101 protein-coding genes are annotated in these 115,343 nt (G+C 62.0%); 36 read left to right on the top strand and 65 right to left on the bottom strand.

Annotation, left to right across the window (positions count from 1 at the left end; all coding sequences use genetic code 11):
* Positions 1-270: 270 nt before the first annotated feature.
* A complete protein-coding gene (locus tag M0D68_RS32620) occupies positions 271-1,032 on the top strand; it encodes a 3-oxoacyl-ACP reductase (RefSeq protein ID WP_266226452.1) in 762 nt (253 codons plus the stop codon).
* 26 nt (positions 1,033-1,058) lie between these two features.
* Here the strand turns inward: M0D68_RS32620 and M0D68_RS32615 are convergent, their stop codons facing one another.
* Positions 1,059-2,045 (bottom strand): zinc-dependent alcohol dehydrogenase family protein, encoded by a 987-nt coding sequence (locus M0D68_RS32615; protein ID WP_266226451.1) that lies wholly within the window; start codon positions 2,043-2,045, stop codon positions 1,059-1,061.
* A gap of 421 nt (positions 2,046-2,466) precedes the next feature.
* Between M0D68_RS32615 and M0D68_RS32610 the strand changes: the two genes are divergently transcribed.
* Together M0D68_RS32610 and M0D68_RS32605 are read left to right on the top strand one after the other, a co-directional pair.
* On the top strand, positions 2,467-3,855 hold the full coding sequence (locus tag M0D68_RS32610; RefSeq protein WP_093634837.1) for an FAD-binding oxidoreductase: 1,389 nt from the start codon (positions 2,467-2,469) through the stop codon (positions 3,853-3,855).
* A 215-nt stretch (positions 3,856-4,070) separates the two neighbouring features.
* Positions 4,071-4,661, top strand: a complete 591-nt coding sequence (locus tag M0D68_RS32605) for a YSC84-related protein (protein ID WP_093634838.1) — start codon at positions 4,071-4,073, stop codon at positions 4,659-4,661.
* A 192-nt stretch (positions 4,662-4,853) separates the two neighbouring features.
* Here M0D68_RS32605 and M0D68_RS32600 read toward each other — a convergent pair whose 3' ends face one another.
* On the bottom strand, positions 4,854-6,413 hold the full coding sequence (locus M0D68_RS32600; RefSeq protein WP_266226450.1) for a methyl-accepting chemotaxis protein: 1,560 nt from the start codon (positions 6,411-6,413) through the stop codon (positions 4,854-4,856).
* A gap of 198 nt (positions 6,414-6,611) precedes the next feature.
* Positions 6,612-7,151 carry a YbaK/EbsC family protein gene (locus tag M0D68_RS32595; RefSeq protein WP_266226456.1) on the bottom strand — a complete coding sequence of 180 codons (540 nt, stop codon included), beginning with the start codon at positions 7,149-7,151 and terminating at the stop codon, positions 6,612-6,614.
* A 208-nt stretch (positions 7,152-7,359) separates the two neighbouring features.
* On the opposite strand from M0D68_RS32595, the gene M0D68_RS32590 reads away from it, so the two are divergent.
* The gene (locus M0D68_RS32590; protein ID WP_266226449.1) at positions 7,360-8,685 is read left to right on the top strand and encodes a YihY/virulence factor BrkB family protein; all 1,326 of its coding nucleotides are present in this window, start codon (positions 7,360-7,362) and stop codon (positions 8,683-8,685) included.
* A 439-nt stretch (positions 8,686-9,124) separates the two neighbouring features.
* Positions 9,125-10,312, top strand: coding sequence for a porin (locus tag M0D68_RS32585; protein ID WP_093634842.1), 1,188 nt, complete (start codon positions 9,125-9,127; stop codon positions 10,310-10,312).
* A 280-nt stretch (positions 10,313-10,592) separates the two neighbouring features.
* Here the strand turns inward: M0D68_RS32585 and M0D68_RS32580 are convergent, their stop codons facing one another.
* The 7 genes from M0D68_RS32580 to M0D68_RS32550 form a co-directional block, all read right to left on the bottom strand.
* Entirely contained in the window at positions 10,593-11,465 is an 873-nt protein-coding gene (locus M0D68_RS32580; protein ID WP_093634843.1) for a proteasome-type protease, read from the bottom strand.
* A gap of 252 nt (positions 11,466-11,717) precedes the next feature.
* Positions 11,718-12,545 carry a transglutaminase family protein gene (locus M0D68_RS32575; protein WP_266226448.1) on the bottom strand — a complete coding sequence of 276 codons (828 nt, stop codon included), beginning with the start codon at positions 12,543-12,545 and terminating at the stop codon, positions 11,718-11,720.
* A gap of 13 nt (positions 12,546-12,558) precedes the next feature.
* On the bottom strand, positions 12,559-13,509 hold the full coding sequence (locus tag M0D68_RS32570) for an alpha-E domain-containing protein (protein WP_093634845.1): 951 nt from the start codon (positions 13,507-13,509) through the stop codon (positions 12,559-12,561).
* Between the two features lie 173 nt (positions 13,510-13,682).
* On the bottom strand, positions 13,683-15,092 hold the full coding sequence (locus M0D68_RS32565) for a circularly permuted type 2 ATP-grasp protein (protein WP_054040394.1): 1,410 nt from the start codon (positions 15,090-15,092) through the stop codon (positions 13,683-13,685).
* A gap of 413 nt (positions 15,093-15,505) precedes the next feature.
* Positions 15,506-15,958, bottom strand: a complete 453-nt coding sequence (locus tag M0D68_RS32560) for an HU family DNA-binding protein (RefSeq protein WP_007177969.1) — start codon at positions 15,956-15,958, stop codon at positions 15,506-15,508.
* Positions 15,959-16,430: 472 nt separating this feature from the next.
* Positions 16,431-17,909 carry a PLP-dependent aminotransferase family protein gene (locus M0D68_RS32555; RefSeq protein ID WP_266226446.1) on the bottom strand — a complete coding sequence of 493 codons (1,479 nt, stop codon included), beginning with the start codon at positions 17,907-17,909 and terminating at the stop codon, positions 16,431-16,433.
* 191 nt (positions 17,910-18,100) lie between these two features.
* Positions 18,101-19,642 carry a peptide MFS transporter gene (locus M0D68_RS32550; protein ID WP_211700998.1) on the bottom strand — a complete coding sequence of 514 codons (1,542 nt, stop codon included), beginning with the start codon at positions 19,640-19,642 and terminating at the stop codon, positions 18,101-18,103.
* Positions 19,643-19,961: 319 nt separating this feature from the next.
* On the opposite strand from M0D68_RS32550, the gene M0D68_RS32545 reads away from it, so the two are divergent.
* The 8 genes from M0D68_RS32545 to M0D68_RS32510 all read left to right on the top strand — a co-directional run bounded on the left by M0D68_RS32545 (position 19,962) and on the right by M0D68_RS32510 (position 28,628).
* The gene (locus tag M0D68_RS32545; protein WP_266226444.1) at positions 19,962-20,237 is read left to right on the top strand and encodes a hypothetical protein; all 276 of its coding nucleotides are present in this window, start codon (positions 19,962-19,964) and stop codon (positions 20,235-20,237) included.
* Positions 20,238-20,586: 349 nt separating this feature from the next.
* Complete coding sequence (locus tag M0D68_RS32540; protein WP_054040392.1) at positions 20,587-21,159, top strand: cupin domain-containing protein; 573 nt, start codon at positions 20,587-20,589, stop codon at positions 21,157-21,159.
* Positions 21,160-21,340: 181 nt separating this feature from the next.
* Positions 21,341-22,957 (top strand): peptide ABC transporter substrate-binding protein, encoded by a 1,617-nt coding sequence (locus tag M0D68_RS32535; protein ID WP_266226443.1) that lies wholly within the window; start codon positions 21,341-21,343, stop codon positions 22,955-22,957.
* A gap of 16 nt (positions 22,958-22,973) precedes the next feature.
* Positions 22,974-23,912: an ABC transporter permease subunit gene (locus M0D68_RS32530; protein WP_093634849.1), complete on the top strand. Its 939-nt coding sequence runs from the start codon at positions 22,974-22,976 to the stop codon at positions 23,910-23,912.
* 3 nt (positions 23,913-23,915) lie between these two features.
* Entirely contained in the window at positions 23,916-24,830 is a 915-nt protein-coding gene (locus M0D68_RS32525; protein ID WP_266226442.1) for an ABC transporter permease, read from the top strand.
* A 1-nt stretch (position 24,831) separates the two neighbouring features.
* Positions 24,832-25,827 (top strand): ABC transporter ATP-binding protein, encoded by a 996-nt coding sequence (locus tag M0D68_RS32520; protein ID WP_266226441.1) that lies wholly within the window; start codon positions 24,832-24,834, stop codon positions 25,825-25,827.
* A complete protein-coding gene (locus tag M0D68_RS32515; RefSeq protein WP_211700376.1) occupies positions 25,824-26,852 on the top strand; it encodes an ABC transporter ATP-binding protein in 1,029 nt (342 codons plus the stop codon). Before M0D68_RS32520 ends, M0D68_RS32515 begins: the two co-directional genes overlap by 4 nt.
* A 177-nt stretch (positions 26,853-27,029) precedes the next feature.
* Complete coding sequence (locus tag M0D68_RS32510) at positions 27,030-28,628, top strand: OprD family outer membrane porin (protein WP_266226440.1); 1,599 nt, start codon at positions 27,030-27,032, stop codon at positions 28,626-28,628.
* Positions 28,629-28,743: 115 nt separating this feature from the next.
* Here M0D68_RS32510 and M0D68_RS32505 read toward each other — a convergent pair whose 3' ends face one another.
* The 4 genes from M0D68_RS32505 to M0D68_RS32490 form a co-directional block, all read right to left on the bottom strand.
* Complete coding sequence (locus M0D68_RS32505) at positions 28,744-30,171, bottom strand: cytochrome c (protein WP_211700374.1); 1,428 nt, start codon at positions 30,169-30,171, stop codon at positions 28,744-28,746.
* Between the two features lie 2 nt (positions 30,172-30,173).
* Positions 30,174-31,817, bottom strand: a complete 1,644-nt coding sequence (locus M0D68_RS32500; RefSeq protein WP_093634854.1) for a GMC family oxidoreductase — start codon at positions 31,815-31,817, stop codon at positions 30,174-30,176.
* Between the two features lie 35 nt (positions 31,818-31,852).
* Positions 31,853-32,350 (bottom strand): sorbitol dehydrogenase family protein, encoded by a 498-nt coding sequence (locus M0D68_RS32495; protein WP_208620657.1) that lies wholly within the window; start codon positions 32,348-32,350, stop codon positions 31,853-31,855.
* Between the two features lie 386 nt (positions 32,351-32,736).
* Positions 32,737-33,615, bottom strand: a complete 879-nt coding sequence (locus M0D68_RS32490; protein ID WP_200619290.1) for an IclR family transcriptional regulator — start codon at positions 33,613-33,615, stop codon at positions 32,737-32,739.
* A gap of 303 nt (positions 33,616-33,918) precedes the next feature.
* Here M0D68_RS32490 and M0D68_RS32485 point away from each other — a divergent pair, with 303 nt between their 5' ends.
* The 7 genes from M0D68_RS32485 to M0D68_RS32455 all read left to right on the top strand — a co-directional run bounded on the left by M0D68_RS32485 (position 33,919) and on the right by M0D68_RS32455 (position 40,840).
* Positions 33,919-35,010, top strand: a complete 1,092-nt coding sequence (locus M0D68_RS32485; RefSeq protein WP_266226439.1) for an ABC transporter ATP-binding protein — start codon at positions 33,919-33,921, stop codon at positions 35,008-35,010.
* Positions 35,003-35,917: an ABC transporter permease gene (locus M0D68_RS32480; RefSeq protein ID WP_256456776.1), complete on the top strand. Its 915-nt coding sequence runs from the start codon at positions 35,003-35,005 to the stop codon at positions 35,915-35,917. Before M0D68_RS32485 ends, M0D68_RS32480 begins: the two co-directional genes overlap by 8 nt.
* A gap of 16 nt (positions 35,918-35,933) precedes the next feature.
* Positions 35,934-36,728 carry an ABC transporter permease gene (locus M0D68_RS32475; protein WP_266226436.1) on the top strand — a complete coding sequence of 265 codons (795 nt, stop codon included), beginning with the start codon at positions 35,934-35,936 and terminating at the stop codon, positions 36,726-36,728.
* A gap of 23 nt (positions 36,729-36,751) precedes the next feature.
* Positions 36,752-37,147, top strand: coding sequence for a (2Fe-2S)-binding protein (locus tag M0D68_RS32470; RefSeq protein ID WP_266226454.1), 396 nt, complete (start codon positions 36,752-36,754; stop codon positions 37,145-37,147).
* Positions 37,144-38,577 (top strand): NAD(P)/FAD-dependent oxidoreductase, encoded by a 1,434-nt coding sequence (locus M0D68_RS32465; RefSeq protein WP_266226435.1) that lies wholly within the window; start codon positions 37,144-37,146, stop codon positions 38,575-38,577. The genes M0D68_RS32470 and M0D68_RS32465 overlap by 4 nt, the downstream gene beginning before the upstream one ends.
* On the top strand, positions 38,570-39,697 hold the full coding sequence (locus M0D68_RS32460) for an FAD-binding oxidoreductase (RefSeq protein ID WP_093634860.1): 1,128 nt from the start codon (positions 38,570-38,572) through the stop codon (positions 39,695-39,697). Before M0D68_RS32465 ends, M0D68_RS32460 begins: the two co-directional genes overlap by 8 nt.
* A gap of 96 nt (positions 39,698-39,793) precedes the next feature.
* Entirely contained in the window at positions 39,794-40,840 is a 1,047-nt protein-coding gene (locus tag M0D68_RS32455; protein ID WP_093634861.1) for an ABC transporter substrate-binding protein, read from the top strand.
* Here the strand turns inward: M0D68_RS32455 and M0D68_RS32450 are convergent, their stop codons facing one another.
* The 19 genes from M0D68_RS32450 to M0D68_RS32360 form a co-directional block, all read right to left on the bottom strand.
* Positions 40,841-41,140 carry a hypothetical protein gene (locus M0D68_RS32450; RefSeq protein ID WP_093634862.1) on the bottom strand — a complete coding sequence of 100 codons (300 nt, stop codon included), beginning with the start codon at positions 41,138-41,140 and terminating at the stop codon, positions 40,841-40,843.
* Positions 41,141-41,199: 59 nt separating this feature from the next.
* A complete protein-coding gene (panE, locus tag M0D68_RS32445; RefSeq protein ID WP_200652523.1) occupies positions 41,200-42,135 on the bottom strand; it encodes a 2-dehydropantoate 2-reductase in 936 nt (311 codons plus the stop codon).
* A 289-nt stretch (positions 42,136-42,424) separates the two neighbouring features.
* Positions 42,425-43,390: a nucleoside hydrolase gene (locus tag M0D68_RS32440; RefSeq protein WP_266226434.1), complete on the bottom strand. Its 966-nt coding sequence runs from the start codon at positions 43,388-43,390 to the stop codon at positions 42,425-42,427.
* Positions 43,387-43,776: a cytidine deaminase gene (locus M0D68_RS32435; RefSeq protein ID WP_054040364.1), complete on the bottom strand. Its 390-nt coding sequence runs from the start codon at positions 43,774-43,776 to the stop codon at positions 43,387-43,389. Before M0D68_RS32435 ends, M0D68_RS32440 begins: the two co-directional genes overlap by 4 nt.
* 20 nt (positions 43,777-43,796) lie before the next feature.
* Entirely contained in the window at positions 43,797-45,074 is a 1,278-nt protein-coding gene (locus M0D68_RS32430) for a NupC/NupG family nucleoside CNT transporter (RefSeq protein ID WP_266226433.1), read from the bottom strand.
* A 193-nt stretch (positions 45,075-45,267) separates the two neighbouring features.
* Positions 45,268-46,452, bottom strand: coding sequence for a thiolase family protein (locus tag M0D68_RS32425; RefSeq protein WP_200619311.1), 1,185 nt, complete (start codon positions 46,450-46,452; stop codon positions 45,268-45,270).
* A 48-nt stretch (positions 46,453-46,500) separates the two neighbouring features.
* Positions 46,501-47,931: an efflux transporter outer membrane subunit gene (locus M0D68_RS32420; protein WP_266226431.1), complete on the bottom strand. Its 1,431-nt coding sequence runs from the start codon at positions 47,929-47,931 to the stop codon at positions 46,501-46,503.
* Between the two features lie 10 nt (positions 47,932-47,941).
* Positions 47,942-49,513, bottom strand: coding sequence for a DHA2 family efflux MFS transporter permease subunit (locus M0D68_RS32415; RefSeq protein WP_266226429.1), 1,572 nt, complete (start codon positions 49,511-49,513; stop codon positions 47,942-47,944).
* 6 nt (positions 49,514-49,519) lie between these two features.
* Positions 49,520-50,608 (bottom strand): HlyD family secretion protein, encoded by a 1,089-nt coding sequence (locus M0D68_RS32410; RefSeq protein ID WP_211707485.1) that lies wholly within the window; start codon positions 50,606-50,608, stop codon positions 49,520-49,522.
* 87 nt (positions 50,609-50,695) lie between these two features.
* The gene (locus M0D68_RS32405; RefSeq protein WP_093634869.1) at positions 50,696-51,118 is read right to left on the bottom strand and encodes a MarR family winged helix-turn-helix transcriptional regulator; all 423 of its coding nucleotides are present in this window, start codon (positions 51,116-51,118) and stop codon (positions 50,696-50,698) included.
* A gap of 80 nt (positions 51,119-51,198) precedes the next feature.
* Positions 51,199-51,621: a MarR family winged helix-turn-helix transcriptional regulator gene (locus tag M0D68_RS32400; RefSeq protein ID WP_054040360.1), complete on the bottom strand. Its 423-nt coding sequence runs from the start codon at positions 51,619-51,621 to the stop codon at positions 51,199-51,201.
* Positions 51,622-51,815: 194 nt separating this feature from the next.
* Complete coding sequence (hutG, locus tag M0D68_RS32395) at positions 51,816-52,820, bottom strand: formimidoylglutamase (protein ID WP_266226427.1); 1,005 nt, start codon at positions 52,818-52,820, stop codon at positions 51,816-51,818.
* Complete coding sequence (locus M0D68_RS32390) at positions 52,817-53,590, bottom strand: amino acid ABC transporter ATP-binding protein (RefSeq protein WP_301716888.1); 774 nt, start codon at positions 53,588-53,590, stop codon at positions 52,817-52,819. The genes hutG and M0D68_RS32390 overlap by 4 nt, the downstream gene beginning before the upstream one ends.
* Positions 53,587-54,255, bottom strand: a complete 669-nt coding sequence (locus M0D68_RS32385) for an amino acid ABC transporter permease (RefSeq protein WP_175048863.1) — start codon at positions 54,253-54,255, stop codon at positions 53,587-53,589. Before M0D68_RS32385 ends, M0D68_RS32390 begins: the two co-directional genes overlap by 4 nt.
* A 17-nt stretch (positions 54,256-54,272) precedes the next feature.
* Entirely contained in the window at positions 54,273-55,028 is a 756-nt protein-coding gene (locus M0D68_RS32380) for a transporter substrate-binding domain-containing protein (RefSeq protein WP_266226425.1), read from the bottom strand.
* A 73-nt stretch (positions 55,029-55,101) separates the two neighbouring features.
* Positions 55,102-55,851 carry an IclR family transcriptional regulator gene (locus tag M0D68_RS32375; protein WP_256456782.1) on the bottom strand — a complete coding sequence of 250 codons (750 nt, stop codon included), beginning with the start codon at positions 55,849-55,851 and terminating at the stop codon, positions 55,102-55,104.
* Between the two features lie 214 nt (positions 55,852-56,065).
* The gene (locus tag M0D68_RS32370) at positions 56,066-56,956 is read right to left on the bottom strand and encodes a transglutaminase family protein (protein WP_093634876.1); all 891 of its coding nucleotides are present in this window, start codon (positions 56,954-56,956) and stop codon (positions 56,066-56,068) included.
* A complete protein-coding gene (locus M0D68_RS32365; protein WP_256456783.1) occupies positions 56,953-59,619 on the bottom strand; it encodes a circularly permuted type 2 ATP-grasp protein in 2,667 nt (888 codons plus the stop codon). The genes M0D68_RS32370 and M0D68_RS32365 overlap by 4 nt, the downstream gene beginning before the upstream one ends.
* A gap of 45 nt (positions 59,620-59,664) precedes the next feature.
* On the bottom strand, positions 59,665-63,138 hold the full coding sequence (locus M0D68_RS32360; protein ID WP_093634878.1) for a DUF2126 domain-containing protein: 3,474 nt from the start codon (positions 63,136-63,138) through the stop codon (positions 59,665-59,667).
* Between the two features lie 20 nt (positions 63,139-63,158).
* Here M0D68_RS32360 and M0D68_RS32355 point away from each other — a divergent pair, with 20 nt between their 5' ends.
* Both M0D68_RS32355 and M0D68_RS32350 read left to right on the top strand, forming a co-directional pair.
* Complete coding sequence (locus M0D68_RS32355) at positions 63,159-63,368, top strand: hypothetical protein (protein ID WP_200619277.1); 210 nt, start codon at positions 63,159-63,161, stop codon at positions 63,366-63,368.
* An 83-nt stretch (positions 63,369-63,451) separates the two neighbouring features.
* The gene (locus tag M0D68_RS32350) at positions 63,452-64,702 is read left to right on the top strand and encodes a putative zinc-binding metallopeptidase (RefSeq protein ID WP_093634880.1); all 1,251 of its coding nucleotides are present in this window, start codon (positions 63,452-63,454) and stop codon (positions 64,700-64,702) included.
* Positions 64,703-64,815: 113 nt separating this feature from the next.
* Here M0D68_RS32350 and M0D68_RS32345 read toward each other — a convergent pair whose 3' ends face one another.
* From M0D68_RS32345 to phaP, 3 genes are all read right to left on the bottom strand, one after another.
* Complete coding sequence (locus tag M0D68_RS32345; RefSeq protein WP_093634881.1) at positions 64,816-66,090, bottom strand: DUF3443 domain-containing protein; 1,275 nt, start codon at positions 66,088-66,090, stop codon at positions 64,816-64,818.
* A gap of 11 nt (positions 66,091-66,101) precedes the next feature.
* Positions 66,102-66,551 carry a DUF2844 domain-containing protein gene (locus M0D68_RS32340; RefSeq protein ID WP_093634882.1) on the bottom strand — a complete coding sequence of 150 codons (450 nt, stop codon included), beginning with the start codon at positions 66,549-66,551 and terminating at the stop codon, positions 66,102-66,104.
* Between the two features lie 583 nt (positions 66,552-67,134).
* Positions 67,135-67,563 (bottom strand): phasin family protein, encoded by a 429-nt coding sequence (gene phaP, locus M0D68_RS32335; RefSeq protein WP_093634883.1) that lies wholly within the window; start codon positions 67,561-67,563, stop codon positions 67,135-67,137.
* Between the two features lie 352 nt (positions 67,564-67,915).
* Here phaP and M0D68_RS32330 point away from each other — a divergent pair, with 352 nt between their 5' ends.
* Positions 67,916-68,362 carry a hypothetical protein gene (locus M0D68_RS32330; protein WP_200658444.1) on the top strand — a complete coding sequence of 149 codons (447 nt, stop codon included), beginning with the start codon at positions 67,916-67,918 and terminating at the stop codon, positions 68,360-68,362.
* 592 nt (positions 68,363-68,954) lie between these two features.
* On the top strand, positions 68,955-69,725 hold the full coding sequence (locus tag M0D68_RS32325) for a DUF4410 domain-containing protein (RefSeq protein WP_256456787.1): 771 nt from the start codon (positions 68,955-68,957) through the stop codon (positions 69,723-69,725).
* A 129-nt stretch (positions 69,726-69,854) separates the two neighbouring features.
* Here the strand turns inward: M0D68_RS32325 and M0D68_RS32320 are convergent, their stop codons facing one another.
* Entirely contained in the window at positions 69,855-70,952 is a 1,098-nt protein-coding gene (locus M0D68_RS32320) for an NADH:flavin oxidoreductase/NADH oxidase (RefSeq protein WP_200619274.1), read from the bottom strand.
* Positions 70,953-71,039: 87 nt separating this feature from the next.
* Here M0D68_RS32320 and M0D68_RS32315 point away from each other — a divergent pair, with 87 nt between their 5' ends.
* Positions 71,040-71,369, top strand: coding sequence for a helix-turn-helix transcriptional regulator (locus M0D68_RS32315; protein WP_054040413.1), 330 nt, complete (start codon positions 71,040-71,042; stop codon positions 71,367-71,369).
* Between the two features lie 51 nt (positions 71,370-71,420).
* Here M0D68_RS32315 and M0D68_RS32310 read toward each other — a convergent pair whose 3' ends face one another.
* The 3 genes from M0D68_RS32310 to M0D68_RS32300 are packed head-to-tail and all read right to left on the bottom strand — an operon-like array spanning position 71,421 to position 74,334.
* Positions 71,421-72,779 (bottom strand): ATP-binding protein, encoded by a 1,359-nt coding sequence (locus tag M0D68_RS32310; RefSeq protein WP_200619273.1) that lies wholly within the window; start codon positions 72,777-72,779, stop codon positions 71,421-71,423.
* 21 nt (positions 72,780-72,800) lie between these two features.
* Complete coding sequence (locus M0D68_RS32305; RefSeq protein ID WP_200619272.1) at positions 72,801-73,496, bottom strand: response regulator transcription factor; 696 nt, start codon at positions 73,494-73,496, stop codon at positions 72,801-72,803.
* Positions 73,497-73,506: 10 nt separating this feature from the next.
* On the bottom strand, positions 73,507-74,334 hold the full coding sequence (locus tag M0D68_RS32300; RefSeq protein ID WP_200619271.1) for a MipA/OmpV family protein: 828 nt from the start codon (positions 74,332-74,334) through the stop codon (positions 73,507-73,509).
* A 222-nt stretch (positions 74,335-74,556) separates the two neighbouring features.
* Here M0D68_RS32300 and M0D68_RS32295 point away from each other — a divergent pair, with 222 nt between their 5' ends.
* Positions 74,557-74,898, top strand: coding sequence for a hypothetical protein (locus tag M0D68_RS32295; RefSeq protein WP_200619270.1), 342 nt, complete (start codon positions 74,557-74,559; stop codon positions 74,896-74,898).
* Between the two features lie 53 nt (positions 74,899-74,951).
* Here M0D68_RS32295 and M0D68_RS32290 read toward each other — a convergent pair whose 3' ends face one another.
* The 3 genes from M0D68_RS32290 to M0D68_RS32280 all read right to left on the bottom strand — a co-directional run bounded on the left by M0D68_RS32290 (position 74,952) and on the right by M0D68_RS32280 (position 77,459).
* Positions 74,952-75,563: a glutathione S-transferase family protein gene (locus tag M0D68_RS32290; protein WP_093634931.1), complete on the bottom strand. Its 612-nt coding sequence runs from the start codon at positions 75,561-75,563 to the stop codon at positions 74,952-74,954.
* A gap of 163 nt (positions 75,564-75,726) precedes the next feature.
* The gene (locus M0D68_RS32285) at positions 75,727-76,704 is read right to left on the bottom strand and encodes a zinc-binding dehydrogenase (protein WP_093634890.1); all 978 of its coding nucleotides are present in this window, start codon (positions 76,702-76,704) and stop codon (positions 75,727-75,729) included.
* Positions 76,705-76,868: 164 nt separating this feature from the next.
* On the bottom strand, positions 76,869-77,459 hold the full coding sequence (locus tag M0D68_RS32280) for a TetR/AcrR family transcriptional regulator (RefSeq protein ID WP_200619267.1): 591 nt from the start codon (positions 77,457-77,459) through the stop codon (positions 76,869-76,871).
* A gap of 161 nt (positions 77,460-77,620) precedes the next feature.
* On the opposite strand from M0D68_RS32280, the gene M0D68_RS32275 reads away from it, so the two are divergent.
* A complete protein-coding gene (locus M0D68_RS32275) occupies positions 77,621-80,101 on the top strand; it encodes a phospholipase D-like domain-containing protein (protein ID WP_266226416.1) in 2,481 nt (826 codons plus the stop codon).
* A 255-nt stretch (positions 80,102-80,356) separates the two neighbouring features.
* Here M0D68_RS32275 and M0D68_RS32270 read toward each other — a convergent pair whose 3' ends face one another.
* From M0D68_RS32270 to M0D68_RS32255, 4 genes are all read right to left on the bottom strand, one after another.
* Complete coding sequence (locus tag M0D68_RS32270) at positions 80,357-81,067, bottom strand: hypothetical protein (RefSeq protein ID WP_200619265.1); 711 nt, start codon at positions 81,065-81,067, stop codon at positions 80,357-80,359.
* 173 nt (positions 81,068-81,240) lie between these two features.
* Positions 81,241-82,269: an alpha/beta hydrolase gene (locus tag M0D68_RS32265; protein ID WP_093634894.1), complete on the bottom strand. Its 1,029-nt coding sequence runs from the start codon at positions 82,267-82,269 to the stop codon at positions 81,241-81,243.
* A gap of 37 nt (positions 82,270-82,306) precedes the next feature.
* Positions 82,307-82,732 carry an organic hydroperoxide resistance protein gene (locus M0D68_RS32260; protein ID WP_200619263.1) on the bottom strand — a complete coding sequence of 142 codons (426 nt, stop codon included), beginning with the start codon at positions 82,730-82,732 and terminating at the stop codon, positions 82,307-82,309.
* A gap of 219 nt (positions 82,733-82,951) precedes the next feature.
* A complete protein-coding gene (locus M0D68_RS32255; protein ID WP_266226415.1) occupies positions 82,952-83,518 on the bottom strand; it encodes a TetR/AcrR family transcriptional regulator in 567 nt (188 codons plus the stop codon).
* 244 nt (positions 83,519-83,762) lie between these two features.
* On the opposite strand from M0D68_RS32255, the gene M0D68_RS32250 reads away from it, so the two are divergent.
* From M0D68_RS32250 to M0D68_RS32225, 6 genes are all read left to right on the top strand, one after another.
* Positions 83,763-84,671, top strand: a complete 909-nt coding sequence (locus tag M0D68_RS32250; RefSeq protein ID WP_200619310.1) for a LysR family transcriptional regulator — start codon at positions 83,763-83,765, stop codon at positions 84,669-84,671.
* Between the two features lie 139 nt (positions 84,672-84,810).
* Positions 84,811-85,245, top strand: coding sequence for a MarR family winged helix-turn-helix transcriptional regulator (locus M0D68_RS32245; RefSeq protein WP_093634897.1), 435 nt, complete (start codon positions 84,811-84,813; stop codon positions 85,243-85,245).
* 129 nt (positions 85,246-85,374) lie between these two features.
* A complete protein-coding gene (locus M0D68_RS32240; protein WP_266226414.1) occupies positions 85,375-86,883 on the top strand; it encodes an efflux transporter outer membrane subunit in 1,509 nt (502 codons plus the stop codon).
* A gap of 65 nt (positions 86,884-86,948) precedes the next feature.
* Entirely contained in the window at positions 86,949-88,109 is a 1,161-nt protein-coding gene (locus M0D68_RS32235) for an HlyD family efflux transporter periplasmic adaptor subunit (RefSeq protein ID WP_200619261.1), read from the top strand.
* 73 nt (positions 88,110-88,182) lie between these two features.
* Entirely contained in the window at positions 88,183-89,739 is a 1,557-nt protein-coding gene (locus tag M0D68_RS32230; protein ID WP_093634900.1) for a DHA2 family efflux MFS transporter permease subunit, read from the top strand.
* Between the two features lie 124 nt (positions 89,740-89,863).
* Positions 89,864-90,487 (top strand): LysE family translocator, encoded by a 624-nt coding sequence (locus tag M0D68_RS32225; RefSeq protein ID WP_054040326.1) that lies wholly within the window; start codon positions 89,864-89,866, stop codon positions 90,485-90,487.
* Between the two features lie 12 nt (positions 90,488-90,499).
* On the opposite strand, the gene M0D68_RS32220 is transcribed toward M0D68_RS32225, so the two are convergent.
* Positions 90,500-91,915 carry a PLP-dependent aminotransferase family protein gene (locus M0D68_RS32220; RefSeq protein ID WP_266226413.1) on the bottom strand — a complete coding sequence of 472 codons (1,416 nt, stop codon included), beginning with the start codon at positions 91,913-91,915 and terminating at the stop codon, positions 90,500-90,502.
* A gap of 224 nt (positions 91,916-92,139) precedes the next feature.
* Between M0D68_RS32220 and M0D68_RS32215 the strand changes: the two genes are divergently transcribed.
* Entirely contained in the window at positions 92,140-93,468 is a 1,329-nt protein-coding gene (locus M0D68_RS32215; RefSeq protein ID WP_200653813.1) for an aspartate aminotransferase family protein, read from the top strand.
* A 77-nt stretch (positions 93,469-93,545) separates the two neighbouring features.
* Here M0D68_RS32215 and M0D68_RS32210 read toward each other — a convergent pair whose 3' ends face one another.
* Positions 93,546-94,070, bottom strand: a complete 525-nt coding sequence (locus M0D68_RS32210) for a DUF6496 domain-containing protein (protein WP_211700356.1) — start codon at positions 94,068-94,070, stop codon at positions 93,546-93,548.
* A 177-nt stretch (positions 94,071-94,247) separates the two neighbouring features.
* On the opposite strand from M0D68_RS32210, the gene M0D68_RS32205 reads away from it, so the two are divergent.
* Positions 94,248-94,499, top strand: a complete 252-nt coding sequence (locus M0D68_RS32205; RefSeq protein ID WP_093634903.1) for a hypothetical protein — start codon at positions 94,248-94,250, stop codon at positions 94,497-94,499.
* An 841-nt stretch (positions 94,500-95,340) separates the two neighbouring features.
* Here M0D68_RS32205 and M0D68_RS32200 read toward each other — a convergent pair.
* The 11 genes from M0D68_RS32200 to M0D68_RS32150 form a co-directional block, all read right to left on the bottom strand.
* Entirely contained in the window at positions 95,341-96,549 is a 1,209-nt protein-coding gene (locus M0D68_RS32200) for an ABC transporter substrate-binding protein (protein WP_211708490.1), read from the bottom strand.
* A gap of 152 nt (positions 96,550-96,701) precedes the next feature.
* Positions 96,702-100,313: a molybdopterin cofactor-binding domain-containing protein gene (locus M0D68_RS32195; protein ID WP_256456794.1), complete on the bottom strand. Its 3,612-nt coding sequence runs from the start codon at positions 100,311-100,313 to the stop codon at positions 96,702-96,704.
* Positions 100,310-100,816 (bottom strand): (2Fe-2S)-binding protein, encoded by a 507-nt coding sequence (locus tag M0D68_RS32190; protein ID WP_256456795.1) that lies wholly within the window; start codon positions 100,814-100,816, stop codon positions 100,310-100,312. The genes M0D68_RS32195 and M0D68_RS32190 overlap by 4 nt, the downstream gene beginning before the upstream one ends.
* A gap of 31 nt (positions 100,817-100,847) precedes the next feature.
* Positions 100,848-102,047: an amidohydrolase family protein gene (locus M0D68_RS32185; RefSeq protein WP_200622096.1), complete on the bottom strand. Its 1,200-nt coding sequence runs from the start codon at positions 102,045-102,047 to the stop codon at positions 100,848-100,850.
* Between the two features lie 73 nt (positions 102,048-102,120).
* Entirely contained in the window at positions 102,121-102,834 is a 714-nt protein-coding gene (locus M0D68_RS32180; RefSeq protein ID WP_054043304.1) for an ABC transporter ATP-binding protein, read from the bottom strand.
* Positions 102,831-103,640, bottom strand: coding sequence for an ABC transporter ATP-binding protein (locus M0D68_RS32175; RefSeq protein ID WP_256456796.1), 810 nt, complete (start codon positions 103,638-103,640; stop codon positions 102,831-102,833). Before M0D68_RS32175 ends, M0D68_RS32180 begins: the two co-directional genes overlap by 4 nt.
* Positions 103,637-105,577 (bottom strand): ABC transporter permease, encoded by a 1,941-nt coding sequence (locus M0D68_RS32170; RefSeq protein ID WP_256456797.1) that lies wholly within the window; start codon positions 105,575-105,577, stop codon positions 103,637-103,639. Before M0D68_RS32170 ends, M0D68_RS32175 begins: the two co-directional genes overlap by 4 nt.
* An 18-nt stretch (positions 105,578-105,595) precedes the next feature.
* Positions 105,596-106,180 (bottom strand): amino acid synthesis family protein, encoded by a 585-nt coding sequence (locus M0D68_RS32165; RefSeq protein ID WP_054043300.1) that lies wholly within the window; start codon positions 106,178-106,180, stop codon positions 105,596-105,598.
* A gap of 80 nt (positions 106,181-106,260) precedes the next feature.
* The gene (locus M0D68_RS32160) at positions 106,261-106,851 is read right to left on the bottom strand and encodes an amino acid synthesis family protein (protein WP_200652950.1); all 591 of its coding nucleotides are present in this window, start codon (positions 106,849-106,851) and stop codon (positions 106,261-106,263) included.
* Positions 106,827-107,768, bottom strand: coding sequence for a UPF0280 family protein (locus M0D68_RS32155; RefSeq protein WP_093647601.1), 942 nt, complete (start codon positions 107,766-107,768; stop codon positions 106,827-106,829). The genes M0D68_RS32160 and M0D68_RS32155 overlap by 25 nt, the downstream gene beginning before the upstream one ends.
* Positions 107,769-107,817: 49 nt before the next feature.
* Positions 107,818-109,425 carry a 6-hydroxynicotinate reductase gene (locus M0D68_RS32150; RefSeq protein WP_256456798.1) on the bottom strand — a complete coding sequence of 536 codons (1,608 nt, stop codon included), beginning with the start codon at positions 109,423-109,425 and terminating at the stop codon, positions 107,818-107,820.
* A 402-nt stretch (positions 109,426-109,827) separates the two neighbouring features.
* Here M0D68_RS32150 and M0D68_RS32145 point away from each other — a divergent pair, with 402 nt between their 5' ends.
* Positions 109,828-110,529, top strand: a complete 702-nt coding sequence (locus M0D68_RS32145) for a TetR family transcriptional regulator (protein ID WP_256456799.1) — start codon at positions 109,828-109,830, stop codon at positions 110,527-110,529.
* 120 nt (positions 110,530-110,649) lie between these two features.
* Here M0D68_RS32145 and pcaC read toward each other — a convergent pair whose 3' ends face one another.
* The 5 genes from pcaC to M0D68_RS32120 form a co-directional block, all read right to left on the bottom strand.
* Positions 110,650-111,045: a 4-carboxymuconolactone decarboxylase gene (gene pcaC, locus M0D68_RS32140; protein ID WP_054043292.1), complete on the bottom strand. Its 396-nt coding sequence runs from the start codon at positions 111,043-111,045 to the stop codon at positions 110,650-110,652.
* The gene (gene pcaD / locus M0D68_RS32135) at positions 111,042-111,833 is read right to left on the bottom strand and encodes a 3-oxoadipate enol-lactonase (RefSeq protein ID WP_093647596.1); all 792 of its coding nucleotides are present in this window, start codon (positions 111,831-111,833) and stop codon (positions 111,042-111,044) included. The genes pcaC and pcaD overlap by 4 nt, the downstream gene beginning before the upstream one ends.
* Before the next feature lie 5 nt (positions 111,834-111,838).
* Positions 111,839-113,218 (bottom strand): 3-carboxy-cis,cis-muconate cycloisomerase, encoded by a 1,380-nt coding sequence (locus tag M0D68_RS32130; protein ID WP_093647618.1) that lies wholly within the window; start codon positions 113,216-113,218, stop codon positions 111,839-111,841.
* 404 nt (positions 113,219-113,622) lie between these two features.
* A complete protein-coding gene (locus tag M0D68_RS32125; RefSeq protein WP_093647594.1) occupies positions 113,623-114,282 on the bottom strand; it encodes a 3-oxoacid CoA-transferase subunit B in 660 nt (219 codons plus the stop codon).
* A gap of 10 nt (positions 114,283-114,292) precedes the next feature.
* On the bottom strand, positions 114,293-114,997 hold the full coding sequence (locus M0D68_RS32120) for a 3-oxoacid CoA-transferase subunit A (protein ID WP_054043283.1): 705 nt from the start codon (positions 114,995-114,997) through the stop codon (positions 114,293-114,295).
* Positions 114,998-115,343: the final 346 nt, after the last annotated feature.

The following is a 115,343-nucleotide window of genomic DNA, read 5'->3' as shown; positions in this document are numbered from 1 at the left end:
GAAATTGCTGGCCTGTTTCCGATTAATTGCGCTGCACGACTGTTAAATATCGTTAATTACCGTTTTTAACAGCATCGGAAATTATCTTCTCTAGATATGTAGTCCAAACTATTATTTTTACTTCAGACCCAGATCGCTTCATCAGATGATTCGAACAGCCGCAAACAACCTATTTACCCGGGAGCGGGGGGTTTCGGCGGAGAAGTGAGCCTGAAAACCGAATCAGGCGACAATACGCAGATCGCAACCTCATCGACAACAGGAAGAGAAATGCTTTTATCCGAACAATGGGTACTGGTAACGGGCGGCGCTCGCGGACTCGGCGCCGCGATCACGCGCGCACTGGTACGCGAAGGCGCGGGCGTCGTGGTGAATTACCGCAAGAGCGAAACGCTGGCTCACGCACTGAAAGACGAATTCGGCGATCGTGTCCTGCCGATCCAGGCGGACGTGACCGATGCGGCCGCCGTCGCGCGCCTGTTCGAAACGGCGCAGGCGCAAACCGGGCAGCCCATCGTGTCGGTGGTCAACAACGCGTTGGCCGACTTTCAGTTCGACGGCGACGCCCGCCCGAAAATCGACTCAATCGACTGGGCGCGTTTCCAGCAGCAATTGGACGGCTCACTCAAGGGCGCGCTCAATACGACGCAAGCGGCGGCCGCGGGCATGCGCTCGCGCGGATTCGGCCGCATCGTCAACGTCGGCACCAATCTGTTTCAGAACCCGGTGGTCCCCTATCACGACTACACGGCAGCCAAAGCAGCCCTGTTGTCGCTCACGCGCACCGCCGCTCACGATCTCGGCCCGGATGGCATTACGGTAAACATGGTGTCGGGTGGTCTGCTGCGCACCACGGACGCGAGCGCCGCCACGCCGGAATTCGTCTTCGACCTGATCGCCAGTTCGACACCGGTGCGGCGTGTCACGACGCCTGAGGAGTTCGCCGACGCCGTGCTGTTCTTCCTGTCGCCGTGGGCGCGTGCAGTCACGGGGCAAAATCTGATCGTGGACGGCGGCCTCGTGAAGGGATAATCCTAAGGCGCGCAGCAACGTTCCGCTCAGTTCACCTCGACCACAACTTTGCCTCGCGCGCTACCGTCGGCCAGTGCTTCATAAGCAAGCTGCGCGCTGCCCAGATCAAAGCGCCGCGCGTCGAGGCGGGGCGCGAGCCTGTTTTCTTCCGCGAGCCGCGCCGCCACTCGCAGCATCTCGCCGTGATGCGCGCGGCCTTTGCCAGAAAGCAACGCATGCAGCGTGAACACGCCTGAGTAGGTCGCTTCACGAAACGACAGCGGCGCTAGCGCATGCGTGCCCCAGCCGAGCGCGCTCACCACATGGCCGAAATGCCGCACGGCCGCAAACGATGCGTCAAGCGTCGTCCCGCCGACCGTATCGACGACCAGGTCGAAACCCACGCCATCCGTCGCAGACTGCACATATTGCTCGACCGACTGTGCACGGTAATCGATCGGCCTGGCGCCGAGCGCCTCCACCACGCTGCGATCACGCTCGCTCACGGTCGCAAAGACCTTCGCATCGAGCGCGAGCGCCAACTGCACGCAGACGTATCCGACACCACCCGCCCCACCATGCACGAGCACCGTTTGGCCTGCCTGCAGATGCGCACGATCGACAATGCCCGAGTACGCCGTGATAAAAGCAAGCGGTAGCGCAGCGGCTTCGCGCATGGAGAGATTGGACGGTTTCAAGGCCAGCAGATCCGCATCGACCGATGCGTATTGCGCCAGCGATCCTTGCAGGCCACCCACGCCACCCGTCATTCCGTACACCTGATCACACGCCTTGAACCGATCGACACCTGCGCCCACTGCCACGACGACGCCGGCCATGTCGATCCCCAACACCGCCGGCAACGGATGTTTCGCGTGCCCGGCGGCGCCGGCGCGGATTTTTGTGTCGAGTGGATTCAGACCGCTCGCGGCGATTCGCACCAGCACCTCGCCGCGCGCAGGCTCGGGGCGCGGTAGTTCGGTCGGTTCGAGCGGGCCATTGTGCTGCCTGAGAACAAGAGCTTGCATGGACATCACGCCTCCCGGGCGATTGATCGTGAACGAGTCGATACGGCATATTCCTCCGCGCGAAACCGCATGTAAATCGACACGTCACCACGGTACGCAAACGAAAACGCCACCCTTCGCCCACAAAAGTGTCGCCGCGCAGCCACCAGCACGGCGCACACCCAACACTTCCTCTCACGGTCTTTTCCGGAAGTATTTCCACCATACACGGCGGCGACGACAGTCATGACTCGTGCCTCAGCGCACGGACACCTGTCGCACGTGCTTTCGCGCGACATCGATCGTGGACGCGGGTTTACCTTCGTTTGACTTACCGAAGCAGGGCCGTTTACTGGACGCAGCCTGAACCTGTCCAGACGCTTTCAATTTGCTTTGTTCAGCTGAATGGTGTTCCGAGAGCGTCTCCCATTATGTCTGGAGGTGTGTCATGGTAAGCGTGTCCAGCAGCGCCGCTGAAGAACTCAAAGCCGCGATCCGAGGCGAACTGTTGCGGCCCGGCGACGCGGGTTTCGACGAGGCCCGCAGCATCTGGAATGCAATGATCGATCGACATCCGGCGTTGATTCTGCGCTGCGCCGGCGTGGCCGACGTGCGCCGCGGTGTAGCATTCGCGCGCGACAACAATCTGCCGCTGGCGGTGCATAGCGGCGGCCATAACATCGCCGGCACCGCGCTATGCGACGACGGCCTCGTGATCGATCTGTCGCCGATGAAATCCGTGGTCATCGATCCGGTCGCGAAGCGCGCGTATGTCGAGCCTGGTGCCACGCTCGCCGATTTCGACCACGAAGCGCAAGCGTTCGGACTCGCCACGCCACTTGGCATCAACTCGACCACCGGCGTGGCAGGTCTGACGCTAGGCGGCGGGTTCGGCTGGCTGAGCCGCAGATACGGCATGACCGTCGACAATCTGATTTCAGCAGACGTGGTCACCGCCGACGGGGAATTGCTGCACGCAAGCGCGGACTCGCACGACGATCTGTTCTGGGCGATTCGCGGTGGTGGCGGCAATTTCGGCGTCGTAACGCGCTTCGAGTTCGCGCTGCATCCGGTCGGACCACTCGTGTACGGCGGCCTCGTCGTGCTGCCGATCGATCAGGCGAAAAGTGCCCTGCTCCAGTACCGCACGGCTGCAGAGCAGATGCCGGAAGAACTGAGCGTATGGGCCGTTCTACGGCTTGCGCCACCGCTGCCGTTCCTTCCACCCGAAGTGCACGGCAAACCGGTCATCGTATTCGCGATGTGCTACACAGGCCCGATCGAAAACGGGCCGTCCGTGGTAGAGGCAGTACGCGGCTTCGGCACGCCGATCGGCGAACATCTCGGGCCAATGCCATATGCCATGTGGCAACAGGCGTTCGATCCACTACTCACGCCGGGCGCTCGTAACTACTGGAAGTCCCACAACCTCGACAAAATATCGGACGGTCTCATCGACGCGCTGCTCGATGCGATCGGCAAGCTGCCATCGCCGCAATGCGAAATCTTCTTCGGGCAGATCGGTGCGCAGACGAGCCGGGTGCCGGTCGAAGCCACGGCCTATTCGAGCCGCGACACGCAATATGCAATGAACGTGCACGGCCGTTGGGACGACGCGAGCGATGACGAGCGCTGCATCGCCTGGGCCCGCGCATTCTTCGACGCAGCCGCACCGTTCGCGCTAGGCAGCGTGTACGTCAATTTCATGACGCAGGAGGAGGGCGGACGGATAGCCGACGCGTATGGACCGAATTACGCGCGTCTCGTCGACGTGAAGAACCGCTATGACCCGCACAACCTGTTCCGCCACAATCAGAATATCCGTCCGGCGGCCTAGGAACCGTGGGGAAGCAAGGGGGACACGGCGTTGAACGCCGTGAATCCCCCGTGAACGTCAGCGCATGACAGCTGTCTATAGACAGGCCGCGGCGTCAGGCACGCTAAATGCTGCCTAGCAGACATACGGGCTGCCGACGTACGCATGTGCCAAAGTCACGGCACTCACTGTCACACAAGAAAACGCAATCTTCACTATGCACAAGGAGAACAATCATGCGCAGACGACAATTCATCATGACCTCGAGCGCCGCTTTGGCTACGGCGGGTCTTGGCCTCGCCGGCTGCACGACCACGTCGCCATCCTCGAGCGCGTCTGAGTCGGCGAACGCCGGCAAGCGCGACACGATCAACGCTGGCGTCGACTCCACCTTGTCGCGTCTCTACGCGAACGTCACCGGCTCGCGCGAACTGGTCGCCAAGGCGCGCGGCGTGCTCGTGTTCCCGTCGGTGATTTCCGCGGGCTTCTGGGTTGGCGGGCAATACGGCGAAGGGTCGTTGCGCGTGGGTGGCCGCACTACCGGCTACTACAGCACCGTCGCGGGCTCGTTCGGTTTGCAGATCGGCGCGCAGTCCAAAGCGCTGGTGTTCCTGTTCATGACGCAGGAAGCGCTGGACAAATTCCTCAGCAGCCAGGGTTGGGCAGCAGGGGCAGATGCAACGGTCGCCGTCCTGAAGGTCGGTGCAAACGGCGCTGTCGATACCTCGACCGCCACCAGCCCGGTCGAAGCGTTTGTGCTGACGAACGGCGGCTTGATGGCCGGTGTGTCGCTCGAAGGCACGAAGGTCTCACGTCTGATCATCTGAGCGTGCGCGCGTGACGCCTCCATCAGGCGGCGTCACGCGCACCACGAACACGGCGCGGCTCGCCTCACCATAGTCATATTGACCACACTGCGGTAAAACTCACCCGTTTTACAATTCCGCCTGGCCACTGTGTCACCTTGGCCAAGACATTCATTCAGTCTCCACCTGGCGCCGCGTGTGCCTCCACGCTGTTCACGCCCCTTCCGGCAGCGTAAACACGGCAATCGCCGCCGCCAGTTGCCCGGTCTGCACTTTCAACACATCGGCCGACGCACTCGCTTCTTCCACCAATGCCGCGTTCTGCTGGGTCGTTTGATCCATGCTCGCCACGGCAATGTTGACCTGCTCGATGCCCGAGCTTTGCTCGACCGACGCCGCGCTGATCTCACCCATGATGTCAGTCACGCGCCGCACCGCATGCACCACTTCCTGCATTGTTTCACCGGCCCGGCCCACGTACTGCGAGCCGCCTTCGATCTGCGCGGCCGATTCTTCGATCAGCGTCTTGATCTCTTTGGCCGCCGCCGCGCTGCGCTGCGCGAGACTGCGCACTTCGCCCGCCACCACCGCAAAGCCGCGCCCTTCCTCACCGGCGCGCGCCGCTTCGACGGCCGCGTTCAAGGCAAGAATGTTGGTCTGAAATGCAATCCCCTCGATCACACCGATGATGTCGCCGATCCGGTGCGACGACTGCGAGATGCCACGCATCGTCTCGACCACCTGGCCGACCACTTCACCGCCGCGCGCCGCCGTCTCCGAGGCGTTGTGCGCCAGTTGACTGGCCTGCTTGGCGTTGTCTGCGTTCTGTTTCACGGTCGCGGTGATCTGCTCCATGCTGGAAGCGGTTTCGCCGAGCGCGGTCGCCTGCTGTTCCGTACGGCGCGACAGGTCCGCGTTGCCGGCGGCGATCTCGTTGGACACCGTCGAAATCAGCGTTGCGCCGCTGCGAATCTGCGTGATCGCCTGCGCGAGCCGATGCTGCATGCGCTGCATCGCGGCGAGCAGGCTGACGTTGTCGCCGGCTTTTGTCTCGACGACCACATCGAGGTCGCCATCGGCGATACGGGAAGCGATCTGCGCCGCGTAAGCCGGTTCGCCGCCGAGCTGCCGCAAGATGCTGCGCAGGATCACGCCGATCACGACACCCACCACCAGACACAGAATCAGCGCGGCGCCGACGTACTGCACGAGCGTGGTGTAAAACGCGGCGTCGATATCGTCAGTGAACACACCGGTGACGATCGTCCAGTCCCATGGCTTGTAAAGCCGCACGTAGTTGATCTTCGGCGCCATCTTATTGGAGCCCGGCTTCAGGAACTGCAGGTGGATGAAGCCTTCGCCTTCGCGCTGGGCGAGATCCGAGCCGTCCTTGAACACGTGGCGGCCTTGCGGGTCCGTGAAGCCGCTCATGTCCTTGCCTTCGAGATCGGCCCGCACGCCGTGCATCAGCACTCTTGCGTGCGGGTCCTCGATGACGAGGTAGCCGCCGGCGCCGTCGTAGCGCATTGCGCGCAGGTCGGCCATGGCCGTGCGTTGCGCGTCGGCGAGCGGCATCGTGCCGGCCGCGACGAGGCCGTTATAGCGATCCAGCACGCTGTAGGCCACGCTCACCACGCTTTTCAGCTCGGCCTGCCGATTGGCGATCATCGTGTCGCGCGTTTTGAACGCGCCCCACAGGCCGATAGCCAGAATTCCCATGCACATCACTGCCAGTGCAAGCCAAAGCCGCACTTTCAGGCGAAAGCGTTCCATCTCCGTATTCCTTTGTACTTATAGTCGGGCGCCGCGCGGGCGGGCACCGTAACTGTTCATGTCAATCTTCGGAATAACGGCGGAGTGTGGGAAAACTTCAGCGTTTGTTTGATCCGTTCGTTTGATGCCTTCGTGCGTTGAACTATGGGGCTGAGCTTGACCGGTCCGGCTTGCCGAGGCGGCGGGCGCCCCACCGTTTCATTCGGCCGGCAACGCAAGCGAGGCAACTTCACAGCGCGGCCACTGCTTCAGCACCTCCGGCGCCAACAGCAACTTGGCCGCCCGCACCCCTGCCCCCATCACAATCTGAGCGCGCTCCATGACCGCGGCGTCGACGAGAATACGCCAGTCTTCCGGCAAGCCGAAGGCCGTAATTCCGCCGAATTCCATCCCGCTATGCTCGACGGCGGCCTCCCGTTTTGCGAACGAAAGGCGCTGCGCACCCAGCGCCGCCTTCACCGCGCCATTGATGTCCAGACGCAGCGAACCCAGCGAGACCAGTGCCGCGTAATGCTCGGCGCCCTCCTTCTTGTAGCGGACCACGATCGTGTTGGCGCAGTCCGCGAGGCCAAAGCCGTAGCGCGCGCTGAATTCGACGGTGTCCGAAGCGTCGTTGCTGACGGCAAATACGGTCACGCCCTGGGCCGGCAGATTCTCGACCACATGCGCGGGCAAATGCGCGCTCAGTTGTTCCGCGGGGATGATATCCAGCTGCTTGATGAGTTCGTGCGAGTGCATAGCGATAAAAGTGTGAAGGTCCAGCGGCATTCTAACGGCACACATGCTGGCGGCGTATCGCGCGCATCGGCATGAAGCGCTTGTTATAGTGACAGGCACAAGGTTTGCGAAAGGCGTCGATGCGAAGTCTGCACATGCTGCATTGAGGCCACCTCAGCGGCACGCACGCGGCGCTTCTCGCGCCAGTATCCCCTTGAGAAACACGACCATGGACATCGACACGCTCTCCGCCGAGAACCTCCAGCTTGTAGCGCGCAGGCAGGCCAACTGGGCAATCGGCGCATTCAAACAGTTTGCCGACGACCGCTGCGCGGCCATGGCCGCCAGCATCGCCTTCTATGCGGCCTTCTCGCTCGCGCCCACGCTGGTCATGGTGATCGCCGTGGCGGGCTGGTTCTTCGGCGCCGCAGCCGCGCGCGGCGAATTGTTCAACCATATTCACGGCCTGCTCGGCGACCAGGCCGCCGCCGGCGTGCAAACCATCGTCGAGAACGCTCATCACAGCGGCAGCGCTGGCGGCATCGCGGCGATCATTTCGTTCTCGATGCTGGCGATCGGCGCCTCGGCGACTTTCTCGTCGCTCAATAGCGCACTCAATATGGTGTGGCCGTACACCGGGCCGCGCTCGTCGAGCGTGATCGCGATGGTGCGGGTGCGCCTGATTTCGTTCGGCCTCGTGCTCGGTGTCGCCTTCCTGCTGATCGTCTCGCTGGTGCTCGATACGGTCATCACATTTATCGGCAAATGGCTGTGGGGCAACTCGCCCTATGTGGTGATCGGCAACCTGCTGCAACTCGGCGTCGGCCTGCTGGTGCTGGCTTTCGCCTTCGCCGGACTGCTGAAGTTTCTGCCGGACGCCAAGGTGCAGTGGCGAGATGCGTTCGTCGGTGGGATCGTCGCGGCTGTGCTGTTCTCGGCGGGCAAGAAACTGTTCGCGCTGTATATCGCGCATGCCGGGATGGCGAGCTCGTTCGGCGCCGCCGGCTCGCTGGCCGTGCTGCTGATGTGGCTGTACTTCTCGGCTGCCGTACTGCTGCTCGGCGCGGAGTTTTCGGCGGCGCGCGGGCGCATGCACGATCCGCGCGGCGGCTGGGGCATGCAGGAAAACTCGCCGCCCGGCAGCCGCGCCATGCTTGCTTCGGTGCTGGCGGCATCGACGGTATCGGCCGATGCTGTGCCTCGCGTGGATAACCGCGAAACCCCTGCCGGCGGGCATGCTCGAGCAACAGGAGCGGCTGCGGCCGTGGCGCGTGCCGTTGCAACGCCAGCGTCAGCTTCACCGCAAGTGGGGCCGCGAAAGAAGACTTCAGCGCGGGCAACCGCGGTCAAAATCGGCCGCACTGTCGTCCTTGCCGAAGCGCAAGCGACACGCGTCGCCGCGGTCACGCTGGTTGAAGCAGGCCGCACGGCCGTCGCCGCCGATCGGTATGTCAGACGGCATCCGTGGACTTCCGTGTTGTTTGCGGCAGCGGCCGGACTGGCCGCCGCGGCTGTGGCGCGCCGCAACGCCGGCGATAACGGCCCGGGCGCGTGAATAAGCGTGAAGACTGAAGCGGGCCACGGCGACACACCACCGCGTCAAAGCTGAACCAGGGGTTGCAACCGCAGCGGTTGCGCCTGCTCATAGCGCATAAATTCTGTCCAGCGCGTCCGTCAAGGGAAACCCGGCTCCATTTTTATATGCATGCTGCAAAGCAGCGAAAACAGTTAGACGACTAGATTACAAAGCCCATTCAAACAAGTGTCTAAATTACGGGTAGCGACACCTTCACTGTCAACGAAACAACAATAATGCGCGGTCGGCCAACCAGTATTGCGGAAATAGCAACAATCGTTAACGGGCTTTAAATACAAGGCTTTGCGTCGTTTGTCGGTTTTTGGAGACACTCTTTTTTTTCCGGTTCTTACCAGTTAAGGCAGTGAGCTATTCTCCTTTCCGCAACAACAAACTAATCATCTGCGTGGAGAAATGGATGAAACGAGTCGCACTGTCTACCCTCTCGCTGGCGCTTCTGGGCGTCACCGGCATGGCGCATGCTCAAAGCAGCGTTACCCTTTACGGCCTGATCGATGAGTCGGTCCAGTACGTCCACAACACGAAGGACGCGGCCGGTAACAACAAGAATCTGATTGCCATGGTCGCCGGCAACCTGCAAGGCGATCGTTTTGGCCTGAAGGGCACGGAAGACCTCGGCGGTGGCCTGAAGGCAATCTTCCAATTGGAAAACGGCTTTGACGTGAACAGCGGCAAGCTGGGTCAAGGCGGCCGTATGTTCGGTCGTCAAGCCTACGTCGGCCTGACGGGCGACCAGTGGGGCACGTTCACGCTGGGTCGTCAGTACGACCCGCTGGTCGACCTGGTTCAACCGCTGACGGGTGACAACTACTTCGGCTCCACCTTCGCAACGCCGGGCGACGTCGATAACAACGACAACTCCTCGCGCACGAACAGCGCCATCAAGTACACCTCGCCGGTGTGGGGCGGCTTCCAGTTCGAAGGCATGTACGCTCTGGGCGGCGTGGCTGGTCAAACGGGTTCGGGTCAAACGTGGTCGGGCGCTGCAACGTATGCAACGGGTCCGTTCAGCGTTGCTGCAGGCTACTTCCGCGCTGACAACGGCAACACGCTGGCTAGCCGTATTGCTGGCACGCCGCCGTCGGCAGGCTGGAACGGCAGCACGTCGGACGGTACGTTCGACGGCCAGGTCAACACGGCCTACGCAGCAGCGAAGTCGATCGGTATCGCTTCGGTCGCAGCGCAATATGTGACAGGCCCGTTCACGGTCAACCTGCGCTACAGCAACGCGCAATACAAGCCGGATGCAAATTCGGGCTTCGGTTCGACCGAGAAGTTCAACGTCGGCGGCGTGTACCTTGGCTACCAGGCAACGCCGGCTATGCTGGTGGGCGTGGGCTACATCTACACGAAGGGCACGGGCGACTCGAGCGCAACGTATAACCAGGTTTCCCTGGGCGGCGACTACAACCTGTCGAAGCGCACGGACATCTACCTGGTCGGCGCATGGCAACACGCAAGCGGCCAACAACGTGATTCGGCTGGCAACCTGGTTGCAGCTGGCGCATCGATCGGTTCGTACGGCTACAACTCGGCTTCCAACTCGCAAGAAATGGTTAGCCTGGGCATCCGCCACAAGTTCTAATCGAACTTGACGGACTGCTGAAACAATACGCAGTTCGAAGACCAGCCAAGGGCGCAAGCCTTTGGCTGGTTTTTTTTCGTCTGTCGGTTCTGGCGCATGCGGCGAACGCTGCCATATGCAGACCAGGCCGAGAATCGATGGAGAGTGCCCCGCGCGTCCATCGCGATCAACTCAACCGGTAGAACAAATGAAAAAGGCCGCCGGCAAGCCCTTAACAGGCTCGCGACGACCTTGGTGTGAGACTTCCGGCCCGTAGGCCTCTAAATCTACGCCGACCGCTCTAGCGCCGCTGCGTCTTGCCCTTCTCTGCCTGCGCCAACGTCTGTGCCGGTTTCGCATCGAGCTCATGCTCCACACCGTCCGCCCCCACCGGCGCGCGATGCAGCACCAGCGCACGCTCACGCTGCAGCAGCGGCACATCAGGCGATTCCTGCCAGTCCGGATCGGGAATCTCGCCGAATACCTGACGCAGCCGCTCACCCCACGTGCGGTGAATCATCTCGAAGTAGGCATTGTCGTGGTCGATTGAAACGAAGCGCGTAACGTGCAGCGAATCTTTCTCGTACACCAGCAGATCCAGTGGCAGCCCGACCGAAAGATTCGAACGCAGCGTCGAATCCATCGAAATCAGCGCGCACTTGGCCGCTTCGTCGAGCGGCGTGGACGGCGTCAGCACGCGATCGATAATCGGCTTGCCGTACTTGGCCTCGCCAATCTGGAAATACGGATTCACGGCCGATGCTTCGATGAAATTGCCCGCCGCGTAGATCATGAACAGGCGCGGCCGGTTGCCGGCGATCTGGCCACCCAGAATGAAGCTGCAATTGAATTCGACACCGAATTCCTGCAACGCATCGGCTTCGCGCTGATGCACGCGGCGAACCGCGTGGCCAATCACGCGGGCCGCGTCGGCCATGGTGGGCGCGCTCCAGAGCGTAGGCTGCGAAGGATCGACGGGCTCGGATAGCTCGTGCAGCACCGCTTGCGTGAGCGACAGATTGCCGGCGCCCAGCAGCACAAGCATGCGTTCGCCGGGCTGCTCGAACACCGACATCTTGCGCGCGGTGCTGATGTGATCGACGCCCGCATTGGTGCGCGTGTCCGACAGGAACACGAGCCCGTCGTCGACGGACATCGCTACACAGTAAGTCATATGGAAAAGTACCCGCAAAAAACGACAGAACGGCGCTATTGTAATGCGGCGCGCATGCGCCTCACCCCGTTTTACGGCCGCCGCGTGCCGAATCTGAATGGCTATGCGGGCTGACGCTCACTTAAACACCTTGCCAGCCCTTCTGGCGAGCCGTCCTGTGATGTTGAATGTGGCCGACCGAGGCGGCCACGGGCGGCCTGTCACGCAGCCTCGGAGGCCTGTTGAGTTGACCGCCAATCCCCACCCGCCATGCTATTGCGGCATCTGCCCGCTGACCGTGACGGACACCTTCAACTGCTCCTCCAGCCCGCCGATCCGCCGGCCGCGCACCGGCGCGGCGGCTTCGTAGTCACGCGCAACGGCGAGCCGGCAGTAAATCTCGCTGGCAAACGCGGCATGCGTGACGTCGACGGAAATCCAGCCCTTGCCGTCGAGCCACACGTCGACCCATGCGTGGCTCGCGCCGTGGTCCGCCCCAAGGGGACTTACTCCGCCGCTCACGTCGCCGGGTTCGATGTAGCCGCTCACGTAACGCGCCGGGACACCGCGCGCGCGGCAGCAGGCCAGCATCAGATGCGCGTGGTCCTGGCACACGCCGTTGCCGAGCGCGAGCGCCTGGGCGGCCGTGCTGGTGACTTCGGTGATGCCGGTGTTGTACTTCACGCGCTGCACGATCTGTTCGGCCAATTCGATCAGATTGCCGGAAGTCGCCAGGCTCGGCACCGATGCGGCCAGCTCGCGGACTGCCGCATCGGCCTCGGTGAGACGCGTCGAGCAGGTGAAATGCTCGAGCGGAATCGGGCCGACCGCGTCGGGCAAGTGACCATCTTTCAGCGCGATCGTGTCCACTTCGCCCGCTACGTGCAGACGAATCTCGTTGTGCGGCTTGTTGATGACGAGCGTATGCAGCACATTGCCGTAAGCGTCGAAGGTGGCGTCGAGCTTGCCGGGTGCATCGATGCTCCAGCGCCGCACCACCTGCGAGGCGCCGCTTGCCGGCGTCAGGCGCAGTTGCTGGATCGAATAATGGACAGTCGCTTCGTAGCGATAGGACGTGTCGTGGCGGATCGTCAGGTACATAAAAAGAACTCCGTCAGGCGACTGGCAACATCAGATAGGTACGCGCAACCAGATTGCCGAGCTCGAACACGCGAGCCAGGAACTGTGTCAGATAGGCGTGCAGGCCGGCTTCGAAAATCTGCCGGATGTCGGAATACACCAGTTCGGCGCGCAGCTTGCCGGCAAATCGCTCGCACTGGTTCGAGCCCGGCGTGCGCAGCATCGCCAGATTCGTGCAGACGCCTTCGAGCGAAGCGAGCAGCGAGCGCGGCATCTGCTGGTTCAGGATCATCAATTCGACCACCCGCGCCGGCGTGACGACATCGCGATACACCTTGCGATAAATCTCCAGCGCCGACACCGAACTGAGAATCGAGGTCCAGTAGTAAAAGTCTTCGAGCTGGCGCGCAGCATCGCGTGAATTCGGCTCGACGTCGGCAAAGCGCACGTCGAGAATCCGCGCGGTATTGTCGGCGCGTTCGAGGAAGGTGCCGAGCTGCGTGAAGAAGAACGCATCGTCCTGCAACGCAGTGCCGATCGTCACGCCGCGCGACAGGTGTGAGCGGAACTTCACCCACTCGAATAGCGCGCCCGGATTGCTCACGGCCTGACCGGACTGACTCCGTTCGTTGAATTCGAGCCAGGTGTCGTTGATGGTTTCCCACCATTCTGTCGTCAACGTGCCGCGCACGGCGCGGGCGTTTTCGCGCGCGGCCTGCAAACACGAGTGAATGCTCGACGGATTGTTCGCATCAGCCACCATGAAATCGAGCACATGTTCGCGGGTCGGTTCATCGTAGCGCTGCGCGAAGGCGCTTTCGAGCTCGGAAATGCGCAGCACCGAGCGTTGTGCGCGCGACTCCTGTTCGGGCGTTTGCGGCAGCAGCAACGCCTTCAGGTTGATGTCGAGCATGCGGGCGGTGTTCTCCGCGCGCTCCATGTAGCGGGCCATCCAGAAGAGGTGATCGGCGGTTCGGCTTAGCATGACGGCGTTCCGTATCTGATGACGCGAGCCCCAGGTAAAAGTAAAAAGGCTCGCGCTGGTTATCCGTGTGCACCGGCGGCGGTTCGACTACTTCGCCGGCACGTTGGGTTGCGGGTGCGGTTGCATGAATTGCGGCACCAACTCCAGCAAGAGCAACCGCATTGGCAACCGCGTCAGTCGACCATCCACGTATCTTTGGTCCCGCCTCCCTGCGACGAATTGACGACGAGGGAGCCCTCCTGCAACGCCACGCGCGTAAGACCGCCCGCGCACATCGTCACGCTCTTGCCGGACAACACGAACGGCCGCAAGTCGATATGGCGCGGCGCGATGCCGGACTCGACGAACGTCGGGCATGCCGACAACGCGAGCGTGGGCTGCGCGATATAACCCGCGGGTCGCGCGATCAGGCGCTCACGGAACGATTCGATTTCGGCTTTCGTCGACGCCGGTCCCACCAGCATCCCGTAGCCGCCCGCGCCGTGCACTTCCTTGACGACCAGCTCGGGCAGATGCGCGAGTGTGTACGCGAGGTCGTCGGCCTTGCGGCACTGGAACGTGGGGACGTTGTTGAGGATCGGCTTCTCGCCGAGGTAAAACTCGATCATTTCCGGCACGTACGGGTAGATCGATTTGTCGTCGGCGATACCGGTGCCCATGGCGTTCGCCAGCGCCACACGTCCGGCTCGATAGGCGGTCAGCAGACCCGGCACGCCCAGCGCCGAATCGTTGCGGAAAGCGAGCGGATCGAGAAAATCGTCGTCGACGCGGCGATAGATCACGTCGACGCGCTTCGGTCCCTGTGTGGTGCGCATGAACACATAGTTGTCGTCAACGAACAGATCCTTGCCTTCCACCAGTTCGACGCCCATCTGCTGCGCGAGGAAGGTGTGCTCGAAATACGCGGAGTTGTACATGCCCGGCGTGAGCACCACCACGACCGGATCGTCAACGCCTTCGGGCGCCACCGAGCGCAGTGTGTCGAGCAGCAGATCGGGATAATGCGCGACCGGCGCAATGCGGTTCTGCACGAACAGCTCGGGGAAAAGCCGCATCATCATCTTGCGGTTTTCCAACATATAGGACACGCCCGACGGCACCCGCAGGTTGTCTTCGAGCACGTAGAACTCGCCCTCGTCGCCTGCGCGCACCACGTCGACGCCGGCGATATGCGCGTAAACACCGAGCGGCACGTTGACGCCCTGCATTTCAGGCCGGTATTGCGCGTTGGTATAGACCTGTTCGGCCGGCACGATCCCGGCACGCACGATGTTGCGATCGTGATAGACGTCGTGGATAAACAGATTGAGCGCCTGCACCCGCTGGCGCAAACCGGCTTCCAGCGTCTGCCATTCGCTGCGCGGAATGATGCGGGGAATCAGATCGAAGGGGATCAGCCGCTCGGTGCCGGACAAATCGCCGTTCACCGCAAAGGTGATACCGACCCGGCGGAACAGCAGGTCGGCTTCCGCACGCTTGCGTGCGATCGCCTCATTGCCCTGCTTTACCAGCCACCGCTCAAAGCGCGCGTAGTGTGGCCGCACGGCATCGTCATGATGACGCATCTCGTCATAGCATCGCATGTCACGCCCCGCTCTTGTTGTCGGATAGAAGGCGAATGCGCTGCGCATTCGGTGTTCGACAATCGTTCAAGCAAGCGCTATGCCATTGAGCTCTTCGCGTACCAAATACAGTGCATGCACGCCAACAGCGCATCCCGACCGGCATGGCCTCGCTGCCATCGTACTGCGGCGGCTCATGATGCGCTAGTACGGTGCATAAGCGGCACCTTGGCGGGCAGCGGCGAGTTCGCCAAGCCACGGCAGGCGGACATAAAAAATCCCCGTGGATTCGCATCCACGGGGATTCGGACAACTCGCACTGCGGGTCGGCTCAAACGTTAACCACGGTTAAAAGCGCACGGTTAAAAGCACACGGTTAAAAACGCACCGTTAAACCACCACGCTCAAAAACCGCGGCAACGCATGAAGCTCGATCAGCCTGCTGCTGCGTCTTTCAGCTTCTTCAGCGGACGTGCCTTGATGCGCACGCTAGCCGGCTTGGCCGGGAACCAACGCTCTTCACCCGAGAACGGGTCTTTGCCGAAGCGCTTCTTCTTCGCCGGCACAGCTTGCACGACGATCTTCAGAAGACCCGACAGCGTGAATTCGCCAGCGCCCTTCTTGTGCACAGCGCCGAGGATCGTGTCTTCGAGCGCGGCCAGAACGGCCTTGGCAGTCTTCGGTTCCACAGCAGCGCGTTCAGCGACGTGTGCAGCCAGCGAGGCCTTCGTGAAGGTGTCCTTGATCGGCGACGGAGCGCTGGACGCCTTCACGGCGACCTTCTTAGCTGCGACAGCTTTCTTCGCAGGGACTTTCTTTGCAGCAACCTTCTTGGTCGGTACCGGGGCAGCAGCCTTCTTGGCCACCTTTTTTGCGGAAGTCGGCATGTTTCTCCTACCTGTAGTGGTCAGTGAATTGCACGAAGCGCACACGGTATGTGCACGCTTCAACGCCGGATTCTACAAGCGCTAATACGATTTGCGCGAATCTTTTGTGTATAACAGCGAAGGTTTGTTGCGCGGCGCAGACTGCGCAACACATTTTGATCCTTGTTTTAGCGGGTAAACGTGCGTCGGCGAGCCTCGGACCGGTCTGCAACACGAACACGTAACGTGCGTTACAAGTCATTTCGATGCCTGAATAGAGGCACTTTCGGCGCCGGGCGATCGTCGACGGATCTCAGCTCGATGCCAAAACCGAGGCTCGCCGACACGTTCGCCACGCCGATTCACGCGACGGAAAAAACACGCCCCCTGCAGCGAAAGTCTCTGCAGGGAGCGGCTAACGTTGCTCTGCGACAGAAAATCACAGGCGGTTTCAAGGATAGGCTTAAGTAATATTCGAGCGTGCTTTGGGTCGTCAGCGGGCAAGGCGCGGCAAAATGTCGGCGAGCCTGGTAAGCGCCGCGTCGATATGTTCGACAGCAATGCTGCCGTAACCCAACATCAAACCGGGCTGCGGCTTCGCACGCTGATAAAACGGCGCGAGTCCATACAAGCCGATCGACGCTTCACGCGCGGCGCTCACTAACGCCTCCTCGGAAAACGGCGCCTTCAGCCACGTCGCCATATGGATGCCGGCGGTCGGCACGATCGGTTCGAACCACTGCGCGAGCTCGCCCTGCAAATGCTTCAGCATCATCGCGCGGCGCGCCGCATAGGTCTTGTGCATGCGCCGCACATGCTTGGCGAAGTCGCCGTTGAGCATGAAGGTCGCGAGCGCGGTTTGCGTGAGGGTGCAGCCGTGACAGTCGGCAATCTGGCGGGCCTTGAGAAGCGGAGCATAGAGTGAGGCCGGCGGCACCACGTAGCCGACCCGCAGCTCCGGAAAAATCGTCTTCGAAAACGTGCCCACATAAGCGACCAGACCGGCACGGTCGAGACTTTTCAGCGGCTCCATCGGCCGGCCTTCGAAACGATACTCGCAGTCGTAGTCGTCTTCGATGATCACGGCGCCGCGTTTCTGCGCCCATTCGAGCAACTCGACGCGCCGTTCCAGACTCATCGGCATGCCGAGCGGGAACTGATGCGAAGGCGTCACGTAGACGACCCGCGCCTTGTCCGGGAGCTTGCTCACGATCAGGCCTTCGGCGTCCACCGGTACCGGCACCACGCGTGCGCCCGTCGCCGTGAAACATGCCTGAACCGGCGGATAGCCGGGGTCTTCGAGCGCCGCGATCTCGCCGGGCCGCAATGTGATGCGCGCGATCAGATCGAGCGCGTGCTGCGCGCCTTGGGTCACGATCACGTCGTCCCAGTTGCTCGCGACCGCCCGGTTGAACGCCAGGTAGCGCGAGATCGCGAGGCGCAATTCCTGCTCGCCGGCCACGTCGCGATACATGCCTGGGCCGCGCGCCTGCACACGCAATGCGTGGTTCACGCAGCGACGCCAGACGTCGAAGGGGAACAGCGATTTGTCGGTCGCGCCGCCGACGAAATCCAGCGGTGGTGCCACCGTGGGCCGCGGCAGCGGCAACGTCTCGGGCATCTCCTCCCACAACGGCTGGGCGCGCGCCGCAGTTTTCTGTTTCGCCTTCGCCCGCTCGCGCGCCGACTCGGCCGCCCGTGCATGCGACAAGCGCTCCGCCGGCAGACGCTCCAGACCATCGGCGACGAAGGTACCCGAACCGGCCCGGGCGCTCAGATAGCCTTCTGAGAGCAAGCGTTCGAACACCTCGAGCGTCGTCTTGCGTGAGACACCCAGTTGCGTGGCGAGATCGCGCGTGGAAGGCAAACGCGTGCCGCCGGCGAGGCGCCCTTCGAGTATGCCGGCACGCAACTGCCGATAGATCTGTCCGGACAGATCGTGACGCCCGTCGACCGCGATATGGATGTCCATCCGAGTGGCTACCTTCAATATCCAAAAAATGCTTATTCTGAAAGACCAATGCCTACTGCAAGCTTACCTCCGTCGGCGCCATCGGAGCAGAAACGTACCGGACATTTACGACAAGGAATCGTGCATAAAACGCAAAATGGCGCGCCTCGTATGACAGAGGCGCGCCATTTTTGTGGAACTACCGGAAGCGATTATTCCGCGACTGCCCCATTCAATGCAGCCGTTTGCCGCGCGTTCTCACGCGCTTCATCGCCGCAACGCTGATGCTCACGCGAGAGCTTGCGCATCAGCGGCAACAGCAGCACGGCGATCAGCGCGCCCAACGCCGCAAGCCAGCCGAGGCCGTTAAACAACTTGGTATACAGCGGCAGCGATTCGAGCGGATCGAGATTGCCCGCAGGCATCTGCGCGAAGTTCGCCACCACGCTGCCCAAATACTGCGACACACCGGTCGCCACGAAGTAAGCGCCCATCATGAAGCCGCTCATCCGCGCTGGCACGTAGCGCGCGATCATCGCGAGGCCGAGACCGCTCACCAGCAGTTCACCGAGCGAATACAAACCGTAGCCGCCCACCATGAACCACGACGACACGCGGCCATTCACCGCGTAGTTGCCGCTCGCCGCATAGACGAAGAAGCCGGCCGCCACCACCGCGAAGCCGAACGCATACTTCACCGCGACCGGCACGTCCTTGCCGCTCTTCGCGAGCTTCGTATAGAGCAGCGCGAGCACTGGGCTCAGCAACATGATCCAGATCGGATTGAGCGCCTGGAACTGCGCGGCGCTCCACGTGAACCACGTCTGGCCGAACAGAATGAAACGCGGATCGACATTGCGCAGCGCGAACAGCGTGAGCGAGGTCGACATCTGGACGTAGAACACGAAGAACAGGATCACCTGCGCGGTCAGGATCAGCGCCGCCACCAGACCCGAGCGCTCCGAGCGTTCGCACTTCAACAGCATATAGCCGAAGATCGCCAGAATCGCGACGCCCGCCGTGTACACGCAGGCTACCGCAATCGCCTTGTGCTGCAGCACGAACATCGTGACCGCGCCGAGCACGATCCCGCCCAGCGCAACCGCGCCGACTCGTTTCCAGCGGATCGGTTCGGCGTCCGGCGTGGAACCGATATGCGCGAGCGTACGGAACATGATGAAGTAGTTCAGCACCGACAGCAGCATGCCGGCGCAGCAGACCGCGAATGCCGTATGCCAGCCCCAATGGTCCTTGATCCACGGCGTCGCGAGCATCGACACCGTCGAGCCGATATTGACCGCCATGTAATAGATCGTGAACGCGCTGTCGATGCGCGCGTCGTCGCCTTCATAGATGCGGCGCACGAGGTTCGCGGCGTTCGCCTTGAACAGCCCGTTGCCCACCACGATCACGCCGAGCGATGCGTACATGTAGCTCAATTGCTCATTGGGCAACGCCAGCATGAGATAACCGGCTGCCAGCACGCCGGCGCCGAAGATCATCGTACGGCGCGCACCGAGAATCTTGTCGCCGATCCAGCCCCCGATCGACGGCGATGCGTACACCAGCGCCGTAAACGCGCCCCACGTGAGGGTGGCATGGCTGTCGGTGAAGTTCAGCTTGTCGATCATGAACAGGACCAGCAGCGCGGCCATCCCGTAGTAGCCAAAGCGCTCCCACATCTCGATCAGAAAGACCGTCGAGAACGAACGGGTCTGCGAGACCGGCGCGCTGCGCGGATTGGACGAATTCATCATGTACCTCTTGTTCTTACGGTTGCAGCGGCGCGCGGACTGGCCACGCGGCGCGAAAAACTGGATCTGGGAAAACGGTCGGCGGAGCCCGCGCGACGCGGCACATGTATTTCCATCGGCATGTGCGTAGCCAGCGGCGCGCTCATCTGCAAACCAAGCCGCAAAGTGAAACGCCTGCACCGGCAGAACCAGCAGAAAAACCAGGGAATGGGATGGAGGCCCGCCACGCGGGACGTCCCGAAGGGACTGCCCTTGGGGGACGCTGCGCCACAGCGGGCTCGGGTTCCGGCAAGCGGAACGGGCTCAATGATAAAGCATTGTGGGGAACGGCTATCCGGCGGGCGGCAGATGGCGGCCGCGCCGGGCGGCGGGCACGCAGCCCGCGGCAGGAAAAATCGGCAGTGATAGTCATGTCCTCATGCCGGCGAGCGTTCTGATGGAACGTGCCGGACAATGCTCCGCCGTGCAGGATCGCTGCGTGCGGAATAAAAAACGGCGGCTGGCGCTGCGTCTGATACAAACACATGCGCCCATCCGCCAAGCGGGCCTGATTCTGCAAACAGAAGCACCGTTCGTCACTCAGGGAATTCACTGATGCCACGCCAATTACCTGTTTTTACACGCCATATTCCATCGCTCCCCATTGGGGCCTGGCTGAAAATAGTCTTTGATGTCATGCCTTTAACGTCTCCTCATACTCAATCTGCATCAATGCCGAAATCCATTGCATACAGCAGTCTTTACCGCATCCGCTTCCAGTTTCTCGCCGATTACCGGTCAAAACGGCTGACGCGGATTTCGGTTCTGGCAACATAGAGCGTTGTCTCGAAATTGCGGCCCCTTGCACGACCGGGCGCTGAACGGCCCGCCACCCCGGCCTGGACCGCAATCAAACCATATTTACTTATATCAAACAAATTTTGACGGGCTAATTTCCTCCTGCTATGGTCACGACAATTCAAAAGAAGAATCCGGCACTCGAACTCGGCAGTAAGATCCGCGCGCTGCGGCAACGGCTCAAGCGCACGCTGGATGACACGGCAACAGCAGCGGGTATTTCCAAACCGTTTTTGTCGCAAGTCGAACGGGGTCTGGCGTCACCGTCCATCACTTCGCTGGCCGGGATTGCCCACGCACTCGGGGTGACGGTGCAGTATTTCGTCGACACACCAAGCGAAGAACGCTCGGTGTGCCGCGGCGATCAGTTGAAGTTTTTCGGTTTTGCGGACTCGGCCAATCTGTTTGCACGGCTGACCAATCTGACGGGCGGCCGTCAGCTCGAAGCGATCCTCGTGAGGATGCCGCCCGGGCAGAAACGCTCGGAAGTCACCACGCATGCCGGGGAAGAGTTTGTTTATGTGATCGACGGCGAAGTGTCGTTGACGCTGGAAGGCAAGACGTTTGTGTTGCACGCGGGAGACAGCGCGCATTACGAATCGACGGTGCCGCACAGCTGGGTGAATACCGCACGCAAAGAGTCGGTAGTCGTCTGGGTGGGCACACCAAGACTGTTCTAAGAGGCAGGCACCTTTTCCGGTTGATCCGGCCAGGGTTCGCCTGCATTACGAAATGTAAGGAATCCTGCATGTCGCGCAATCAACACGGGCAACAAGGGCCGCCCCGGCCCGAGCACCGCAGATAACCGGGCGCCCCTGCGCCAGCGCGTTCTTCTCTCGACCTTTCCTGCGACCTCAACCGATGAAAACCCCGTTTGCTTACGCGACGGCGCTGACCGCGCTCGTCCTTACGTTTCAGCCCTCCGCCTTCGCCGTCAACGTACCCGCAGGTGTCACCCTCGCCGCCAGCCAGGAAATGACCCGCCAGGTGCCGGCCGAAACCGAATCTCTCGACCCCGCGCATATCGAATCCTGGACCGGCGACACGATCGCGCTCGACATGTTTGAAGGTCTGACGCGCATCGACGCGGCCGGCGCGATCGTGCCGGGCGTTGCGCAATCGTGGACGCGCACCGGGCCGACTACGTGGGTTTTCAAGCTGCGCCACGACGCGCGCTGGAGCAATGGCCAGCCGGTCACGGCGGCTGACTTCATCTATGCATGGCAACGCGTGCTCGATCCGAAAACCGGTTCGAAATACACGGTGCTGGTCGAGTTTGTGAAGAACGCCAAGGCGATTCTCGCCGGCAAAGCGCCGCTGACGAGCCTCGCCGCACGTGCCGTCGATCCGTACACGCTCGAAGTCACCACCGAGGTGCCCGCCGCCTTCTTCCCGCAACTGACCGCCATGCCGGCCATGGTCCCGGTCAATCGTGACACCGTGACCAAATTCGGCGGCGACTGGACCCGTCCGGGCAATTTCGTCGGTAACGGCCCGTATGTGCTGACCGACTGGCAGCCGAGCAACCGGCTGGTGGCGTCCAAAAGCAGCACCTACTGGAACGCCAGCAAGGTCGTGATCACGAAAGTGACCTATCTGCCGATCGAAAACGACGAAACGGCGATGCGCATGTATCAGGCCGGCCAGTTCGATTACACGTATTCGATTCCGTCGGGCATCTATGCGCAGGTGAGCAAGCAGTTCGGCTCCGAACTGAAAACCGGCCTGCAGATCGCCACTTACTACTACAGCCTGAACAACGAAGACCCGGCATTCAAGGACAAGCGCGTGCGCCAGGCGCTGGCGATGGTGCTCGACCGCGACCTGCTGACCAAGCGTCTAACGGCCGACGGCGAGGTGCCGATGTACGGCCTGATCGCCAAGGGAACGGAAGGCGCGAACGTCTTCACGCCTGACTGGGCAAGCTGGCCGATGCCCAAGCGCGTCGATTACGCGCGCAACCTGCTGAAGGCCGCAGGCTATTCGGACGCGAAGCCGCTGACGTTCACCCTCACCTACAACACTAACGACCTGCACAAGAAAGTCGCGCTGTTTGCTACATCAGAATGGCGCACCAAGCTCGGCGTGACCGCCAAGCTCGAAAACGTCGAATATAAGGTGCTGCTCAAGCAACGCCACGACGGCAAGGTGCAGGCGTCGCGCGACGGCTGGTTTGTCGACTACAACGACGCCAACTCGTTTTTCGATCTGATACGCTGCAACAGCGTGCAGAACGACCAGCGCTACTGCAACCCGCAAGTCGACAAACTGGTCGATGAAGGCAACCAGCAGCTCGACGACGCGAAGCGCACCGCCCTGCTCACGCAGGCGCACGATCTGGCCATGAACGACTACCCGCTGGTGTCGCTCTTCCAGTACTCGGCGGACCGGCTCGTCAAGTCGTATGTCGGCGGCTACACGTCGACCAATTACGTCGACCAGCGCGCCACGCAAGACATGTATCTGATCAAGCACTAAGCGCGGGAGCACCGTCATGCTGGCTTACACGCTGCGCCGCACGCTCTGGGCGATCCCGACGATTCTCGCCGTGATCACCGCGTGCTATCTGCTGCTACACCTCACCCCCGGCGGGCCGTTCGACACCGAGAAACACCTGTCGGCGGCCGTGCTTGCGAACCTCAACGCCAAGTACCACCTCGACGAACCGCTGTGGCTGCAGTACCTCCACTACCTCGGCTCGTTGCTGCATGGTGATCTCGGCCCGTCGTTCCGCTACGCCGACTGGAGCGTCAACGATCTCGTGTGGAAGGCGTTGCCGGTGAGTCTTGGCGTCGGCGGCGTATCGGTGCCGATCGCACTGGTGATCGGCGTCACGCTCGGCACGCTGGCCGCGGTGCGGCGTGACCGCTTCGTCGATCACTTCGTGATGGTGCTCGGCAATATCGGCAATGTGGTGCCGCCGTTCGTGCTCGGACCGGTGCTGGTGTGGATCTTCGCGATCCTGCTGAAGACTTCTGAAGGCCACGGCTGGTTGCCGGCCGGCGGCTGGGGCGAAGGCGAGTGGCGCTATCGCGTGCTGCCGATCGTGCTGCTCGTCATCATCAACGTCGCCGGGATCGCGCGCGTGATGCGCGGCAGCATGATCGAAGTGCTGTCGGGCAACTTCATCCGCACAGCGCGCGCCAAAGGCCTGCCGGGCCGCACGATCGTGTTGCGCCACGCGATGAAGCCCGCGCTGATGCCGGTCGTCTCGCTGCTCGGCTCGATCTGCATCTCGTCGATCACCGCGGCCGTGGTCACCGAATCGGTGTTCGCGCTGCCGGGTCTCGGCCAGCTGGTCGTCAACGGCGCGATCAATCGCGACTACACCCTCGTGCTCGGCCTCGTCGTGCTGACGACCGCCGTCGCCGTGCTGTTCAATCTGCTGGTCGACCTCGCGTATGCATGGCTCGATCCGCGTATCCGGTACTGATCCATGGCCCGCTCATTTCAAACGACTGCCGCGGCGCTCGATCCGCTCGCGGCCATTGCCAACGCGCCGCGTTCGCGCGGCCCGCTCGCCACCGCTGCCGCGCGCTTCGCGCGCAACCGCGCGGCGTTCACCGGCTTTGTCGTCCTGCTGCTGATCGTGATTGCCTGCGTGGCCGGTCCGTGGTTCCTGCCGAACAACCCGATCGATAGCGACTGGGGCGCAATCAGCCTCGCGCCCACGCTGCAAAACATGCACTGGTTCGGCACCGACGAACTCGGCCGCGACCTGCTCGCGCGCACGCTGCAAGGCGGGCGGGTGTCGCTCGAAGTCGGCCTGCTCGGCACACTGGTGTCGGGGCTGATCGGCGTGGCGTATGGCGCCACCGCCGGCTATCTGGGTGGCCGCGTCGACGCGGTGATGATGCGTATCGTCGACATGATGTACGCGATCCCCTACATGCTGATCGCCATCCTGATGATGACGCTGTTCGGCCGCGCGTTCTATCTGGTCGTGCTCACCATCAGCGCATTCTCCTGGCTCGACATGGCGCGCGTCGTGCGCGGTCAGACGCTGTCGCTGCGCTCGCGCGAATTCATCGACGCCGCCCGTGCGATCGGCGTGAGTTCGCGTTCGATCATCGCCCGCCACATCGTGCCGAATCTGTTCGGCGTGGTGGTGGTCTACGCGAGCGTGACGGTGCCGAATATCGTGCTGACCGAATCGGTGCTGTCGTTCCTCGGCCTCGGGGTGCAGGAACCCATGACGAGCTGGGGCGTGCTGATCCAGGACGGCGCGCAGAAACTCGATTCGATGCCCTGGCTGCTGCTGTGCCCGGCCGTGATGCTGTGCATCACACTGTATTCCGTGAATTTCGTCGGCGATGGTCTGCGCGACGCGTTCGACCCGAAGGACCGCTGACATGCCGCTACTCGAAGTCAAAGACCTGAGCGTGCGCTTCACGCGCCGCGAGGGCGCACCCGTCGACGCGGTGCAGCGCGTATCGTTTTCGCTCGAAGCGGGCCGCACGCTTGGCATCGTCGGTGAATCGGGCTCGGGCAAAAGCCAGACGGTGATGGCGCTGCTCGGTCTGCTGGCCGGCAACGGCAAGGTGTCGGGCGCCGCGACCTATCGCGGCGAGAACCTGCTGACGATGAACGAGGCCGAGTTGAACAGGATTCGCGGCGACCGCATCGGCATGATCTTCCAGGACCCGATGACCTCGCTCAATCCGTTCCTGACAATCGAACGGCAGATGACCGAGACGCTGCAACTGCATCGCAAGATGTCGCGCCGCGAAGCGCGCCGCCGTGCGATCGAAACGCTCGAAACGGTGCGCATTCCCGATGCCGCACGGCGCATCAATATGTATCCACACGAGTTCTCCGGCGGCATGCGGCAACGCGTGATGATCGCGATGGCTCTCCTCTCCGAGCCGGAAATCCTGATCGCCGACGAGCCGACCACCGCGCTCGACGTGACCGTGCAGGCGCAAATCATCGAGCTGCTGCGCGAACTGAACCGCGAACGCGGCACCGCAATCATTCTGATCACGCACGACATGGGCGTCGTGGCCGGTTTGTGCGACGACGTGATGGTGATGTACGCCGGCCAAACCGTCGAGCAGGCGAATGCCGCCACGCTGTTCGCCGCCCCGACCCATCCGTACACGATCGGTCTTCTGAACGCGCTGCCGCGCCTCACCGACGACGATGATCGTCCACTGCAAACCATTCCCGGCAACCCGCCCTTGCCCGGCGAAGTCGGCGAGGGCTGCGCATTCGCGCCGCGCTGCACATATTGCTCCGACCGCTGCCGCGAGTCGCGGCCTGCGCTTATCGCGTCGCCTACATCTGCCGATGCGTTGCGCGCGTGCCACCGCCCGGTGCATGAAATCATGGAGGTACAACACGTATGAACGCCACTTCCATTGCTAGCCAGGGCCAAAGTCCGGCAACGCTGTTGACGGTCGACAATCTCAAGGTGCAATTCGGCGTGCCGCGCGGCGGTTTTCCGTGGTCCGGCAAAGCGACGCTGCGCGCGGTGGACGGCGTGTCGTTCAGCGTGCGACGCGGCGAAACCGTGGGACTCGTCGGCGAATCGGGTTGCGGAAAATCTACACTCGCGCGCGCGATCATCGGCCTCGCGCCGGTGGCGAGCGGCAGCGTGCGCTGGCTCGACAAGGAAACCGTCCTGACGGGCGCGCAGCGCGATACCTCGCGCTTGCGCCGCGACGTGCAGATGATTTTCCAGGACCCGCTCGCCTCGCTCGACCCGCGTATGACGATCGAACAGATCGTCTCCGAACCCTTGCGCACGCATGGCCAGGACATCGCCCGCGCAGACGTGCAACGGCGCGTTCTGACGATGCTCGAACGCGTCGGCCTCAACGCGCAGCATCTGCGCCGCTATCCGCATGAGTTTTCCGGCGGCCAGTGCCAGCGCGTCGGCATTGCACGCGCGTTGATCGGTGAACCGCAACTGGTGATCTGCGATGAGCCGGTGTCGGCGCTCGACGTTTCGATCCAGGCGCAAATCGTCAACCTGTTGCGCGATCTGCAGCGCGAATTGTCGTTGTCGCTACTGTTCGTCGCGCACGACCTCGCGGTCGTCAAGGCGATCAGCCACCGCGTGCTGGTGATGTATCTGGGTCGTGTAATGGAGTTCGGCGACAAGCGCGACGTATATGGCACGCCGCGTCATCCGTACACGCGTGCGTTGCTGTCTGCTGTGCCGGTGCCCGATCCGGTGGTTGAACGCGCACGCCGTCATCTGCTGTTGCGCGGCGAGATTGCGTCGCCGCTCAGCCCACCCTCCGGTTGCGCGTTTCGCACGCGCTGCCCGGATGCGATCGAAGCCTGCGCTAGCGAGATTCCGCAGGCTGTCACGCATGGCGCGAGCGCGACACGCGTCGCGTGCATTCGCGTGGGGGACGCCGCCTAGGACGTCTCCCCGACGGATCGCTAAACAACCAGGTCTGAAAACTTAAAACCGTATTCCCCGGCGCGGCGGGCCGTCGCGCCGATGGATTCGTTCGTCCTGCCATCAGCGGGACGAGCGATAAGCGTGGACTGGCTAACCGCCAGCCAAGGATTCACCAAAATAACAGAGACGTACACCATGAAAGATAGCCGAACAAAAAAGTGGTCAAAAAAAACCAATGCAGCCACCTTCTTTTACTGCGCATTCACGCTGCCCGCGCTGACCATCGGCGCGAGCGCCTACGCCGACGACGCCGTATTGGAGCCCACCTCCGATACGACGAAAACTCAAACACTCGCGCAAACGTTTCCGTCTCCTGCGCAACGCTCGCAAGCAACGCCCTCGTCAGAAACTCCGCAAATTGCGCAAGCCACCACGTCCGGTAAGCGCAGAGCCGAACAGGGCGGCCAGGTGCGCAACGATCAACCCGACACGACTAACGCCGTCGTCAACGCGGAAGCCAATCAGACAGTCACGCCGCCCACGCCCCTGTCGAGCCAGGCGGCGAGCAAAGGCTTTATCGCCGATAGTCATCTGAACCTGCAGTTCCGCAACTACTCCGACTACTTCCAGGCGCCCAACGCGATCTATCGTCACGCGTGGGTTCAGGGCGCGCAAGCCAACTATGAGTCCGGTTTCACCCAAGGCCTGGTTGGCTTCGGTTTCGACGCGTCACTGTTCGCCGCGCTCAAGCTCGACGGCGGCAACGGCGCCGGCAACATGGTGCACGTCGGCAAGGACGGCGGCGGCTCGCAGCAGCTCGCGTGGGCTTACCCCGGCATGTATGACATCAAGGGACGCATTTCAGAAACGATCGTGAAGTACGGTCTGCAGACCGTCGCCAACCCGTTCCTCGAACCGCATGACAACCGCGCGCTGCCGCCGACTTTCCTCGGTGTCTCGTTGGTCAGCAACGATCTGGTTCACACCACGCTCGAAGCCGGCAGTTTCACCAAGGTCGACGCACGCGGCCACACGAACCTGACTAACCTGACCACCTCGTACGGCGGCACGCGCATCGACCGCCTGACCTACGTGGGCGGTACGTGGCACTACGCGAAGAACGGCGAAATGGCGCTGTACGTCGACCAGGCGGACGACGTCTGGCGTCAGTACTACGGCTCGGTCGCGCAATCGTTCGGCGACCCCACCACGATCAAGTGGAGCGGTCTCGCGAATATCTACTCGACGCACGACACCGGCGCATCACGCCAGGGGCATATCAACAGCAACGCGTACAGCCTGTCGGTTTCCGCACAGCACGGCCCGCATGCGCTGTTGCTCGGCTATCAGCAAGTGCTTGGCGACCAGTTCTTCGACTACGTCAACGAGACCAACGGTATCTACCTGACCAACTCGATGGACGTCGACTACAACGCGCCGCATGAGCAATCGCTGCAATTGCGCTATACGTTCGACGGCAAATACGCCGGTGTGCCGGGACTCAAGGCGATGTTCTGGGGCGAATATGGCTGGGGTGCGGATGCGTCGGCAGGTGCCGCGGACAATGCTTCGGCGTCGGCGCCGCTGCATAACCTGTACTGGAAGAACGGCGAACCGGTGCACGGCCACCATCACGAGTTCGGCTTCATTCCGAGCTATACGCTGCAAAGCGGTCGCTTCAAGGACACCAAGGTCACGTTCATCGCGATGTGGCACAACGCCTCGCGCTATTACTCCGATGGCAACAACATGGAGTACCGGTTGGTCGTGAATGTGCCGGTGAAGGTGTTCTGACCCAACGGTCGTGAAAGAACGCCGGGACCGTGAAGGTCTGAGCAAAGCGACTCGTCCGCAGTTGTTGCCGGCGTTGGCCGCGCTGAAGAGCGCGGCCTATCGAACTTTTTTCAGGTCACGCAGCGCGCCTCTTTCTACGGCGGACGACGAAAAAAATCACGATAAGCACGACGACTACCGCGCCTGCCGCCATGCCTCCTCGTGCAAGCGCGATAAGGTTGGACGAGGGGCCACCGCTGCGAATCTCGGCAACGTCTTCCTCGGTGATGGTCGCATCGGCGCGTCCATACTGCTTCAGCACGTAGTTGCCCAGTAGCGCGATGTCCCGGTTGGTGAGCTGCATGGCGTCGGTTGGCTTGCCGCCGAAGCCCGGCATGAACGCCTGCCCAGCCGATGTCTTGCGATCCACACCATACAGAATGGCGGCAATCAGGTTGTTCGGATCGCGCGCGCCTGTCGCCGAGTTGTGGAAGAGGCTCGGGAAATAGCCGTCCTTGCTGCCTTCACCATGAGCCGAGTGACAGGACGCACAACTGCCCTGGAATAACTCCGCACCGCTCGGGTTGGCCTCGCCGACCGTTTGAATGCCGTCGGCTCCGCGCAACGTACTCAATTCCGACGATATCTTCCCCGCAGTAAAACGCGTGCCTGCATCGGCCGAATCACGAATAGCCGGAACGCTCTTGACGTAAGTGGCGATCGCGTCGATGTCCGCCATATCGAGGTACTGGAAACTGTGCTCGACGGCTTCACCCATGCTGCCCGCTGCCTGAGCCTTTCCCTGTACGCGCCCTGTATGCAGATACTGCGCGAGCTCCTCTTTCGTCCAGTTGCCAATGCCGCTAACCGTATCGGACGTTATGTTGGGGGCATACCACGGCCCGACCTGCGCGCCGCCCAACTCACGGCTCATGTCCTCCTGCATCAGGAAGCCACGCGCGGTATGGCAGGTGCTGCAATGCGCAGGGCCTTGCACCAGATATGCTCCGCGGTTCCATTCCACCGATTGCTGCGGGTCCGGCGCATAGGGTTTCGTGTCGAGGAACAGCAGATTCCAGCCCTTCATCGATGCGCGGATGTTCATCGGAAACGGCAGACTCGTCGTTGGGCCCGGCTCGTCAACCGGCTTCACTTCGTGCATGAAGTACGCGTACAACGCCTGCGTGTCCACGTCCGTCAAGCGCGCGTACGACGTGTACGGCATCGCGGGATAGAGGTTGGCACCATCGCGCCTGATACCCTGACGCAGCGCGCGCGAAAAGTCCTCTTCTGTGTACCGCCCTATCCCGCTGTCCATCGACGGCGTGATGTTCGTCGAATAGATCGTGCCCACCGGGGTGCTAATGGGCAAGCCGCCGGCAAATGGCTTCTTGCCTGGCGCGGTGTGGCAGGCAACGCAATCCGATGCCGTCGCCAGATACGCTCCGCGCTTGATCAATTCCGCCGTCTGATCCGGAGCGTCGGCGGCATGCGCACAGACAGCAACGAACATTCCGGCAAGGGCCGCCGATAGTCGGCCATGGCGAATACGGATGTTGCGCATGATTAGCCGTGTTTGAGTTGAGCGACGATCGCGTCGCCGGCCTTCAACGCCAGCGCCGCCATTGTGATCGTGCTGTTAACGCCGCCGCCGGTGGTCATTGCGGCGCCGCCCGGCAGGAAAAGGTTGTGGTGATCGTGTGCGCGACAATCCACGTCGACGACCGAAGTCGCAGGATCTGCGCCCATGATGCAGCCGCCCATGATGTGATCGCTGTTGAGAAACTCAGGCGATATGTCCACCTTGGTCGCGCCGAGCTCAGCCGCGAGCCGCTTCAGCAAAGGTACGGTGTATTCCTTCGCGCTGAGGCGAACGTAGTCGCTGACGTCGTAGTAGATGTTCGGCTTGTTGATGCCCAGCCAATCCTTCTTGCTCGACAAAGTCAGGCGGTTGTATGGCAAAGGAAGCGGTTCATGCTCGACGGTCAGCTTCGCCGTACAGGCGGAAAGCCGGCGAATCTCGGCGTCCAGTGCTTTTCCGACGAGCCCCTTCTTCAAGGCGGCGACACCACCGATCGCACTACGCGCCGCGTTTTCCATGCGAAACATGGCGCCCGTATAACGGCTGCGGAACTCACCCTGCGTCGTGTTCAAAATACTGCTGCTCTGCACCGGCCCGACCCCGGTCCACAACGGTTCGCTCAATTCGACTTCGGCAACCAGCTTGGGCTGATCCATCATGTTGCGGCCAACCTGATCCGAGCTATTCGCCACACCGTTCGGATTGCGCTCGTCTTTGGATAGCAGCAACACCTTCGGCGTCTCGATCCCGTTGCACGCGATCACGAACACCTTGCCCGTGACTTTGTGCGACTGCTTGTCGGAATCAAAATAGTGCACGGCCTGCACCGCGTTCTTCTCGCCGGTTTCGACTTTATAGACGACGGCGTTGGCGAGGATACGGCCGCCCTTCGACTCGATCCGGGGCAATGCAGTCGCCGCGTCGTATTTCGCTGCGATGGGGCAGACGGGAAAGCAGTTGTTGTTGCCGCAGCATGGTGGGCGTCCTTGATACGACACGCCACTGTTGCGTGCCTGAGGCGCCGGCAGATTCACGAGACCCAGTTTTGCAGCCACTTCGGTAAAGCGCTGCTCGCCAGGGCCGAACGGAATCGGGCCCATCGGATAGGGCCTCGAGCGCTTTGCGTTCGGCGGCCATTGCAGCGCAGGATCTGAAGGCCCGCACACGCCGATCGCGTACTCCGCACGCGTGTAGTACGGCTCAAGCACATCGTAGCTGAATGCCCAGTCACGACCGACGCCGTACAGGCTCTTCATGCGCATGTCTTCCGGTGTGATGCGCCAGCAAATGCCTGCCCAGTGCCAGGTCGCGCCGCCGGCGTAGCGCACATAACCTTGCATGTAAGCACGTGCATTCGGACCTTCCAGTTGAAGGTATTCTTCCTGCTCATGCGGCGTGCGCGTCTCGAGATGCGGCGCCCACGGTCTGGGTGGATAAGGCGCGTCCCAATGAGTTCGAAGGTTCGGTGGAAGGTTGCGGTAATTTTCGACGATTCGCCAGCGGTCGACTCGAGGTCCAGCTTCCAGCATCAACACGGACAATCCCGCGTCCAGGGCCTGCTCGGCGATCAGGCAGCCCACCACCCCTGTGCCCACGACGACGAGATCGGCGCTGTCATCAGTTGCCATCTTGAAGTTTCCTTATATTCGACGCGTGAGCGAAATCAGAATTTGGGCATATCGGTGAGCGGCGGGGCGTCGGCATTCCACCCGTTCGGCCCGGACTTCGCATACGAAGGAATCGTCATGACGTCCCGTGTGGGTTGGTACATCAGCGCGTTCTCGTAGGCGAATACCTGGGCATCCGGCGCATCGACCGCCACGCCCATGTACCAGGCGGAGATAATCGAAAGTGCTGTTTCCTTAAGCGGGCCTTCTGGCACGTCGGGGAAAAAGTCCTCCACGATTCGCGCGTCTTTCTTGCTCGCGATGGCGAGAAGGGCCGGCACGTCCTGGGCAAGTGTCGGTCGTAGGGTGGTTAGCGCAGCGACAATGCGCTTGCCGATCTCCGCATCAAGTTGGTGCGGGATCAAGAGCTTCGAGAGCTGCATGAACGGCGTATCGGCTTCGGGCAAGAGCGCCGGCAGCGCCGGACCTGCGGCGAGACTGCCGGCCAGAAGCGTGCCGCCAATGATTACCTTGCGGCGCGACAGGTTGAACATCGACGGAGAGTCGTCACGATCTCGAGCAGGCATATGCTGTCACCTCGCAGCCAGAGAAACTGCAATGGGTTGTTTGGAAGCACGGTTCTACGTCGCGAACAGGAGTAGCCGGCATCAGAAGGCGCCTCGATAGTGCGCCCTGCTGAAAGCGATGCCCGCTTCGGTTGTCGTTGCCGGCATTGATGCAGCCCTCAATTGTTGAGAATAGCTCTTGGGAGCAATCTAGCAAGCGAGATTCGATAGCGGTATTAGATGTTTATGTTGTATCCGCGTGACGCCGTCATGAAAGCCGCCTTGGCAGAACATGACCGGAAGCCAAAAAAATCGAAGGGCATCACGTTATGGCCAGACGTGACGCCCTTTGCGCTTTCAGCTTCAGTTTCGGATTACCCCGCGATCCGCTCCGTAGTCATAGCCCGCGACAAACCATGCATCGGCCGACGCAGCGCGACATCGAAGGGATTGGTTTGCGGGCCGATCGCATCTGCCTGGCGGCGCAGCAACTCGACCACCATCGGCAGACGATCGTCGCCGAGACGCGCCGCCAGCGTGCCCACGCTCAGCGCCGCCACTGCCACTCCGGTGCGATCCAGAATCGGCACCGCCACACCCGCCATGCCGTCGAGCACTCCGCTATTGCGACCCGCGTAACCGAGTTGGCGCACACGCTCGATCTCGGTGCGTAAATACACTTCGTCCAGCACGCCATAGCCGCGAATGCGCGGCACGTTAAAGCGGATGATCTCTTCACGCTCCGCTTCCGGCAGGAACGCGAGAATCGCCAGACTCCCCTGCCCGACACCCAGGGCCACGCGCCCGCCAATATCGCCGGTGAACGAGCGAATCGGAAACGGCCCTTCGCAGATGTCGAGACACACCGCGTCGAAGCTGCTTTTGACCAGCAGAAAAATCGTGTCGCCAAGACTCGCGCACAACCGCAGCAACGCGGGTCGGCACAGCGTGCGCATGCCGCTCGGATTGCCGGCCTGCGCGGCGAGCGCGAAGAAATCGACACTCAGCCGATACAGCTTCGAATTTTCGTCCTGTTCGACGATGCCTTCCGCGATCAGCGCATGAAGAATGCGGTGCACCGTGCCTTGCGTGAGACCCACCGCCTTCGCGAGACGCGTGACGCGGCCGCCGTCGGGTTGCGCTTCGGATAACGCACGGATCACAGCAAAAGCGCGCTCCAGCATCCCCGGGCCGGGTGGACGGCCCGCATCGGCCAGTGCGGGATCGGCATCTCGTTGGGTGGCAGCATTCATCTCAGGTGCTCCGAATTATTTCATTGACCGGAACACTATAGAGGGAATTATCCGTGAATGGAATATTCCCGGCACGCCCGTTCCATTTGCACTTCATTCTGATTCATAGGGATTTTCCGGAGATCATGGAACGGAAGAGTTGATACCAGTCTTGCCGAATATATTCCGTTCATCGGAATTTTTTCTAAACTTATACCGGCAAACGGAATTTGAAATTGACGCCATGCAATTTGGCTGGATAGAGTCGGCTCCATCGAGGCAGTAGCCGATTGAACCGGTGTCGATCCATCCAAAGGCCAGATCATGTCGTTCCTCACACTCACGGACGTAGCGAAATCGTTCGGCGATCTGCAGGCAGTCGCCGACGTGAACCTGTCGGTTGAGAAAGGCGAGTTCGTTTCGCTGCTCGGACCGTCGGGTTGCGGCAAGACCACCACGTTGCAGATGATCGCGGGCTTCGTCGAAACGACGCGCGGCCGCATCACGCTCGACGGCCGCGACATCACGCACATGAAGCCGAACAAACGCGGCCTCGGCATCGTGTTCCAGAGCTACGCGCTGTTTCCGCATATGAGCGTCGCGGACAACGTCGGCTTCGGTCTGGAGATGCGCAACATCGACAAGGCCGAACGCAAGGAACGTGTGCGCGAAGCGCTGGCACTGGTACGGCTCGATACGCTCGCGCACCGTTTTCCGCGCGAGTTGTCCGGCGGTCAGCGGCAGCGTGTGGCGATTGCTCGCGCGATCGTGATCGCGCCGCCCGTGCTGCTGCTCGACGAACCGATGTCGAACCTCGACGCCAAGCTGCGCGAAGACATGCAGTTCGAACTGCGCGCCATTCAACGCAAGATCGGCACGACCACCATCATGGTCACGCACGACCAGTCGGAAGCGCTGTCGATCAGCGACCGCGTAGTGGTAATGGAAGCCGGCCGCATTACGCAGATCGACACGCCGTACGAAGCGTACGAACGGCCAGAGAACAGATTCGTCTCGCAGTTCATCGGCAAGGCGAACATGCTGCCTGGCACCGTGGTGTCGCGCGACGGCGACGCGATCCGCATCGACCTTGGACATGACCTCGCGGAGACAGGCCATACCGCGCAACTGCCGGCGCGCGAACGCGTGATCGGCGTCGGCGACGCGGTCACGTTGTGCATTCGTCCGGAAAAACTGCGCCTGTGCGCGCCGAATGCGGGACGTCTGGCGGCCACCGTGACGAGCCGCTTCTTCCTCGGCAGTCAATGGTTGTACCGCGTGGACAGCCGGCTCGGCGAAGTGCTGGTGTGCTGCCAGAACGAAGGCACCGAGCCGCTGCCGGAAGGCACGGCGGTCGGCATCGACTGGAATAGCGAGGCGATCCGCTTCATTCAACGGGATGCGCATCATGGCTAGTACGCTGCCCGCTTCGAACGACGACAGCGTGAAGACCGGCAACGCGCGCCGCGCCCCGTGGCACGCATTCCTGCCCTTATGGCTGATGTGCGCGCCGGCTTTCCTGTTGTTTGCGACGCTGGTGCTGGTGCCGCTCGTCATGACGCTGGTGCTGACGTTCTACCGCTTCGATCCGGCGAGCGGCCCGCTCGCCGCGTTCCAGTTCGGCAATTACGCGGAAGTGCTGCAATCGTCGTATTTCCACACGATCTTCCTGCGCACCTTCGGCATCGCCTTTCTGACCACCCTGCTGTGCGTCGTGATCGGTACGCCCGAAGCCTACGTCCTGTCGCGCATGCGCGATCCGTATCGCTCGATGTTCCTGTTGATCATTCTCGCGCCGCTGCTGGTCTCGGTCGTGGTGCGCGCGTTCGGCTGGAGCATGCTGCTCAACAGCAACGGTCTCGTGAATCAGGCCTTCGGTCTTATTGGGCTCGGACCGTACAAGCTCGAATACACCACTTTCGCAATCGTCATCGCACTGGTGCACGTGATGCTGCCGTTCATGGTGATTCCGGTTTGGACCGCGTTGCAGAAGCTCGACCCACAAACAGAAAACGCCGCGCTGTCGCTGATGGCGTCGCCCGCCACCACGCTGCGCCGCATCGTGTTGCCGCAACTCACGCCGGGCATTTTGTCGGGCAGCCTGATGGTATTCGGTCTGTCGGCGAGCGCGTTCGCGATTCCCGGCCTGCTCGGCGGACGGCGCCTGAAAGTGGCCGCCACCGCCGTCTACGACGAATTCCTCGGTTCGCTCAACTGGCCGCTCGGCGCGACCATCGCGCTCCTGTTGCTGGTCGCGAATCTGATCGTGATGCTCACTTACTACCGGGTTCTGGAACGCAAGTACACCAGAAGCCTCGGCTGAACCTCGCGAGATCATCATGAGAAAAAACGGCCCCGTCGCGCTGATTTTCCACACGCTCGTGATTGCGTTCGTGCTCGCGCCGCTCGTGATCGTGGTGCTGGTCGCTTTCACGCCCGACGAAACGCTTACGTTACCCACGCACGGCGTATCGCTGCGCTGGTTCCGCGCGATCCTCAACTACCCGGACTTTATCTCGGCGTTTTTCAATAGCCTGAAGCTGGCGTTTGCGTCGGCAACGTTGTCTTTGATCGTCGCTTTGCCTGCCGCGTTGGCCATTGGTCGTGCGCGCTTTCCGGGACGCGGGTTTCTTAACGGCTTATTGCTGTCGCCGCTGGTGATTCCCGGTCTCGTGCTCGGTATCGCACTGCTGCGCTTCTTCGCACTGATCGGCGCGACCGGTTCGTTCGCGTGGCTCGTGCTCGCGCACATGATCATCATCACACCGTTCGTGATGCGGCTCGTACTGGCCTCGGTCAGCGGTCTCGACCGCAGCGTCGAACATGCCGCGCATTCGCTCGGCGCCGACGCATGGACCACGTTTCGCCGCATCACCTTCCCAATGATTCTGCCGGGCATTACCGGCGGCTGGTTGCTCGCGTTCATCAACAGTTTCGACGAATTGACCATGTCGATCTTCGTCACCTCGCCGCAAACCGTCACGCTGCCGGTACGTATGTATATGTACGCGACCGAATCGATCGACCCGATGATGGCCTCCGTTTCCGCGCTGGTGATCTTCATTACGGCCGGCGCGATGCTGCTGCTCGATCGCGTGTACGGGCTCAACCGGATTCTGATCGGCCAGCACTGATGTCTTCTACTGCTCTCTCTAACATGCCGTCGAATTTGCCGTCCTCCGAATCCGCCGTGCCGAAACGCGATGCGCAATTCGTTCGCGTTGCGGAGACGCAGCGTGAACCGCTTAGCTTTTTTATCGATGGCCATGAAGTCACTGCGTTGCAGGGCGATACGCTGCTTACCGCCGTGCTGATGCAACAACGTCGCGTGCGCGAAAGCGAATTCAGCGGCGCGCCGCGCGCCGGATTCTGCCTGATCGGCGCTTGCCAGGATTGCTGGATGCGGACCGAAGAGGGTCTGCGTTTGCGCGCGTGCTCGACGCTGGTGACGCAGGGTATGCGGGTGGTTACTCGGCTCGCTGAGGTTGCTTTCGTTGCCGGTCATGCTTCCGCTGCCAGCTCCGTCGTGACGGCAAACGGAGAAACGCAATGAGCAACGAACACCGTGTGGTGATCGTCGGCGCGGGACCGGCGGGCGTGCGCGCCGCCGAGACACTCGTTGCAGCGGGCGTCAAGCCCATCGTGCTGGATGAAAACGCCCGCTGGGGCGGGCAGATTTATCGTCAACCGCCCGAGAGCGGCGCGTTTCAGCGCTCGAAGAAAGCGCTCTATGGCTTTGAAGCGCACAAAGCCGACGCGCTACATACGACGATGGCCTCGCTGCTTCCGCATCTCGACTATCGCCCCGACACACTGGCCTGGGCTTGTGCACCAGGTCGCCTCGATACGTTGCACGCAGGACGCGAAATCAGCGTGCCGTTTTCGCATCTGATCATCGCAAGCGGCGCCACCGATCGCGTGCTGCCAGTGCCGGGCTGGACACTGCCAGGCGTCTATACGTTGGGCGCGGCACAGGTCGCTTTGAAGGCGCAAGGCTGTGCGATCGGCCAGCGCGTAGTGCTCGCAGGTACAGGACCGCTGCTCTATCTCGTGGCCTATCAGTACGTGAAAGCCGGTGCACAGGTGGTGGCCGTACTCGACACGAGTCCCCTATCGCAGCAGATTGCCGCGGCGCCAAAACTCGCGTGGCAACCTGCTACGTTCGCCAAAGGGCTGTACTACGTCGGCTGGCTAAAGATGCACGGCGTGCGGATCGAACGCGATGTGAACCTGATCGGCATTCGTGGCGACCAAGGCGTGAGTGCGATTGAATGGCGCTCTTCAACCGTTGGCTCGAAGACCGAAACCCTCGCATGCGACGCCGTCGGCATCAGCTTCGGCCTCAAGCCTGAAACCCAACTCGCCGATCTTGCCGGGTGCCGCTTCCGCTTCGATACGCACAACCGTTGCTGGCTACCCGAACTCGACCCGGCCGGCCGCAGCACCGTGCGAGGCATCTATCTGGCTGGCGACGGTGCGGGCATCGCGGGCGCCGACGCTGCCGAACTCGCCGGGCGTCGCACGGCATTGGCGCTACTCGACGACCTCGGCATCGCGCATCCACGTGGTCCCGGCATGCGCGACGCAGCGGCCCTCGACCGCAGCCTGCAACGTATCGCTGTGTTTCGCCAAGGTATCGAAGCGGCATTTGCACCACCGGCAAAATGCGCAGCCCAATGGCCCGACGACATGACCGTGTGCCGCTGCGAAGAAATCGATGCAGGCACCTTGCGGCGCTGCATCCGTGGTGGCGAAGCGAACGAGATCAATCGACTGAAAGCGCTCACGCGTGTCGGCATGGGCCGTTGCCAGGGACGCATGTGCGGCGAAGCGGCATTGACGCTGCTGGCGGAAGAAACCTGCAAACCACTCGAAGACGTAGGCCGCTTGCGTAGCCAGCCACCTGTCAAACCGATTCCGCTATCGCCCGCTATGTATGCCGACGATGTGACCGAGATTCCCGAAGAGGCGCGCGATGAGTGACACCCTGCACTACGACGTGGCGATTGCGGGCGGCGGACTGGTCGGCTCATCGGCAGCGTTGGCGCTCGCGCGGCGCGGCTTGCGCGTGGGCCTGTTCGAGCGGCGCTATTGCGGCGCGCAGGCAAGCGGCGTGAACTACGGCGGCGTGCGCGTCCAGGGGCGACCGGCCGAACAGATGCCGCTCGCCATGCGTGCACGGCGCATCTGGGACGGCTTGCCGGAGCTGATCGGCATCGACGGAGAATTCACCGTGTCAGGACATTTGCGGCTCGCGCGCAGCGAAGCCGATCTTGCCGCGCTCGAAGCATGGGCGGACATGGCGCGCGGCCACGGACTGCAAGCGCAGGTCATCAGCGGCGCCACGTTCCGGCAACGTTATCCGTGGCTGGGCGCGGCAGCCGTCGGCGGCTCGCTTTGTGCGACCGATGGCCATGCGAATCCGCGTCTGGTCTCACCCGCGTTCGCACGCGCTGCACGCGCCGCAGGCGCGGACGTGCGAGAGCAAACCGAACTGACCGATATCCATCACGACGGCACACGCTTCCAGTTGCGTGCCGGTGACACGCGCATCAGCGCCGACTGGCTGATCAATTCCGCCGGCGCATGGGCGAATACGGTTGCCGGGTACTTCGGCGAAACCGCACCGATGAAACCGATCTACCCGAACATGTGGGTCACCGAGCCGCTGCCGCATTTCATCACGCACAACCTCGGCGTGTACGGCGGCGGCATTTACGCACGGCAAGTGGCGCGTGGCAATTGCGTGATCGGCGGCGGGCGCGGACATGGCGACGGCGAATACGGTCAACCCTCGACGGAAACCACCCGCGCCGTGATGCGCGATGCGTGCGCCCTGCTGCCGCCGCTACGCGAGGCGCTGCTGATTCGCACATGGAGTGGCGTGGAAGGCGAGACGCCCGACAGCAATCCGATCATCGGTGCGAGCCGCACGGTACCGCGTTTGCTGCATGCATTCGGCTTTTCGGGCGGCGGGTTTTTGCTGGCGCCAGGGGTCGGCGAAATACTCGCGGATCTCGTGATCGACGGCGCCACGGCCACACCGCTCGACGCTTTTTCGATCAATCGCTTCGCTGCTGTTGCTGCGCCATCCGTCGCCTAGTTATCGCTTATTGCTTACCGCTTACCGCTTTGCTATCGCCCAGTCATCGCCTCGTTATCGCCTCGTTATCGATTAATGAAACTCAGGAGCCCCTCAATGAAACTGTTCAAGACGATCGCGGCGCTGGCCGCATTGTGCGCATTCGGTGCGGCCGCACCGGCATGGTCGGAGACCAAGACCATTTACATCGGCATGAACGGCGGTCCGATGGAAAAGGCCTATACGAGCCAGGTCCTGCCCGACTTCGAGAAAGCCAACAACGTCAAAGTGGTCGTGGTGCCCGGCACCTCGTCGGACATTCTCGCCAAGCTGCTCGCCAACAAGGCCAATCCGCAAATCCACGTGGTGTTTCTCGACGACGGCGTGATGGCGCGCGCGGTCAGCATGGGCGTGTGCAAGAAGCTCGACGATTCGCCGGTGCTCAAGGAGCTCTACCCGTTCGCGCGCATGAAGGACGATATGGGTGCGGGCGTGCAACTCGGCATGACCGGCATTGCGTACAACAAGAAGCTGTTTGCTGAAAAAGGCTGGGCGCCGCCGACTTCGTGGATGGACTTTGCCGATCCGAAGTACAAAGGCAAGGTGGTGTTCCAGTCCGCTTCGAGCAGCACCTTCGGCCTGCACGGCTTTCTGGCGATCAATCGCTTGATGGGCGGCAGCGAGCAGAACGTCGAACCGGGCTTCACGAAATGGGCCACGACAGTTGGCCCGAACGTGGTGGAGTACGTGCCGAACTCAGCGAAGATTTCCGAAATGGTCCAGACGGGCGAAGCGGGCCTGTTCCCGTTGACGCCGACTGCCGTCAGCGATCTGCAGGACAAGGGCATTCCGGTTGGTTATGTGAGTCCGAAGGAAGGTCCGGTGTTGCTGCTCGTCGATCTGTGCGTGGTCAACAACAACCCGGACCCGCAATTGGCGCAGAAGCTCGCGCAGTTCCTGCTGTCCGCGCCGGCTCAGACCAAGGCCGCCGAGGCCGGCAAGCAGATTCCGACCAATCGTCTCGCGAAGATGACGCCGCCGATGCAGCAAAGCCTGGGTAACGTCGACGATATGGTGAAGAAGCTGACCGTGGTGGATTGGGACACGATCAATGCGCACCGCGCGCAGTGGGATACGCGCTGGAACAGGCAGATCGAGCGTTAATCAGAAGATCACCGAAATCGCCACGCCCAGCCAGATTGACAGCACGCCGATAAGGAACATGTGCCGCGCAACCCGGATGCGGACGTCGCTGTTTTCCGGTTCAACGGGGCTCGTCGCCATCCAAGGCACGAGCCCGAGGCAGCCGAAGCCGATCATCGCAAACACGAAGACGAAGACGTCGGACACGTGCCATTTCGTCTGGTCGTACAAGCCCCAGTAGCCGAGAAAGACGATGCCGATCGAGAAGATCGTCGCCGAAGCGGCACTGAGCGCGGGTACGGATCCGGTTGGACTCGGCATGCTTCACCTCCGAAACGTTAGGCTGCTGTTGCCGTCCCCGTCGCCCGCGTTCCCGTCACTCAGGATGTACGGGCCTGCCTTGCTTCATACGTCTTTAGATGACTATAGGCGATACGCAGCAACGATAGGCCGTGCTCGCCCTTCTGCGCATCGCCGCCGCGCGAGATCAGATCGCCAAGAATGTGGTCCGCCTCAGTATGCGAGTGATTTTCGACGTCGCGCAACATCGAAGCTGTTAGCGGCGAAGGTGTAAAGAGTGTTTGGGTAGCTCGAGCGTCGAAGTCCGGGCCCATCGTAAAGCCCGTGTGCTCCGCGACGCCACGGCACTCGCCGAGCAGGTTTTCGATGATGCGCTTGCCATCCGGCGCAGCCAGAATATCGCCGACCGAACCGCGCATCAAGCACGTACTCGCCGCGAGTGTGGCCAGGAACACCCACTTTTCCCACATGCGCAGCAAGATGTTGTCGCTGACCACGGCATCGAAATTCGCGTCGGCCATCGCGTCCGCAATTGCCTCTACGCGCTCGGACGTGCCACCTTCCAGTTCACCGAAGGTGATCGCGTGCGTTTCGTTCAGATGCATGATGTGCTGCTCGGGGCTGAGCGTTGCGGCGATCACGCATTGGCCGCCCAGTACGCGTGACGCACCGAACTTTTCCTTGAGCACGTCGATATGGCGCATGCCGTTGAGCATCGGCAGAATCAGCGTGGATTCGCCGACCAGCGGTGCGAATGAATCAATCGCGTCGTCGAGACTGTAGGCTTTGCAACTGAGCAGCACCAGGTCGAACGGCTCCGCGGCGACACCGGCGAGTATCGTCTTGACGTCGCGCAAGGCGAGATTGCCGCGCGCGCTGTTGATGATGAGGCCGTCACGCGCAAGCTTTTCCGCGCGGCCGGGACGCACGAGGAAGGTCACGTCCTGTCCGGCCGCTGCGAGACGTCCGCCGAAGTAGCCGCCCACGGCGCCCGCCCCTACTACTAGAATTCGCATCTTTTGCCTCTTGATAGATTTGGGTCACGCGCGCCGGGTCGGTATGCCAAGGCCTCGAAAACCGCCTGCGCAGCACGTCTGCAGAAATGTAGCAAAGATTGACGATATGCATCGGCCACAATGGCGGGCCGGTTTGCTGCATTGCACAGCGCCTTCGATGTTTCCGCTTTATTCCTTACGTCAGATCAATCGCCGCGCCGCCAGGCGTTTGCTCGTGCCGGGTTACGTGAAGAGCGGCACTTGAAGAGGCGACGCCCCTACCAAACGGCGGCAGCTTCACAAGATCGCCCTACAACGTACCGCAGATAGTGCGCTCGTAAAGCGCGAGCATCCCGGGCACATCCACGCCCAGGCAGACCGTGCTGTCGGGCCGACTGTCCCAGTCCGGCGCGGGCACCGGCATCGTGGAAGGCTTCTGGATGGTTTGGCCCACGGCAATACCGTCCGTCAGCACCCGTACGGGACCACTGCGAGTCGTATAAAGATGCGGCGCCAGCACGTAAGTGACTGCCGACGAGTCGTGCACGTAAATGCCTTCAAGTTGCGCGCTTTGCTCATGAAAGGCTTCGTAGTGCCGCGACACGTCCCACACGAACTGCCCTGCTGCACCGCCGCGCTCGCGCAGCGACGCCAGATAATCCCGGCTCATGATGGTGCGCTGCGTAACGTCGAGCCCGACGATCACAACCGGCCACGGTGCGCCGAACACGATGTCGGCAGCATCGGGGTCGCCGAGGATGTTAGCTTCCGCCGCCGGCGTCACGTTGCCGAGCACGCCGTCCGTGCCGAACGCGCCGCCCATGATGACCACCTGTTTGACGAGCGGCGCGATCTGCGGATCGTCGGCCAGCGCCAATGCCAGGTTCGTGAGCGGGCCCACCGCGATCAACGTGACTTCGCCGGGATGAGCGCGCACCGTGTCGATAATGAAGCGGTATGCGGGGCGCGCGTCGAGCGCTGCTTCAGCATCGGTTTCGATCGCGATGTTGCCAAGCCCGTTGTCGCCGTGAATCCAGGCGAGCGGTTCGGGTGCCGCACGCTTGAGCGGTGCCGCGGCACCCTGCGCAACCGGCACGCCCGGCGCGAACCGCCCAGCCAGGAACCGCGCATTGCGCGTAGTGGTTTCGATCGTGGCGTTGCCGAATACGCTTGTCAGACCCAGCAATTCGATGTCCGGATGAAGCGCCTGAAAAACGAGCGCCATCGCATCGTCCACACCGGGATCGGTGTCGTAGATAACCTTGTGCTTACTCATAGATAAAACGCGTCCGGCAATTGTTCACGCGCAGTAGTGTCGCGGGTGGCGCCATGCAGATTGCCGAGCCGGATCGGCAATTCGGGGCCGCCCAGTTCGATGATCACCTGGCGGCACGCGCCACATGGAGCAATCGGTCCATCCGTATCGCCGATCACGGCGAGCGCGGCGAACTGGTCGCGCTGATAGCCCGCTGCGATCGCGCTGAAAAACGCCGTACGTTCAGCGCAATTGCACAATCCGTACGAGGCGTTCTCGACATTGCAGCCGTCGAATACGGTGCCGTCTTTGGTCAGGAGCGCAGCGCCGACCTTGAACTTCGAATAAGGCGCATAGGCCTTCTCTCGCGCGACACCCGCGCGTTCCAGCAGTTGTTCCATGTTCATGCAACGATCCTCAATTCGATTCAATTCAGCGTCAGGAACATGCCCGCAATCGTAGCGCTCATCAGGTTCGAGAGCGTCGCGGCGAGCACGACACGCAGGCCGTAGCGCGCGACTTCGGCGCGGCGTTCCGGTGCGACGGCGCTAAAGCCGCCCGTCAGCACCGCAATCGACGCAAAGTTCGCGAAGCCGCACAACGCAAACGACAGAATAGCAAGGGTTCGCGGATCGAGCGCCTGCAAGCCGGCCGCGCTTACGCTTGCGGCATCTTTCAGATACGGCGACAGCGACGCATATGCGACGAATTCATTGAGAATGATCTTCTGCCCGAGGAAATTGCCGGCGATTGCGGCTTCGCTCCACGGCACGCCGATCAGATACGCGAGCGGCGCGAACACCGTGCCGAGCACCGACTGCATCGACAGTTGCGGATCGCCGAACCAGCCGCCTATGCCGCCCACAATGCCGTTGAGCAATGCGATCAGGCTGACGAATGCGATCAGCATCGCGCCGACCATCACAGCGATTTTCAGGCCCACGGTCGCGCCGGAACTCGCGGCTTCAATCACATTTGCGGGGCGTTTTTCATCGAAGCTGAGGTCCTCGAGATGTACACGGCTCGGCTCGGTGGTCGGGTGAATGATCTTGGCGAACAGCAAGCCGCCAGGCACCGCCATGAACGACGCGGCGAGCAAATATTCAACCCGCACGCCAAGGCCCGCATAACCCGCCAGCACCGAGCCGGCAACCGCCGCCATGCCGCTCGACATCACCGCGAACAGTTCGGCGCCGGTCATGTCGCGCGTGAACGGTTTGACCACGGCAGGCATTTCGCTTTGGCCAAGAAAGATCGTGGTAACGGCTGAGAAGGATTCGAGCTTCGATACGCCGAGCAGTTTCTGGAATATCGTGCCGAGCACGATCACGATCCAGCGCATCACGCCGAGGTAGTACAGCACGGAAATGAGCGCGGTCACGAAGATGATGGCCGGCAACACCCGCACGGCGAAAACGAAGCCGCCGTCGCCGAAGACCTGGAACATCTTCGCCTGCACGAGGCCGCCGAACAGGAACTCGATGCCCGCGTTGCCATAGCCGAGTACGTGATTGACGCCGGACGCAGCGGCAGCCAGGACCGTCTTACCAAATGGGACGAAGAGAATGAAAGCGCCGATACCAATCTGCGCAAGCAGCGCCGCAATTACAGTCCGTAAGCGGATGGCGCGCCGGTTGGTTGAAAAGATGAAAGCGATGAGCAGCAGTACGGCAATACCGAGGATGTTTCGAGCGATCAGTGCCATGTCTCTTGGTGTTCTTGTGAAAGTGGCAATGATGCTAAACGAAACTGATGCTGGAGAAAAAACTTTCAACGTCGCGTAACGACTGTCTGCTGCACGGCGCAGCGCGATTGATGCACGTTGCATCTAAACGGCATCAAAACGGTCGCGGCGCGATCGCGGTTCGTGGCACCGCGACGCGCCGCAGCCACCGATCTCAAATCACTTCCAATGCCAGCGCAATCCCCTGCCCGCCGCCGATACACAACGTGACGATGCCGCGTTTCAGGCCGTCGCGGCGCATCGAATGAAGCAGGCGTGTCGTCAACACCGCACCGGTCGCACCGATCGGATGACCGTGCGCGATCGCGCCGCCCTGTACATTGATCAGTTCATCCGCGATGCCGAGTCTGCGCGCCACTGCGATCGGCACGGCAGCGAACGCTTCATTGATCTCGAAGCGTTCAACGTCATTGAGTTGCCAGCCCGCACGGGCCAGGGCCATTTGCACGGCCGGCACCGGACCGAGGCCGAACATACCCGGTTCGACGGCCGCGACGCCAAACGCCACCAGCCGCGCAAACGGCTCGATGCCACGCGACTCGGCGAACCCACGATCAGCGACCAGCATGGCTGCTGCGCCGCTGTTCAGGCCCGGCGCGTTGCCTGCGGTAATCGTGCCGTCCGGACGGAATGCCGGACGCAGTTTGGCGAGCGTTTCAACCGTGGTATCCGGGCGCGGCTGTTCATCGCTCGTGAATTGCTGCGGACCTTTGCGCCCCGGAATTTCGACGGCGACCAGTTCAGCGTCGAAATCGCCGCGCGCCTGCGCTTCGGCAAAACGCTGTTGCGAACGCGCGGCCCAACGGTCCTGCGTTTCGCGCGTGAGGTCGAACTGCGCGACGAGGTCCTCGGTATGCCAGCCCGAATGCTCGCCGGAAAACGCGTCGTTCAGGCCGTCGCGCAGCAGGCTGTCATGGATTTGCGCGTTGCCCATCCGGTAGCCCCAGCGGCCGCCGTCGAGCAGATACGGTGCGCGGTCCATGTTTTCCATGCCGCCGGCCACGGCTGCATCGCCGAGACCAAGCCAGATTTCCTGGGCCGCGGATGCAATCGCCTGCGCGCCCGAGCCGCACACACGATTGACCGTCAACGCAGGCACGGCCACCGGCACGCCGCCGCCAATCGACGCCTGACGCGCCGGATTCATCCGGTTGCCCGCCTGAATCACGTTGCCCAGCACCACCGAGGCCAACGCGGCCGGATCGAGACCGCTGCGCCGCAGCGTTTCACGCACCGCGACCGCGCCGAGTTCGGTTGCGGGTACTTCTTTCAACGATCCGCCGAATGCGCCGATCGGCGTTCTCACCGGATTGCAGATCACTACTTCACGCGTACTCATCATTCATCTCCAGTTGGACTACAACTTTCACCGTCACATCCACGCGCATCAATTCGCCGATGCGGCCGTGACCGTTTCGGGGACATCCCAGCCGCCGCCGAGCGAGCGGTACAGCGCGACCGCTGCGAGCGCATGCTCGCGTTTGGCCTGATTCAACGATTCGGCATCGCGCAGATACGCCTCCTGCGCGGTGAGCACATCGAGGAAGTCTGTCGCGCCGCCCTTGTAAAGCTCACTCGACAGACGCAGCGCGTGGTTCGAGGCATCCAGCGCGCCGCCCAGGCGTTGCACCTGCACCGCGCCGCTCACCAGGTCACTGCGGTTGTCTTCGATTTCCTTGAGCGCCTGCAGCATGGTTTGCTGCAGGCCGAGTTGCGACTCACGCATCCGGCTTTCGCTCGCATCGATATTCGCGGTGATGCGGCCAGCGTTGAAGATCGGACTCGTTGCGTTCAATGCCGCGCTGAAGAGGTTATCGGTCAGCGTCGGCAAGCCGAGGTACGACGAGGCCAGCAGACCATCGGCGAGATTGAGCCTGAACTGCGGATAGCGCTGCGCTTTGGACACGCCCACTTCCGCCGCGCGCTGCTCGACCGTGGCGTAAGCATTGCGTACGTCCGGGCGCTGCAACAGCGCTTCAGACGGCAGCACCTGCGGCACGCTTTGCGCGGGCACTGGAATGTCGCGTGCGTTAACGAGCAGCAAGCCGTCGACGCTCTCCGACGTACGCCCCGAATACACCGCGATCAGACTCAATTGATGCTGCACCGTCGACTGGATGCGCGGGATCTGCGCCTGCAAATCTTCCAACTGATTCTGTGCACGGGCGACGTCGAGTTGTGTCGACAATCCGTAATGCAAACGCTGCTGGGTGAGTTTCAGCGCGCGGGCGCGGATCTGTTCGTTGTCGCTGAGAATCTGCAATTGCGATTGCGCCCAGCGCAGATCGATATACGCCGCCGCTGTGTTCGCCGCGAGTGCCAGGCGCAGTTGATTCAGGGCGGCCTGCCGACCCGACACTTGCGCTTCGGCTGCGAGAACAGCGAGACGTTCGCCACCGAAAACGTCCGGCTGCCAGCTGGCCGTCACGCCGACGCCGGCCTGACGCACATAGCCCAGCGGTGGTGGCGTGTTCTGGCGAGAGTCCGATGCCGTCGCGCTAGCGTTCAACTCAGGCAGCAAGGCCGCGCGATTCTGCTTCGCGAGATCCTGCGCCTGCTTGACGCGTTCCACCGCGGCCTGCACGTCGAGATTGCCCGTCAGCACCGATTCCACCAGTTGATGCATGACAGGATCGCCAAATTGCGCCCACCATGTATTGGCGTTGATGCTGTCTTGAGGAGCATCGACATTCCACGCGGTCGGGGCGACGGTCTGAACCGTATGCTGCAGGTCCGCGTGCATTTCAGGCTGCACCGCGCATGCCGCCAGTGTCAGCAGTGCCGCACTCGCGAGTACTTTCATAACGATTGGTTTCATGCTGAGTTCCTCAATGAGCATCGGGCGGTGGCGCGGTATTGCCAAACGGGCGCGAGAACAGCACGCTCAGCAAACCGACGACGAAACAGAGCGACAGCGCAAAGAACGTATCGGAGAACGTGAGCACGAGCGCTTCGCGCATCAGCAGCCCATGCAACGCCCCGAGGCCCGCATTGGCCGCGTTCAACGCATCGCCGCCGACGGCCGCGAAGTGCGCGCTTTGCTGCTGCAAGATCGACTCGATCACCGGACGGCCCGCGCTCGCATGCTCGTCGAGCCGCTCGTAGTGGAGATTCAAACGGTCGTTGAGCATTGTGCTGCTCACGGCAATGCCAATCGCGCCGCCGAGATTGCGCATCAGATTGAAGAGACCGCTGGCGGATCGAAGCCTCGACATCGGCAATGAACCAAGCGCCATCGTGACGATGGGCGGAATGCAGAATTGCTGGCCAATGCCGCGCAACGCCTGCGGGATCAGCAATTCCTGCCAGCCCCACTGATTGGTCAGCGGCACATACAGATAACAGCCGACGCCGAACAGCACCAGGCCGAACACCAGCAACAGGCGCATATCGACGAAGCGCGCGACTATCGAATACGCGACCATCGCGACCAGTTGAAAACATCCCACTGACAGCAACGCCACGCCGATCTGCAACGAATCGAAGCCGCGCACACGCGACAGGAACACCGGCGTCAGGAACACCGCGCAGAAAATCCCGATCCCTGTGATGAAGGACAGCAGACTGCCAATGCCGAAGTTGCGGATTGCCAGTGCGCGCAAATCGACGATCGGCTCTTTTGCGGTGAACGCGTGCACGATGAACAGGAATCCGCAGATCGCCGCTACCCAGGTACACGTGAGGATCACGTCGTCGCCGAACCAGTTCTTGCGTGGCCCTTCTTCCAGCACGTATTCAAGGCAACCCAGAAAACCGGACATCAGCAGGATGCCGAGATAGTCGCCCTTTTTCAGCAGTGAGAGATCGACGTTGTCGAAGTGCACGTACTTCGGCACCAACAGCGTGACGGCGAGACCAGGCACGAGATTCAGATAGAACAGCCAGTGCCACGACCATTGCGAGGTGATCCAGCCGCCAATCACAGGGCCGACCGTCGGTGCGAGCGTGGCGAGCGCGCTGATGGTGGTGGACGCAATCAGGCGCTGCTTGCCGGGGAACAGCACGAATGCCGTCGTAAAGACGGTCGGAATCATCGCGGCGCCGAGCGCGCCCTGCAAGCCGCGAAACAGGATCATCGAGTTGATGTCCCATGCCAGGCCGCACAACATACTGGTGACCGTAAAGCCCAGCGCGGAGAACGCGAACACCCAGCGCGTCGAGAACACACGCGTGAGCCAGCCGGACATCGGGATCACGAGAATCTCCGCGATCAGGTACGCGGTCTGCACCCACGAGAGCTCGTCCTGGCTCGCGGACAAGCCGCCGCCGATATCCTTGAGCGAAGACGCCACGATCTGGATATCGAGTGTCGCCATGAAAAAACCGAGGCACATCAGCACGAACGCGAACACTTTGGTGCGCGTCGGCAGGTCGGCGGGATTGGCAAGGACCTGAGTCATGATCGTTTAACCGTGAGCAGCGTCGAGATGCACTTTCACCGTCGCCGACAGGCCTGGGCGCAATACGCCCTCCATGTCCTTCGGCACCTCGAGGCGCACGCGCACCGGCACCCGTTGCACGATTTTCGTAAAGTTGCCGGTCGCGTTTTCCGCCGGCAGCACGCTGAAGGTCGCGCCGGTCGCGGGTGCGAGACTCTCAACCACGCCGTGAATCCGTTTGCTCGATGCATCGAGATCGACGTCGACACCATCGCCAACGTGCATCTTCTTCAACTGATCTTCCTTGAAGTTGGCGTCGATCCACAGTCCGCTCGACGGCACCACGGTCAGCAGGGACACGCCAACGTTCGCCAGCAAGCCGACGCGCGCGGTGCGATTACCGACGTAGCCGTCGATCGGCGAACGGATCGTGGTGTACTCCACATTCAATGCCGCGACCCGTTGCGCCGCCTGCGCGGTGGCGATGCGCGCCTCTGCGTCGCCGATCTGCGCGTCGAGCACGGCGATCTGCCGTTGCGCCGCGATCAGGGCTGCGCTGCTGCGGTCGACCGCGGCATGCGCCTTGGTCAGATCGGCATCCGCGCGCTCCACGACCTGGTTCGATACCGCATCGTCCTTCACGAGTTCACGATAGCGCGCCTGATCGGCGGTGCTGCGCGTCAGCTCGGCGCCCGAGGCGCGAACTTCGGCGGCCTGCTCGTTGATGGTGGCAAGCTGCAGGGACTTCTTCGCCTGCAACTCGGTAACAGCCGCCTGTGCACTCTCCACTTCCGCACTGGCTTGCGCGAGACGAGCGTCGTAATCGCGTGCATCGAGCCGGATCAGCACCTGATTCGCATGGACGAACTGGTTGTCCCGCACCAGCACGTCCGTCACGAAACCGTTCACTTTCGGCGACATCACGGTCACATCACCGCCGACGTACGCGTCGTCGGTCGTTTCGACAAAACGGCCGACGAAGAACCAGTACGACGCCGCAAGCGCCAGCACCGCGAGCACGGTGATGACCGCGAGCAGCATCCACGGAATGCGCCGTGCCGGTTTGGCGGCGTTCGCCGCGCTGGGCGGAGCAATAGTCGAGGGTGTAGTGGACATGATGTCTGTATGTGTGTATGCACTCGTTAAGCTTGAAAAAAAGCGCGTTGTGCTGCGCCGGCTTGACCCGCTTCACGCGGGGCAGATTCAAACGGGGTCTTTTGTAATGGCGAACAACTCAGTACGCAGTGCCGCCGCGCGCTGCTCGCCGAAGCGATCTTCGAATTCGGCTTGCGCCGCATACCAATGCTTGCGCCCGGCTTGCAAACGTTCCTCGCCGGCCGCCGTCAGTGCGATCGACAACGCCCGCGCATCCGCCCCAAGCGTCTCGCTCGACACCAGCCCGTTGCGCCGCAGCGGCTGGATCGTGCGAACCAGCGTGGTGCGCTGCATGCGCATGGCTTCGGTCAGTTGCTTCATGGTCATCGGACCCACGCGCTTTAAGCGTCCCATCAGCGAAAACTGCGTGATGGTGAGGCCGACGTTCTCCAGGTGACGATCGTAAATCTGCGACACATAGCGTGCGGCCTGGCGGATCGCAAAGCAGTCGTCGTCGAAAAGCCCGTCCATCGCTACGCTTCCTTTTCGTGAGTGCGTATGCACATAATCAGGCGTAAAAAAGCTCGTCGAAACGAGCTCATACGCTTTGTTTATCCGGTGATGCCGAAGAGCTCGGAGCGCAGCGCCTTGGCACGTGCGTGGCCGAATTTTTCCTCGAATTCGTCCTGTGCGGCACGCCATGCGATTGCCGCCTGATCGAAGGTTGTTTCGCCCTTCTCCGTGAGACTGAACAGAAACGTGCGGCCGTCATGCTCCGCCGATTCGGCAACCACCAGTCCGTCACGCTGCAACGGTTTCATGGCGCGGACCAACGTGGTGCGCTCCATGACCATGGCGTCTGCGAGGTCCACCATCGGCAGGTTCGGTGTGCGCGCGAGCTTGGCGAGAATCGTGAACTGCGCAGCCGTCAGCCCTACTTCGCCGAGATGGCGCTCGTAGATTTGCGTGACGTGCCGGGCCGCCTGGCGCAGCGCGAAACAGTTGCATTCGTCGTAAGAGAGAGGACGGGTCATGTTGCGGAGTGTATATGTGCATACGCACTATGTCAAGGCCACTTTCGCTCAGACAGTACCTCGGAGGGTTCGACAGGCCGGTTTGCGGTCTGCTGCTGAAAGGGACGAATCAAGCATGAGCTACGATCCGGCGAACCATGCCGGCAAAGTGCATCCGTTCCTGTCGATCGGGGCGTTGGTGAAGTTAGGGCGGGCTAAAGCAACCGATACGCCAACCGCGCCGCCGCCCTCGCCGTGCGCTTGTCCTGATCGAGCGACGGGTTGTACTCCGCGATATCCGCCGCACGCAGCTTGCCCGAAGCACGCACGCGCTGCACCATCGCTTCGACTACCGACAAGGGCACGCCCAACGCGGCAGGTGCCGATACACCCGGCGCGGTAGCGGCCGGGAGCACGTCGAGATCGATAGTCAGGTAAACGTCGTCCGCCGAATCCAGCAATTGCTGAAGGTCGTCCAGACGCTGCGGCAATTGCGGTTCCTGCATATCGACGTCGAGCACGTAGCGCACGCCGAGCTCCTCTGCATGCGCGAACAGCGAAGCGGTGTTGCCCAGATCGCTGATGCCGAAGCAGGCGTAGTTGAACGGCACGCCGCGCTCGGTGCAGTCGTTCGCAATCTGATCGAATGGCGTGCCTGAATTAGCCGGCCGCTTCTGACGCAGATCGAAGTGGGCGTCGAAATTGATGATGAGTAGCTTGCGGGTTGTGGCGGCCACGGCCTCAGCTCGAGCCCCATCCACGCGATCCTGATGCAAGCGCAAACCGCTATACGTCCCCCACGCAACCTCGTGACCGCCTCCGAACACCAACGGCCGGCCGCCGCTCGCGAGCACGTCGCTCACCAGGTTCGCGAGTTCCGCCTGCGCGCCTTCGAGATCGCCGTCATCGCACACCACATCGCCCGCATCGGCGAGCGTCGTCATCGACGTCTTCGCCGGCAGACCGGCCAGCACACGGCGCAATTCCTTAGGCGCATGCGCCGCGCCAACACGTCCCTGATTGCGCCGCACGCCTTCGTCAGAACCAAAGCCGACGATCACCGTCGCATCGCTTTCAGCGAACGGCGCGGCGCGTAAAAAATCCTCACGCCACCGCGCGCCGCCGAACGGCACCACCTGATTGAAAATGCGCCGGGTGTCGCCCGGCTCACCCTCATCGGAACGGCCACTCCACACCTTGTCGTCGAACAGAACTCTCATGCGCGCGACAACACCGCCTGCAGGAAAGCCCGCGTGCGCGGCTGCGACGGCGCCGAGAAAATCTCAGCCGGCGGCCCCGCCTCGACAATCACGCCACCGTCCATCACCACCACCACGTCGGCGACTTCCTTCGCGAAACCCATTTCGTGCGTGACGACGACCATCGTCATGCCTTCGCTCGCGAGCAGCTTCATCACTTGCAGCACTTCGCCGACCAGCTCGGGATCGAGTGCGGAAGTCGGCTCGTCGAACAACATCACGCGCGGTTGCATCGCCAACGCGCGAGCAATGGCAACGCGCTGCTTCTGACCACCCGACAGGCTCGCCGGCATCACATGCGCCTTGTGAGCCAGACCGACTTTTTCCAGCAACGCGGTTGCAGCCGCTTCGGCTTCGGCCTTGCTGGCGCCACGCAACATCCGCGGACCGACCGTGATGTTATGCAGCACGGACAGATGCGGAAACAGATTGAACGACTGAAACACCATGCCCACTTCGGTACGCAGCGCATTCAGCGAGCGTTCCTTGAGCATCTCACCATGATCGACCAGCCGATGCCCGCAGATATCGATCGTGCCGCCTTCGGCCTGTTCAAGCCCGTTGCAGCACCGCAGGAACGTACTCTTGCCCGAGCCGCTCGGCCCGATCACGACCACCACCTGCTGCGGCTGAATGTCGAAGTCGATACCGTTGAGCACGGTATGCGAACCGAACGATTTGGTCAGCCCACGAATGCTGACGATAGGTTCATCTACTTTTACGGTGTTCATTGCACCATCCCTCCTGCACGCAAGCGGCGCTCCACGCGATGCAGCGCGTAATTCGTCACCTGCGTCAACACCAGATACACCAGCGCGATGGCCAGATACACTTCGAGCGAACGGTACGACACGCTGATGATCTTCTGGCCTTCATGCATCAGATCGTCGATCGTCAGCAGCGACACCAGCGCCGAGTTCTTGATCAAAGCGATGAACTCATTGCCGAGCGGCGGGATCATCCGCACGATCGCCTGCGGCAGAATGATTGCGCGCATGGCCTGCCCCGACGACATGCCGATCGAGCGTGCAGCTTCCATTTGCCCGCGATCCACCGACTGAATCGCACCGCGCACGATCTCCGAGACGTAAGCCGCCGAATACAGGCCAAGCCCCAGCATCCCGCACACGAAAGCCGGCAACAGAATGCCGAATTGCGGCAAGCCGAAGAACAGCAGGAAAAGTTGCACGAGCAACGGCGTGCCGCGGAAAAACGTGAGGTAGGCCGTACAGAAGGCGTAGACGATGCGCCGCTTCGGTGTGAGCCGGCCAATACCGATCAGCAGGCCCAGCACACAGCTCAGCGCGAGCGCGGCGGCGGTCACTTCGACCGTCACCAGCGCGCCGTGCATGATGTCCGGCCAGCCGGCAATCACCGGCGAAAAATCGAGTTCCATTGTGTCTGCTCAGCCGGTTATTGCGCGGTGGCGCCGAACCACTTCTTGACGATCGCCGCGTACGTGCCGTCGGCCTTGATCTTCGCCAGCGCCGTGTTGAATGCCGCCTTCAGTTGGGGTTCGTCCTTGCGCACGGCGATACCGTAGGCTTCGGTCGTCAGCGGCTTCTCGAGCACGCGGAAACCGCCGCGCGTCTTCACCAGCTGATAGGCGGCCGGCTTGCCGGTCACGGCTGCGTCAGCACGGCCAATACCCACCAGGTCGAACATTTCCTGATTCTTTTCGACTTCGACACGGTTGATTTGCGGGAAGTTGTCACGCAGGAAGTTGACTGACTTCGTGCCCACCTGGACCGAGACTTTCTTGCCGTTCAGGTCGGTCACCGACTTGATCGGCGAATCGCTTTTCACCAGCGCGACGAGGCCGCCCGCGTAGTACGAATCGGTGAAGTCGACCACTTTCGCGCGTTCATCGGTGATGTAGATAGCGGAGATCGCCGCGTCGAAACGATGTGCGATCAAGCCCGGAATCAGGCCTTTGAAGTCGATATCCGTCCATTGCACACGCTTGCCCATGGCTTTCGCGAGCGCATTCATCATGTCGACGTCGAAGCCGGTGCGCGCGCCGTTGTCGGTGTACTCCATCGGCGGGAAGGTCGCATCCGTGGCGACGTTCAGCACGTCCGGCGTCTGTGCGGACGCCGCGCCGGAAAAGCCGGAAAACGTCACCGCAAACGTGACGCATGCGAGGGACAACAGTCGATTCAGTTTCATGGGAGGGCTCCTTGTGGTTAGTTCAGTTCGTTCGGTATCCAGATCGAATACGGCCGCGAGCGGCCCTGCCCGATCAATCGGTTTGCATATGCTCGGAAATAGCGCGGGCCGTACGTAGCGTCCCGTCGATGAATTGGCTTTCGCGGCCGATGGCGCGCGTGGACGGCGCCATCAGCGTGATCGAGGCGCTGCTTCCGGCGCCGCGTCCGCTGCGATGAAATATCGGGGCGCTCACGCCCCACACGCCCGGATCGACTTCGCTGTCGCTGACGGCGTAGCCCTGAGCGCGAATCTGTTCGAGTTCGGCTTCGATTGCGGCGCGGCCGGCAGGGTCGTTGTCGAACAGGTTGTCGAGCACGTCGGTGCGCGCCTTGTCGGCCATGAACGCCAGCAGCGATTTCGCCGAAGCGCCGGCTTTCAGCGGCACGGCGCGGCCTTTCTCGAACGAGCAGCGCAACGAGTGCTGGCTGTCGACCATTTCCAGGCACATCACCTGATGCTTGACGGCGACCACCAGCCCGATGCTTTCCTGCGACGCGCGCGCCAGTTGCTGCATCTCCGTGCGGCTCGCTTCGACGAGCAGCGAATTCACATCGAAACCAAGGGCGAGTTGCAGGCTGATCGGACCCGGCGCGTAATGCCCCGCGTTTTCAGCGACGAAACCCCAGCGCTTGAGCAACGCGATTTGCCGGTACAGCGTGCTTTGCGCGAGACCGGTGACAGCGAGCAGATCCTTGACCGACATGGCCTTGCCATGACTGGCGAGTGCGGCCAGCACCAGCAGCACCCGTTCAGCTCCTGTCACACCCTGTTCCGCGTTCACGATGAAAACTATCCACAATGAATAACGGAATCAGAATGCCAGAACATTCTCGGATTTCAAAAATTGGATTCCCGCTGAATGGGAATGAAGAGAGAGGGTTTTCCCCGAAAGCGGGATAAATGAGCGTGCCGCAGCGGATGTGCGGCACGTATGGCGGATTTCGTCCAACCAGAAAGTGGCTTGCTGAAAGGGTAAAACGTGTAGAAGCAGCCGCTTAGAGCGCGAGCACCGTCACGCCGACCTCAACCCGATGCGCCCCGCCCCCAAGGATCATCCCGCGTAGCAAAGACACGTCGCTGTAATCGCGGCCGATCGCGAGCGTCACGTGATCCATATCGGCGAGCACGTCGTTGGTAGGATCAAGATCGATCCAGCCACTCTCCGGGCAATACACGGACACCCACGCATGCGAAGCATCCGCACCGATCAAGCGCGGCTGCCCAGGCGGCGGATCGTTGCGCAGATAACCGCTCACGTAGCGCGCCGGCAAACCCAGCGAGCGCAAACAGCCGATCATCACCTGCGCAAAGTCTTGGCATACCCCGCTCTTCAATTCGAAGGCGCGCTCGGCAGGCGTGTCGAACATCGTCGCCGAAGGTTTGTACGCGAAGTCCTTGTGAATCCGGTGCATCAGATCGATCGCCCCCGCCACGATCGGCATGCCGGGCGGAAAACTCGGCAGGGCATAAGCGCGCAACGACGGCCGCGGCACGATGTTCGGCGATGCAAAGCAGAACTCCACCTCAGGCCGGAACTCGCCGCCCACCCAAAACCGCAACTCGTCCGCGACGCACTCCCATTCCGGCGTTTCCTCGGGGTCGAGGTCGGTCCAGCGCGGCATGAGCGCCACCGTGGTTTCGCTGACGAGTTGCAAGCGCTCGTGCGGGGCGTCCAGCGCGAAGTACAGGACGTCGTTGCCGAATGCGTCCATCCGGCTGGTTTGATACGACGGTTCCGGTTCGATCTTTTCGCTGTGCGAGACCACGCGCTGCCACGCACAGGCGATCGGCCGGATCGTCGCGAGATGCTGGGCGGTCTCCACATACGTGGAGTAGTGGTAGGTCGTGCGATGGGAGACGGACAAGACCGTCGGCGCGTTCTTCATGACCACACCTGCGAAGCCACCGTACTGGCATGACTGAAATAGCGCGCGCTGATCTCATGCGCCGCCGCGCCGACATAGCCGCCAATCTGATCGCACACCGCAATCAGGTCGGCGTATGAATCGTTTTCGTCGATGGCGCACACCGATTCGAGCGCGGGCAAGGAAGCGGCGGGCGGCATCAATTCCGCAAACGGACGATGCCGCATGCTGCCCGCCGCCACGGCGATCTCGTCGAGCTTCTTGCGCAGGCGCTCATACACGCCATAGACGCCGCGCGGATTCGTGGGCTCGATCACCAGCAGATCGAGCAAGGCGGGCACTTCGAAACGGCCCGGATACAGCGAGCGATAGGTCAGCGTGCTGTCGAACAATTGCAGCAACAGATCAAATCCGGCTGGTGTAGAGAGTTGGCCCTTATCGGCGACCACCCGCAAAAACGACGTCATCGCCGACACGCGTTCGATGTGCCGCCCCACGAATAGCAGACGCCACGCTTCGTCGCGTGTCATGCGGTCGCCTTGCGCACCGCTGATCGCCGATAGTTGCACCGACAAACGTTCAAGCGCGTTCATCAGCGTCACGCGGTCATAACGATCGTAGCGTTCGCTGCGCTCGGCGCGACCGTTACCATTCGCGCCGCCCTGCGCTGAACCACTACCACCACCATTACCGTTGCCATTGCCCACCGCAGCCGGCATCAACGTCTGCAATGCATCGCGGAAGTCGTTGCGCGCCGCGAGAATCGTGCGCCAGTGATCGTTCGACAAACGCCCACGCACCTCGCCGTTCGAACGCGCTTGCCATGCGAGGTTCTGGCCAATGCTAGTGGGGCCAGTGCTCTCGCTCAGATTCGCGACCAACGCGCGTTCGAACACTTGCGGCGAATTCGGCGCAAACATATCGCCGGATTGCACGAGACCGCAATGCGTGGCGAGCTCGACCAGCGTGGGGAACATCGCGTCGGCGTCGTTGCCTTCCAGCGAACCAAGAATCAGGCGCAACAGCCGCACATTGTTTTCGGCACGTTCGCCATAGCGTCCGGCCCAGAACAGGTTTTCCGCCGCCCGGCTCGACACGGTGCGATGCTTGCGCGCGAGGTCGGCGGGTTGCATCGGCGAAGGCAGCAGCGTGAAGGTCGACGTCGGCTGGCTCGACAGCACCCACGTGTCGACGCTACTGCCGCCGTACTGCATCGACACCGTCGCCTGGCGCTCGGCGGCCATCCGCGTGAAGCCGCCTGGCATCACGTGCCAACCACCGTTGACGTCGGCAATCGCATAGACACGCAGGACCGACGGGCGGCGGCCGATGGTGCCGTCTTCGTAACGCGGCGTGCAGGAAAAGCGCTGTGCCTGCTGGATCGTATAGGTGTCCGGCATCGCTTCGATGCGCTCGCGCCATGTCGACAGCCGTTGCCTGCCCTGCTCGATTCCCGGTGGCGCATCGCGTGCTGCGACGGGCCACGTCGGTACGATGAACGCTTCCTCCAGACGCCCGAATGCGTGGACGCGGGCCGCCTTTTCGCCGCACCACCAGGTGGCCACGCTCGGCAGCACAAGGTCTTCGTCGAGTAAAACTTCGGCGATGCCCGGCAGAAAACCATGCAAGGCAGGCGATTCGACAAAACCCGAACCCGGCACGTTCGAGACGATCACATTGCCCGCGCGCATCACCTGCAACAGGCCCGGCACGCCGATACTCGAATCCGCGCGCAGTTCGACCGGATCGCAGAACGCATCGTCCAGACGGCGCAGCACGACGTGCACGCGCTCGAGACCGGCGAGCGTCTTCAGATACAGCATGTCGTCACGCACGGTCAGGTCTTTGCCTTCGACCAGCGTCACGCCGAGATAGCGCGCGAGAAACACGTGCTCGAAGTAGGTTTCGCTAAACGGTCCAGGCGTGAGCAGCGCGATATGGGGCAAACCATCGGCGCCCGAACTGTCGGGCGACATGGTGGCCTGGGCGGCCTGCGCGAGCGTCGCGATCAGCTGTGAATAGGTCGGCGCGAGGCGGCTCACGCGCATCGCACGGAACGGTTCGGCGAACAGCGTCGACACGATCAGCCGGTTTTCCAGCGCATACCCCAAACCGGATGGCGCCTCGGTGCGATGCGCCATGACGGTCCAGTTGCCGGCGGGCGTACGCGCCAGATCGACGGCGACCACCTGCAGATACTGCCCGCCAGGCGGCGTGAAGCCCTTCACGGAGCGCAGATAACCCGGATGCCCGAACACCAGCGCAGGCGGCAACTGCCCACGCTCGAGCAAGGTCTGCGGCCCGTAAATATCAGCGACGATGGCATTGAGCAGATGCGCGCGCTGCGTCACGCCACGCTCGATATGCGCCCACTCGGCCTCGCTAATCAGGAACGGCAGCAGGTCGAGCGCCCACGGCCGCGGCTCGCCGTTATCCGCGTAGACGTTGTAGCTGATGTCGTTGTCGCGGATCTGCTGCGCGACCGAGGCGCGGTGATCTTCCAATCGCGCGATGCCGTCTTCGCCGAGCCGCTCGAAGAATTGCCGCCACGGCTCGCGCAACACGCCCGAGGCATCGCGTAACTCGTCCCAATGTCCTTCGTAGGCCGGCAACAGCCGTAATAAGGACGAAGCGTCCGCGCGTGCCGCGGACGTTTCGAAAGGAAAAGTCGATTGAAAGGCCAAGGTCGTGTCGTTCTTAAAAGTATGCTGCCGCTTCAGTCTACCAGGTTACCAGTAGCGCAGGTCCAACGTAAACGGAAACTCGAGGCTGCGCTGCGGTACACCGACCGTAAGCGGCCCCGGCGTATGACCGGATGCGAAGAAGCGTGCGCGCCGCCGGCTTTCGGCCTCGTAGGCGTTGACCGGGAAGGTCTGATAGTTGCGCCCGCCCGGATGTGCGACATGATACTGGCATCCGCCGACCGAGCGGCCAGTCCATGTATCGACCAGGTCGAAAGTGAGCGGCGCATCCACACCGATGGTCGGATGCAGCGCCGACGGTTGCGCCCAGGCGCGAAAGCGCACGCCGGCCACATATTCGCTGACGCGGCCCGTCGGCTGAAGCGGCACCGGCACGCCGTTGACCGTCACCACATGGCGGTTGTCGTTCAAACCGAGCGCGCGCACTTCGAGCCTTTCCACGGACGAATCCACGTAACGCACCGTGCCGCCCGGCGAGCCCTCCTCACCCATCACGTGCCACGGTTCGAGCGCGTTGCGGATCGTCAGCGAGACGCCGTTCACCGTGGTCTCGCCGACCAGCGGGAAGCGGAATTCGAAGTGCGGCGCGAACCAGCTGCTCTCGAAGGCGAAGCCCGCCTGGTTGAGTTCGCCGAGTACGTCGTCGAAATCCATCTTGGCGAAGGTGCCGAGCAGGAAGCGGTCATGCAGCTCCGTGCCCCAACGTGTGAGCCGCTGCGTGTACGGCGTGTGCCAGAAGCGCGCCACCAACGCGCGCAGCAGCAACTGCTGGACGAGACTCATGCGTGCATGCGGCGGCATTTCGAAGCCGCGCAACTCGAGCAGGCCAAGGCGGCCAGTGGGACCATCGGGCGAATAGAGTTTGTCGATGCAGAACTCGGCGCGGTGCGTATTGCCCGTCACGTCGATCAGGATGTTGCGCAACGAGCGGTCGATCATCCACGCCGGCAGGTTCGCGCTGTCGCGTCCGCCGAGCAGATCAATCTGCCGCTGCAGCTCGCGGAACGCCACCTCCAACTCGTACACCTGGTCGTTGCGTGCCTCGTCGACGCGCGGCGCCTGGCTCGTCGGCCCGATAAAGAGCCCGGAAAACAGATACGACAGCGACGGATGGTTATGCCAATACGCGATCAGGCTGGCCAGCAGATCCGGACGGCGCAGGAACGGACTGTCAGCAGGCGTCGCGCCGCCGAGCACGAAGTGATTGCCGCCGCCGGTCCCCGTATGGCGGCCGTCGGTCATGAACTTCTCGCTGCTCAGATAGCTCTCGGCCGCGGACTGATACAGGTACTCCGTGTTGTCGACCAGTTGCTCCCAGCTCGAAGCCGGATGAATGTTCACCTCGATTACACCCGGGTCCGGCGTCACCTGCAGGACCTTCAGGCGCGCATCGCGCGGCGGCGGATAGCCTTCGAGCACCACCTGCATCTGCAATTCGGCGGCCGTCGCTTCGATCGCCGCGAGCAGGTCGAGATAGTCGTCGAGTTCGGTGAGCGGCGGCATGAACACATGCAACAGCGAGCGGCCGCTGCCGAACGCTTCGGTTTCCGCCTTCGGACCGGCAGCCCGTTTCGGGTCGCGTGCTTCGACGCAGATCGCCGTACGCAGCGTTTCCTTCGACGACTGCCCACGCTCCGGCGGCTGCTGGTCGCCTGACTGAGGCGCAAAGGCCACCACGCCACTGCCCGCCATGCCGCTCAACAGATCCGCCGCTGACGACGACAACGCCGCCGCACGCCGCGCATCGGCGGCGCTCAAGGTGCGCTGTTCGCCGTCGTATTGCATGCGCAATTGCGCGGCCGGACGCAACGGCACCGGTGGCGCAAACGGATCGTGCGCGTGCTGATACGGATAGTCGGTCTTCGACACCCACGGCAGCGAATCGAGCGGCAAGCGATAACCCATCGGCGAATCGCCGGGAATCAGGAACATGCGTTCGTCGCGGAAGAACCAGCGGCCGCTGACCCACTTCGGCGGCTCGTTCGGCACGTCGCGTTCGCGTGCGAGCGGCAGGACAAAACCGGTCGCGCCGCCCAGGCCCGCGTCGAACACACGCCGCAGGCGCACACGCTCCAGCTCGTCATCCAGACGCGCATCGAGCGGATCGACGTTGACCGGCAGACGGCGCTCGCGCCACAGGTAGTACCAGACGTCTTCGAAGCCGGGCTGGATGCAGTCCGTGTCGAGCGCTAGCTTGGTCGCCAGATGAGCGAGGAAACGCTGGGCGTCGGCGGCCGTGTAGGTGCCCGGCTCGCGTTCGTCGGCGAAGAGCGTGGGGTCTTGCCAGCACGGCTCACCGTCGGCGCGCCAGTAGAGCGACATCGCCCAGCGCGGCAACTGTTCGCCCGGATACCACTTGCCCTGGCCAATATGCAGAAAACCGTTTGCGCCGTAGCGCGAGCGCAGCTTGTCCATCAGCGCGACCGCGTAGCCGCGTTTGGTGGGGCCGAGGGCGTCGGTGTTCCATTCGGCGGCGTCGCGATCGCGCACCGACACGAAGGTCGGCTCGCCGCCCATCGTCAGGCGCACGTCCATCTCGGTCAGGCGCTGGTCGACCTGCTCGCCCATTTTAACGACGTCGCTCCACACTTCTTCGGTGAAGGGCTTGGTGACGCGCGGCGTCTCCAGGACCCGTTCGATCGACATGGTGTGCTCGAACTCGACTTCGGATTCGTCGACCGCGCCGGAGATCGGCGCCGCGCTGCCGGGTTCCGGCGTGCAGGCGACCGGAATATGGCCCTCCCCGGCCAGCAGGCCGGAGGTCGGGTCGAGGCCGATCCAGCCCGCGCCCGGCAGGTAGACCTCGCACCATGCGTGCAGGTCGGTGAAGTCGACTTCGGTGCCGCTCGGGCCGTCGATGGATTTGACGTCGGGCGCGAGTTGCAGCAGATAGCCGGAGACAAAGCGCGCCGCCAACCCCAGTTGCCGGAGCGTCTCGACCAGCAGCCAGCCCGAATCACGGCAGGAACCCGCGGCGCTGACCAGCGTTTCCTCGGGCGTCTGCACGCCCGGCTCCATGCGGATCAGGTAGCGGATCTCGCGTTGCAGCCGCTGATTCAGTCCGACGAGGAAGTCGGCGGTGACCATCGGCTTACGGTCAATACTCGCGACGAACTCGGCGAAGCGCGGCGTCATCGGCCGCTTGACGAGGTACGGGGCGAGCTCCAGCGCGAGGCCGGGCGCATACTCGAACGGAAACCGTTCCGCCGACGGTTCGAGAAAGAAATCGAACGGGTTGTAGACCGCCATCTCGGCGACCAGATCCACGGTCACCTTGAATTCGCGCGTCTTCTCGGGGAACACGAGGCGCGCCTGATAGTTGGCAAACGCGTCCTGCTGCCAGTTGATGAAGTGTTCAGCCGGTTCGACCCGCATCGAATAAGACAGGATGGGGGTCCGGCAATGCGGCGCAGGCCTGAGACGCACGACCTGGGGCGACAGCGCAACCAGCCTGTCGTAGCGGTAATGTGTGACATGATTCAACGCGACGCGAATGGACACACCGGACTCCTGGACAAGGGATGGCAGCCCGCCAAAAAGCAAGCTTCATGCCGTGGATCGAAAAACCGCGAGAACTGGCTGTACTGCCCGGATTACCGCCTGCTGCGAAGTTTGCCGCATCTGTCGACCGTCCGGTCGATCGATCAGCGCGCCTTTCCCTTACCTTTTCAGCAGCCGCGCACCAAAGCGGCGCAGCGCCGATGCACGATCATGCACGTAATGTGCGTTAAACCAGTGACGTCTGGCAAATGCGGCATGAAGATTGCGCGTTAGCTTCGCCCCAAGACTGCCACCCACCACCCAGGTTCGATCAATGAAAACCTTCCACTGCAATCGCTGCTCGCACCTTGTGTTCTATGAAAACGTTCGTTGCGAACGCTGCGAGGCATTGCTCGGATATGTGCCTGAACTGGCCGAAATCAGCGCTTTCGAAGACGCCGGTGAAGGCCGCTGGCGCAGCCTGCACCCGCGTGGCGAGGGTGCGCTGTTCCGGCAATGCCACAACTACGCAGTCGAAAATGTCTGCAACTGGATGATCCCCGCCGACTCGCCCGACACGCTGTGCCGCGCCTGCCAGCTCACGCGCACGATTCCGAATCTGAGCGCGCCGGACAACCGGCTCTACTGGTACCGGCTGGAAATGGCGAAGCGGCGTCTGCTGTACACGCTGGCCGCGCTCGGCCTCGACGTGCCCTCGCGCAAGGACGATCCCGAATCCGGCCTGGCATTCGAATTCCTCGAGGACGGCGGCGACGGTGAGCGCGTCATGACCGGCCACGACAACGGCCTGATCACGCTGAACATCGCCGAAGCCGAAGACGCCTACCGCGAAAAGGTGCGCAGCGCGATGGGCGAGCCCTACCGCACGCTGCTCGGGCACTTTCGCCACGAGACGGGCCACTACTACTTCAGCCAGCTGGTCGAGAACGACCCGCGCTGGCTCGAGCCCTACCGCAAGCTGTTCGGCGATGAGCGCGCCGACTACGGCGAAGCGCTGACGGCCTACTACCGCGACGGCGCGCCAAAAGACTGGCAGGGTTCGTATATCAGCGCCTATGCGACGATGCATCCCTGGGAAGATTGGGCCGAAACGTGGGCGCACTACATGCTGATCGTCGACGTGCTGGATACGTCGACCTCATATGGCCTCGCCTTGCTACCCGACGACCCGAGCGAGCCGACGCTGACCGACCGCACGCCCATCGAAGACGCGAGCTTCGAGAATCTGATGAAACGCTGGTTTCCGCTCACGTATGCGTTGAACAGCCTGAATCGCAGTCTCGGCATGCCCGACGGGTATCCGTTCACGCTGGCCTCGCCGGTCGTGGATAAGCTGCGATTCGTGCATCGGGTGATTGCGGCAGCCGGTGATAAAACGCAACCACGTGAAGCGGCGAAGCCGGCGCCGCTGTCTGCGCCACAACCCGTCGCTCAACCTATGATGTCGCAAGAGCCGGTGCAGGCGCCCGTCATGCAGACAATCGCGCCGTCAGCGCCGCCCTTGCAATCCGAACCCGCCGCCGTCAAAGCAGCACCCGCCAAGCGGGCCACACGCCGGCGTTAGTCCAGTCAGTCACACCCCCCGCACGTGGAACGCTTCGAGAATCTATAAAAAAACCCGCTGCAGGATCAACCGGCAGCGGGTTTTTTTCATCGGAGCCAAACCTGGCCGATCACTCAATACGCGACATAAGGCCCCGTACCGCCAGGCGTCGTCTGCTGCTCGACGGCGGCGTACACGTTACGCCCGTAGAAGAACGGCAGGCCCCAGTCGAAAATCGACGACGTTACAAAGGCCGGTCCCGCCAGCAGCGGCAACGCTGAATCGCCGCTATACGTCTGCGAGATCGTCGTGGCATTGCCGACGCTGAAGCTCACCGCGCTCGTCGTGCCGTTCACCCCCTGGATCATCGCGCTCAACGACTCGGTCGACGCCGGGCAGTAGTAGGCGCTATTGGGGCTCGCGCATGCCGGCATCACACTGGTCTGGAAGAACAGACCCGTCGAGCCGCTGTCCAGAATACTGCTCGAATACGTCGTGCCGTTCTGTACCGTCGTAAAGGTGCCGTTCGACGGACTCACGCCGATCACCTGCGCGCTGCCCAGCGCATTGTTGGTCTGCGTACCGATGCCGAACACCAGTTGCCCGCTGACCGACTGCGCGCCGCCCGACACCGTCGGCAAGCTCAACATCGAACCGTTGTTGTCGGTGGCGAAGTACGGAATCGGATTGGCGACTTGCAGCGCTTCAGCAAGCGGAATCGACGTGCAGGTCGTGCCGCTGCAGCCGTAATACGTGCCGGCCACTGCCTGTTGCACACAATTCGCGCCGCAGTCGTGCTTGAACACGCCGATGCCCAGAATGCCGTTGGCCTGCAACGTACCCGGCGTGTTGCGCGACGCGCCGACGCTCGCGCAATCCGACGGCACCGAAGCGTAGTTCGGGTCGATCACCTGGATCGGCAGCGAGGCCGCTTTTTCACCGGCGATCTGCAGGTCGGCGAGCTTCACCGAACCCCATGTGTAGCCGTCGAAGAACTGCATGCATTCGGCAACCAGATGGCCCGCGGCGTCCTTCTGTTGCGGCAGCGCCATCGAGGCGGGCAGTTGCGAGGCGAACACGCGCACGCCCCACGAACCGGTATCCACCAGGATGTGATCGATGGTTTGACACTGGCTGGTGCCGGGCGCACAAATCGTGATGCTGACGAACGGCATGTTCGGCACATTGCTCACGCCGGAGTCGACCGTTACGCGCACCGCGTTGGCGGCCACCACCTGCGGCGAAGGCGAGGTATTGGTGACGGTGGGACCAGCCGAAAGGCTCGTCGTGCCGGAACTCGATGAGGAGCTGGAACCGCCGGAGCCGCCGCCTCCACCGCCGCAGGCACTGACGAGCAACGCGAGCAGCGCCGCGCACAGGAGGGTAACGAACGAAGACGTATGACGCATGATTCGCTCCGTTATTGAATGACGCCGACATCGACGCCCGCAGGCACCGCTTGCGGCAGATAGGCGTAGCCGGCAAACGCGCGCAGGTGCCCGCCGGAGAACACCACCAGATCGCTGCCGGACACCGCGAGCGGCGTGCCACGCCGGGTTGCGGTAGCGGCGACGTACTGGTCGAACGACGCGCCCAGCATGGTTTTCAGATCCGGCAGCGTCGGGCCCTGCCACGCGACACCGAAGACGATGCCGTTGGGCGCGACGTACTCGCGCACCAGCGTGCCGGACGGCATCGTCACCAGGTGCACCGAGTACGCGCTTTGCGTAGTGACCGTATGAGCCACGGCGTGAAGGCTCGTCTGATCGCTGTCGACAGAACTGACGTTCTGGCCGAGCGTGGCGTGCGCGGCAAACGACAGCGCGCAGCCTGCCCCGAGCATTGCGCGAGCAATGCTTGTAGAAAGCATCGGTTTCAAGAGATTTCCTTCGAGGTGAAACGCTCGTGGCCAGCGGATGAGCCGATCACGAACGGGGAATCCAGGGGCGCACTCCTGACCGGCGGTGCCGGTTCTGCATTCACACCGGTTGGGTTGCGTGAATGCGTCTACGGAGTGGCTGCACGAAACTTTAGTGACCGCGCAAGGGCATGGCAATCGTTTGCGGGATGATTTAAACCTTCTGCTTGCTCGACGCCGTTTGAACCTGTTTGATATTTGAGGACAGGATCACCAAGGGACGTCGCTTGAGCGCAGATTTTGCCGACACGCCCTGTTTAAAGCGAACACACGCATTAAATAACGGGGCCACAGTAGAAAAATATTAATGCGTGTCGCATGTCACCAATAATGTAAGCGTCCGCTGAATAATTCGCGTCTGCAGACCTGTTTCATCTGATCATTGCGGCACATGCGGACTGCTTTTGTGTGAAGAGAAAATCGCGTACTTATGCGGTTCGAAGCGGCAAAAAAAATGCCGCGGATAACTTGATGGTCATCCGCGGCATCGGGTACTTCGCTGCTAGTTCATTGCGGCTTCAGCAAGCCGCGTCCGTTACTTTTTCTGCTGCTGTTGCAAGAGCGATTTAAGCTCCTGCACATTTTCTTCTACGCGTTTTGCGATCACCGCATACGACTCAGCCTGCGTCTGATACGCGGCTTGCGCCAACTGCTGCATGTCGGCGAGCGACTTATGCAGGCTTTGCTGGATCAGTTCAGCAGCTTTCGCCGGAGGCGCGGCGCCGCCGGCCGACAACTGCCCGGTGAGCGACTGCAATTCGCCCAACGTGGTGCGCAGCATCTCGGTCTGTTTCTGCGCAAGTGACTGCATACCCTGGAATGCGGTCTGATTCGCCTGAACCAGTGCTTCCACGTCCTTGCGTCGCGCTTCCATGATGGCGGGTACGTCGAAGCCGGGAAGCTTGAACTGCTCCAGCATTTTGGTGAAGTCGCCAAACGGATTGGTGGCGTCAGGTTGGCTCATGCGAAATCCTCCTTAACGGTTGAATACTCGCCCGCAGTGCCTCGCCGCGATGGGTTTCTCCGCATAGGCACCAGTGGCGTCGTGTGCGCCGCGTCTCCGGCAGAGGCGTGCTGCTTCTGGGGTCGGACGGCACATTGCGTCAATCATGCGCCATCCGGCCACATTGCGCCAGCGGGCACACCCTGGCGTTGGGCGTCTCTTTGCCGGAACGTTTGACGGTTTAGGCCACGAAGGATGCAAGGCCCTGTAAGTTACAAGATAGCTTCAGTAACCCGGCAAAACGGCATGTCGACTATCGTTTCCCATGTACCGGCGCACGTTGCGCCGGTACTGTCTCATTGGGAGCGACATCATGAAAAAAGGACTGCTGAGCGCGGCACTGGCCGCTGTTTTGACCGCGGCCGCCACTGGCGCGCTGGCACAGGAAGCGGCCGCACCGCCGCCCGCTTCAGCCCCCGCGCACGGCGAGCCGCATCACGGCGACGGGCCATCTTTCCCGCATGGGCCAATGGGTCCGGGTTTCGCGGTAGTCAACGATCTGGAACAGTTGCGCCGCCTGTATGCGATGAGCGGGCGTGAAGGCGAGATCGTCGCCGTGTATCACGAGGTGTTGAGCAAGACGCAAGATCCGATGCTGCGCCACTACGTGTACGACTCGCTGGCCCGCGAGCAGTTGAAGCCGGCCAATCCTGACCAGGCGATTGCGACGCTGCGCACCAGTCTGTCGGAGGATCTCGTTGCGACGAACAGGCAGCCGCATGGCATGCCGGTAGAGGTGCAACCGGCTGCTCAGCAATAAAGCGCGGACTCGATTATCACGCAGTCGAACGGCCGGTAATTCCAACCCAAAGCAAGGGACACGGCAATTCGTCCCGATAGAAAATCGGTTGGAAGCGCTTCCGTCGAAAAGCAGCGCAGCCGATCGGCGCGCTGCGTTAGCTGTCGCACATTGCCGCCTCACTGCCCACTTTTCATCTTCCCTCAGGTGATTAGGATGAGAGCACCGTAACGCTAGTGCCTGGTGAACAATGCGCTATCCGCTCAATATGGCCGTCGCCGCCGTTCTTCTTGTCTTCGTTCTTTGCTGCATCGTCAAACTTGCCTTGAGTTGACACTCTCCCGTCGCATTCACCCCATGCCAAACCTGCCCCACAGCCGCATGTTTCGCCGTGACATTGCGCGAAATAATTGTTGAATGGAGTTCGGGAAGTGACTCGCCCATACTTCGTTTCGCTGCCGGTGCGTACGAAAAAAGACGCATGAGATCAAGGGTGCTTTGCGTGAAAACGCGTGTGCGAATGCAACCCCGATGATCAACGATCCCACGGTTGCCCGATCATCGGAAGATGCATTCGAAGCTAACGGCACCGCGTGCCGACGACAGGATGAACATGTTCACTTCAGTGAGTTTCCTCAAAAAGAATGCCGCCCGTTTTGCATGCGTTGCGATGGTCTGCGGCAGCGCGCTCCTGACCGGTTGCGCCGGCGGCAGCATCAACAACGCGACCCAGACCAGCGCACAGCCGCAAGTGCGCCCGGACAATATCTATGTCTACACCTTCGACACCAATCCGGATCAGGTGAAACTGGACAACGGCGGCATGCTGAAGAAATTGAAGGCGCAACTCGACGGTTCGTCCGCCGCGGAAAAACAATCAGCCGATGCGGTCGCCGTGCGTGAGCAGGTGGCTAACGAAATCGTGCATCAATTGCAATCGATGGGGTTGCGCGCGATTCGTTCGGACATCCCCGCCCCGGCCGACCAGAACGTCCTGCTCGTGCAAGGCAGCTTCGACACGATCGACGCGGGCAATCGCCGCCGCCGCGTGCTGATTGGACTCGGCGCCGGCAAGAGCGAGGTAAGCAGCTCCGTGCAGATTCTCTACAAGCCGGCTGGCGGCACCGCGCGGCTGGTGCAAAGTTTCAATGCCACCGGCGACAGCGGCAAAGCACCTGGCATGGTCGAAACAGCCGGCGTGGGTGCAGCCGCCGGAAGCATCGCGACTTCGGCTGCTGTGGGCGGCAGCTTGCACGCTGTCTCCGAAACCAAGAAGGCTGGCGTTTCAGCGGACGCAAAACGCCTCGCCGACGCGGTGGCAAAACAGGTGGCGCAGATCGGTGTAAGCGGCGGCTGGCTCTCGACGGAGCACGTCAAAGGATAAGCAATCCGCAGCAGGCCTGAACGACAAAAAGCGCGTAGCAGAGTGAATGAAATTCACACCCTGCCACGCGCTTTTTACGCGCTTTTTACGTTTTCAGAGCCTTCGCTTAGCGCACGCGTCCTGCAACGTTCAGGCGACGGCGTAACGTTCGAGCCAATGCGCGTACGGCGCCGGCAGCGTCCACGAAGGACGTTCGATACCAAGCTTGCGCGCCGCATGGTACGGCCAGTGCGGATCGGCCAGATGCGCGCGGCCGACCATCACCAGGTCCAGTTGCTCGTTCTTGATGGAGCGGTCCGCCAGTTCCGGCGTATCGATGCCCCACGCGGACGAAACGGCGATACCGGCTTCGCGGCGCACACGCTCTGCGATCGGCGCGAGAAACGCCGGCGCCCATGGAATACGTGCGGCAGGCGTGGAGAAGCCCACGCTGACGCTCAGCATATCCAGCCCTTCGCGCTTGAAGTTCTTCGCCAGTTCGATCGACTCGGCGAGCGTTTCCTCGTCGCGTCCGTCGTACTCGATCACGCCGAAACGCGCCGTCAACGGCAGATGCTCAGGCCACACCTTGCGCACAGCGGCCAGGGTTTCCAGCAGGAAGCGGCTGCGGTTTTCGAGGTTGCCGCCGTACGCGTCATCGCGTTGATTGGAGTGCGTCGAGAAAAAGCTCTGGCCGAGGTAGCCGTGTGCGAAGTGCAGTTCGAGCCATTCAAAACCCGCATCAAGGGCCCGCTTAGCAGCGGCGACGAAGTCTTCGCGCACGCGGGCGATGTCGTCGAGCGTCATCGCTTTCGGTACTTTCGGCAGCCCGCCGCCGAAGGCGATCGCCGACGGCGCGATGGTCTGCCAGCCGCGGGAGTCACTTTCTGCGATGTGGTCGTCGCCTTCCCACGGACGGTTGGCGCTGGCTTTACGGCCCGCGTGGCCGATCTGGATGCCCGGCACGGCGCCCGCTGCCTTGATCGACGCAACGACCGGCGCGAAAGCCTGCGCCTGCTCGTCGGTCCAGATGCCCGCGCAGCCCGGCGTGATACGGCCCTCGGGCGACACCGCCGTCGCCTCGACGATCACCAGCCCCGCACCGCCGCGCGCCAGACCGGCGAGGTGGACGCGGTGCCAGTCGTTGATCAGGCCGTCTTCGGCGGTGTACTGGCACATCGGCGGAATGGCGATCCGGTTGCGCAAGGAAACGTCCTTGAGCTTGTAGGGCTGAAATAATGCTGACATCGGGCTAAACTCCTGTGAACATGCTTGTACGGTAGTTCGACAAACATCGAACTATGGAGTATGGCAGAAACCTTTATCATCTGCACAATGCGCACCTATACCCATCCTGCCGCCGAGGATTTCACGCTCGGACGGCTCTTTCATGCTCTTAGCGACCCCGTGCGCCTCGAGATCGTCCGTCAGCTTTCAACGGTCGACGAGGCCACCTGCGGCGACCTTGACGGCGGCCGCCCCAAGTCGAGCGTCTCCCATCACTTCCGGATCCTGCGTGAGGCGGGGCTGGTGCGCACGCGCGTTGCCGGCACCGTGCATCAGAATTCGCTGAGGCGTGACGAGTTGGATGCCCGCTTTCCGGGCTTGATGGAGGCGATCATCAAACAGATCGCTAATGAACCGGCGTTGAGCGAACCGGCTTGATGGCCGGTTGAAAATCGGCTGAAGATCGATACAAGCGCAACAAGCGCGGCGCTACGAGAACCACACCGCGAAGCGTGTGCCTGACATCAGACTGCTCACGGTCAAGCGCCATTCGTGAGCCGTCGCGATCTCCTTGCAGATCGCGAGACCGAGTCCGGCGCCGTCATGCCGTGCATCCGGCGCGCGCCAGAACCGCTTGAAGAGAAACGGCAGATACTCCTGCCTGATGCCCGGTCCTTCGTCCTGAACCTGCACCGAGACGGCATCGACGATCAGCACGACCGAGCTATGTGCCGGCGACGCATTGATCGCGTTCTCAACGATGTTCTTGAGCAGAATGAACAACGCGCTTCGATCCGCCCAGATCGACGGCGACGCGACCGTGGTTTCGAGCCGGAGCGTCACCTCCTTGCGGTCGGCCTTGCGCGCAAGATAAGCGACCACGTCCTGCACCACGTCGACGATATTCACCTCGCCGAAACTGAAATTCTGCGACTCGCTAACTTCGGCGAGATGCAACAGTTGCCGAACCTGACGCGCCATCAGATCGATTTCGCGAAACAGCAATTCCTTGTCGTTGATCCCTGGCTGCAGTTCGATCTGGCCGCGGATCAAGGTGAGCGGCGTCTGCAATTCATGCGCGGCTGACGCGAGAAACTGCTGCTGCACGGCGAAGCCGTTTTCGAGTCGGTCGAGCGCTTCATTGAAGGCATGGATCAACGGCTTGATTTCACTCGGAACGCCCTCGACGGAGAGCCGCGTCGTGAGGTTGCGCGGCGTAATCCGCGCAGCCGCGCGCGACGCCTCTCTGAGCGGCTTGAGCACCCGATGCACTGTAAATGGGAAAGTCAGGCCAAAAATGATCGTGGCCACGACAATGATCGTCTTGATGATCGCCGGCATCGGCCTGACCTTGGCGTCGATAAGCGCGTCGACGAAGCGCTCCGACGTTGCGGTCTGGGTATAGAAAACTGCCGGGCCGCGCACAACCCGCAGCGTCAGGACTTCGAATGGCTTCGCCCCTATCTCCGCCCGCCGAACATTGCCAACGGCCCTGGATAGATCACCCGCAATCCATGCTTCACTCCCCTGGGCACCTTCCGACGCCAGCAACACGTTGCCGCGTTCGTCGAGTACCCGGTACTTCAGTTCCGTCGGCGCAACCTCGAAAAGCCAGGCCTTCTGCGAAGGAAGCGCCACGGAAACCAGACGGCCGGCACCGTCGAACCGGAGTCCACTGGTAATCGCCGTGGCGCTTTCCATTTCCTCGTGCAACCCGAGCATCTGCTGAGGGAAGTGACTGAACGCATAGGTAGCGGCCGTCGCCAGCACGGTCAGGCTGATCGCGAGAGCAACAATGCTGGTCACCCAAAGCCGCGCGGACAAACTGCGAATCCAGTGTTTGAGCATGGTGAGCAATGGGCCGTTGATTTAGTGCTGCCCGGTGGAGCCGGCCGCAACCTGAAGCGCGAAGCCCGCGCCGCGAATATTGGCGAGCCGTGTCGTCGCGCCGAGCGTGGTCAGCTTTTTACGCAGGCGATGCAGCGTGACTTCGAGCGCATTGGGCGTGACGGCTTCGCCGAGTCCCCACGCGGCATGTTCGAGCGCCGCGTGCCGGACGGTGGCGCCCGCCGCCTTCACGAGGCACAGCACGATCTGCAACTCGGCAGGCGCCAGCAGAACAGACTGCGCGCCGCAGCGCATGGCGCGTTGCTGCGGATCGACCGTGACGTCTCCGAACGAAATCACCAGATCCGTCAGCGCCACCGGCCGGCGCATCAGCGTACGCACCCGCGCGACCAGTTCACTCATGGCGAAGGGCTTGGTCACGTAGTCGTCCGCACCGTTTTCCAATCCGTCGACGCGGTCATGCAGCGCGTCGCGCGCGGTCAGCATGAGCGAGGGCGTCATCTGCCCTGCCGTGCGCAACGTCCGCAGAAAAGTCAGGCCGTCGCCATCCGGCAACCCGCGATCGATGATGAGCACCGCATAGTCGGCACGGCTCACACCATAATGCGCCTCCGAAATGGTGCCGAACACATCGGTCTCGATGCCTGCAGCGGAAAGCGCCTGACGGATCATGCCGGCCAGGCGCTCGTGGTCTTCGATCAGTGCGACACGCGACATGCGGTGGTGCTCAGTTGAATTCGTAAAGGTAGCCGACCCTGGCTTGCGGAATATAGCGTTTGCCCACCAGCGGACTGTCGGTGATGCCGCTGCCCAGGTGCGCGACGCCGACGTCGAGAATCAGGATCTGATGACGCGTGAACTTGTAGTCGATACGCGTTCCGACCGAGATGTCGTAGGTCGCCTTGCCGGCATATTCCGGGCGCCCGGCGCGCGCTTCGGACGAGCGTACGCCGTAATAGTAATCGACATATTTGCTGCTCAACCAATCCACGCCGGCGTGCGGTTCGAACTCGAATTTGCCGTACTCGAAGGTCTTGCTGAAATCGATCGTGGCTTTCTGGCCCTTGTTGCCGCCCTCCAGAAAATCGCCCGAGAGTGTGCCGTATGCGGTGTGCCATGCAAGCGCCGGGCCGTACCAGAACGCGCCGTTGCGGTTCTGCATGCCGCTCAGGATCGGCGCATCCGACGCCTTGTAGCCGTCGCCGATGGCGTATTGTCCGCGCAAGGCGAGGCTCACGTTGCTCCACTTGCCGATCTTCAGATCGACAGCCGTCCCAAATGCATGCACCCATTTGTTGTCGAACGAAATCAGCGGAATCGGTGTGTATTTCGTGCCGTAGCCTTTGTAAGGCGCCTGCTCGATGCCCGCGCCCACGCCCAGACCCCAATGCGTCACGTTGGTGGAATTGTTCAGCACGGTGAAACCTGTGTCGTCCGCCGTGGGCGGCTCCGGACTCTGGCCGTCGGCCCAGGCCGTGCCCGAATACGCCCAGAATGATGCGAACGATGCGATAGCCAGTAACAGCCTGCGCTCACGGCGAAGAGTTTTTTTCACGTCGAGTCCTGAGTTGATGGATGAGGCGGCATCGACTCTAGAACCACTGGACTTACTCGTTACTTACTCGAAGCGGTGGGAACGGACGTATTGGCTTGCAGCACACGGGATAGGGAACGATCGCGGCAGCACATGCCTCAGAAATGCCCGCCGGCCGTAAGTATCAGGTAAGTCATGCGAGTTCAGCATCGAGACCGCTATCCGATTGCGGGATCTCACTCGATGAAACTCACCACTACGACCGCACTGCGCGCAAACGCCGTGCTCCTCTGCCTCTCGACGTGCGTCGCCATCATACCGAGCCTGACCCTTTCGGTGCTGTTCGGCCTGTTCGACGACAACCCGCCGTCGCTGCCCTACCACGGGGCCACGATCGCACTCGCACTGCTCGTCATGTTTTCGTTGCGATGGGGCGCACGCCGCGCGTTCGATGCGGCTTTAGCGGCACACCAGGTCAGATTGCTCGACGAGCCCGCCGACCAGGCATCGATCGACGCGTACTGCGCGCGTGCGTGGCTCGTCCAGTTACATGTGGAACTGCAGGGGCGTCACTGCATCGATTGATTGATCTGGGACTGCGCTGGGAGAGCGATGGCGCCGCGGCAGCCCTCAATCACTTACGCGCCGCCCTTCTCCATCGCACGCTGGTACGCGGGGCGCGCCTCGATGCGATCGACAAACGCAGTGATATTCGGGAACGCGTCGCGTCCGCAAAACTTGAGGCACGTTTGCGCGACGAACGAGAGCTGGATATCGACACCCGTCAATTCATCGCCCATCAGGTAATCGCGGCCGGCCAATTCCTGATTCAGAAAGCCGAGGTGATTCTGCAACTCACTTTCGATTCTCGGTTGCAACGGAGCCGCACCTTCGCCAAGACGCGCCGTGTACACCTTCAGCATCAGCGGCAGCATGGCCGAGCCTTCGGCATAGTGCAGAAACTGCGCGTAACGATCGTACTCGTCGGTTCCGTATGCAGGGGCGAGGCGGCCGTTGCCATGGCGGCGAATCAGATAGTCTACGATCGCACCCGACTCGAAAATCACTTTCTCGCCGTCGCGAACCACAGGGGCCTTGCCCAGCGGATGGATCGCCATCAGTTCCGGCGGAGCGAGACGGGTTTGCGGATTCCGCTGATATTGAACGAGCGTGTAGTCGAGGCCGAGTTCTTCCAGCAACCAGGTAATGCGGCGCGAACGGGATTCGTTGAGGTGATGGACTTCGATCATGGAGTGGGTTGTTGAGTCGGTGAGAGAAAGCGCGGACAACGCCTGCCGCGAAACCGTTCGACGATTCACGTGGGCAGGCATTGGAAGGATCTTGCGAACGGGCATCAGCGTGACACTGCACGGCATAAACTTGTGCGTCGATGCAGCAACACGCCTCTGCTCGTTAGAACCGCAACAGCACCTTGCCCTTGCGCGCGCTCTTCCCGCTCTCCGCTGCAGCTTGCGCCACGTTCTCGACGTTGAAGACGGCTTCCACCGGCAGCTTCAGTTCACCCGACGCAGCGAGCCTCAGCAATTCGCCGATCATTCGCGCTTTATCCGCCCCCGAAGTGACCTCGAAAATCTTGCTCGCCCAGAAACCCTTGACGGTCGCCTGTTTGAAGATCGCATCGCCGGAACTGAGGCGCATCGGTTCATTGGACATCGCACCGAACGACACCAGGGTGCCGTTTTCGCCAAGCAGACCGAAGATGTCACCGCTGGCGTCGCCGCCCACCGAATCGACACCCGCCATAATCGGTGCATCGCCGACGATCTCGCGAACCCGCTTCTTCCAGCCGTCGCTTTCGGTCGACACTGCATTGCCGATACCGACCTCGGCCAATTCCGCAATGCCCGCCTCACGCCTGACCAGATTGATCCCATTGATGCCACGCGCGTTGGCGAGCATCGCCAGAGTCTTACCGACCGCACCGTTCGCCGTGTTCTGGATGAACCACTGACCGGGTTCGAGGTGCAGATATTCGAGCAACATGACCGCGCTCAACGGCATGGCGATCAGTTGGCAACCTACTTCGTCGCTGATCGCGTCAGGCAGCGGGACCACCGCTGCCGCCGGGGCCAGAACGTAATCGGCCCAGCCCTCGTAGATGCCGGCCACCACCACGCGCTGACCGGGCTTCAGGTGTTCGACACCTTCGCCGATCGCGTCGATCACGCCGGCGACTTCCGTGCCGCCCACGGCCGGCAGTTTCGGCTTGTAGCCGTACTGACCGCGAATCGTCCAGAGGTCGTGATTGTGAATCGGCGACAAGGTCGATTTGATGCGCACCTGGCCCGCGCCAGGATTCGGCGTGGGACGTTCCGCGACCTGCAGTACCTCGGCGGGATTGCCGAAAGAGGAATAGATAACGCTACGCAAAGTCGATCTCCTGGAATGTGCAACGATGAGGGCTCCGTTCTGCGCGGAGTGAGGGGTTCTGCGAGTGCTTGTTTGGGTGCTTCTGCAAATGGTTTTCTGAGTGCTTCGGTTGATGCTGCTGTCCGAAGAACCTAATCAACATCACCGCCTCGGCCGCGGCCATGTCATGCCGCGCGCAGGACGCTCTGCGTGACCGCCATGGCTTGCGCCATCGCGCTTCCATCCTGGCGGAGCTTGGTGACGAGCGCCGCGCCGAGCCACATGTGGTACAGGAGTTCCGCCGCCTCCCGAGCCCGGATCTCCGGCGAAAGCGAGCCGTCTGCCTGGCCTTCTTCGATCACGGAAGCAAGACGCACCATCAGGCGGTCGACGCCGTCGCGCAGCACCACGCGCATCTCATCGGACAGGTCGCCGACTTCCGCGCTCAGCTTCACCACCAGACATTTTTCGTCGCCGTCCTGATCCAGTTGCTCCTGCTGCCAGGCAGCCCAGTAGCTCAGCAGCTTGTCACGACCGTTGACGCCCGGCCGACCGAACAGCTCGTCGAGACGCACCGCGTAGTCGGCAACGTATTGCTGCAGCAACTCGCTGCCGAACGATTCCTTCGAGCCGAAGTAGTGATAGAACGAGCCCTTCGGGATCTCGGCGGTTGTCAGGATCTCGTTCAGCCCGACCGCGACAAAGCCCTTGCGCGCGATCAGCGCGCGCCCGGCGTCGAGGATGTGGCGGCGAATGTGGGGATGGCTAGCTCTCATAGGAACCGGATTATGGCCTCAATTAGACCAGTCGTCTAGAGCGCAAATGTGTGACTCGTTCGTGTCCGCTTTGCGGGACGGACACACTGCTGTCATGGCCACGCCATAACAACGCGTCACGCTGGGCATGAGCTGTTCCGTCCTCACCCAGGAGACATGCCATGTTGACCGCCCGCGTTGGAATCGTATCGCAATCCGCCGCCGTACCTTACACCGATGTCGTCCGTGTCGCGCAGGCACTCAACCTGCAGATCAGCCGCGATCTCGCCCCGATCTGGAACGTGTCGGGCACGGTCGTCGCGCTCGAGTCCACTGACCATCTCGATCCAGGCGTCTGGCCGGTTTACGTAGTGGACGAGGTTCAAGCGGGGGCCGCCGGCTTTCACCTGACCGAACACAACCAGCCGTTCGCGGTTGTCCTGGCCGGCAATACGTGGTCGCTATCGGCGAGTCACGAGATACTTGAAATGCTGGTCGATCCGGGCGGCAACCGCCTCACCGCGGCCAATGCGGTGACGATCATCGACAACGAAGTGCAGGACGGTGACGGCAAGGTCGAATACCTGGTCGATATTTGCGATCCGCCCGAAGACGCAACCTGCGCCTATCTGATCGACGACGTGCTGGTCTCGGACTTCTACACGCCCAATTATTTCGACCCTGCCGGCACGTCGGGCGCACGCTACAGTTTCAGTGGCAAGATCACGCGACCCCGTCAGGTGCTGCCTAATGGCTATCTCACCTGGTTCAACCCGCAGAACAACAAGTTGCAGCAGGTCAGGCATTTCGGCGCGCCCGAAATTATCGATCTCGCATCCGGGCAACCCGGTGGCGGATCGCTGACGGGGGGACGGTCGTTGCGCAGCTTCGTCGACGGCCTCACACAGTTGCCCCAGCCGCTCTCACAATTGAACGCCAGCGCACCGGCGGTGGAACGGCGGGACGCGCGCCGCATGATATTTGCCAGTGCGTTGCCAACCGGCGCGGCTCTTTTCTCGGCAGCGCTCGCTCGCCTCAAGACGGACCCTGCCGACACCACCGTTTCTGCACGGGAAACCCCAGCGATCAACATCCGGACCATGCTCGACACGCACGCCGAGTCGTTCCGGCAAGAGGGCGTGCTGTCCGTGCGTAGCGGCTTGCAATGGGCGACGCCTGGGCGCGCTGTGATGCGTGCCATTGTCGTCACCGTGTCGGCGGACAAGCTTACAGCGCTACAAGCCGCGTTGCCGAAGCAGATCGACGGCGTACCCGTCGATGTACGCGCAGCCGACACCATGGAATCGATGCAGGCGCTAGATCCCTCGCGATATTACGCACTAGCTGAAGCCCGCCATGAACTGCGGCAACCCGATTTCGCTGACCAGGTGTTCTTCGATAGACAAGGCAACGCACTCGCGAGTCCGCCTGCGCCGCTCCAGGCGTTCGTCGCTGCCCGTGCGCGCAAGGTGGAGATTCCGTACACACCGGCGCCCGATGCGAATCTCGATGCGGTGACGGAGCAGGTCTCCCTGGTCCTGCACGTGAGTCCCGATGCCGGATGGGCGGAGCTATCGAATTTCATCGCCGGCGTTCGCGAAGAACTGGTGGTGGGAATGTACGACTTCACGTCCGAGCACATTCTTACCGCAGTCGAGTCCGCGTTTGCCGGGGACCAGAAGCTGACGCTCACGCTCGATCATCCCGCGAAGAATCCCACCGCCGACCAGACCGACGAGCAAACCCAGACCGATCTATCGAAAAAGCTCGGCGAACGCTTCGCCGGCACATGGGCGCTCACCAATGCCGACCCGAAGGCACCTGTCTGGATCTATCCAAACGCGTATCACATCAAGGTCGCTGTGCGCGAAGACGATACCTTCTGGCTCTCCTCGGGCAACTGGAACAACAGCAATCAGCCGGAGATCGATCTGTCGGACGTGGCAGCCGCGCGCAAGCTCGCCGAGAAAAGCGATCGCGACTGGCATGTGATTGTCACGAGCAAGGCGTTGGCCAGCACGTTCCGCGCATTCCTGCAGCACGACTATGCGGTCTCCCACGACGCGATAACTGATGCCAAGGCACAGGGGCTGGATATTCCGGGCGCCGGAAACGCCGCTCTCGACGTTCCGATCGAAGCGTTTGCAGCCGGCAAAGCCCCGCGCCAGTTCTTCGCGCCCAGAACGTTGAGCGATAGCGTACAAATCCAGCCTCTACTCACGCCCGATAACTATCAGCCGCATGTTCAAGCGCTCATCGAGTCCACCCAGCAGCGCTTCTACATGCAGACCCAATATATCCATCCGAGCGGACGCCCGGACGATGCACAACATGATGCATTGATTGCGGCGGTGAAGGCGCTCATCGACCGCAAACTCGACGTGCGTCTCATCACCAGTCAGTTTCAGAACGACGCATGGGTCGAAAAGCTGGTCGCGGCGGGCGTCCCGTCGTCGGTGCTGCGCCGGCAGGCGAACGTTCACAACAAGGGAATCGTGGTCGATGGAAATGTCGTCATGGTCAGCAGCCAGAACTGGTCGGCGGACGGCACGCTGCGCAATCGCGATGCGGGCCTGATCATTCATAGCGCCGATGCCGCGGCTTACTTCGAGCAGATTTTCCTGCACGACTGGAATTATCTGGCTTCGCCGGTGGGGAGCTGAGGAGACTGGCGACGCACGCCTATGCGGTTCTGGAAACCGGCTCTGTAAAACGGAGGCGGCACAACGTGCCAGGCGGATTCGGTGGGAAGCTGCTGGCGATTCGACGTAATTTGTCCGTCACCTACCAACAATTTGGCGATGGCATGATGATGCTTCGTACCCGCCCCTGCGGCTCGAGAACTTGCAGCCGGATGTGCTGCAGTCCGACACCGCCCGGGCGGGCACGCTTTCTTCTAAACCCTGCATCGGCAGGGTTTAGCCCTTCGCGGGACGCCCCGTCTTCACCGTCTCGAGCGACGACACCGCGGCCAGCAGGCGCTGCGGCGAAGCCGACTCCAGCATCATCAGGCCTGCTCGCAACAGCTCACTCTTCTTCACCGGCACGCCGGCGTTGAGACACTTCTGCTTGAGCGACGCGATCATGTCGTAGTCCGATTTCGGCATCGTGAAGCTGTCGCGCACGACTTTTTCTTTCTTCGGCTGCTTGGCTTTCTTGGCTTCCGGAGCGCTGACAGGCGCGGCTTCCGCAGTTGCGGAACGCTTCGGCTTGGCTGCTTTCCTGGTGGTTTGCGCCGCTTCGGCAGTGGCCGCGGGCTTGGTTTTGGTTGCTTTCTTCACGACCGGCTTTGCTTCCGCCGCTGCCAAGGACTTCGCTTTAGCCGCCTTCTTGACGACAGGGGCCGTTTCCGCAGTTGCCGAGCGCTTTGCTTTGGCCGGCTTCTTGACGGCGGGCTTCGCTTCCGCAGTCGCCGCGCGTTTCACTTTTTTCGCTGCTTTCTTGACGACCGGCGTTGCTTCCGCAGCGGCTGCGCGCTTCGCTTTGGATGCTTTTTCGACGGCAGGCGCCGCTTGCGCCGGCTGCTCCGCCGCGACTACCGGCTCGGCGCCATCTACTGCGTGCCTGGACGAACTCTTGGGGAAGTGGAACGCCTTCTTGGTGTGCTCTTTCGTAACGGGTGTTGTCATGTGGTCTCTCCGTGTTGATAACCGTATAAACAGTATATACCGTTTATTTTGCTATCGGACATGGAGCGCCATAGGCTGCCGGTTCGGCAATCGACTTGCATACGTTGGGAAATACCGCTGGTAACCGCGGCGTGGTGCTGTCATGCAACACGCCGCGATCAAGGCGGGGCGGCTTACTTCAGACGCGCTTGCAATTCGTTGGCAAGCTGTCTCGTTGCGGCCTTGGTCGGCGCGTCGTTGGCGAGCGCGTTGAGCAAGCCAAAGTCGTGGATCGTGCCGTTGTAGCGAACCGTCGTGACTTCGTCGCCCGCTGTATCGAGCTTGCGACCATAGGCCTCGCCTTCATCGCGCAGTACGTCGAATTGCGCGACCTGGATGAGCGCTGGCGGCAGACCCTTCAACTGCTCCACTGACGCGCGCAGCGGCGACGCGTAGATCTCATTGCGCTGCTTCGGATCCTTGGTGTACGCGTCCCAGAACCACTTCATCATCGGCCGGGTCAGGAAGTGACCTTCCGGATAGGCGTTGTACGAGCCGTCGCTGAAATTGTTGTCCGTCACGGGCCACATCAGGCCTTGAAAGCGGATTGCAGGGCCCTGCTTGTTCTTCGCCATCAGGGATACAACCGCGGCCATGTTGCCGCCGACGCTGTTGCCCACTACTGCAAGGCGGCTGCCGTCCACACCGATTTCATTGCCATGTTCCGCGACCCATTTGGTGGCCGCGTACGCCTGATTGATCGCTACCGGGTAACGCGCTTCGGGCGACGGCGTGTAATTGACAAACACCGCCACAGCCCCGGATTGCACGACGAGGTCGCGCACCAGCCTCTCGTGCGTCTGGAAGTCCCCAAGGATCCAACCGCCGCCGTGGAAGAACATGAACACCGGCAACGTGCCCGTTGCGCCTTGCGGCCGTACGATCGTGATCGGCACGCTGATGCCGTCCTGCTCGATGGTCTTGTTCGACACATCGATGCCGGAGAGGTCAACCTTGACGCTGTTCTGCGCGCCGACCAGCACCTGACGCGCCTGCGCCGGTGTCAACGTGTTGATTGCCGGTCCTGTGCCGCTGTTCAACGCATGCAGGAACTGGCTGGTCACCAGATCGGGCGAGGCGGGTGTTGCCGGGCTTGCGGCAACGGCGAGCGTCGCGCTGGTTGCAAGTACAGTGGCCAGCAGCAAAGGCTTGAGGGTCTTCATGATGTTTTCCAGGTTCGTGACGGTGAGAGGCTGAGGCTTAGACGATCGTCAGGGTGACGTCGATGTTGCCGCGGGTCGCGTTCGAGTACGGGCAAACGACGTGCGCCTTGTCGACCAGCGTTTGTGCCGCTTCGCGCGGCATGCCGGGCAGCGAGATCTTCAGTTCCACTTCAATGCCAAAGCCATTCGGGATCTGGCCGATGCCGACGCTGCCATCAATCGAGACGTCCGCGGGGATGGCGATCTTGTCGCGGGCCGCGACGAATTTCATCGCGCCGAGGAAACAGGCGCTATAGCCGGCCGCGAAGAGCTGTTCCGGATTGGCGCCCTCGCCGCCCGCACCGCCCAGTTCTTTCGGCGTGGTCAGCTTGAAATCGAGGTTGCCTGCAGGCACCACGGCGCGGCCATCGCGGCCACCGGTGGCATGAGCTTGGGCACGGTAGAGGACTTTTTCGAGTGACATGGTGAAGCTCCTTACAAGAGTGAGTGATTGGACTTGCTATCTACTACTAGATAGATTCATCCGCAAAAAATTAAACAGACAAACCAGGCTTTTCCTGGCTACGTCATATTCCCCGCTTTATTCCCCACTCATCTATCTACTTGAAGATAGATGAGTGGGCCAAACAAAGAGGCGGCGTACCGCCTCATACCTGATTACCTGACTACCGCGATGCGAGCTTCACTTCGCGATCCGCACCGTTGCCTCGACGTCTTCGAGCCGGGCCTTGGTGTGGAACAGACGGCTTGCGAGCACACTGCCCTGAAAAGCCGCGTACAACGCCCGCGCCGCGTTTTCCGGTTTGCCGTTCACCGCCAGCGTCCCTTCCTGCATGCCTTGCGCGAGAACCTTGGCGAGCCAGTTTTCGTTCGCTTTAAAAAACGCCTGCACGGCCTGGCGGATGTTGTCGGGCAGTGATTCGATGTCTGCAGCCAGCATGCCGCACAGGCAGATCTGATTGCCATCACCGAGAGTCCTGCCGAACAGCTTCGCGTACTTGCTCAGCTTTGTGTCCGCTGCCAATGAAGCGTTAATGCCATGGAGCGCGCCCAATACCTCGTTGCTGTACGCATTCACCGCCTCCAGAACCAGGTCCTCTTTCGACGGAAAGTAGTAATGGATGCTCGAGGTTTTTACGCCGACCAGACTGGACAGATCACGGTAACTGAACCCGTTGTAACCACGCAGCATGATGAGCGTGATTGCGTGGTCGAGGATCTGTTCGCGCACTGTCGTTGTCGGTTCCATGGACTGAACTTTATCTACTCGTAGATAGACTGTCAAGTGACTTCGCAATTTTTCAGTCGATGCGACGTGGTTATCAGACATGAAGGCAGAGCCGCTGTGGCATAGACTGTTTTCTGTCGCCGGCTCAACCGTTGCCTATCCTGCGAAGCACCGTGGGAGACAGAGCCCGCCACCGGCGCCGCCGGTGGCGTCGAAAACGGCATTCCGTCCATCCTTTGTTCCAGTTGGTCGACGAGATCTCATCATGGAATATATCGAAAGCCTACGCATTTTCCGGTCGGTGGTCGAACTGAAGAGTTTCACCCGCGCGGCGGATATTCATGGGCTGGCCCGGCCGGCAGTGTCGCGGGCAATCGCGGGGCTGGAAGAGAGGATCGGATGCCGGCTGTTAAACCGGACGACCCGGCAGGTCTCACTCACCGAAGCCGCGGAACGATTCTACGAAGGCTGCGTGCGTATCCTGGACGACCTGGATGTACTCGAAGCGGACGTGGCCAACCAGACACGCGAAGCGGGTGGTGTCTTACGCCTCGTCGCTCATACGACGGCGACGGTAAGCCGGCTGGTTCCCCTGATCGCCGGATTCAAGCGGGCCCATCCGAAGGTCACGCTCGACGTGACGCTGACTGAACGGCCCGTCGACCTGGTCGGCGACGGGTTCGACCTGGGCCTCATTCTTCCGTACATGCTGACGAGCGAAACGACAGTCGTGCGTCTGCTCGAACGCATTCCGGTTGTCATCGTCGCGACGCCGCAGTATCTGCAGGCGTCGTCAACGCCGGGAGATCCGTCGGAACTGGCCAGCCACCTTTTTGTGCCGATGTCGCCGTCCATTCGTCGCCCCGCCATCGGCTTCCGGCTTGGCGAGGACGAACTGAGCGTTCCGCTTCGTTTCGATGTTTCGTCGAACAGCCCCGCCTTCAACCTGGAAATGGTGCTGCAGGGTTTCGGAATCGGTGTCGTGCCGGCAGCCCTTGTAGAGAACGAATTGGCCTCGGGAAAGCTCGTCCAGTTGCTCACCGGTTCGCAGCTTGTCGACGACAGCGTCGAAATCCAGCTCGCTTATAGCAACCGGACCCTGCTGCCTGCCAAAGTGCGTGCGTTTATTGACTATGCGGCTGCCTTCTTCGAAACGCTGGCGACATCGCGCTAATTCAGCGCCGACGAAAACAACCGGCGAAGCGCGCCGGAAGAATAAAAGGGCGGGATGAGTCGATTGGTGCACGAAACGACAACAAACTGATAATCCGGCCAGCATCGCTTCCCGACGGGGGCCGCATTACTCTGTGCGTATGCACTCAAACGATCTTCCGGACGACGACTGCTTTGCTCTTCGTCAAGCCTCCCGACATATTTCGAAGCTTTACGAGCGTCATTTGTCTGAGGCCGGCATCACGCCCACGCAGTTCAGCGTCCTCAGAACACTGAGTCGTTGTACGAATCTGACGATGGCCGAGTTGGCCAAAGCGATGGTGATGGACAGAACGACGCTCGTTCGAGCGCTTAAACCCCTGCTCCGGCGCGGCCTCGTGCTTGCTCCTGCCGAACCGCAAAGCAATCGGCGGCTGCGAGTCGTACTCACCCGAAGAGGGTTGACGAAGCTCGACGAAGCGGCCGCTCATTGGGCAACAGCGCAGGCCAGTTTCGAACGTAGTTTTGGCCAGCAACAGGCAGCGCATCTGCGAAGTGAACTGTTTCGCATGACGAGCTACCTGTCCGAAAGATAACCACAACGCAACAGACTTATTCACCTCGTAGATCGATACGCAAATATTTGAACGCTATTGTGTGCATATGCACTTCAAGCAATGCAAAGCCAAACAACCCAGATCAGCCAAAGGAAAACGGAAACCATCATGAACCACGACCGACCCCAGCTCCGAACGAGCGCATGGGCTGCCACGATAGCCTCGGCGGTGGCGGCGCTTGGCCTCGCCGGATGCGTCAACTACGCCGGCATCAAGAGCGACAAGCAGATTGCCCCGCCCACCCAGTATGAAACGAAGGAGAGCTTGCCTGCCGAGGGCGGACAGTGGCCTGCAATGGATTGGGCCAAGCAGTTCGGCGATGCGCAGTTGCCCAGGCTGATCGACGAGGCACTGGCCGGCAATCCAACGATCGATCAGGCACGTGCACGCATTGAGAAAGCCTCTGCCTCAGTCGGCACGGCCCATTCCGCACTCTATCCAAACGTGACGGGAAGCTATTCATGGACGCGCGAGCGCTATAGCGACAATGGGTCCGCTCCACCGCCGGTCAACGGCACCTGGCAGAGCGAGAACAACGTGCTCGCCAGTGCTTCGTTTGATCTCGACCTGTGGGGCAAGAATCGCGAACGGCTTCGTCAGTCTGTCTCGCAGGAGAAGGTCGCCGAAGCCGAAGCCGAGCAGGTGCGCATCTCTTTGGCCGCGTCGGTGGCCAGCACCTACAACCATCTTGCGCAGCTCTATGCGTTGCGTGATATCGAGGCTCGCGAAGTGAAGAATCGCGAGGATATCGGCCGAATCATGGATGGGCGCGTGGGTGCGGGGCTCGACACCAACGTTGAGCGGCAGACCGCAAACGGCGAAACCGCAACGAGCCGCTCCAGCGTCAGTGACCTCGATGGACAGATCACAACCGTCCGCTACCAATTGGGTGCCCTGCTCGGCGAAGGACCGGATGGCGGCCTCAAGATCGCCAACCCATCGCTTGGAGAGGGCGCCAGCGTCGCGCTTCCCGACAACCTGCCCGCCGACCTGATTTCGCGGCGCCCGGACATCGTTGCGACCTATTGGCAGGTGGATGGAGCAATCCACGATGTAAAGGAAAAAAAGGCCGAGTTCTTTCCGGACGTCAATCTTTCCGCATCAGCTGCACTGGACGCGTTTGGCTGGGGGCGATTCCTGACGGCTGGAAGCGGCCAACTTCAGGCAGGACCCGCGATTCATCTTCCTATCTTCGACGCTGGTGCGCTGCGCGCCCAACTGAAGGGCCGCTACGCGGACTTCGATTACGACGTCGCGACGTACAACCAGACGTTGATCAGCGCTTTATCCGATGTTGCCACGCAGGTCACGCAGATCCACTCGGCCGACCGTCAACTGGTCGATGCGCAGCAGGCCCTGGATGCACAGACCAAAGCCTACCAACTGGCGCTCGTTCGATACAAGGCTGGCTTGAATCAGCAACTGCAGGTACTGAACGCCGACGACAACCGGCTCGCAGCCGAAACAGCTGTCGTGAACCTCGAAATGAATCGCCGCGGCATGCAAATCGGGCTGATCAAGGCACTAGGCGGCGGATTCGATGCTTCGCAGGCTGGCCTTGCCGCAGACACGGAGACACCGATTCCTGCGCCGTCCGGCAGCACGGCAACTCACTGAACGACCAGATCGGCACTCGGGCGTATCGGCCTGAGCGCGACCATCAAACTTTATTGGAGCTACCCATGAACGCACCTCAGTCATCGTCGGATAAAGAGCCGGAAAAGAAGCCCGGCAAACGCAAACTCCTGCTCTCGCTGCTTGCCGCTTCGCTCGCGATCGCAGGCGCTGCGTATGGCGCTTTCTATTTCGTCGAAGCCCGTCACCACGTGGACACGGACGACGCCTACGTCAACGGCAACGTCGTGCAAATTACGCCGCAGGTCACGGGAACCGTCATCGGGGTCAATGCGGATAACACGCAAATCGTCAGGAAGGGCGAACCGATCGTCCAGATCGATCCCGCGGACGCCAGGATTGCGTTGCAACAGGCCGAGGCGAATCTGGGCCAAACCGTTCGCAGAGTGCATGGCCTGTATGCCGACGACGACAGATACCGCGCCGATATCGCTGAACGCCAATCGGATCTTTCGAAAGCGCAGGACGATCTGAAGCGCCGGCTTGCCACTGGCATGACGGGGGCGGTGTCGGACGAGGAAATCTCACACGCACGTGACGCGGTCCGCTCGGCTCAGGCCTCGCTTGAAGCAGCCCGGCAGCAGCTTGGCGCCAATCGCGCGCTGACGGCCAACACGTCGGTCGAGAAGCATCCGGACGTACTGGCAAGCGCCGCCCACGTTCGCGACGCCTACCTGGCTTATGCGCGCACCACGTTGCCGGCCCCCGTGACCGGATATATCGCACAGCGCTCGGTTCAGGTCGGGCAGCGCGTGTCACCCGGCGCAGCGCTGATGTCGGTAGTGCCGCTGGAACAGGTCTGGGTCGATGCGAACTTCAAGGAATGGCAGCTTCGTCACATCCGGGTTGGCCAGCCTGTTGAGCTGACAGCCGATGTCTACGGCTCCTCCGTCGTTTATCACGGCAAGGTGGCGGGCTTTACGCCGGGCACCGGATCGGCACTGGCGCTGTTGCCTGCGCAGAATGCGACCGGTAACTGGATCAAGGTCGTGCAGCGGCTCCCGGTACGCATCGAGATTCCGCCTGCGGAACTGGAAAAGCATCCGCTGCGTGTGGGTCTTTCTATGAACGTGGATGTCAACGTCAAGGACCCTGCCGGCGCCCAACTCGGTACGCAGTCTACGTCCGCCTATAAGACCGACGTTTTCGCGAAGTACGGCGACGAGGCCGATGCCGCGATCGCACGAATCATCGCCGAAAACGAATGACCGCCGCTCATTGGACCGCGGCACGTGAAAGATGCCGCGCCTTTCTCGCCAGACACAGGACAGCCGTATCACCATGACCACCAACCATCCCAATCACCCGCCGCTGACCGGGGCGACACTCGCTCTGGGTTCCCTGAGCGTTGGTCTCGCGGGCTTCATGACCGTGCTCGATTCGTCGATCGCCAACGTCGCCATTCCAACCATTTCCGGCAACCTCGGCGTATCAGTCGACGAAGGCACGTGGGTCATCACCGTCTTTGCCGCTGCGAATGCAATCGCGATTCCCTTGACTGGCTGGCTGACGCAGAGGCTGGGGCAGGTCCGGCTGTTCGTCGGCTCGATACTGCTGTTCGTGTTCGCATCCTGGCTGTGTGGCATCGCGCCAACCTTGCCGATCCTGCTTCTTGCGCGTGTGTTGCAGGGCGCCGTGGCCGGACCGCTGATTCCAATGTCCCAGGCACTGCTGCTCAGTTCGTGGCCGAAAGCGAAATCTTCACTGGCACTTTCGCTATTCTCAATGATTGTGGTGACCGGGCCGATTGTGGGTCCGGCACTTGGCGGGTGGGTCACGGACAGCTACAGCTGGTCATGGATCTTCTATATCAACATCCCGGTCGGCCTATTCGCTGCCGCGATGGTCTGGCTTCTCTATCGCAAGCGCGATACGCCGGCCAGAAAGCTGCCGATCGACGTTGTCGGGCTGGTGCTGCTGATCGTCTGGGTCGCGTCGCTTCAGGTGATGCTGGACAAGGGCAAAGATCTCGACTGGTTCTCTTCGAACACAATCATCGTTCTGACTATCGTTGCCGCGGTGGGCCTTGCGCTTTTCATTGTCTGGGAGCTAACGGAGAAAAACCCGATCGTCGACCTTACCCTCTTCAAGCAGCGCAACTTTCTTGGAGGCACGGTTTCGATTGCTGTCGCGTATGGCATCTTCTTCGGCACGCTGGTGTTGCTTCCGCAGTGGATGCAGGAGTACCTGGGTTACCGGGCAGTCGATGCGGGACTCGCAACGGCGCCGCTGGGCATTTTCGCGGTGATCGGTGCACCGATCATGGGTAAGATCCTGCCGCGCTCCGATGCGCGCATCATCGGCACATTCGCGTTCATTGGCTTCGCGATCGTCTACTACATGCGCTCGTATTTCTATACGGATCTCAGCGAGGGGTACATCATTCTGCCGACCCTCCTGCAGGGTATTCCGATGGCACTGTTCTTCGCGCCGCTGACCGTGATCATCCTGTCAGGGCAACCGCCCGAAAAAGTGCCAGCCGCTGCCGGCCTGTCCACCTTCGGACGCATGTTCTTTGGCGGCATCGGCACATCGATCGCGGGCGTCGTGTGGAACAACCGGACGATCATGCACCATGAAATCCTGACGCAGCAGTCGAGTCCGACCAACCCGATATTCAATGCGCAAATGAACACCTACCACTCAGCGCTTGGCCTGAGCCAGCAAGCGTCGTATGCGCTGTTCGACCATACGGTGCAGTCGCAGGCGGCCATGTTAGGGCTGAATGACGTGTTCTACGGAGCCGCGCTCATCATGATCATCATTATTCCGCTCATCTGGATCACGAAGCCAGGCAAGGCGGGCGGTTCGAGCGACGCGGCCGCGGCTGCGCATTGAAAGACGGCTGGGTACCGTCGTCCGTACCGGGCACCATCCCACAAACCGTATAGGTACTGTACCGGCGTGGTTCGCTAGAATGCTCCGAGGGTCTTATCGACCAACCTCGGAGCCACCCATGTCCATGTCCTACCTCAGTCTCAGCGCGCTCCCCGCCGGCATTCTGTTCGCGCTCGTCACCACGATCACGCCCGGTCCGAACAACACGATGTTGCTCGCCTCGGGCGTCAACTTCGGCTTTCGCCGCACGCTGCCGCATCTTTCGGGGATCAGCGCCGGGGTCGTGCTGTTGATGCTGTCGGTTGGGATTGGTCTGGGCGAAGCCTTCGTACACTTCCCCGTGCTGTACACGGTGCTCGAAGTCGCGAGCGTCGCGTACCTGTTGTATCTCGCGTGGAAAATCGGCACGTCGGGCGAGTTGAAGGTCAAGAAAGGCGAGCGCCGGCCCATGAAGTTTCACGAAGCCATTGCGTTTCAGTGGGTCAACCCGAAAGCGTGGATGATGGTGCTGACCGCCGCCACCACGATCCACCTTAGCGAGAGCGCCAGCGTGAATGCCATCGCGATGGCGGTGATCTTCTACGTGATCGGCTTTCCGTGCATCTGCCTGTGGGCGGGCTTCGGCACCGCGATGCGCAAAGTGCTGTCGGACCCGAAGCGGCTGCGCATCTTCAATGTGGCGATGGCGCTGCTGCTGGTGCTCTCGCTGTATCCGATCGCGCTCAAGCTGCTAGGCCAGTCCGTTTAAGATCGAGCCCGGCTAGATCGCACCCTGCCCGACTCGCTCGATGAAGCGCCACAACGCGTCGTCGGTCGAGTACGGCGCGTTGAAGCGGAACCACGCGCTCGGGGCGTCGTCGGGACGGAAATAGGAGCCAGGCGCGAGCCAGATGCCATGCTGGAGCGCGGCGGTCGCCACCTCGCCCGCACGCTCCGCTTCGATCGGCAGGCGAGCCCACAGGAACAGACCGGCTCGCGGCCGGTGAAACAGTTCCAGGCCGAGCGAATCGAGCCTCTCTTCGACGGTCGTATGCGCGAGCTTGAGCCGCTCGTTCACGGCTTCCACGTGACGCGCATAACGCCCTTCGAGCAACACCTTGTCGACGATCCGCTCGATCGCTTCCGACGAAGTCAGTCCCACCGCCATCTTCGTGCGCGCCAGTTCGCGCAGGACCGCCCGCTCGGCGACCACGTAGCCGCAACGCAGCCCCGGCGTCACCGTTTTCGAAAAACCGCCCACGTAGAGCACGCGCTGCAAGCCTTCCATGGCGGCAAACAAAGGCGCGCCCGACGGCGCCAGTTCGCGGCTGACGTCGTCTTCGATCACCCACATGCGTTGACGCTCGGCGATCTGCAACAGACGGAACGCCGCCGACATGCCGAAGGTCGCGCCGGTCGGATTCTGCAGCGTGGTGTTGACGAAAATCGCTTTCGGCTTGTGCTGCGCGACCAGCGCTTCGAGCACGTCCGTATCGACGCCGGCCGGGGTGCGCGGCACGCCATGCACCACCAGCCCCGCCAGCTTGAGAATCTGCAGCAGATTGCAGTAACCGGGATCTTCGACGATCACGGCATCGCCCGCGCGCAGCAACGTGCGGACGATCAGATCCAACCCTTGCGTCGCGCCTTGCGTGAGCAGTACGTTGGAGACATCCACCGGCAAACCGCGCCGGTCGAGCTGCTCGGCGATCCGCTCGCGCAGCGGCGCGAAGCCGTATGGATGCCCGTAGTCGCCGAGTCGCGCCGCCGGCACGCGGCTCATTGCACGCAGCGCGTGCTGCAAACCCGTCTCGTTGATCCACTCGTTCGGCAGCCAGCCGCCGCCTGCCTTGATCGGCACCGAGTGATCGGCGAACACGTCCGACAGCAGCCAGGTCGCGGTCAGGCTCGGCGGCTGCCAGTCGGTCGGGGCCGCCCGCGCGGACTGCGCGCGCGCCGCCACTCGATAACCGGAACCGCGCCGCGCTACCACGAGCCCCATCGAAACGAGACGGTTGTAGGCCTCGGTCACCGTGAAAGTACTCAGTTCGTGGCTTTGCGCCAACTGCCGCACTGAGGGCAGCAGCGCGCCGGCGCGCAGCGACTGCGCCTCGATGGCGCGCGCGAAGCCCTGCACGACCTGCTCGACGAGCGTGGGAGCGGCGCGTCGGTCGCGCTCAAGTTGTAGTTCGATCATGGTTCGGACTGAAAGGCCGGTCGCGACGGCCGGCTGCGTTGCCAGAAAGATGGCCCGGAAGGCGCCAGACTTAGCGTGGAATTTAAGCGTCGAATTGCATCATCGCGCGATCGACACAGTTAGCGCAAATCCACCAACACAGTTAGCACCACACTGCGTCAACTGTTTATGCCGCCATTAAACCGCGGACGCTACAGTTTCGCTATCACTTCGAGGAGAAAATCATGACTTCGCGCCCCGTCATCGACGACCTGTCGTCTTTCTGGATGCCCTTCACCGCCAACCGCCAGTTCAAGGCTGCGCCGCGCCTGCTGGAATCGGCCAAGGGTATGTACTACCGCACCACGGACGGGCGTGAAGTGCTCGACGGCTGCGCGGGTCTCTGGTGCGTGAACGCCGGCCACGGCCGCGACGAAATCGTCGCCGCGATCACCGAACAACTGTCCAAGCTCGATTTCGCACCGACATTCCAGATGGGCCACCCGTTGGCGTTCGAAGCGGCCACCAAAGTCGCCGAACTGATGCCGAACGGCCTCGACCGCATCTTCTTCACGAACTCCGGCTCGGAATCGGTCGACACCGCCCTGAAAATCGCGCTGGCGTACCACCGTTCGCGCGGCGAAGGCCAGCGCACGCGTCTGATCGGCCGCGAGCGCGGCTATCACGGCGTGGGCTTCGGCGGTATTTCGGTTGGCGGCATCGCGCCGAACCGCAAGACGTTCTCCGGCGCGCTGCTGCCGGCGATCGATCATATGCCGCACACGCATAACCTCGAACACAACGCGTTTTCGAAGGGCCAGCCCGCCTGGGGCGCGCATCTCGCCGACGAACTCGAGCGCATCGTCACGTTGCACGACGCATCGACGATCGCCGCGGTGATCGTCGAACCGGTGGCCGGCTCGACGGGCGTGCTGATTCCGCCGCAAGGCTACCTGCAGAAGCTGCGCGAAATTTGCACGAAGCACGGCATCCTGCTGATTTTCGACGAAGTGATTACCGCATTCGGCCGCGTCGGCAAAGCAACGGCAAGCGAATACTTCGGCGTGACGCCGGACCTGATCACGATGGCCAAGGCAATCAACAACGCCGCGATCCCGATGGGTGCAGTGGCCGCGAGCCGCACGATCCACGACACGATCGTCAACGCCGGCGCGCAGGGCGCGATCGAGCTGTTCCACGGCTACACGTATTCGGCCCACCCGGCTGCGGCCGCGGCCGCCGTCGCGACGCTCGACCTGTATCGCCGCGAAGGCCTGTTCGAGCGCGCGGCAACGATGGCGCCGAAGTTCGAAGCCGCCGCTCACTCGCTGCGCGGCGCCAAGCATGTGAAGGACGTTCGCAACCTCGGCTTGATCGCGGGCGTCGAACTCGAGCCGCGCGACGGTGCGCCGGGCGCGCGTGCTTACGAAGCGTTCGTGAAGTGCTTCGAGGCGGGTGTGCTGGTGCGCTTTACCGGCGACATCCTCGCGTTCTCGCCGCCGCTCATCATCGATGAAGAGCAGATCGCGCACATCTTCAAGACGGTGGGCGACGTGCTGGCGACGGTGCAGTAAGACTGAGAGATGTGGCGCGCGTGGGTGGCGCGCGCCGCGTTTTGGTTGCCCGTATCACACCCTCTCAAGCGATAGCGTCAGCGATGCGCGCGCGAAGCCCTCGTGTGTGCGGCCTTTTTAGCTGCGGCCGAGCGCCCTGAAGCACCCTTGGTCGCTGCGGCCTTCTTCGCAGCGGCAGAACGACTGGCCGCCGGCCGTTTGGCCGCTGCCGATTTCGTCTGTTTCGACAAAGCCTTGTGCGATGCCCCCTCGGTGCTTTCGCGCTTCAATGCATTGGTCGCGGCACGTGAACGCCTGGCTGTCGATTCGCTGCTCGCGCTCTTCTTCGCCGTGCTCTTGTGCTGGCCCGCGGCGTTGTCCTTCTGCGCTTTCTTGCGGGTCGCCTCACTCGCGGCGCCCTTTTTTGGCGACTTCACGGCGACGCCTGCACGCCTCGCTTCGGACAGGCCGATTGCAATCGCCTGCTTGGCCGACCTGACACCGTGCTTGCCGGCGCGCACCTTATCGATCTGTTCCTTGACAAATTCCCCTGCCTGGGTGCTCGATGCCTTGCCGGCACGCTTGTCGGCTTGGGCACGCTTGATGGTTTTCTGTTCGGGCATGACGGTCCTCCGGTTGGCTGTTGGCTTTGGACATGCAGCAACGCGTGTGCCGGGGGGCGTTCGCTGCGGCGCAGCGAAACTTCAGGAAATTGGGCGACAAGGCTCGCGCCTGGCAACTGGACGGCGTATGGTGAGAGCAAGGGTTGGCGCCTTGGTCCGGCCCGACGGGAGACGTCCATGAAGATACCTACCGTTCGCGCAGGCGCGCATATCGAAGGCGTGCATTGGGTTGCCGAGTACGCTGAAGACGTTCACGAGATTCGTGTGTTCCGCGAAGGCCAGGAAGTGGATGTGCACAATGCGCCGTCCTCGTTGTTCGGCGATGAGGAGAATGCGGGGTCTAAGAGCACCGCTGATCATCGAGGGATGGAAGCCGCTGTGCTGGCTTATTTGCGGCGGTTTGTGATTGAGCATGATGCGGAGGAGTAGGTTTTTTTGCCTGCGCGGCGCTTTTGTCAGTGTTCCTGGGGCTTTGGCCTTTCCTTGCTTTGTTAGTGGTTTATTAGCGTTGCCCCTGTGCGGGGCGGCACTTACTTTCTTTGCCGCCGCAAAGAAAGATAAGCAAAGAAAGCGGCTAGAAGCCCCTGCTAAGTGGGCACCGTGGTCTGCTACGGGTAGTGGTGCATCTGGAATCTGTGTTCGTGCCCGTGCACGTGCTTGTGACAAGGGCGTCATACTTCCGGCGGCGCTGCGCGCGCCGAAGAGCAGTTCATAAAACCGATCGCTGCGTTTTGGCGCCTGCTTCTCGCCACCGCGCTGTGGCTCGTCATTACACCGCCGCCACCGCGATTGTGATCGGAACGGCAATGGCAAGCGTCTACCGCAGCAGCGACAGTAATCGTGGCCGAGACGGTGATTGCAGTACACCGAGATGTCGTTTGAAGTGGGATTTCCGCGTAAATGCAGAGGCGCGTCGCCGAGGCGAAGCCGACGGCCCCCACAAACCTCAACCGAACCCCGTGGTTTCCCAAGCAGACCCGTCCGCGACGCACGCAGTGCGGAGTGGGAGCTGATGACTCCTTTGTCACTACCGCCGAATGTGCGAGAGCACGGATTCCAGTCGCACCACTACCCGTAGCAGACCACGGTGCCCACTTAGCAGGGGCTTCTAGCCGCTTTCTTTTGCCTACTTTTCTTTGCGGCGGCAAAGAAAAGTAGGTGCCCCCCCGCACAGGGGGAACGCTAATAGACCACTAACAATTCAAGGAGAGGCCAAAGCCCCAGGAACACGGCCAATGCCGCCGCAAAAGGCAAAAAGCCCTACTACCTACTATTCAGCCGGCCTCAACTTCTTAACCTCCGCATCCGAAGGCTGCACACTCCCCCCATCGATGTAACGATAAGAAGTCATCACCCCCTTACCGTCCTTAAGACCGGTAACCCCAACAAAAGCCCCCATGGTCGACTGATTATCCTGCCCCCGATAAGTAATCGGCCCGAAGGGCGTCTCCACCCCTAGCCCCTTGAACGCGGCGGCGAGCTTATCCGGATCGGTAGATCCGGCCTTCTTGATCCCCGCCGCGATCGACATCAACGCCGAATACCCAACGACTGACCCCAGTCGCGGATAATCGTGATACTTCGCCTGATACGCATCGACAAACTTCTTGTTCGCAGCCGTATCGATCGAATACCACGGGTACCCCGTCACGATCCAGCCCGTCGGCGCCTCCGCTCCCAACGGATCGAGATAGTCCGGCTCGCCCGTCAGCAACGACACCACGCTGCGATCCTTGAACAGCCCGCGCGTATTGCCCTCGCGCACAAACTTGCCGAGATCGGCGCCAAACAGCACGTTGAAAATCGCATCCGGCTTCGCGTCGGCGATCGCCTGCGACACCGCGCCCGCATCGACATTGCCCAGCGGCGTCGCCTGCTCGGCGACAAACTCCACGTCCGGCTGCGCCGCCGTCATCAGCTTCTTGAACGTCGCCACCGCCGATTGCCCGTACTCGTAGTTCGGATACACAAGCGCCCAACGCTTCTTCTTCAGCTTCACCGCCTCCGGCACCAGCATCGCCACCTGCATATACGTCGAAGGACGCAGACGGTACGTATATTTGTTGCCGTCGGCCCAAACGATCTTGTCAGTCAACGGCTCGGCCGCGAGGAAGAAAATCTTCTTCTGCTTCGCGAAGTCGGTTAATGCGAGACCCGTGTTCGACAGGAAGCCGCCGAACAGCAATTGCACCTGCTCGCGTGCAATCAACTCCTGCGCGACGCGGATGGTGTCGCCCGGATTGCCGTTGTCGTCGCGCGACACCACTTCAAGCTGTTTGCCGAGTACGCCGCCCGCCGCGTTCACCTGCTCGAGCGCAAGATTCCAGCCGTTCTTGTAAGGCCCGAGAAAGGCCGGCTGCGCCTTGTAGCTGTTGATTTCACCGACCTTGATGGTCTGCTGTGCACTCGCGCCGACGGCCGCGAGCGATAGAACCGTTGAAACCGTGAGGCGAGAGATCCATCCTGCGCGCGTGGTCATGCGTTTCTCCGTTATCAAAAGGATTGCGGGAATGCGGTCGTTTTTATCAAGCGTTGAAGCGTTTGGCGATTCGTTCGGCGAACCGTATTGCGAATTGTGCTGCCAGTGGTGCTACGAGCGATGCTGCGAGTCATGCAAAACGTTTCGCGATTTCACTCTGCCTGCGGCGTCGCGCGAATTCTCGCAACGCTCGCCGTGACGTCCTGCCATGCCGGCTTGCCGCCGGCGAATTGCTGACGCAGGTAGGTCACGAGTTCGGCGACCTGGGCGTCGTTGAAACTGTCACGGTAAGCCGGCATCGTACCGAGTTCGGGCCGTGCAGGCGAGCCGATACCATCGAGAATCACGCGAATCAGATTATCAGGCGTCGTGCTATGCAGATTCGTGTTAAGCGCCAGCGAAGGATGCGCACCGAACAATTGCGGTCCACTGCCCGTGTGATGACAGGCTGCGCACGCACCGTCGAAAAGACGCGCACCAAGACCTGTTGCGGTGCCCGTAATCGTGCTGGCCTGCTCGTATTGACGCGCCATCGCCGCAGGATCCGTATTGGGCTCGAGAGGATTCAAAGACGCGAGATACGTGGCCATCGCGCGAATGTCACTGTCGGGCAACGCCACCAGATCGTTGACGACCGGCGCCATCGGCCCGGCCGCGACGCCATGCAGCGGCGCATGACCGTAGCGCAGATAGCTGAACAGTTCGTCTTCGCTCCAGGGTACGGGCGCGTTGGACAGCGTCGATAGCGCGGGCGCCTCCCAGCCTTCCGCCATGCCGCCGCCCATGAACGCGGCGCCGGTTTTCTCGGCACCGAATGCATTACGCGGGGTATGGCATGCGCTGCAGTGGCCGAGGCTGTTCACGAGATACGCCCCGCGGTTCCATTGCGCACTTTGCGTCCCACTGGCGGTAAACGTATTGCGTCCGAGGAAAAGCCCGTTCCATGCGGCCATCAAGGGACGCACGCTGAATGGAAAGGCCAGCTTCGTTTCCGGCGGCCTGGAACGCACCGGCGTTTGCGCCATCAGATACGCGTAGAGCGCTTTCAGATCGTCGTCGGACGTGTTCCTGAACGACGTGTACGGGAACGCGGGATACAAATGATGGCCGTCGCGGCTGATGCCTTGCCGCATCGCCCGCACGAATGCGTCGAGCGACCATGTGCCGATCCCCGTCTGTCCATCCGGCGTGATGTTGGTGCTGTAGATGGTGCCGAATGGCGTATCGAGCGGTTTGCCGCCGGCATTCGGCACGCCGTTGTGCGCTGTATGGCAAACCGCGCAATTGCCCAGCGCCGCCAGAAGTTTGCCGCGCGCCACCAACTCAGGCGCAAACGCGCTCGCGAGTGGCGGCGTAATCGGCGCCATGGTTTGTGGCGTCAAAGCCAATGCACCGAGCCAGCCGGCAGCGCCCGCCGCAATTGCGCCGAGAAAACCGAGCCGCCAGCGCTTCTTTTTGCGCGCCGCCGCTTCTTCCGCTTGCGCATCGGCGAGCGCTGCGCGAATCGTCTCCGGGGTGAACGGCGGTCTGCGAAAACGCACACCTGTCGCGTCGTACAGCGCGTTGGCAATCGCCGCGGCGCCAGGCAGCGACGCCGATTCGCCTGTGCCCATCGGTGGCTCGCCGTGCCGCGGCATCATCACGACTTCGATCACCGGCACTTCACGGAACGTCAGAATCGGATACGCGCCCCATTCCTGACTCGTGACCGCGTTATCGCCGAACGTCACGCGTTCTTTCAGCGCGCGACTGGTCGCCTGAATCACGTTGCCGTGTATCTGATGACGCACGCCGTCAGGATTCACCATGGTGCCGGTATCCTGGCCGACCACCACACGCGTCACCGCAAGCTCGCCGCTCTTGCGATTGACTTCGATGTCGGCGACCCATGCGGACCATGCCGCGCCGAAGCCCGGGAATTTGCTGTGCACGTAGCGGGCGTAGGCAAAGCCTCGACCACGCGCAACGTCGCCCTCTTCCTGATCATCCTTCAAGGCGATGCTACGAGGCTGCCAGTCAGCTTTCTCGGCCACGGCCTTCACGAGATCGATCGCACGCGGATCGGTCAGATGCTTCAAACGAAACTCGACAGGATCTACGCCCGCCTCAGCCGCGAGTTCGTCGATAAAGGATTCATGCGCGAAGGTGTTCGGCAAGGCCGACACGCCCCGCAGCCAGGACGCGCGCACGATCGGCGGCGTGTCGTCGCAAACAATGCGCATCGTCCGGTAGTCGTATGGCGGCACGGATGTGCGGTCACCCATTTCGAATACCTGCGGCTGCGCGGAAATGGTGCCGGTAAGCAGCAACGCCAACGTGGGGGCGTCGTTCGATGGATAGCGCGTCGCGAAGTCGTACGCGGCGAGCTCGCCTTCGGCATCTAAAGCGCCGCGCACGTCCATCAATTGCGCTGCGCCCTTTGGCTCCCATGCATGCTCGTCTTCGCGCGATAGTTGCACACGCACCGGACTGCCTGTTGCGCGCGATAGCAGCGCGGCGTCGGCGGCGACATCGTCCGCGCAATTGCGGCCGTAGCAACCCGCTGCGTCCATGCGCACGATTTCGATGTGCGCTTCGTCCAGCGCCATCAACAAGGCAAGATCGGCACGCAACGAATGTGGGTTCTGCGTGCCCGACCAGACTTTCAGCTTCGCATCCCGGTAGTCGGCCACCGCGCACGACGGTCCAATCGACGCATGCATCTGAAACGGCCATACGTAGGTGCGTTCCAGCGTTCGGGCAGGGTCTTGCGCGAGTACTGCGTCAACGTCACCTTCGATCACCAGATCGCGCCGATTGGCCGGATTCGCTCTTAGCGCAGCTTCCACTTCTTCACTGGTTTCGAGCGCGGGCAAACCCTCTACCGCTTTCCATTGCACATGCAAGCGCTTCACCGCCTGCTGCGCGACCTCTTCGCGTTCAGCCACGATGCCGACAAAATCGCGGATCACCACGACCTTGACGATTCCGGGCAAATCGCTGACCGAAGCTTCATCGACATGAAGCAGACTGTTGCCCATGAAGTCGCCCTGCGCGACGCCGGCATACGGTGGACGGACAACGCGCCCATGCAGCATGCCAGGCACACGCACGTCATGCACAAAACTCAACTCACCGGTCGCCTTCGCCGGAATATCGACACGCGGTGTGCTCTTACCGACGATCTTGTATGCGTCCGGCGATTTCAAAGGCGCATCGGCGGCAAGGTCCAATTCGACCCGCCGACCGGTGATCAATTCGCCGTAGCCAATGCTCTTTTCCGTGCCACCGTCGCGCGTGAAAATCACACCGTCTCGCACGTCGAGTTGCGCAGTGCTGACGTTCAAGTGCGCGGCTGCTTCCGCCAGCAGGAACTGACGCGCTTGTGCCGCTGCATGCCTGAGTGGCACCGCCGATATCTGGATCGTCGCGCTTGCAATCGTCGGCCCCTGATTCGGCGCCTCGCTGGTGTGGCCGAGTACGACCGACACGCGCGTCAACGGTACATCCAGTTCTTCCGCAACGATCTGCGCGAGCGCGGTGCCGATGCCGGTGCCGAGATCGACGTGACCGTTGAACGCCACCACACTGCCGTCGTCGCGCACCACGAGAAACATGTCCGCCTCGGTCGGCACGAACGACGAACGCGACCCCGGCTGACCGATCGCAGGCTTCACCGGCGCCTGCGGCGGCCGCGTGATGATGAGCACGCTCTGCGCGTCATAGAGCTGCCGTCGTGACAGCGGCGCGGAACGTCGATCGACGCTGAAATCCGGCCCTGTCATGCGCGCACTCCTTCACGCACGGAGGCTTGCGCAGCGAGCAGTTCGGCCGCGCGCTGCACCGCGCGCACGATCTCGACATGCGTGCCGCACCGGCACAAGTTGCGCGACAGTTCCCGCTGGATCGTCTCGACGCTCGGATGCGGATCGCGATCGAGCAACGCTTTGGCGGTCATGATCATGCCGTTCAGGCAATAGCCGCACTGCGCGGCCTGTTCTTCGATAAACGCCTGCTGCACCGGATGCAGTGCGACACGCGTGCCCAATCCTTCGAGCGTAGTGATCTCACGCCCCAAGGCAACCTTCGCGGTCGTTACGCACGAACGCGTCGGCATGCCGTCGAGCAGGACCGTGCACGCACCACATTCGCCAAGTCCGCAGCCGAATTTTGGACCGTTCAGCGCGAGGTCGTTACGCAGCAGATAAAGCAACGGCGTGTCCACAGCGGCGTTGACGAGATGCGTCACACCGTTCACGTGCAGCGCAAGTGGCGCCGGGCGGTTCATGACAATGCCGGCCACGCCGTGCGGCGCGCGTTCAAAGCACCACCGGCACTTCGGTCGCCGGTGGCGTATTGCGGCTGCGCCGGCAGCGGATCAAGCCGTCGATCATCACCATGCCGACACCAGGAATATCGCCGAGTTGCACGCTCTCAAGCAGAGTATCGGCAGCCGTGTGCTGCGCGCGGTCCATGAAGACGAGGTCAGCGGGACGGCCCACTTCAATCAGTCCTTGCCGCAGATTGCGTTGCCGCGCGGTATTGCCGGTCGCGAAGCAGAAGGCAATTTCCGCGGGGACATCGGCGAGACTCGAGATCAACGCAATCATCCGCAAAATGCCGAGCGGCTGCACGCCGGAACCCGCCGGACTATCGGTGCCGAGAATGATCCGATGTGGACACTTCAACTCGATCGCATGACGTGCGGTGAGCAGCGCAATGCGTTCGTTGCCGTTGTGAACGATCTCCAGCGCGCGGCTCGATTGCTCGCACAGATCGCATACGTGCCGATAGGAAAGCGACGTGTGGCCACCATTGATGTGACCGATCACGTCCGCATCGGCGGCGAGCACCACGTCCCGATCGATCAGGCCCGAGCCGGGAATCGACGGGCCGCCCGTGTGAATTGTGCTTTGAATACCGTACTTGCGGGCCCAGGCGACCATCTGCGCCGCTTCCTCGCCGCCTTTGACGCTGCCGAGTCCCACTTCGCCGAGCAGCTTCACGCCCGCTTCCGAGAGCTCCTTGAAGTCCTCCTCGACCATGCCCTTCTCGATCACCGGCGCACCCGCCATGACTTTCACACCACCGCCCACACCTGCGCCACGCATTCCTTCGAACGAGCGTTGAGCGGTAATGGCAAGCGCCTTGACGCCGACCACGTCTTTCGGACGGCCGGGCAAATGCACTTCGCCGGCGGAAATCATCGTCGTCACGCCGCCGTTCAGATTCGATTCGATCCAGCCCATCTGATTCTGGCGCGGCGTCCAGTCGCCGAACACCGGATGCACGTGCGAATCGATCAGGCCTGGAGCAACCGTGGTGCCTTTACAGTCGACCGTGGTCCGCGCGCCTTCGAGGTCGCAATCTTTCTCGCGGCCAATCGCGACGATCACGCCGTCGTCGATCACCAGCGTGTCCGCGTCGAGAATCGGCTGATCGATGTCGCCGGATAACAGCAAACCAATGTTCGTTACCGCGACCTTGCCCGACAAGCCTGTCAACGTCTCTGCTGCCATCTGCTTCTCCTTTCGCACCGACTGCCCGGCATCGCATGCGTGCACAGCCTGCCCGCATGCGGCGCCAATGGAATCACACGCTCAGATAAGCGCGCCTGACCGTTTCGTTCTTTGCGAGTTCGCCGATCGTGCCGCTGAAGCGGATCTGCCCTTTTTCGAGGACGTACGCGCGGTCGCTGACCAGCTCGGCGAAGTGCAGATTCTGCTCCGACAATAGAATCGACAGCCCTTCGCGCTTGAGTTCGAGAATCATGTTGGCCATCTGCTCGACAATCACGGGCGCGACGCCCTCTGACGGTTCGTCGAGCAGCACCAGATACGGATTGCCCATCAGCGTGCGCGAGACGGTAAGCATCTGCTGCTCGCCGCCGCTCATCTGGCCGCCGGGGCGTTTTGGCATTTCACCGAGATTGGGGAACAGGCGGAACAACTTTTCCGGCGTCCACTCAGGCGCGCCTTCGCGTGGCGGCTGACGGCCTGTATCGAGGTTCTCCATCACGGTCAGATCGGAGAACACGCGGCGATCTTCAGGGACGAAACCCATGCCCATGCGTGCGATCCGATACGGCGGCAACGCCGCGATGTTTTGCCCGCGAAAACGGACCTCTCCCTGACGGCGCGGCAGCAAACCCATCACCGCTTTCATCGTCGTCGATTTGCCCGCGCCGTTGCGGCCCATCAGCGCGACCACTTCGCCGCGGCCGACTTCGAGGCCGACGTCGAACAGAATGTGCGCGCGGCCATAGAACGCATTGAGGCCGGCGACTTTCAGCATCGGCTCGCTCATTGCAGCGCTCCTTGTCCTTGATGGCCGCCCGCCGCTTCATGCAGCGGCGCGCGTGGCTGGAAGGTCTTGCCGGTGCCGAAATAAACTTCCTGCACGCGTGCGTCGTTACGGATCGTTTCGGCGTCGCCCTCGGCGATCAACTTGCCGCGCGCGAGCACGATCATGCGATCGGCGTACGCGAATACAACGTCCATGCTGTGCTCGGTAAACAGCACGCCGATTTGGTGTTCGGTGACGAGCCGCTTGGTGAGCGCCATCAGTTCGTTGCGCTCCTTTGGCGCCATACCGGCAGTGGGCTCGTCCATCAGTAGTAGCTTCGGCCGGTTTGCCAATGCGATAGCGAGTTCAACGCGTTTGACGTCGCCGTATGCAAGCACGCCGCAGGCGCGGTTCGCGTCGGCGCCCATGCCGACCTGTTCGAGCAGGGTCATGGCTTCATCGGCATAGCGCGAGCCTGCGGGTTTCCAGAGACCAAAAGTCTTCCGTTCACGCGAGACCAGCGCCATCTGCACATTCTCGAGCACGGTCATCGAATTGAAGGTCGCGGCAATCTGGAACGTACGGCCGACGCCCAGCCGCCAGATATCGCGTGGCCGCATGCCGACCAGTTCATGATCGTCGAGACGAATCGATCCGGACGACGGCTGCAGTTGCCCATTGACCATGTTGAAGCAGGTCGACTTTCCCGCTCCGTTCGGACCCAACAACGCCAATAGTTGGCCGGCTTCGAGATCGAAGGAGACATCGTCGACCGCTTTCAGGCCACCGAACGATTTGGAGAGGCCGGTGACGCGCAGCAAGCTCATAGCCCCTCCTTGATCGCGGTACCCTGCGATGGTGATGGAGCACGCTCTTCCGCCTTATCCACCGTATCGTCGCCGAAACGCTCGCGAATGAAACCGACGATGCCCTGCGGAAACGCGATCACCAGCAGCAAGATCGCGAAGCCCAGCAATGCCTGCCAATAATCGGTTTGCCGCGCGACGGTGTCCTGCAGCCACGTGAACACGGCTGCGCCGACGATCGGTCCAGTCAACGTCTGCAAGCCGCCGAGCAACACCATTACGAGGCCATCAACTGAACGGCTGACGCTGATCACCTCCGGCGAAATCGTCCCCTTGGAGAAGGCATAAAGCGATCCGGCGAGGCCACAAAACAATGACGCGACGACGAAAGCCGCCCACTGCACGCGTTTCACGTCGATGCCGATCGCCTCGGCCCGCAACACAGAATCACGCGACGCCCGCATCGCGTAGCCAAGCGGCGAGAACAGCATCTTGCGCAACAGCCACACGCCGATCACAGCGCAGACGAGCGTCAGATAGTAAAAAGCCACCGGCGACGCCAGCCAGTTCGACGGCCACAAGCCGAGAATGCCGTTACTGCCGCCCGTCACGTCGTCCCACTGGAACACGACCGACCAGACGATCTGCGCGAATGCGAGCGTCAGCATCGCGAGGTAGACGCCTGAGAGACGTACGCAGAACCAGCCGAACACGAGCGCGCCTGCCACGGCAAGCAAGGGGCCGAGCAGCAACGCCGCTTCCATCGGTAGATTCAAAACTTTGAGAAACAGCGCGGCGCCGTATGCGCCCAAACCGAAGTACGCCGCGTGGCCGAAAGAATGCATGCCGCCAGGGCCCATGATGAAATGAAGACTCGTCGCGAACAATACGGCGATCAGGATCTCAACCAGCAGCACAGGCATGTAGGGAAACGCATTGGCCGCAAGCGGCGCGAGCACCAGCACCAACAAGGCGATTGCCGCCAGCCACTTCAGGCGCTTGCCTGCGGGCCGCAACGGCGCTTCAGGCGCGGCCATGCCTCGCACTGCAGCGCTCGCCTTCCCTAGCAAACCCCAAGGCCGCACCACCAGCACCACCGCCATCACGACAAATTCCGCAACGAGCGTAAAGCGGCTCAAGGACAGATCGATACCGAATACGGAAACATGGCCGATGCCGATACACAGCGCCTTGATCTCGGCGATCAGCAACGCCGCGACGAACGCACCCGGAATCGACCCCATGCCGCCGACCACCACGACGACAAACGCATTGCCGATAGTCTCCAGATCCAACGACAGATTCGCCGACATCCGGGGCCCTTGCAACGCGCCGCCCAGGCCGGCGAGAAACGCGCCGACGAAAAACACGCCGGTGAACAGCCACGCCTGATTGATGCCGAGTGCGCCGAGCATCTCGCGATCCTGCGTCGCGGCGCGCACCAGCGTGCCCCAACGGGTACGCGTCAACGCATACCAGAGCAGCAGCAACACCACCGGCCCGATCACGATCAGCGCGATATCGTAGGTCGGCAGCGGATGGCCGACAAAATTAACTGCGCCAGCCAGATGCGGCGCACGCGGTCCGAACAGATCTTCCGGGCCCCACAGCCACAGCGCGGCGTCGCGAAAGATCAGCACCAGCGCGAATGTCGCCAGTAGATGAAACAACTCGGGTGCCTGATAGATGCGCCGTAACACGATCATTTCGACCAGCGCGCCAAGCACCGCAACCACCAGCGCCGCAGCCAGTACCGACAGCCAGAACCCGCCCGCCGTATGGCCGAAACGGCTCGCGATGCTATACGCGACATAGACGCCGAACATATAGAACGAGCCGTGCGCGAAGTTGACGATGCGCGTCACGCCGAAGATCAGCGACAAACCGGCGGCGACGAGAAACAGCGTCGACGCGTCGGCGAGTCCGTTGACCAGCTGTACCAGCAAATTCGAAAGCATCGCGACCCTTAAAGTAACTCAGCGCAAACCGTCTTCACCTTTGATCTCACTCACCTGCAAGCCGCCGATACGCGGTAACGGCCGGCCGGAAGCCGTCACCGCGACCGCCACGACAATTTCGTTGGCGCGCGGCGCGTCCGACACGCGCGCTTCGATTGCATCGAAATGGCTGCGCACGAAGGCCGCGTCCTTGTGTCCCAGCGGGACATCGATCGCGGTGCCAAGCGTACCCATTTTTTTCGCCGACGGCACCAGCGCCGCGCCCTTCTCGACTGCTACCCGCAGCGGAGCACCGAGCTTGGGGTGCAGGATCGCCGCCGCATGTTCGAGTTCACCCGCTTCGCCGACGATCGCCGCCTTGCCGTAGCTTTGCGCGTCGCCCGGTTTAATACCTAAGGCTTCGACGCACTTGTTGCCGAGCAACGCGCCCAGTTCCTCACCGGCTTCGATCAGCGCGTCGAGCTTGGCCTCATAGCGGCCCGCGTAAGGATTATCGATCACCGCAATCGCGACTGCACGGCGTGTCGGCGGCTCGATGGCCTGCCCCATTTCAATGCGTGTTTCATCGACCTGCACGACCAGCTTGCGAAGCTTGATTGCCATTTCGATCTCCGGGTTTCGATGCATGTTCTGCCTAGTGTTCAACTTAATCGCTTCAGCGCATTGCGTGGATCACGCGCCGCTCAGCGCAAGCCGTCCTTGCCCACAATCGCCTCTTTCGCCAGGCCGCCGACGCGCGCATGCACGCGCTGGCCCGTGCTCATCACGAGGATATACACCAGTTCATCCGCGGCGGGCGCGCCGGGCACGCGCACTTCGATCGCATCGAAATGGCTGCGCACGTAGCTCGCGTTGACATGCGTCAGCGGCACATCGAGCGCGGTGGAAGGCGCGCCGACTTTCTTCGTCGACGGCACGATCGCGTTGGTCGGCACGCCGTTTTTCTCCAACAGTTCGCGCATCGCATAGCCGCCGGGGACATGCCACAACGCGCCGTGCTCGAGTTCTCCGCGCGAGCCGATGATTGCACCCTTACCGTAGCTTTCGATCACCGCGTGCGGCACGGCCATCGCCGCCAGCAGCCGTTGCGCCATGTCGAAGCCGATCGGCTTGAGCGCTTCCATGGCGTGTTCGATTCTGGCTTCGTAGCGGCCGGCGAACGGATTCGTCATCACCGCGGCAATCGCGCCGCGCCTGAGCGGCTGCGCGGGCGCAGGACCGAACTCATGGAAAATGTCTTCGACGTGCGTCAGCACGCGGCGTATTTCGAACACGGAGCCTCCGTTGTTATCCGGGCGCGCTGCGTAAATAACGCGCCATTCTCATAGGTACCACCGGTCACGCGCGCCCGACCTTGCAGGAACAGCGCGGCGCCTTCGATCAAACCTTGTTCGTGCAAACGCTGCGCGGCGTCGACACCGCGTGCCAGCGCGAAATCGATCAGCGTTTGCGGCAAGGACGGCACGTCGACGGTCACGAGCAGGTCACCGAGATCGCTATCGTCCTTCAACGAGGAAGCCGGCCTGCGCACGATGCCCGCATGCTCCAGATCGACGGCGTTGGCGATCATCGTGGCGGCGGCATCAGCGGCGGCGGCATTGCGGGCGAGCACGGTCACGCTGTCGGCGATCCCCAAGCTGAAGCTGCGGCCGCGCCAGCCGCTTGTCGCGACGCCGCGAATCGGCATGGCGGCGTTGAGCATCAAGTTTGCGTCCAAAGCCAGATCGCCTGGCGCCTTCTCACCGGAGAACGCCGCCAGATCGGCGAACACACCCACGCGGTACTGCTGCCCTTCAGTCAAATAGAGTGCGATGTCACCGCCGTTGTTGATGAAGGCGCGCGAGATGCCTTCGCGTGCAAACGCCGTGATCAATTCGTCCGCGACGCTGCCTGCAACAGCCGCCATCGGCGTGATATACCGCACGCGGTGCGGATAACACGCGCTCCACATGCGCCGGGCCACAGCGCCCTTCAACGTGCAATCGCTATGCGCCGCGTCGCTCGGCACAGGCTGCCGAAGCAGCTTCAACTCGCCGACCAACTCGGGCAATACGTCCACAAAACGCGTCCAGCACGCCTCGTAAGCAGCCTGCACGGCCGAAGGCTCGCCGTCCGCGCTGAGGATCAGATCGATCGGGCCGTGCTGCCAATGCCAGCGGGCCGCGTCGAGCCGGGTTCGGGTTGGGTTCATCGTGTGCGTCGCGTTCGTCGTGTCGATTGTGCCGGTGGTGGCGCCGCCGTTAGCCTGGCATTGGCGGCATGGCCGGCGGCCACGGATTGTCGGGATAACGCGCGATAGTCCTGCGCGCGAGCGGTGCCCCTTCTGTATGTTCCGGTCCATTCGCCAGCACGCTTTCCAGTGAACGCACCGCGTCGAGATGGCCGCCGAGATCGCGATACGCGTCATATGTCATGGTGAATTCGATCGGCGCGACGATCGCGGGTGTGGGCACCGTGCCGAACGATCGATCGGGCATGCGCGAGACATCCACCATCACGGTGATGCCACCACCTGGCCACACATAGGTTGGCGCGCCACCACATGTTACGTTCACCAGCCTCTGTTTGATTGCGCGGGTGAGCAGGACCGGGTTCTCCGTGGCCCCCGCTCGCAGGCTGCCGCCCGCGCCGCCGAGAAACAGTACCGTAGCAAGCGACGGCTCGCAGTTCTCGCCGATTCGTTCGACCGTGCTGCGCACGGCGTCCGGCATGGCTGCAATGCGCGGCACGAGGTTCTGATCGAGTTCATACCACTGCGCGTGTTCGCCGGTGGTCGACACCATCAGCAAGCGCATGCCCGGTTTCGCCACCGCAGGATCGAAGCTTTCGACAATCGCCAGCGGGTCCTGAATGTCGGTGCCGCCCCAGCCGGTGCCGGGATTCGCCACCTGGAAATAACGGCCGGGCGTCGACTTGCGTCCGCGAATCTTCAGACCTGAGGGCGTCATGCCAAGGCAGCGGCCCGCCTGGTGTTCTGTAAGCACGCCGGTGATGTGATCGTCGACCACCACCACTTCGTCTGCGTGACCGAACCATTGCTTCGCAAAGATGCCGATGGTGGCCGACCCACAACCCACCCGCATACGCTGTTCTTCGACGCCATCGACAATCGGTGCCGCCCCCGCACGAATCACCAGACTCGCACCGCCATCGATGGTCAACTCCACCGCTTCCTTGTTGCCGAGCGCGAGCATCATGTCGCACGTCACGCGGCCTTCCTTCTTGCTGCCGCCCGTCAGATGGTGGACACCGCCGAGACTCAGCATCTGCGAGCCGTACTCCGCCGTGGTCACATGGCCGACGATCTCGCCATGGCAACGCACGTTCGATTGCTCCGGCCCGAGAAAGCGGTCGGTATCGATCTTCACCTTGAAGCTGCAATAGCTGAAAATGCCCTCGGTGACGACCGTGACCATATCGACGTCGTCCAACTTCGAGGAAACGATGAACGGTGCAGGCTTGTAGTCGGGATACGTGGACGATGCGCCAACGCCGGTTACGAACAGCGCCTGTTCCGCGACGGGATCGTGCACCTCGGACGATGCACCAAATTCGACCGTGGTATCCGCATTGCTTGCGATCGCTTCAGGCGAACCCGCGGCGCGTGAAAGAAACACTACAGGGTCGACGCGAATCAACCGCCCGTCCGCATTCGCATAACGATCGCACGCGCCGGTGCGGCCTTCCGAAATCTGGCACAACACCGGGCACGCATTGCATTCGATCTTGTTCGACGCCATCCGCTCGCTGCGCGGCGCCGCTTTCTCGAGCACGGTCGGACCCGGCGTCGAGGCGGTTTCGCCGTCGACGCGCTCCGCACCGAAATCGACCTTCGTATGTTCTGTCATGGTGGGGTTCCATACGACGACATTACAATCGGTCCTGCCCGGCTGACAAATAGTCCCTGTTTAAAGGCACTTTTGCGTGACCCGCTTTTTTCATGTTGCGGCCACTCACCGTTCGTGTAGCATCCACTACACCAAACTTGCTTGAAATCTACTCGATCAAAATAGACTGCGCAACGAGTTTCCCGGTGGTTTCCCCGCAGTTTCCCGGTACCCGTCTGAATGCTGCGGCGCGGCATCCCCGCAGGGATTACGAATCAATCTACGCCGAAGCACATGACTTTGCAGGACATTTCGTTGCGCATGATATGGGCTGTATGATGAAGGCGCGCCATACCTGAGCGCACCAAGCGGCTACGGCGCATGCCGTTCAACCTGACGCTAACAAAGAGATCCGAGACCGCCATGAGTCCCACTGCTGCCCGCAAGCCGGGCGCTATCGGCATCCGAGCGAAACAGGCGCAAGACACGCGCGCCAAGATTCTCAAAGCGGCAATCAAGGTCTTTGCAAAGCAAGGCTATGCAAGCGGCCGGGTCGAAAGTATTTCGAAGGCCGCGCGTTCGCACGACCGGATGATCTATTACTACTTCGGCAGCAAGGAGCAATTGTTTGTCGAAGTCCTGGAGACCATCTACACGCAGTTCAACGAGGCCGAAAGCAAGCTCGATCTCGATCTGGACGATCCCGTGCACGGTCTCGAGCAGATGGTCGAATTCGTCTGGCAGTATTACCTCGATCACCCCGAGTTCGTCACCCTGCTGTCGAGCGAGAACCTGCATCAGGGCAAGCACGCGAAAAAATCGTCAAAGCTGAAGGAGATTTCGGGCTATGCGATTTCTGTCGTGCAGAAGTTGCTGGACGCGGGCAAGGCGCAAAACGTCTTTCGTGACGACGTCAAAGCGCGTGACGTGTATCTGATCATCGCGTCGCTCGGTTATTTCTATAACGCCAATCAGTACACGCTAGGGGCGTTTCTCGGTGAACCGCTGATGGATAAGGCTGCACTCGCGCATTGGCGCGAGGTCATCAAGGATACGGTGTTGCGTGCCGTGCGCTTGCAGTCGCCCGTGGACACGGTAGTAATGGAGGTAAGCAGAACGGCCTGAAGCGCGTTTCGTCTGACGTACGCTTCAGGCTCAGCATCGCGTTTTGAGCGGCTTCATTCCGACGGGAGGTTGGACTCGCGAGGCGGCGTGCTTACACGCCGCACCCATGCTCGAACGTCGTTACGGCTTTGCCGCAGCGGCGTCGTCTTCGCGGAACAGCTTATCGGCCAGGTGGAAGGCCGAATTGGCCGCCGGCACGCCGCAATAAATTGCGGTTTGCAGCAGCACTTCCTTGATCTGCTCGCGCGTCACGCCGTTGTTCTTCGCGGCGCGCAAGTGCAATGCGAGTTCTTCGCTGCGATTGAGCGCAACCATCATCGCGATGGTTAGCAGGCTACGCGTGTGACGCGGCAAGCCTTCACGCGTCCAGATTTCTCCCCACGCATAGCGGGTAATAAAGTTCTGGAACTCTTCCGTCAACTCGGTGCGGTTCGCAAGCGACCGGTCGACGTGCGCGCTGCCCAGCACCGCGCGGCGCACTCCGAGTCCGGCTTCGTAACGGTCTTCGTCGTTCATTTCTGCTCCGTCAGGAAGTCGAGCACAGTTTTCGTGAAGGCCTCGACCTGCTCGATGTTGGAAATATGCGAGGCATCCAGTTCGACGTAACGCGCGCCCGGAATCGCTTGCGCCAGTTCGCGGCCTTGTGCCGGCGTTGCGGCCAGATCGTGGGTACCGCTGATCACCAGCGCGGGCACCTTGATGCCGGGGGCTTCGGGGCGCAGATCCGCTGCGTCGATCGCGTCGCAATTCGATGCGTAGCCTTCCTTGTCGGTATGCACGAACACGTCGCGAATCATTGCCAGAACCACCGGCTCACGCTCGATGTAGTCGGCGGTGAACCAGCGCGGCAATACCGCGTCGGCCAGCGCGAGCATGCCTTCCGTACGGGCTTTCGCGGCGCGCGGCACCCACACTTCAGGCGAACCGATACGTGCCGCCGTATTGCACAGCACGACGCGTTCGAGACGATTCGCGTGACGCGCGGCCAACGCGACGCCGGTGAGGCCGCCCATCGACAGACCGCAGAAATTCGCGCGCGCGATCTTCAGCGTATCCATCAGGCCGAGCACGTCGCCGGTCAGTTGTTCGATCGTGTACGGACCCTTCGGCGCTTCCGAGTGACCATGACCGCGCGTGTCGTAGCGCAGCACGCGGAAGTGTTTGGACAGCGCCGCCACTTGCGGCGTCCACATCGACAGATCGCTGCCGAGCGAATTCGACAACACGATCCACGGTGCATTGCCGTGACGGTCACCGTCGATTCGATAATGCAGCTCGGTACCGTTGACTACAGCGTAGGGCATGCCGGTTACTCCTTGGAAGTAGCGCGCCTCGCGCGCGCGTGATGAAGTGCCAGCGCGGCGTCCACATAAGCGTGTGCCTGGCCGACGTATTGAGCGGGATCGAGCAGTTGCATGAGGCGCTCAAGCGAAAGATGTTCGGTCACGGCGGGGTCCGCCGAGAGCACGTCGAAGAGCGTCTTGCGCTCGGCGATTGCCGCCTTGGATGCGCGCTCGACCAGATGATGCGCATCGAGCCGGCCGATGCTGTCGCCTAGTGCAAGCATCACAGCTTCGCCAAGAATCAATCCGTGCGTGACGTTGAGATTGGCGGCAAGGCGCGGGACATTCACGTTGAGACCCGCGGCGATCTGTTCGATGTTGGCGAGCGCGCCGCCTGCAAGGCGCGCGAGATCCGGCAACGCGTCCCACTCGGCTTGCCAGCCGCCAAGCGCGCGCTCGTGCTCCTGCACCATGCCGGCGAACACCGTGGCCACCAGCCCCGGCGCACGTGTTGCTGCCGTCAGCACCGCGGCGCAGCCGACCGGGTTGCGCTTGTGCGGCATTGTCGACGAACCGCCCTTGCCTGCCGCGGCGGGCTCGGCCAGCTCATCGATTTCGGTTTGCATCTGCAGCGAGATATCGCGCGCGATCTTGCCGAGTGTGCCAATCAACATGCCGAACAGCGCCGCTGTTTCAGCGATGCGATCGCGCTGTGTGTGCCACGGCAACGTGGGCACAGTGAGCTTGAGTTCTTGCGCCAATGATTGCGTCACTTGCGGCGCCGCGTCACGCAGACTCGCCAGCGTGCCCGCTGCGCCGCCGAATTGCAGCACCAGCACACGCGCGCGCAACGCATCGAGCCGCTCACGATGACGCAGCAACGCGTCGAGCCATTGCGCGAACTTCAGGCCGAGCGTGATGGGCAACGCCTGCTGCAACCAGGTGCGGCCGATCATCGGCGTCGCGCGATGGGTGGCCGCGAGTTTCGCTACGGCATCGCATGTCGCTTGCAAGCCGCTGTCGAGCAGATCGAAGGTGTCGCGCAGTTGCAGCACCGTTGCCGTATCGATGATGTCCTGGCTTGTTGCGCCCCAATGCACGTACTTCGACGCTTCGGGGTCCGCCGCTTTGACACGCGCAGTAAGTTGTTTGACGAGCGGAATCGCGAGGTTGCCGCCGAGCGCCGCGTCGCGCGCGAGTGCATCGGCGTCGAGTTGATCGGCCTGGCAGGCGCCCTCGATCGCGGCCAGCGCGCTGCGCGGAATCACGTTATGAGCAGCCGAAGCGCGCGCGAGCGCTGCTTCGACATCGAGCATCCGTTGCAGCGTGGCACGCGGCGCCCAGATGTCGTTCATCGGCTGTGTGCCGCAAAGAAGGCCGGTCAGACGGGCGCTGGAGTCGAGCATGATGGCGTCGATGAGGGTGTCGGAAGTGAAGGTTTCGCCGCGGCGATCTGGGCGTGCTGCGAGGCGCGCCCCTGGCGCTTTCTACCGAGAGCGTACCGCACACGGCGATGCGGTGCATTCTGCTTCGAATGCCGCTGCGCAGGCTCGCTCTTGCAACGTGGCCTCGTGACATCGGGTCACGCGCATGAAGTTTGCCTCATGAGCGCTGCGGACAGTGGCGGCTGCACGGTTTGCGCGGCCCGCGTATTGGCGGCTGCACACTGCACGCTGCACGGCGTGCGCATCGGCGATAGCACGTTGTGCACGCGCACATTGGTGGCAGCACGCTGCGCGGCGCATTGCCATCGCCCGGCCAGCGGTTGACTTCGCCACAGGCTTTCGTGCGGACGGCTGCCTTCCTGTGCTTAGGCCGCGCGAGCCGCCTGAGTGCCGTCGATCAGCGGGACGCCGGTCAGTTTGTGCAACGCATCGAAGTCGATGTCCGAGAAGATTTCGCGCACGACGAGGCCCTTGTCGGTGACGTCGATCATCGCCAGGTCCGTATAGATGCGGTCGACGCAGTTCACGCCCGTGACCGGATACGTGCATTCCGCCGCGATCTTGCTTTCGCCCTGCTTGGTCAGGTGTTCCATCATGACGTAGACCTGCTTCGCGCCGATTGCGAGGTCCATGGCGCCGCCGACAGCCGGAATCGCGTCAGGCGCGCCGGTGTGCCAGTTCGCCAGGTCGCCCTTCGCCGACACCTGGAACGCGCCGAGCACGCAGAAATCCAGATGGCCGCCGCGCATCATCGCGAACGAATCCGAGTGATGGAAGTAGGCACCGCCCGTAAGCAGCGTGACGTGCTGCTTGCCGGCGTTGATCAGTTCGTCGTCTTCCTCGCCTTTCGCGGGGGCCGGGCCCATGCCGAGCAGGCCGTTTTCGCTGTGCAGGAAGATTTCCTTGTCGGCGCCAAGGTGGTTGGCCACCAGCGTCGGCACGCCGATGCCGAGGTTCACGTAAGCGCCTTCAGGGATATCCTGGGCAACGCGCTTGGCCATTTCATCGCGGGTCAGTTTTTTCATGTCGGTCTCCTCAGGCGGCGTTCGCGGATGCAAGTTCGGCTTGATGCGCAGCTTGCGGCACTTCGATCACGCGTTGCACGAAGATGCCGGGCGTGATGATGTTTTCCGGATCGAGCTCGCCGAGCGGCACCACTTTCGACACTTGCACGATGGCCGTTTTCGCCGCGCTCGCCATGATCGGACCGAAGTTGCGCGCAGTCTTGCGATAGACCAGATTGCCCCAGCGGTCGCCCTTGAACGCTTTGATCAGCGCGAAATCCGCATGCAGCGGCGACTCCAGCACGTAGTGCTTGCCGTCGATCAGACGGGTCTCCTTGCCTTCAGCGAGTTTGGTGCCATAACCAGTGGGCGTGAAGAACCCGCCGATGCCCGCGCCTGCTGCGCGAATACGTTCCGCGAGGTTGCCTTGCGGCACCAGTTCGAGCTCGATTTCGCCGGCGCGATAGAGCGCGTCGAACACATACGAATCGCTTTGGCGCGGGAACGAGCAGATGATTTTGCGCACGCGTTTGGCGTTGAGCAGCGCCGCGAGGCCGATGTCGCCGTTACCGGCGTTGTTGTTGACGATGGTGAGTTCGCGCGCGCCCTGTTCGATGAGCGCGTCGATCAACTCGGACGGCATGCCGGCCGTGCCGAAGCCGCCGATCATGACGGTCGCGCCGTCGTGGACATCGGCGACGGCCGACTGAAGTGACTCGAAAATCTTGTTGATCATGTCGAATTTCCTTTTGGGGCGCTGCGTATCGCCAGGCTTTTTGCCTTTGCAGGCAGGGGCTTGTGCGGGACGGTCTCCGGGCCGGGGCTGACGCTTTTGCGTTTGTTCACTTCCGATTTGTTCGATATATGAACATGGATTCGGTTAGCGAACGTTCAGGGCGATTATGGTTGTGGTTTGGGTTGGTTGTCAAGGCGGGGGATTCCCCCTAAGGATAGGATTCGGCCTGCCCGGCGGGGTCGCTTTTGCTTGTTTTGGGGCTTTTTCTTGGTGTTGTTTGCCTGCTCGGCGTTTTGTCAGTGTTCTTGGGGCTTTGGCCTTTCCTTGTTTTGTTAGTGGTCTATTA

It is taken from the genome of Paraburkholderia sp. SEWSISQ10-3 4, from assembly GCF_030464785.1.
Classification (GTDB): domain Bacteria; phylum Pseudomonadota; class Gammaproteobacteria; order Burkholderiales; family Burkholderiaceae; genus Paraburkholderia; species Paraburkholderia aspalathi.
Note: the sequence above shows the minus strand (reverse complement) of the source record. Positions and strands in the feature narration are given on the sequence as shown.

Bases quoted from the DNA above. Each gene is read 5' to 3' on its own strand.
- M0D68_RS32415 (WP_266226429.1), bottom strand. From the start codon at position 49,513: ATGACTCAGGTCCTTGCCAATCCCGCCGACCTGCCGACGCGCACCAAA.
- M0D68_RS32405 (WP_093634869.1), bottom strand. From the start codon at position 51,118: ATGGACGGGCTTTTCGACGACGACTGCTTTGCGATCCGCCAGGCCGCA.
- M0D68_RS32250 (WP_200619310.1), top strand. From the start codon at position 83,763: ATGGAATATATCGAAAGCCTACGCATTTTCCGGTCGGTGGTCGAACTG.
- M0D68_RS32380 (WP_266226425.1), bottom strand. From the start codon at position 55,028: ATGAAACTGAATCGACTGTTGTCCCTCGCATGCGTCACGTTTGCGGTG.
- M0D68_RS32340 (WP_093634882.1), bottom strand. From the start codon at position 66,551: ATGCTTTCTACAAGCATTGCTCGCGCAATGCTCGGGGCAGGCTGCGCG.
- M0D68_RS32420 (WP_266226431.1), bottom strand. From the start codon at position 47,931: ATGAAACCAATCGTTATGAAAGTACTCGCGAGTGCGGCACTGCTGACA.
- phaP (WP_093634883.1), bottom strand. From the start codon at position 67,563: ATGAGCCAACCTGACGCCACCAATCCGTTTGGCGACTTCACCAAAATG.
- M0D68_RS32390 (WP_301716888.1), bottom strand. From the start codon at position 53,590: ATGAACACCGTAAAAGTAGATGAACCTATCGTCAGCATTCGTGGGCTG.
- M0D68_RS32580 (WP_093634843.1), bottom strand. From the start codon at position 11,465: ATGACTTACTGTGTAGCGATGTCCGTCGACGACGGGCTCGTGTTCCTG.
- hutG (WP_266226427.1), bottom strand. From the start codon at position 52,820: ATGAGAGTTCTGTTCGACGACAAGGTGTGGAGTGGCCGTTCCGATGAG.
- M0D68_RS32355 (WP_200619277.1), top strand. From the start codon at position 63,159: ATGGCAGCCCGCCAAAAAGCAAGCTTCATGCCGTGGATCGAAAAACCG.
- M0D68_RS32220 (WP_266226413.1), bottom strand. From the start codon at position 91,915: ATGATCGAACTACAACTTGAGCGCGACCGACGCGCCGCTCCCACGCTC.
- M0D68_RS32350 (WP_093634880.1), top strand. From the start codon at position 63,452: ATGAAAACCTTCCACTGCAATCGCTGCTCGCACCTTGTGTTCTATGAA.
- M0D68_RS32585 (WP_093634842.1), top strand. From the start codon at position 9,125: ATGAAACGAGTCGCACTGTCTACCCTCTCGCTGGCGCTTCTGGGCGTC.
- M0D68_RS32210 (WP_211700356.1), bottom strand. From the start codon at position 94,070: ATGCCCGAACAGAAAACCATCAAGCGTGCCCAAGCCGACAAGCGTGCC.
- M0D68_RS32495 (WP_208620657.1), bottom strand. From the start codon at position 32,350: ATGTTCAACCTGTCGCGCCGCAAGGTAATCATTGGCGGCACGCTTCTG.
- M0D68_RS32130 (WP_093647618.1), bottom strand. From the start codon at position 113,218: ATGCTCGACTCCAGCGCCCGTCTGACCGGCCTTCTTTGCGGCACACAG.
- M0D68_RS32590 (WP_266226449.1), top strand. From the start codon at position 7,360: ATGGACATCGACACGCTCTCCGCCGAGAACCTCCAGCTTGTAGCGCGC.
- M0D68_RS32325 (WP_256456787.1), top strand. From the start codon at position 68,955: ATGTTCACTTCAGTGAGTTTCCTCAAAAAGAATGCCGCCCGTTTTGCA.
- M0D68_RS32430 (WP_266226433.1), bottom strand. From the start codon at position 45,074: ATGGCACTGATCGCTCGAAACATCCTCGGTATTGCCGTACTGCTGCTC.
- M0D68_RS32195 (WP_256456794.1), bottom strand. From the start codon at position 100,313: ATGACAGGGCCGGATTTCAGCGTCGATCGACGTTCCGCGCCGCTGTCA.
- M0D68_RS32560 (WP_007177969.1), bottom strand. From the start codon at position 15,958: ATGCCGACTTCCGCAAAAAAGGTGGCCAAGAAGGCTGCTGCCCCGGTA.
- M0D68_RS32270 (WP_200619265.1), bottom strand. From the start codon at position 81,067: ATGACAACACCCGTTACGAAAGAGCACACCAAGAAGGCGTTCCACTTC.
- M0D68_RS32165 (WP_054043300.1), bottom strand. From the start codon at position 106,180: ATGGCAATCAAGCTTCGCAAGCTGGTCGTGCAGGTCGATGAAACACGC.
- M0D68_RS32620 (WP_266226452.1), top strand. From the start codon at position 271: ATGCTTTTATCCGAACAATGGGTACTGGTAACGGGCGGCGCTCGCGGA.
- M0D68_RS32575 (WP_266226448.1), bottom strand. From the start codon at position 12,545: ATGTACCTGACGATCCGCCACGACACGTCCTATCGCTACGAAGCGACT.
- M0D68_RS32150 (WP_256456798.1), bottom strand. From the start codon at position 109,425: ATGACAGAACATACGAAGGTCGATTTCGGTGCGGAGCGCGTCGACGGC.
- M0D68_RS32485 (WP_266226439.1), top strand. From the start codon at position 33,919: ATGTCGTTCCTCACACTCACGGACGTAGCGAAATCGTTCGGCGATCTG.
- M0D68_RS32600 (WP_266226450.1), bottom strand. From the start codon at position 6,413: ATGGAACGCTTTCGCCTGAAAGTGCGGCTTTGGCTTGCACTGGCAGTG.
- M0D68_RS32565 (WP_054040394.1), bottom strand. From the start codon at position 15,092: ATGCGATGCTATGACGAGATGCGTCATCATGACGATGCCGTGCGGCCA.
- M0D68_RS32145 (WP_256456799.1), top strand. From the start codon at position 109,828: ATGAGTCCCACTGCTGCCCGCAAGCCGGGCGCTATCGGCATCCGAGCG.
- M0D68_RS32275 (WP_266226416.1), top strand. From the start codon at position 77,621: ATGTTGACCGCCCGCGTTGGAATCGTATCGCAATCCGCCGCCGTACCT.
- M0D68_RS32425 (WP_200619311.1), bottom strand. From the start codon at position 46,452: ATGAGTACGCGTGAAGTAGTGATCTGCAATCCGGTGAGAACGCCGATC.
- M0D68_RS32240 (WP_266226414.1), top strand. From the start codon at position 85,375: ATGAACCACGACCGACCCCAGCTCCGAACGAGCGCATGGGCTGCCACG.
- M0D68_RS32180 (WP_054043304.1), bottom strand. From the start codon at position 102,834: ATGAGCGAGCCGATGCTGAAAGTCGCCGGCCTCAATGCGTTCTATGGC.
- M0D68_RS32280 (WP_200619267.1), bottom strand. From the start codon at position 77,459: ATGAGAGCTAGCCATCCCCACATTCGCCGCCACATCCTCGACGCCGGG.
- M0D68_RS32120 (WP_054043283.1), bottom strand. From the start codon at position 114,997: ATGATCAACAAGATTTTCGAGTCACTTCAGTCGGCCGTCGCCGATGTC.
- pcaD (WP_093647596.1), bottom strand. From the start codon at position 111,833: ATGCCCTACGCTGTAGTCAACGGTACCGAGCTGCATTATCGAATCGAC.
- M0D68_RS32315 (WP_054040413.1), top strand. From the start codon at position 71,040: ATGCGCACCTATACCCATCCTGCCGCCGAGGATTTCACGCTCGGACGG.
- M0D68_RS32260 (WP_200619263.1), bottom strand. From the start codon at position 82,732: ATGTCACTCGAAAAAGTCCTCTACCGTGCCCAAGCTCATGCCACCGGT.
- M0D68_RS32400 (WP_054040360.1), bottom strand. From the start codon at position 51,621: ATGACCCGTCCTCTCTCTTACGACGAATGCAACTGTTTCGCGCTGCGC.
- M0D68_RS32535 (WP_266226443.1), top strand. From the start codon at position 21,341: ATGAAAACCCCGTTTGCTTACGCGACGGCGCTGACCGCGCTCGTCCTT.
- M0D68_RS32200 (WP_211708490.1), bottom strand. From the start codon at position 96,549: ATGACCACGCGCGCAGGATGGATCTCTCGCCTCACGGTTTCAACGGTT.
- M0D68_RS32295 (WP_200619270.1), top strand. From the start codon at position 74,557: ATGAAACTCACCACTACGACCGCACTGCGCGCAAACGCCGTGCTCCTC.
- M0D68_RS32530 (WP_093634849.1), top strand. From the start codon at position 22,974: ATGCTGGCTTACACGCTGCGCCGCACGCTCTGGGCGATCCCGACGATT.
- M0D68_RS32185 (WP_200622096.1), bottom strand. From the start codon at position 102,047: ATGGCAGCAGAGACGTTGACAGGCTTGTCGGGCAAGGTCGCGGTAACG.
- M0D68_RS32205 (WP_093634903.1), top strand. From the start codon at position 94,248: ATGAAGATACCTACCGTTCGCGCAGGCGCGCATATCGAAGGCGTGCAT.
- M0D68_RS32170 (WP_256456797.1), bottom strand. From the start codon at position 105,577: ATGCTTTCGAATTTGCTGGTACAGCTGGTCAACGGACTCGCCGACGCG.
- M0D68_RS32550 (WP_211700998.1), bottom strand. From the start codon at position 19,642: ATGAATTCGTCCAATCCGCGCAGCGCGCCGGTCTCGCAGACCCGTTCG.
- M0D68_RS32225 (WP_054040326.1), top strand. From the start codon at position 89,864: ATGTCCTACCTCAGTCTCAGCGCGCTCCCCGCCGGCATTCTGTTCGCG.
- M0D68_RS32465 (WP_266226435.1), top strand. From the start codon at position 37,144: ATGAGCAACGAACACCGTGTGGTGATCGTCGGCGCGGGACCGGCGGGC.
- M0D68_RS32310 (WP_200619273.1), bottom strand. From the start codon at position 72,779: ATGCTCAAACACTGGATTCGCAGTTTGTCCGCGCGGCTTTGGGTGACC.
- M0D68_RS32540 (WP_054040392.1), top strand. From the start codon at position 20,587: ATGGTCACGACAATTCAAAAGAAGAATCCGGCACTCGAACTCGGCAGT.
- M0D68_RS32515 (WP_211700376.1), top strand. From the start codon at position 25,824: ATGAACGCCACTTCCATTGCTAGCCAGGGCCAAAGTCCGGCAACGCTG.
- M0D68_RS32155 (WP_093647601.1), bottom strand. From the start codon at position 107,768: ATGAACCCAACCCGAACCCGGCTCGACGCGGCCCGCTGGCATTGGCAG.
- M0D68_RS32245 (WP_093634897.1), top strand. From the start codon at position 84,811: ATGCACTCAAACGATCTTCCGGACGACGACTGCTTTGCTCTTCGTCAA.
- M0D68_RS32610 (WP_093634837.1), top strand. From the start codon at position 2,467: ATGGTAAGCGTGTCCAGCAGCGCCGCTGAAGAACTCAAAGCCGCGATC.
- M0D68_RS32525 (WP_266226442.1), top strand. From the start codon at position 23,916: ATGGCCCGCTCATTTCAAACGACTGCCGCGGCGCTCGATCCGCTCGCG.
- M0D68_RS32330 (WP_200658444.1), top strand. From the start codon at position 67,916: ATGAAAAAAGGACTGCTGAGCGCGGCACTGGCCGCTGTTTTGACCGCG.
- pcaC (WP_054043292.1), bottom strand. From the start codon at position 111,045: ATGAACGACGAAGACCGTTACGAAGCCGGACTCGGAGTGCGCCGCGCG.
- M0D68_RS32435 (WP_054040364.1), bottom strand. From the start codon at position 43,776: ATGAACATGGAACAACTGCTGGAACGCGCGGGTGTCGCGCGAGAGAAG.
- M0D68_RS32570 (WP_093634845.1), bottom strand. From the start codon at position 13,509: ATGCTAAGCCGAACCGCCGATCACCTCTTCTGGATGGCCCGCTACATG.
- M0D68_RS32480 (WP_256456776.1), top strand. From the start codon at position 35,003: ATGGCTAGTACGCTGCCCGCTTCGAACGACGACAGCGTGAAGACCGGC.
- M0D68_RS32320 (WP_200619274.1), bottom strand. From the start codon at position 70,952: ATGTCAGCATTATTTCAGCCCTACAAGCTCAAGGACGTTTCCTTGCGC.
- M0D68_RS32345 (WP_093634881.1), bottom strand. From the start codon at position 66,090: ATGCGTCATACGTCTTCGTTCGTTACCCTCCTGTGCGCGGCGCTGCTC.
- M0D68_RS32605 (WP_093634838.1), top strand. From the start codon at position 4,071: ATGCGCAGACGACAATTCATCATGACCTCGAGCGCCGCTTTGGCTACG.
- M0D68_RS32490 (WP_200619290.1), bottom strand. From the start codon at position 33,615: ATGAATGCTGCCACCCAACGAGATGCCGATCCCGCACTGGCCGATGCG.
- M0D68_RS32455 (WP_093634861.1), top strand. From the start codon at position 39,794: ATGAAACTGTTCAAGACGATCGCGGCGCTGGCCGCATTGTGCGCATTC.
- M0D68_RS32290 (WP_093634931.1), bottom strand. From the start codon at position 75,563: ATGATCGAAGTCCATCACCTCAACGAATCCCGTTCGCGCCGCATTACC.
- M0D68_RS32460 (WP_093634860.1), top strand. From the start codon at position 38,570: ATGAGTGACACCCTGCACTACGACGTGGCGATTGCGGGCGGCGGACTG.
- M0D68_RS32230 (WP_093634900.1), top strand. From the start codon at position 88,183: ATGACCACCAACCATCCCAATCACCCGCCGCTGACCGGGGCGACACTC.
- M0D68_RS32475 (WP_266226436.1), top strand. From the start codon at position 35,934: ATGAGAAAAAACGGCCCCGTCGCGCTGATTTTCCACACGCTCGTGATT.
- M0D68_RS32500 (WP_093634854.1), bottom strand. From the start codon at position 31,817: ATGGCAACTGATGACAGCGCCGATCTCGTCGTCGTGGGCACAGGGGTG.
- M0D68_RS32470 (WP_266226454.1), top strand. From the start codon at position 36,752: ATGCCGTCGAATTTGCCGTCCTCCGAATCCGCCGTGCCGAAACGCGAT.
- M0D68_RS32370 (WP_093634876.1), bottom strand. From the start codon at position 56,956: ATGAAGAACGCGCCGACGGTCTTGTCCGTCTCCCATCGCACGACCTAC.
- panE (WP_200652523.1), bottom strand. From the start codon at position 42,135: ATGCGAATTCTAGTAGTAGGGGCGGGCGCCGTGGGCGGCTACTTCGGC.
- M0D68_RS32255 (WP_266226415.1), bottom strand. From the start codon at position 83,518: ATGGAACCGACAACGACAGTGCGCGAACAGATCCTCGACCACGCAATC.
- M0D68_RS32125 (WP_093647594.1), bottom strand. From the start codon at position 114,282: ATGAAAAAACTGACCCGCGATGAAATGGCCAAGCGCGTTGCCCAGGAT.
- M0D68_RS32595 (WP_266226456.1), bottom strand. From the start codon at position 7,151: ATGCACTCGCACGAACTCATCAAGCAGCTGGATATCATCCCCGCGGAA.
- M0D68_RS32615 (WP_266226451.1), bottom strand. From the start codon at position 2,045: ATGTCCATGCAAGCTCTTGTTCTCAGGCAGCACAATGGCCCGCTCGAA.
- M0D68_RS32265 (WP_093634894.1), bottom strand. From the start codon at position 82,269: ATGAAGACCCTCAAGCCTTTGCTGCTGGCCACTGTACTTGCAACCAGC.
- M0D68_RS32520 (WP_266226441.1), top strand. From the start codon at position 24,832: ATGCCGCTACTCGAAGTCAAAGACCTGAGCGTGCGCTTCACGCGCCGC.
- M0D68_RS32505 (WP_211700374.1), bottom strand. From the start codon at position 30,171: ATGCGCAACATCCGTATTCGCCATGGCCGACTATCGGCGGCCCTTGCC.
- M0D68_RS32385 (WP_175048863.1), bottom strand. From the start codon at position 54,255: ATGGAACTCGATTTTTCGCCGGTGATTGCCGGCTGGCCGGACATCATG.
- M0D68_RS32555 (WP_266226446.1), bottom strand. From the start codon at position 17,909: ATGGACATCCATATCGCGGTCGACGGGCGTCACGATCTGTCCGGACAG.
- M0D68_RS32450 (WP_093634862.1), bottom strand. From the start codon at position 41,140: ATGCCGAGTCCAACCGGATCCGTACCCGCGCTCAGTGCCGCTTCGGCG.
- M0D68_RS32305 (WP_200619272.1), bottom strand. From the start codon at position 73,496: ATGTCGCGTGTCGCACTGATCGAAGACCACGAGCGCCTGGCCGGCATG.
- M0D68_RS32410 (WP_211707485.1), bottom strand. From the start codon at position 50,608: ATGTCCACTACACCCTCGACTATTGCTCCGCCCAGCGCGGCGAACGCC.
- M0D68_RS32235 (WP_200619261.1), top strand. From the start codon at position 86,949: ATGAACGCACCTCAGTCATCGTCGGATAAAGAGCCGGAAAAGAAGCCC.
- M0D68_RS32510 (WP_266226440.1), top strand. From the start codon at position 27,030: ATGAAAGATAGCCGAACAAAAAAGTGGTCAAAAAAAACCAATGCAGCC.
- M0D68_RS32215 (WP_200653813.1), top strand. From the start codon at position 92,140: ATGACTTCGCGCCCCGTCATCGACGACCTGTCGTCTTTCTGGATGCCC.
- M0D68_RS32175 (WP_256456796.1), bottom strand. From the start codon at position 103,640: ATGAGCTTGCTGCGCGTCACCGGCCTCTCCAAATCGTTCGGTGGCCTG.
- M0D68_RS32190 (WP_256456795.1), bottom strand. From the start codon at position 100,816: ATGAACCGCCCGGCGCCACTTGCGCTGCACGTGAACGGTGTGACGCAT.
- M0D68_RS32440 (WP_266226434.1), bottom strand. From the start codon at position 43,390: ATGAGTAAGCACAAGGTTATCTACGACACCGATCCCGGTGTGGACGAT.